Annotated in this window: 102 protein-coding genes, 1 tRNA gene and 2 pseudogenes (2 of these 105 cut by a window edge); 63 read left to right on the top strand and 42 right to left on the bottom strand. The window is 57.9% G+C overall.

Features of this window, described 5'->3' with window-relative positions; all coding sequences use genetic code 11:
- Positions 1-41: the 5' portion of a LacI family DNA-binding transcriptional regulator gene (locus tag AQ981_RS04265; RefSeq protein ID WP_058910523.1), read on the bottom strand. It extends 979 nt beyond the left edge of the window; 41 of the gene's 1,020 nt are visible here — the first part of the coding sequence; it begins with the start codon at positions 39-41; the stop codon falls past the left edge of the window.
- Between the two features lie 250 nt (positions 42-291).
- Here AQ981_RS04265 and AQ981_RS04260 point away from each other — a divergent pair, with 250 nt between their 5' ends.
- The 5 genes from AQ981_RS04260 to AQ981_RS04240 all read left to right on the top strand — a co-directional run bounded on the left by AQ981_RS04260 (position 292) and on the right by AQ981_RS04240 (position 4,476).
- Positions 292-735, top strand: coding sequence for a PTS sugar transporter subunit IIA (locus AQ981_RS04260; protein ID WP_058910522.1), 444 nt, complete (start codon positions 292-294; stop codon positions 733-735).
- Positions 736-814: 79 nt separating this feature from the next.
- Positions 815-1,087 carry a PTS sugar transporter subunit IIB gene (locus tag AQ981_RS04255; protein ID WP_058910521.1) on the top strand — a complete coding sequence of 91 codons (273 nt, stop codon included), beginning with the start codon at positions 815-817 and terminating at the stop codon, positions 1,085-1,087.
- A 224-nt stretch (positions 1,088-1,311) separates the two neighbouring features.
- Positions 1,312-2,703: a PTS ascorbate transporter subunit IIC gene (locus tag AQ981_RS04250; RefSeq protein ID WP_058910520.1), complete on the top strand. Its 1,392-nt coding sequence runs from the start codon at positions 1,312-1,314 to the stop codon at positions 2,701-2,703.
- Positions 2,700-3,530, top strand: a complete 831-nt coding sequence (locus AQ981_RS04245) for a transketolase (protein ID WP_058910519.1) — start codon at positions 2,700-2,702, stop codon at positions 3,528-3,530. Before AQ981_RS04250 ends, AQ981_RS04245 begins: the two co-directional genes overlap by 4 nt.
- The gene (locus AQ981_RS04240) at positions 3,523-4,476 is read left to right on the top strand and encodes a transketolase family protein (protein ID WP_058910518.1); all 954 of its coding nucleotides are present in this window, start codon (positions 3,523-3,525) and stop codon (positions 4,474-4,476) included. The genes AQ981_RS04245 and AQ981_RS04240 overlap by 8 nt, the downstream gene beginning before the upstream one ends.
- A 138-nt stretch (positions 4,477-4,614) precedes the next feature.
- Here the strand turns inward: AQ981_RS04240 and AQ981_RS04235 are convergent, their stop codons facing one another.
- Positions 4,615-5,190: a hypothetical protein gene (locus AQ981_RS04235; protein WP_058910517.1), complete on the bottom strand. Its 576-nt coding sequence runs from the start codon at positions 5,188-5,190 to the stop codon at positions 4,615-4,617.
- 301 nt (positions 5,191-5,491) lie between these two features.
- Positions 5,492-6,073 carry an HD domain-containing protein gene (locus AQ981_RS04230; RefSeq protein WP_058910516.1) on the bottom strand — a complete coding sequence of 194 codons (582 nt, stop codon included), beginning with the start codon at positions 6,071-6,073 and terminating at the stop codon, positions 5,492-5,494.
- Positions 6,074-6,175: 102 nt separating this feature from the next.
- On the opposite strand from AQ981_RS04230, the gene AQ981_RS04225 reads away from it, so the two are divergent.
- The 3 genes from AQ981_RS04225 to AQ981_RS04215 all read left to right on the top strand — a co-directional run bounded on the left by AQ981_RS04225 (position 6,176) and on the right by AQ981_RS04215 (position 8,678).
- Positions 6,176-6,604 (top strand): organic hydroperoxide resistance protein, encoded by a 429-nt coding sequence (locus AQ981_RS04225; protein WP_058910515.1) that lies wholly within the window; start codon positions 6,176-6,178, stop codon positions 6,602-6,604.
- Between the two features lie 221 nt (positions 6,605-6,825).
- Positions 6,826-8,511, top strand: a complete 1,686-nt coding sequence (gene eptB, locus AQ981_RS04220; protein WP_058910514.1) for a kdo(2)-lipid A phosphoethanolamine 7''-transferase — start codon at positions 6,826-6,828, stop codon at positions 8,509-8,511.
- A gap of 90 nt (positions 8,512-8,601) precedes the next feature.
- Positions 8,602-8,678: transfer RNA gene (locus tag AQ981_RS04215), tRNA-Pro, on the top strand.
- A gap of 56 nt (positions 8,679-8,734) precedes the next feature.
- On the opposite strand, the gene AQ981_RS04210 is transcribed toward AQ981_RS04215, so the two are convergent.
- The 7 genes from AQ981_RS04210 to AQ981_RS04180 form a co-directional block, all read right to left on the bottom strand.
- The gene (locus tag AQ981_RS04210; RefSeq protein ID WP_058910513.1) at positions 8,735-10,333 is read right to left on the bottom strand and encodes a hypothetical protein; all 1,599 of its coding nucleotides are present in this window, start codon (positions 10,331-10,333) and stop codon (positions 8,735-8,737) included.
- 18 nt (positions 10,334-10,351) lie between these two features.
- Entirely contained in the window at positions 10,352-10,747 is a 396-nt protein-coding gene (locus tag AQ981_RS04205; RefSeq protein WP_058910512.1) for an allophanate hydrolase-related protein, read from the bottom strand.
- A gap of 35 nt (positions 10,748-10,782) precedes the next feature.
- Positions 10,783-11,736 (bottom strand): carbamate kinase, encoded by a 954-nt coding sequence (locus tag AQ981_RS04200; RefSeq protein WP_058910511.1) that lies wholly within the window; start codon positions 11,734-11,736, stop codon positions 10,783-10,785.
- Positions 11,737-11,738: 2 nt separating this feature from the next.
- Complete coding sequence (locus AQ981_RS04195; protein ID WP_058910510.1) at positions 11,739-13,136, bottom strand: YlbE family protein; 1,398 nt, start codon at positions 13,134-13,136, stop codon at positions 11,739-11,741.
- 3 nt (positions 13,137-13,139) lie between these two features.
- Positions 13,140-14,690 (bottom strand): acyl-CoA synthetase FdrA, encoded by a 1,551-nt coding sequence (gene fdrA, locus AQ981_RS04190; protein WP_058910509.1) that lies wholly within the window; start codon positions 14,688-14,690, stop codon positions 13,140-13,142.
- A gap of 81 nt (positions 14,691-14,771) precedes the next feature.
- Positions 14,772-15,431 carry a cysteine hydrolase family protein gene (locus AQ981_RS04185; RefSeq protein WP_058910508.1) on the bottom strand — a complete coding sequence of 220 codons (660 nt, stop codon included), beginning with the start codon at positions 15,429-15,431 and terminating at the stop codon, positions 14,772-14,774.
- Between the two features lie 435 nt (positions 15,432-15,866).
- Positions 15,867-16,778, bottom strand: coding sequence for a LysR substrate-binding domain-containing protein (locus AQ981_RS04180; RefSeq protein ID WP_058910507.1), 912 nt, complete (start codon positions 16,776-16,778; stop codon positions 15,867-15,869).
- A gap of 546 nt (positions 16,779-17,324) precedes the next feature.
- On the opposite strand from AQ981_RS04180, the gene dppA reads away from it, so the two are divergent.
- The 5 genes from dppA (at position 17,325) to dppF (ending at position 23,164) form a co-directional block, all read left to right on the top strand.
- Positions 17,325-18,935, top strand: a complete 1,611-nt coding sequence (gene dppA, locus AQ981_RS04175; protein WP_058910506.1) for a dipeptide ABC transporter periplasmic-binding protein DppA — start codon at positions 17,325-17,327, stop codon at positions 18,933-18,935.
- 292 nt (positions 18,936-19,227) lie between these two features.
- Positions 19,228-20,247 (top strand): dipeptide ABC transporter permease DppB, encoded by a 1,020-nt coding sequence (gene dppB / locus AQ981_RS04170; RefSeq protein WP_058910505.1) that lies wholly within the window; start codon positions 19,228-19,230, stop codon positions 20,245-20,247.
- A gap of 9 nt (positions 20,248-20,256) precedes the next feature.
- Positions 20,257-21,159 (top strand): dipeptide ABC transporter permease DppC, encoded by a 903-nt coding sequence (gene dppC, locus AQ981_RS04165; protein WP_058910504.1) that lies wholly within the window; start codon positions 20,257-20,259, stop codon positions 21,157-21,159.
- A gap of 11 nt (positions 21,160-21,170) precedes the next feature.
- Complete coding sequence (dppD, locus tag AQ981_RS04160) at positions 21,171-22,154, top strand: dipeptide ABC transporter ATP-binding protein (protein ID WP_058910503.1); 984 nt, start codon at positions 21,171-21,173, stop codon at positions 22,152-22,154.
- Positions 22,151-23,164, top strand: coding sequence for a dipeptide ABC transporter ATP-binding subunit DppF (gene dppF / locus AQ981_RS04155; RefSeq protein ID WP_058910502.1), 1,014 nt, complete (start codon positions 22,151-22,153; stop codon positions 23,162-23,164). Before dppD ends, dppF begins: the two co-directional genes overlap by 4 nt.
- Before the next feature lie 166 nt (positions 23,165-23,330).
- Here dppF and AQ981_RS04150 read toward each other — a convergent pair whose 3' ends face one another.
- Positions 23,331-23,660, bottom strand: coding sequence for a hypothetical protein (locus tag AQ981_RS04150; RefSeq protein ID WP_058910501.1), 330 nt, complete (start codon positions 23,658-23,660; stop codon positions 23,331-23,333).
- A gap of 335 nt (positions 23,661-23,995) precedes the next feature.
- On the opposite strand from AQ981_RS04150, the gene AQ981_RS04145 reads away from it, so the two are divergent.
- The gene (locus tag AQ981_RS04145) at positions 23,996-24,370 is read left to right on the top strand and encodes a putative T6SS immunity periplasmic lipoprotein (RefSeq protein WP_058910500.1); all 375 of its coding nucleotides are present in this window, start codon (positions 23,996-23,998) and stop codon (positions 24,368-24,370) included.
- A gap of 146 nt (positions 24,371-24,516) precedes the next feature.
- Here AQ981_RS04145 and bcsG read toward each other — a convergent pair whose 3' ends face one another.
- Genes bcsG through bcsE form a run of 3 tightly spaced genes read right to left on the bottom strand, consistent with a single transcriptional unit; the run spans position 24,517 to position 27,929 of the window.
- Positions 24,517-26,181 carry a cellulose biosynthesis protein BcsG gene (gene bcsG, locus AQ981_RS04140; RefSeq protein WP_058910499.1) on the bottom strand — a complete coding sequence of 555 codons (1,665 nt, stop codon included), beginning with the start codon at positions 26,179-26,181 and terminating at the stop codon, positions 24,517-24,519.
- Positions 26,174-26,368: a cellulose biosynthesis protein BcsF gene (bcsF, locus tag AQ981_RS04135; RefSeq protein ID WP_058910498.1), complete on the bottom strand. Its 195-nt coding sequence runs from the start codon at positions 26,366-26,368 to the stop codon at positions 26,174-26,176. The genes bcsG and bcsF overlap by 8 nt, the downstream gene beginning before the upstream one ends.
- Positions 26,355-27,929 (bottom strand): cellulose biosynthesis protein BcsE, encoded by a 1,575-nt coding sequence (gene bcsE, locus AQ981_RS04130; RefSeq protein WP_058910497.1) that lies wholly within the window; start codon positions 27,927-27,929, stop codon positions 26,355-26,357. The genes bcsF and bcsE overlap by 14 nt, the downstream gene beginning before the upstream one ends.
- 170 nt (positions 27,930-28,099) lie before the next feature.
- Between bcsE and bcsR the strand changes: the two genes are divergently transcribed.
- From bcsR to AQ981_RS04080, 10 genes are all read left to right on the top strand, one after another.
- Positions 28,100-28,288 (top strand): cellulose biosynthesis protein BcsR, encoded by a 189-nt coding sequence (bcsR, locus tag AQ981_RS04125; protein WP_058910759.1) that lies wholly within the window; start codon positions 28,100-28,102, stop codon positions 28,286-28,288.
- A 17-nt stretch (positions 28,289-28,305) separates the two neighbouring features.
- Entirely contained in the window at positions 28,306-29,040 is a 735-nt protein-coding gene (gene bcsQ / locus AQ981_RS04120; protein WP_058910496.1) for a cellulose biosynthesis protein BcsQ, read from the top strand.
- Positions 29,037-31,652, top strand: coding sequence for a UDP-forming cellulose synthase catalytic subunit (gene bcsA, locus AQ981_RS04115; protein ID WP_058910495.1), 2,616 nt, complete (start codon positions 29,037-29,039; stop codon positions 31,650-31,652). Before bcsQ ends, bcsA begins: the two co-directional genes overlap by 4 nt.
- A gap of 10 nt (positions 31,653-31,662) precedes the next feature.
- Positions 31,663-34,011, top strand: a complete 2,349-nt coding sequence (gene bcsB / locus AQ981_RS04110; protein ID WP_058910494.1) for a cellulose biosynthesis cyclic di-GMP-binding regulatory protein BcsB — start codon at positions 31,663-31,665, stop codon at positions 34,009-34,011.
- Positions 34,011-35,117, top strand: a complete 1,107-nt coding sequence (bcsZ, locus tag AQ981_RS04105; RefSeq protein WP_058910493.1) for a cellulose synthase complex periplasmic endoglucanase BcsZ — start codon at positions 34,011-34,013, stop codon at positions 35,115-35,117. Before bcsB ends, bcsZ begins: the two co-directional genes overlap by 1 nt.
- Positions 35,096-38,569: a cellulose synthase complex outer membrane protein BcsC gene (gene bcsC / locus AQ981_RS04100; protein ID WP_058910492.1), complete on the top strand. Its 3,474-nt coding sequence runs from the start codon at positions 35,096-35,098 to the stop codon at positions 38,567-38,569. The genes bcsZ and bcsC overlap by 22 nt, the downstream gene beginning before the upstream one ends.
- Positions 38,570-38,687: 118 nt before the next feature.
- Positions 38,688-40,709, top strand: a complete 2,022-nt coding sequence (hmsP, locus tag AQ981_RS04095) for a biofilm formation regulator HmsP (protein WP_058910491.1) — start codon at positions 38,688-38,690, stop codon at positions 40,707-40,709.
- A 151-nt stretch (positions 40,710-40,860) separates the two neighbouring features.
- Positions 40,861-42,147: a dicarboxylate/amino acid:cation symporter gene (locus AQ981_RS04090; protein ID WP_058910490.1), complete on the top strand. Its 1,287-nt coding sequence runs from the start codon at positions 40,861-40,863 to the stop codon at positions 42,145-42,147.
- Between the two features lie 247 nt (positions 42,148-42,394).
- Positions 42,395-43,879, top strand: a complete 1,485-nt coding sequence (locus AQ981_RS04085; RefSeq protein WP_058910489.1) for a M16 family metallopeptidase — start codon at positions 42,395-42,397, stop codon at positions 43,877-43,879.
- A gap of 176 nt (positions 43,880-44,055) precedes the next feature.
- Complete coding sequence (locus tag AQ981_RS04080; RefSeq protein WP_058910488.1) at positions 44,056-44,382, top strand: antibiotic biosynthesis monooxygenase family protein; 327 nt, start codon at positions 44,056-44,058, stop codon at positions 44,380-44,382.
- A gap of 77 nt (positions 44,383-44,459) precedes the next feature.
- On the opposite strand, the gene kdgK is transcribed toward AQ981_RS04080, so the two are convergent.
- Positions 44,460-45,392 carry a 2-dehydro-3-deoxygluconokinase gene (gene kdgK, locus AQ981_RS04075; RefSeq protein ID WP_058910487.1) on the bottom strand — a complete coding sequence of 311 codons (933 nt, stop codon included), beginning with the start codon at positions 45,390-45,392 and terminating at the stop codon, positions 44,460-44,462.
- A 263-nt stretch (positions 45,393-45,655) separates the two neighbouring features.
- On the opposite strand from kdgK, the gene AQ981_RS04070 reads away from it, so the two are divergent.
- On the top strand, positions 45,656-47,716 hold the full coding sequence (locus AQ981_RS04070; protein WP_058910486.1) for an AsmA family protein: 2,061 nt from the start codon (positions 45,656-45,658) through the stop codon (positions 47,714-47,716).
- Positions 47,717-47,762: 46 nt separating this feature from the next.
- Here the strand turns inward: AQ981_RS04070 and AQ981_RS04065 are convergent, their stop codons facing one another.
- The 3 genes from AQ981_RS04065 to AQ981_RS04055 all read right to left on the bottom strand — a co-directional run bounded on the left by AQ981_RS04065 (position 47,763) and on the right by AQ981_RS04055 (position 51,380).
- The gene (locus AQ981_RS04065) at positions 47,763-49,088 is read right to left on the bottom strand and encodes an MFS transporter (RefSeq protein WP_058910485.1); all 1,326 of its coding nucleotides are present in this window, start codon (positions 49,086-49,088) and stop codon (positions 47,763-47,765) included.
- A 272-nt stretch (positions 49,089-49,360) separates the two neighbouring features.
- Positions 49,361-50,371 carry an inner membrane protein YhjD gene (yhjD, locus tag AQ981_RS04060; protein WP_058910484.1) on the bottom strand — a complete coding sequence of 337 codons (1,011 nt, stop codon included), beginning with the start codon at positions 50,369-50,371 and terminating at the stop codon, positions 49,361-49,363.
- A gap of 103 nt (positions 50,372-50,474) precedes the next feature.
- A complete protein-coding gene (locus AQ981_RS04055; RefSeq protein ID WP_058910483.1) occupies positions 50,475-51,380 on the bottom strand; it encodes a LysR family transcriptional regulator in 906 nt (301 codons plus the stop codon).
- 118 nt (positions 51,381-51,498) lie between these two features.
- On the opposite strand from AQ981_RS04055, the gene AQ981_RS04050 reads away from it, so the two are divergent.
- Positions 51,499-52,254, top strand: coding sequence for an SDR family NAD(P)-dependent oxidoreductase (locus AQ981_RS04050; RefSeq protein ID WP_058910482.1), 756 nt, complete (start codon positions 51,499-51,501; stop codon positions 52,252-52,254).
- Between the two features lie 102 nt (positions 52,255-52,356).
- Here AQ981_RS04050 and AQ981_RS04045 read toward each other — a convergent pair whose 3' ends face one another.
- Positions 52,357-52,686 carry a DHCW motif cupin fold protein gene (locus AQ981_RS04045; protein ID WP_058910481.1) on the bottom strand — a complete coding sequence of 110 codons (330 nt, stop codon included), beginning with the start codon at positions 52,684-52,686 and terminating at the stop codon, positions 52,357-52,359.
- Positions 52,687-52,739: 53 nt separating this feature from the next.
- Entirely contained in the window at positions 52,740-52,904 is a 165-nt protein-coding gene (locus tag AQ981_RS25690) for a YjiS-like domain-containing protein (RefSeq protein ID WP_071608799.1), read from the bottom strand.
- A 176-nt stretch (positions 52,905-53,080) separates the two neighbouring features.
- On the opposite strand from AQ981_RS25690, the gene AQ981_RS04040 reads away from it, so the two are divergent.
- Together AQ981_RS04040 and AQ981_RS27990 are read left to right on the top strand one after the other, a co-directional pair.
- The gene (locus AQ981_RS04040) at positions 53,081-54,541 is read left to right on the top strand and encodes an aminotransferase-like domain-containing protein (RefSeq protein WP_058910480.1); all 1,461 of its coding nucleotides are present in this window, start codon (positions 53,081-53,083) and stop codon (positions 54,539-54,541) included.
- A 35-nt stretch (positions 54,542-54,576) separates the two neighbouring features.
- Positions 54,577-54,723, top strand: a pseudogene (locus tag AQ981_RS27990) (zinc-binding dehydrogenase); the annotation flags it as partial.
- Between the two features lie 9 nt (positions 54,724-54,732).
- On the opposite strand, the pseudogene AQ981_RS04035 reads toward AQ981_RS27990, so the two are convergent.
- Together AQ981_RS04035 and AQ981_RS04030 are read right to left on the bottom strand one after the other, a co-directional pair.
- Positions 54,733-55,284: pseudogene (locus AQ981_RS04035) on the bottom strand (DUF3156 family protein); the annotation flags it as partial.
- Complete coding sequence (locus AQ981_RS04030) at positions 55,262-56,758, bottom strand: APC family permease (protein ID WP_058910479.1); 1,497 nt, start codon at positions 56,756-56,758, stop codon at positions 55,262-55,264. The pseudogene AQ981_RS04035 and the gene AQ981_RS04030, both read right to left, overlap by 23 nt.
- A gap of 358 nt (positions 56,759-57,116) precedes the next feature.
- On the opposite strand from AQ981_RS04030, the gene AQ981_RS04025 reads away from it, so the two are divergent.
- Positions 57,117-58,052 (top strand): Rpn family recombination-promoting nuclease/putative transposase, encoded by a 936-nt coding sequence (locus AQ981_RS04025; protein WP_058910758.1) that lies wholly within the window; start codon positions 57,117-57,119, stop codon positions 58,050-58,052.
- Between the two features lie 57 nt (positions 58,053-58,109).
- Here AQ981_RS04025 and AQ981_RS04020 read toward each other — a convergent pair whose 3' ends face one another.
- The 4 genes from AQ981_RS04020 to hpaR all read right to left on the bottom strand — a co-directional run bounded on the left by AQ981_RS04020 (position 58,110) and on the right by hpaR (position 61,449).
- Positions 58,110-58,478: a cupin domain-containing protein gene (locus tag AQ981_RS04020; RefSeq protein ID WP_058910478.1), complete on the bottom strand. Its 369-nt coding sequence runs from the start codon at positions 58,476-58,478 to the stop codon at positions 58,110-58,112.
- A 14-nt stretch (positions 58,479-58,492) separates the two neighbouring features.
- Positions 58,493-59,794: an NAD(P)/FAD-dependent oxidoreductase gene (locus tag AQ981_RS04015; protein ID WP_058910477.1), complete on the bottom strand. Its 1,302-nt coding sequence runs from the start codon at positions 59,792-59,794 to the stop codon at positions 58,493-58,495.
- Positions 59,795-59,920: 126 nt separating this feature from the next.
- A complete protein-coding gene (locus AQ981_RS04010) occupies positions 59,921-60,589 on the bottom strand; it encodes a helix-turn-helix transcriptional regulator (RefSeq protein ID WP_058910476.1) in 669 nt (222 codons plus the stop codon).
- 398 nt (positions 60,590-60,987) lie between these two features.
- Positions 60,988-61,449: a homoprotocatechuate degradation operon regulator HpaR gene (hpaR, locus tag AQ981_RS04005; protein WP_058910757.1), complete on the bottom strand. Its 462-nt coding sequence runs from the start codon at positions 61,447-61,449 to the stop codon at positions 60,988-60,990.
- Positions 61,450-61,784: 335 nt separating this feature from the next.
- Between hpaR and AQ981_RS04000 the strand changes: the two genes are divergently transcribed.
- From AQ981_RS04000 to hpaA, 9 genes are all read left to right on the top strand, one after another.
- Positions 61,785-63,068 (top strand): fumarylacetoacetate hydrolase family protein, encoded by a 1,284-nt coding sequence (locus AQ981_RS04000; RefSeq protein WP_058910475.1) that lies wholly within the window; start codon positions 61,785-61,787, stop codon positions 63,066-63,068.
- Complete coding sequence (gene hpaE / locus AQ981_RS03995; protein ID WP_058910474.1) at positions 63,065-64,519, top strand: 5-carboxymethyl-2-hydroxymuconate semialdehyde dehydrogenase; 1,455 nt, start codon at positions 63,065-63,067, stop codon at positions 64,517-64,519. The genes AQ981_RS04000 and hpaE overlap by 4 nt, the downstream gene beginning before the upstream one ends.
- Before the next feature lie 10 nt (positions 64,520-64,529).
- A complete protein-coding gene (hpaD, locus tag AQ981_RS03990; protein ID WP_058910473.1) occupies positions 64,530-65,381 on the top strand; it encodes a 3,4-dihydroxyphenylacetate 2,3-dioxygenase in 852 nt (283 codons plus the stop codon).
- Between the two features lie 122 nt (positions 65,382-65,503).
- Entirely contained in the window at positions 65,504-65,884 is a 381-nt protein-coding gene (locus AQ981_RS03985) for a 5-carboxymethyl-2-hydroxymuconate Delta-isomerase (RefSeq protein WP_058910472.1), read from the top strand.
- A gap of 10 nt (positions 65,885-65,894) precedes the next feature.
- Complete coding sequence (locus AQ981_RS03980) at positions 65,895-67,370, top strand: NAD-dependent succinate-semialdehyde dehydrogenase (protein ID WP_249226261.1); 1,476 nt, start codon at positions 65,895-65,897, stop codon at positions 67,368-67,370.
- Positions 67,364-68,167, top strand: a complete 804-nt coding sequence (gene hpaH / locus AQ981_RS03975; RefSeq protein WP_058910470.1) for a 2-oxo-hept-4-ene-1,7-dioate hydratase — start codon at positions 67,364-67,366, stop codon at positions 68,165-68,167. Before AQ981_RS03980 ends, hpaH begins: the two co-directional genes overlap by 7 nt.
- A gap of 9 nt (positions 68,168-68,176) precedes the next feature.
- Positions 68,177-68,977, top strand: a complete 801-nt coding sequence (gene hpaI, locus AQ981_RS03970) for a 4-hydroxy-2-oxoheptanedioate aldolase (protein WP_058910469.1) — start codon at positions 68,177-68,179, stop codon at positions 68,975-68,977.
- Between the two features lie 22 nt (positions 68,978-68,999).
- Positions 69,000-70,361, top strand: a complete 1,362-nt coding sequence (hpaX, locus tag AQ981_RS03965; RefSeq protein WP_058910468.1) for a 4-hydroxyphenylacetate permease — start codon at positions 69,000-69,002, stop codon at positions 70,359-70,361.
- A gap of 10 nt (positions 70,362-70,371) precedes the next feature.
- Positions 70,372-71,262, top strand: coding sequence for a 4-hydroxyphenylacetate catabolism regulatory protein HpaA (hpaA, locus tag AQ981_RS03960; protein WP_121500610.1), 891 nt, complete (start codon positions 70,372-70,374; stop codon positions 71,260-71,262).
- Positions 71,263-71,295: 33 nt separating this feature from the next.
- Here the strand turns inward: hpaA and rsmJ are convergent, their stop codons facing one another.
- Positions 71,296-72,051, bottom strand: coding sequence for a 16S rRNA (guanine(1516)-N(2))-methyltransferase RsmJ (gene rsmJ, locus AQ981_RS03955; protein ID WP_058910467.1), 756 nt, complete (start codon positions 72,049-72,051; stop codon positions 71,296-71,298).
- A gap of 8 nt (positions 72,052-72,059) precedes the next feature.
- On the bottom strand, positions 72,060-74,102 hold the full coding sequence (gene prlC / locus AQ981_RS03950) for an oligopeptidase A (RefSeq protein WP_058910466.1): 2,043 nt from the start codon (positions 74,100-74,102) through the stop codon (positions 72,060-72,062).
- A 202-nt stretch (positions 74,103-74,304) separates the two neighbouring features.
- Between prlC and AQ981_RS03945 the strand changes: the two genes are divergently transcribed.
- Positions 74,305-75,147 (top strand): 23S rRNA (adenine(2030)-N(6))-methyltransferase RlmJ, encoded by an 843-nt coding sequence (locus tag AQ981_RS03945; protein WP_058910465.1) that lies wholly within the window; start codon positions 74,305-74,307, stop codon positions 75,145-75,147.
- Positions 75,148-75,262: 115 nt separating this feature from the next.
- Positions 75,263-76,615: a glutathione-disulfide reductase gene (gorA, locus tag AQ981_RS03940; RefSeq protein ID WP_058910464.1), complete on the top strand. Its 1,353-nt coding sequence runs from the start codon at positions 75,263-75,265 to the stop codon at positions 76,613-76,615.
- A gap of 137 nt (positions 76,616-76,752) precedes the next feature.
- Here gorA and AQ981_RS03935 read toward each other — a convergent pair whose 3' ends face one another.
- Positions 76,753-77,502 (bottom strand): SDR family oxidoreductase, encoded by a 750-nt coding sequence (locus AQ981_RS03935; RefSeq protein WP_058910463.1) that lies wholly within the window; start codon positions 77,500-77,502, stop codon positions 76,753-76,755.
- 404 nt (positions 77,503-77,906) lie between these two features.
- On the opposite strand from AQ981_RS03935, the gene AQ981_RS03930 reads away from it, so the two are divergent.
- Entirely contained in the window at positions 77,907-79,559 is a 1,653-nt protein-coding gene (locus AQ981_RS03930) for an alpha,alpha-trehalase (protein ID WP_058910462.1), read from the top strand.
- Positions 79,560-79,705: 146 nt separating this feature from the next.
- On the opposite strand, the gene hpaC is transcribed toward AQ981_RS03930, so the two are convergent.
- The 3 genes from hpaC to uspA form a co-directional block, all read right to left on the bottom strand.
- Positions 79,706-80,176, bottom strand: coding sequence for a 4-hydroxyphenylacetate 3-monooxygenase, reductase component (gene hpaC / locus AQ981_RS03925; protein WP_082683146.1), 471 nt, complete (start codon positions 80,174-80,176; stop codon positions 79,706-79,708).
- A 54-nt stretch (positions 80,177-80,230) separates the two neighbouring features.
- Positions 80,231-81,793: a 4-hydroxyphenylacetate 3-monooxygenase, oxygenase component gene (gene hpaB / locus AQ981_RS03920; protein WP_058910460.1), complete on the bottom strand. Its 1,563-nt coding sequence runs from the start codon at positions 81,791-81,793 to the stop codon at positions 80,231-80,233.
- 311 nt (positions 81,794-82,104) lie between these two features.
- On the bottom strand, positions 82,105-82,542 hold the full coding sequence (uspA, locus tag AQ981_RS03915) for a universal stress protein UspA (RefSeq protein ID WP_058910459.1): 438 nt from the start codon (positions 82,540-82,542) through the stop codon (positions 82,105-82,107).
- Positions 82,543-82,936: 394 nt separating this feature from the next.
- Between uspA and uspB the strand changes: the two genes are divergently transcribed.
- Positions 82,937-83,272 (top strand): universal stress protein UspB, encoded by a 336-nt coding sequence (gene uspB, locus AQ981_RS03910; RefSeq protein WP_058910458.1) that lies wholly within the window; start codon positions 82,937-82,939, stop codon positions 83,270-83,272.
- A 61-nt stretch (positions 83,273-83,333) separates the two neighbouring features.
- On the opposite strand, the gene pitA is transcribed toward uspB, so the two are convergent.
- The gene (gene pitA / locus AQ981_RS03905) at positions 83,334-84,830 is read right to left on the bottom strand and encodes an inorganic phosphate transporter PitA (RefSeq protein WP_058910457.1); all 1,497 of its coding nucleotides are present in this window, start codon (positions 84,828-84,830) and stop codon (positions 83,334-83,336) included.
- 228 nt (positions 84,831-85,058) lie between these two features.
- Here pitA and AQ981_RS03900 point away from each other — a divergent pair, with 228 nt between their 5' ends.
- The gene (locus tag AQ981_RS03900; protein WP_058910456.1) at positions 85,059-86,252 is read left to right on the top strand and encodes a BaiN/RdsA family NAD(P)/FAD-dependent oxidoreductase; all 1,194 of its coding nucleotides are present in this window, start codon (positions 85,059-85,061) and stop codon (positions 86,250-86,252) included.
- A 40-nt stretch (positions 86,253-86,292) separates the two neighbouring features.
- On the opposite strand, the gene AQ981_RS03895 is transcribed toward AQ981_RS03900, so the two are convergent.
- Positions 86,293-87,087, bottom strand: coding sequence for an SDR family NAD(P)-dependent oxidoreductase (locus AQ981_RS03895; RefSeq protein ID WP_058910455.1), 795 nt, complete (start codon positions 87,085-87,087; stop codon positions 86,293-86,295).
- A gap of 598 nt (positions 87,088-87,685) precedes the next feature.
- On the opposite strand from AQ981_RS03895, the gene arnB reads away from it, so the two are divergent.
- From arnB to arnF, 7 genes are read left to right on the top strand one after another with little or no spacing between them, the layout of a single operon-like run.
- Positions 87,686-88,825 (top strand): UDP-4-amino-4-deoxy-L-arabinose aminotransferase, encoded by a 1,140-nt coding sequence (arnB, locus tag AQ981_RS03890; protein WP_058910454.1) that lies wholly within the window; start codon positions 87,686-87,688, stop codon positions 88,823-88,825.
- 1 nt (position 88,826) lies between these two features.
- Positions 88,827-89,810: an undecaprenyl-phosphate 4-deoxy-4-formamido-L-arabinose transferase gene (gene arnC, locus AQ981_RS03885; RefSeq protein ID WP_058910453.1), complete on the top strand. Its 984-nt coding sequence runs from the start codon at positions 88,827-88,829 to the stop codon at positions 89,808-89,810.
- Positions 89,807-91,789 carry a bifunctional UDP-4-amino-4-deoxy-L-arabinose formyltransferase/UDP-glucuronic acid oxidase ArnA gene (arnA, locus tag AQ981_RS03880; RefSeq protein WP_058910452.1) on the top strand — a complete coding sequence of 661 codons (1,983 nt, stop codon included), beginning with the start codon at positions 89,807-89,809 and terminating at the stop codon, positions 91,787-91,789. The genes arnC and arnA overlap by 4 nt, the downstream gene beginning before the upstream one ends.
- Positions 91,786-92,700, top strand: coding sequence for a 4-deoxy-4-formamido-L-arabinose-phosphoundecaprenol deformylase (gene arnD, locus AQ981_RS03875; RefSeq protein ID WP_058910451.1), 915 nt, complete (start codon positions 91,786-91,788; stop codon positions 92,698-92,700). The genes arnA and arnD overlap by 4 nt, the downstream gene beginning before the upstream one ends.
- On the top strand, positions 92,687-94,345 hold the full coding sequence (gene arnT, locus AQ981_RS03870; RefSeq protein ID WP_058910450.1) for a lipid IV(A) 4-amino-4-deoxy-L-arabinosyltransferase: 1,659 nt from the start codon (positions 92,687-92,689) through the stop codon (positions 94,343-94,345). The genes arnD and arnT overlap by 14 nt, the downstream gene beginning before the upstream one ends.
- Complete coding sequence (gene arnE / locus AQ981_RS03865) at positions 94,342-94,680, top strand: 4-amino-4-deoxy-L-arabinose-phosphoundecaprenol flippase subunit ArnE (RefSeq protein WP_058910449.1); 339 nt, start codon at positions 94,342-94,344, stop codon at positions 94,678-94,680. Before arnT ends, arnE begins: the two co-directional genes overlap by 4 nt.
- A complete protein-coding gene (gene arnF, locus AQ981_RS03860; protein WP_058910448.1) occupies positions 94,680-95,060 on the top strand; it encodes a 4-amino-4-deoxy-L-arabinose-phosphoundecaprenol flippase subunit ArnF in 381 nt (126 codons plus the stop codon). Before arnE ends, arnF begins: the two co-directional genes overlap by 1 nt.
- On the opposite strand, the gene AQ981_RS03855 is transcribed toward arnF, so the two are convergent.
- Entirely contained in the window at positions 95,040-96,110 is a 1,071-nt protein-coding gene (locus tag AQ981_RS03855; RefSeq protein ID WP_058910447.1) for an AI-2E family transporter, read from the bottom strand. The two genes, arnF and AQ981_RS03855, sit on opposite strands and share 21 nt — an antisense overlap.
- Before the next feature lie 158 nt (positions 96,111-96,268).
- Between AQ981_RS03855 and AQ981_RS03850 the strand changes: the two genes are divergently transcribed.
- A complete protein-coding gene (locus AQ981_RS03850; RefSeq protein ID WP_058910446.1) occupies positions 96,269-97,486 on the top strand; it encodes an MFS transporter in 1,218 nt (405 codons plus the stop codon).
- 1 nt (position 97,487) lies between these two features.
- Here the strand turns inward: AQ981_RS03850 and AQ981_RS03845 are convergent, their stop codons facing one another.
- Both AQ981_RS03845 and AQ981_RS03840 read right to left on the bottom strand, forming a co-directional pair.
- Positions 97,488-98,042, bottom strand: a complete 555-nt coding sequence (locus AQ981_RS03845) for a DcrB family lipoprotein (protein ID WP_058910445.1) — start codon at positions 98,040-98,042, stop codon at positions 97,488-97,490.
- A 68-nt stretch (positions 98,043-98,110) separates the two neighbouring features.
- Positions 98,111-98,776, bottom strand: coding sequence for a 7-cyano-7-deazaguanine/7-aminomethyl-7-deazaguanine transporter (locus tag AQ981_RS03840; RefSeq protein WP_058910755.1), 666 nt, complete (start codon positions 98,774-98,776; stop codon positions 98,111-98,113).
- Between the two features lie 208 nt (positions 98,777-98,984).
- Between AQ981_RS03840 and tusA the strand changes: the two genes are divergently transcribed.
- Positions 98,985-99,230, top strand: a complete 246-nt coding sequence (gene tusA, locus AQ981_RS03835) for a sulfurtransferase TusA (RefSeq protein ID WP_058910754.1) — start codon at positions 98,985-98,987, stop codon at positions 99,228-99,230.
- A 39-nt stretch (positions 99,231-99,269) separates the two neighbouring features.
- On the opposite strand, the gene zntA is transcribed toward tusA, so the two are convergent.
- A complete protein-coding gene (gene zntA / locus AQ981_RS03830) occupies positions 99,270-101,486 on the bottom strand; it encodes a Zn(II)/Cd(II)/Pb(II) translocating P-type ATPase ZntA (RefSeq protein WP_058910444.1) in 2,217 nt (738 codons plus the stop codon).
- Between the two features lie 181 nt (positions 101,487-101,667).
- A complete protein-coding gene (locus AQ981_RS03825; RefSeq protein WP_058910443.1) occupies positions 101,668-102,294 on the bottom strand; it encodes a lysoplasmalogenase in 627 nt (208 codons plus the stop codon).
- A gap of 143 nt (positions 102,295-102,437) precedes the next feature.
- Between AQ981_RS03825 and AQ981_RS03820 the strand changes: the two genes are divergently transcribed.
- Entirely contained in the window at positions 102,438-102,803 is a 366-nt protein-coding gene (locus AQ981_RS03820; RefSeq protein ID WP_058910442.1) for a DUF2500 domain-containing protein, read from the top strand.
- Here AQ981_RS03820 and AQ981_RS03815 read toward each other — a convergent pair.
- Together AQ981_RS03815 and rsmD are read right to left on the bottom strand one after the other, a co-directional pair.
- A complete protein-coding gene (locus tag AQ981_RS03815) occupies positions 102,797-103,060 on the bottom strand; it encodes a DUF1145 family protein (RefSeq protein WP_058910441.1) in 264 nt (87 codons plus the stop codon). The two genes, AQ981_RS03820 and AQ981_RS03815, sit on opposite strands and share 7 nt — an antisense overlap.
- Complete coding sequence (gene rsmD, locus AQ981_RS03810) at positions 103,050-103,646, bottom strand: 16S rRNA (guanine(966)-N(2))-methyltransferase (RefSeq protein ID WP_058910440.1); 597 nt, start codon at positions 103,644-103,646, stop codon at positions 103,050-103,052. The genes AQ981_RS03815 and rsmD overlap by 11 nt, the downstream gene beginning before the upstream one ends.
- 187 nt (positions 103,647-103,833) lie before the next feature.
- Between rsmD and ftsY the strand changes: the two genes are divergently transcribed.
- The 5 genes from ftsY to AQ981_RS03785 all read left to right on the top strand — a co-directional run bounded on the left by ftsY (position 103,834) and on the right by AQ981_RS03785 (position 109,761).
- A complete protein-coding gene (ftsY, locus tag AQ981_RS03805) occupies positions 103,834-105,477 on the top strand; it encodes a signal recognition particle-docking protein FtsY (RefSeq protein WP_058910439.1) in 1,644 nt (547 codons plus the stop codon).
- Positions 105,478-105,479: 2 nt separating this feature from the next.
- Complete coding sequence (gene ftsE, locus AQ981_RS03800; protein WP_058910438.1) at positions 105,480-106,148, top strand: cell division ATP-binding protein FtsE; 669 nt, start codon at positions 105,480-105,482, stop codon at positions 106,146-106,148.
- Positions 106,141-107,196 (top strand): permease-like cell division protein FtsX, encoded by a 1,056-nt coding sequence (gene ftsX, locus AQ981_RS03795; protein WP_058910753.1) that lies wholly within the window; start codon positions 106,141-106,143, stop codon positions 107,194-107,196. Before ftsE ends, ftsX begins: the two co-directional genes overlap by 8 nt.
- 271 nt (positions 107,197-107,467) lie before the next feature.
- On the top strand, positions 107,468-108,325 hold the full coding sequence (rpoH, locus tag AQ981_RS03790; protein WP_058910437.1) for an RNA polymerase sigma factor RpoH: 858 nt from the start codon (positions 107,468-107,470) through the stop codon (positions 108,323-108,325).
- Between the two features lie 326 nt (positions 108,326-108,651).
- Entirely contained in the window at positions 108,652-109,761 is a 1,110-nt protein-coding gene (locus tag AQ981_RS03785; RefSeq protein ID WP_154675898.1) for a branched-chain amino acid ABC transporter substrate-binding protein, read from the top strand.
- 30 nt (positions 109,762-109,791) lie between these two features.
- On the opposite strand, the gene panM is transcribed toward AQ981_RS03785, so the two are convergent.
- Positions 109,792-110,181, bottom strand: a complete 390-nt coding sequence (gene panM / locus AQ981_RS03780; protein WP_058910435.1) for an aspartate 1-decarboxylase autocleavage activator PanM — start codon at positions 110,179-110,181, stop codon at positions 109,792-109,794.
- A 421-nt stretch (positions 110,182-110,602) separates the two neighbouring features.
- On the opposite strand from panM, the gene livK reads away from it, so the two are divergent.
- The 5 genes in view from livK to livF are tightly spaced (at most 58 nt apart) and all read left to right on the top strand, a layout consistent with a single transcriptional unit that may run on beyond the window.
- The gene (gene livK / locus AQ981_RS03775; protein ID WP_058910434.1) at positions 110,603-111,712 is read left to right on the top strand and encodes a high-affinity branched-chain amino acid ABC transporter substrate-binding protein LivK; all 1,110 of its coding nucleotides are present in this window, start codon (positions 110,603-110,605) and stop codon (positions 111,710-111,712) included.
- Between the two features lie 58 nt (positions 111,713-111,770).
- Positions 111,771-112,697, top strand: coding sequence for a high-affinity branched-chain amino acid ABC transporter permease LivH (gene livH, locus AQ981_RS03770; RefSeq protein ID WP_058910433.1), 927 nt, complete (start codon positions 111,771-111,773; stop codon positions 112,695-112,697).
- Positions 112,694-113,968 carry a high-affinity branched-chain amino acid ABC transporter permease LivM gene (locus tag AQ981_RS03765; protein ID WP_058910432.1) on the top strand — a complete coding sequence of 425 codons (1,275 nt, stop codon included), beginning with the start codon at positions 112,694-112,696 and terminating at the stop codon, positions 113,966-113,968. Before livH ends, AQ981_RS03765 begins: the two co-directional genes overlap by 4 nt.
- The gene (gene livG / locus AQ981_RS03760; protein ID WP_058910431.1) at positions 113,965-114,732 is read left to right on the top strand and encodes a high-affinity branched-chain amino acid ABC transporter ATP-binding protein LivG; all 768 of its coding nucleotides are present in this window, start codon (positions 113,965-113,967) and stop codon (positions 114,730-114,732) included. The genes AQ981_RS03765 and livG overlap by 4 nt, the downstream gene beginning before the upstream one ends.
- A 1-nt stretch (position 114,733) precedes the next feature.
- Positions 114,734-115,343 carry the 5' portion of a high-affinity branched-chain amino acid ABC transporter ATP-binding protein LivF gene (livF, locus tag AQ981_RS03755; protein ID WP_058910430.1) on the top strand. Its footprint extends 104 nt past the window's final position, so only the first 610 of its 714 coding nucleotides appear in the window; it begins with the start codon at positions 114,734-114,736; its stop codon lies off the right edge, out of view.

Genomic DNA, 115,343 nt, shown 5'->3' with positions numbered 1-115,343 from the left:
GTGACTTTACCGGTACTACGCCGTTTTCGGGTCAAAGACATACAGATTCCTGCTTGTTTACAACACGTTGGCACACGCTTTGATTATCGTTCTGCACAATTTGTGCAACGCAGTATACGCCTTTACGCTGCTTTTTTGCTGAGTTTTCATGCAATGATTATAATATGATAGCGCTATCACAAATCTGAATGTTATCCGTTGGTAGCGCTATCTTTGTGATGTTTGTCACGGTTAATGGTTGCCCGCTTGAATAAAGTTTGCCCATCTTTAGCTAAATGGCGGAGGCGTAACGTGCTCAACAGATGGATAAACGATGCAACCATTACGCTGCAGCAGCATGCCGAAAGCTGGCAGCAGGCGCTGGAAATCTGCGCCAGGCCGCTGCTGGCAGCCGGGGTTATTACTCCTGAGTACATCACGGCGATTGTCGCGCAGCACCAGAAACTGGGGCCTTACTATGTGCTGGCGCCAGGGCTGGCGATGCCGCATGCCAGACCGGAAGAGGGCGCAAAAGGTTTAGGGCTTTCCCTGCTGAAACTGGAGCATGGCGTGTCGTTTGGCGCCGGGGAGTTCGATCCGGTGGATGTGATTGTGATGCTCGCCGCGCCCGATAACCACAGCCATATTGAAATGATCTCCGCACTGGCGGAATTATTTTCCAGTGATGATGATATGGAAAAATTACATCAGGCGCACACTCTGGAGGAAATTAAAAACATTATCGAACGCTTCTGATTTTATTACCACTCCGCTTTCTGATGACATTACGCTTCAGCGTGATGCAGGGGTACCCTACTCAAAAAAGGTGATAACAATGAAAATCATGGCAATTTGCGGTTCCGGCCTTGGCAGTAGTTTTATGGTCGAAATGAATATTAAAAAAGTGCTTAAAAAACTCGATATTGACGCCGAGGTTGAGCACTCCGATCTCTCTTCCGCCACGCCGGGAGCGGCGGATTTATTCGTCATGGCCAAAGATATTGCCGACAGCGCCAGCGTGCCGGAAGACCAGTTGGTGGTTATCCAGAATATTATTGATATTAATGAACTTGAAACGCAGTTGCGCGCCTGGTTCGCGAAACAATAACCGTTGATATTCCTGCGTTACTTCAGGCTGGCGGCGCGCTACCTGCTCCCTCCCGGGGGCCGTATATGTTTGAGGTTTAAAGGCCGGCGCTAACCTGAGTGAATCAGGGGATATTGAAAACTATTCAGGAAACATCGGGGCGGTGGGCGGTCGTATCCCTGACATTGATCGCTGTCAGGCGGCGACTGATCGCTTATCGCCAGCAAATATAAAGCGAGGCGGATATGTTTATCCTTGAAACGCTGAATTTCGTTGTTGATATTCTCAAGGTACCTTCGGTACTGGTGGGTTTAATTGCCTTAATTGGTCTGGTGGCGCAGAAAAAAGCCTTTTCCGATGTGGTGAAAGGCACTATTAAAACTATTCTGGGTTTTATTGTTCTCGGCGGCGGTGCAACCGTACTGGTCGGGTCGCTAAATCCGCTGGGCGGCATGTTTGAGCATGCATTTAATATTCAGGGGATTATTCCCAACAATGAGGCTATCGTCTCTATTGCCCTGGAGAAATATGGCGCTTCGACGGCGTTAATTATGGCCTTCGGCATGGTGGCCAATATTGTTGTGGCCCGCTTTACGCGCCTGAAATACATCTTTCTTACCGGGCATCACACGTTCTATATGGCCTGTATGATCGGCGTGATCCTGACGGTCGCCGGTTTTGAGGGCGTCGGACTGGTGTTTACCGGTTCGCTGACCCTCGGTCTGGTGATGGCCTTCTTCCCGGCGCTGGCGCAGCGCTATATGAAGCGTATCACCGGCAATGACGATATCGCCTTTGGTCACTTCGGCACGCTGGGATATGTACTCTCCGGCTGGATCGGCAGTAAGTGCGGTAAAGGTTCCCGCTCCACCGAAGAGATGAATCTGCCGAAGAACTTAAGCTTTCTGCGCGACAGTTCGATCTCCATCTCCCTGACTATGATGGTCATCTACCTGATCATGGCGGTCAGCGCGGGCCGTGAATATGTCGAAAGTACGTACAGCGGCGGCCAGAACTACCTGGTGTACGCCATCATCATGGCGATCACCTTCGCCGCAGGGGTGTTCATCATCCTGCAGGGGGTACGCCTGATTCTGGCGGAAATCGTTCCGGCTTTTACCGGCTTCTCAGAAAAACTGGTGCCGAATGCGCGTCCGGCGCTGGACTGCCCGGTAGTGTATCCGTATGCGCCTAACGCGGTATTGATTGGCTTCCTGTTCAGCTTTCTCGGCGGGCTGGTGGGGCTGTTCCTGCTCGGGCAGATGAAGCTGGTGCTGATCCTGCCTGGGGTGGTACCTCACTTCTTCACCGGCGCTACGGCGGGTGTCTTCGGCAACGCCACCGGCGGGCGGCGCGGTGCGATGATCGGCGCTTTCGCCAACGGCCTGTTGATCACTTTCCTGCCCGTGTTGCTGCTGCCGGTGCTGGGGGCGATTGGTTTCGCTAATACCACCTTCTCGGATGCTGATTTCGGCGTGGTAGGGATTGTGCTGGGCAACCTGGCGCGCTACCTGTCGCCGCTGGCAATTACTGGTCTTATGGTGGCGCTGTTCGCGCTGCTGGTGGCCTGGAACGTGTTCGCGAAAAACAAATCTGCGGACAGTCACTCGCAGGAAAACCCTGGAGCCAAATCATGAGTGTGAATGAAGTTACCCAACTGGCGCGCGACATTCGCGTCGCCACCCTGAAGTCGCTGACCGATCTTGGCTTTGGGCACTATGGCGGCAGTATGTCGGTGGTGGAAACGCTGGCGGTTCTGTATGGCGCGGTGATGAACATCGATCCGGCAGACCCGGACTGGACCGGGCGCGACTACTTTGTGCTGTCAAAAGGCCACGCCGGGCCGGCGCTCTACAGTACCCTGGCCATCAAGGGATATTTCCCGATGGAAGAGCTGAACACGCTGAACCAGAACGGCACCCGCCTGCCCAGCCATCCCGACAGGCTTAAAACCCGCGGTGTGGATGCCACTACCGGTTCGCTGGGGCAGGGGATTTCCATTGCCGGGGGCATGGCGCTGGCGCATAAGCTGGCGGGACGGTCGAATCGGGTGTTCTGTATTGTTGGCGATGGCGAGCTTAACGAGGGGCAGTGCTGGGAGGCGTTTCAGTTTATCGCCCATCATCGCCTGAATAACCTGACGGTATTTGTCGACTGGAACAAGCAGCAGCTCGACGGCGAACTGGATGAGATCATCTGCGCTTTCGATCTGGAAGCTAAATTCCGCGCTTTCGGCTTTGATGCGCTGACGGTGAAAGGTGATGACATTGCGGGGTTGCTGGAGGTGGTGCAGCCGGTTCTTCCGGCGGACGCCCGCCCGCAGGTGGTGATCCTCGACAGTATTAAAGGTCAGGGAGTGCCGTACCTGGAGCAGTTAAGCAATTCACATCACCTGCGTCTGACCGATGAGATGAAAACGGCGCTTAATGAAACTATCCGCCAACTGGAGGCCGCACATGATTAAGGTTGCACCCGCAGGACAAAAAGATGCCGTTGAGATGCGCAAGGTGTACGCCGGATTCGTGGCGCAGCAGATTGAGTCGGGAAGCGATATTATCGCGCTGGAAGCGGATTTGATGAGCTCGATGGCGATGGACGGCGTGGCGCGCAACTATCCGCAGCATGTCATCAACTGCGGCATTATGGAGGCCAATGTTATCGGTACGGCGGCAGGGCTGGCGCTGACCGGTCGCAAACCGTTTGTGCATACTTTTACCGCCTTTGCCAGCCGCCGCTGCTTCGATCAGCTGTTTATGTCCCTCGACTATCAGCGCAGCAATGTCAAAGTGATCGCCTCGGATGCCGGCGTCACGGCCTGCCATAACGGCGGCACCCATATGTCGTTTGAAGATATGGGCATTGTGCGCGGGCTGGCGCACTCGGTGGTGCTGGAAGTCACCGACGCGGTCATGTTTGAAGACGTGCTGCGCCAACTTATCTCCCTCGATGGGTTCTACTGGGTACGCACTATCCGTAAGCAGGCGCCGAGCGTTTATGCGCCAGGCTCAAGGTTTACCATCGGCAAAGGCAATGTGCTGCGCGAAGGCGAAGATATCACCCTGATCGCTAACGGCATTATGGTGGCGGAGGCGCTGGAGGCGGCGCGTCAGCTGGAGCAGGAAGGGGTCAGCGCGGCAGTGATTGATATGTTTACCCTGAAACCTATCGATCGCATGCTGGTGAAAAACTATGCCGAAAAAACCGGGCGGATTGTCACCTGCGAAAACCACAGCATTCATAACGGGCTGGGTTCCGCGGTGGCGGAAGTGCTGGTGGAAACCTGCCCGGTGCCGATGCGTCGGGTTGGGGTCAAGGAACGCTACGGCCAGGTAGGGACTCAGGACTTCCTGCAGAAAGAGTACGGTCTGACGGCCCATGATATTGTTTCCGCGGCCCGGGAACTGCTGTAGATAATCGGGCTGAATAGCCCGGTAAAACCAGCCGCAGCGCGTGCCGCTGCGGCTTTTTTTGATCATCGGTTTTGCTCTGCCGCAGGCGGATGGTTAACCTCACACTGGCCAGGCGGCATACCGGGGGCTGTGGACGAATTATGCCTGGCGCGTTACCGGCTCCAGAGACCTGGCGTGGCGTATCTCATCAATGTGGTTATAGAAACGCGCGCGTTTTTCCGGGGAGTCAGAGTAATAAATCTCCCGCCAGGCTTTATCAATGGTCTCCCGGGAACGGCCTGCCAGTTCCGTGAACAACGCGAAGGTGACGGAAATACCGCGTGACAGACCGGCGACCCGGCCTGCGGCAATCTGCCTGGCGCGTAAATGAAGAAAGGGGGTATTGTTTAACACGATCTCGTTGAGATGCTCTTCATGTTCAATATCCAGCAGACGACACTGGCTGCGGTTCCAGCTCGCTATCTGCGCATTGTCATGCCATCCCTCAAGGAGCCCGACCCCGCAGTAGCGGCAGATTTCTTCATCCAGAGCGCTAACCAGGCGGCTGTCGACGCTGTAGTTTCTGATAATGTCGCCAAACGTTTTTTCCAGATACTGGCGTAAAAACAGTTCCTTAGTGATGCCTTTGTGATCGGCAAGCGCGGAAATTGTGCTGTCCAGGTGTTCAGTCACTCCCGCAATAGTCCAGACTACCGGCGTTTCATGTGCTGCCATTATCATTCATTCCCTGTAGATATACCTGACTCAGGCGGTTATTAAACGCCAGATAGCCCGGCCGCGCTTTGAAGCAGGCGGCAGGTTGGTATTTTTCAGGTTTATTTCCCCTGGTCACATGGCGGCGTGGTTAGCGGGGAAATATGTATGTAAGTGTTTACTTACTTGCTTGCGATTCCGCAACGCCTTCACGCCGGGGAGTTGAATCGGCGGTTGAGCCGGATACCGGGTTTTAAGCCGACCTCAGCGGAACAACGCGATACCGGCATTTTGATTGTGAGCGCTTACTTTCATTTTAGCTTTAGCGATAGCGCGCCCGTAACCGGGTAAACCAGGCTTCCGGGACGTTATACGGCGGCTTTTTGAGCTGCTCAATGCCCTGGGCAATAATGCGCCCGGCCTGCTCCCGTAATGCGCTGTCGCCGCGCACCAGCCCCGCCAGTTGCAGTTGTTTTTCCGGCAGATAGACGCGGGCGAATTGGGCATCGAAGCGCAGCAGTTCCCGGGTGTTATCGATAATATCGGCGATCTTAATGGTTTGCGCCGCCGCGCTACCCTGCGCGGTGTACAGGAAATGCTGATATTTGCGCTGCGGCCGGTTAAGTTCCTGCGCCACCGGCGGATTGGTGACCATTGCCACCAGGCTCGCCACCTCTGCGCCGAAGCGTTCGGCGATATCCTCCAGCGTGGTATCAGTATCTTCTACCGTGTCGTGCAGCCAGGCGGCGGCCAGCACCGTCTCCTGTCGGCAGACGCTGCGCACCAGTTCGACCACCGCCTGTGGATGGACGATGTAGGGTTCATCGGTGTATTTGCGCCGTTGCCCACAGGCCGCGTGAGCCCGCGCCGCGAAACGACGGGCGCGATCTTCCAGGGAATACATGGTGATCCTCCGTCCATGCAGGGTGAGAATAGTCTTTGTTGTCCCATAAACCGGGCGCGCGCGTCTATGCTTTGTTGACGATCAATAGAGAAGGAAAATGCCATGTCATTAGAAAAAGTGGTTTACCGGGCGAAGGCAAAAGCGACCGGCGGCCGCGACGGACGCGCGGTCTCTTCCGATGGGGTGCTGGACGTGAAACTGGGAGTGCCAAAGGAGATGGGCGGCCCGGGAGGGGCGGTAACGAACCCGGAACAGCTGTTTGCCGCCGGCTACTCCGCCTGTTTTCTGGGGGCGCTGAAATTTGTCGCCGCGCAGGAAAAACAAAAAGTCCCTCAGGAGGCCTGGATTGACGGACAGGTGGGCATTGGGCCGTTACCCACCGGCTTTGGGATTGAAGCGCAACTGGATATTCATCTGCCGGGAATGGACCAGGCGCTGGCCGAAGCGCTGGTACAGAAAGCCCATGTGGTGTGCCCTTATTCCAACGCCACCCGGGGTAATATCGACGTTACGCTGAATGTTATTACCTGATCGTTATTGCCGGTCTCATTCCGCTGCGGCAATGAGACCGATGCGCTTTTTATGTCTCTTATCACGCCTCTTTTTGTGTTCTACTACGCCACCCACAGACTAACCTATCAAATTTGTTATTTATCGCTGAACCGGGCGAACTCTGTATCGTCTGCGGGGTCTGAACAGTGTTTTTACCGGCCTTTATCTGGACGGTGGTATCGCTTTACTGAGGCGCTTGCATGAAATTTATTAAATCACTGACTCAGCAGAAATTGAGTTTTCTGCTGGCAGTGTATATTGGCCTTTTTCTCAATATATCGGTGTTTTATCGCCGCTTTGACGGCTTCTCCCATCGGGTTAGTTTGCTCAATAGCATGACGATTATCGTTGAACTGATGGCAGCGATTCTGGTGACTTTTTTCCTGCTACGCATTTTGTCCCTGTTTGGCCGGCGGATATGGCAGGTGCTGGCGTCACTGGTGGTGTTGTGCTCGGTAGGCGCCAGCTATTATATGACGTTTATGAATGTCGTTATTGGTTACGGCATTATCGCCTCCGTCATGACCACCGATATCGACCTTTCTAAAGAAGTGGTGGGCTGGCATTTTGTCGCCTGGGTGGTCGCCGTCAGCGCCCTGCCGCTGCTGTTAATCTGGAGCAATACCTGCCGGTTTACTCTGTTGCGCCAGCTTCGTCACCGCGGGCAGCGCCTGAAAAGCGCCGGTCTGGTGATTGCCGTCGGGCTGCTGGTCTGGGCGCCGCTGCGCATGCTCGACCAGGTGCAGAGTCGCGAAGAGCGGGCGTCGCGGGTGGATATGCCAAGTTATGGCGGCGTGGTGGCGAACTCATATCTGCCTTCAAACTGGATATCGTCGCTGGGGTTGTATGCCTGGGCGCAGATTGATGAATCGTCCGATAACCAGTCGCTGCTCAATCCGGCGAAGAAATTCACCTATGTCGCTCCCGACGATCTTGATGATACTTATGTGGTGTTCATCATTGGCGAAACCACGCGCTGGGATCATATGGGGATGCTGGGCTATTCCCGGGATACCACGCCGAAACTGGCGCAGGAGAAGAACCTGGTGGCGTATCGCGGATATTCCTGCGACACCGCCACCAAACTGTCGCTGCGCTGCATGTTTGTGCGCGAAGGGGGCGCGGAGGATAATCCGCAGCGCACCCTGAAAGAGCAGAACGTGTTTGCGGTACTCAAACAGTTGGGATTCAGCTCAGCGCTGTATGCGATGCAAAGCGAGATGTGGTTCTACAGTAATACCATGGCGGACAATATCGCCTATCGCGAACAGATCGGCGCCGAGCCGCGCAATCAGGGCAAACAGGTAGACGACATGCTGCTGGTGGATGAAATGCAGCGCGGCCTGAAAGACGATAAAGCCGGCGGCAAGCACCTGATTATCCTGCATACCAAAGGCTCGCACTTCTCTTATTCGCAGCGTTATCCGCGTAGCTATGCGAAATGGCAGCCGGAATGCGTGGGAGTCGACGATCAGTGCTCAAAAGAGGAGTTGATCAACGCCTATGATAATTCAGTGCTGTATGTCGACAGTTTTATCGATCGGGTTATTGACCAGGTGCGTGATAAAAAGGCGATTGTCTTCTATGCCGCCGACCACGGAGAATCGATCAGCGAGAAGAAACATCTGCACGGTACGCCGCGCAATATGGCGCCGCCGGAGCAGTTCCGGGTGCCGATGCTGGTGTGGATGTCCGACAGTTATCTGGCGAATCCGCAGCATGCCCGGGCCTTTGAGCGCCTGAAACAGCAGGCTGAAGAGAAGACGCCGCGCCGCCACATTGAGCTGTATGACACCCTTCTTGGCTGCCTGGGTTACACCTCGCCGGATGGTGGGATTAACCAGCGTAATAACTGGTGCCATATCCCTGAAACCGCACAGAAATAAGCGGTTGTTGACTTTTCAGGCGATTAAGCGGGTTTTTTTCATGAAAGGATTGACGGGGGTGCCTCACAGCAGTAAGATGCGCCCCGCATTCGGCGAGTAGCGCAGCCTGGTAGCGCAACACGTTCGGGACGTGTGGGTCGGAGGTTCGAATCCTCTCTCGCCGACCAGATTCCTGAAAACCCCATGGTGGAAACACCATGGGGTTTTTGCTTTTGAGCTCAGGTTAATGCATCGGTTCATCGCCATTATCAATCGGCGACCAGTCTGCTTTCCCCTGTTCCCTGATTTGCTGCCACGCCAGGCCAACGAAAATCACCGTTGCCAGACCGTAGCCGAAGGTGACCGCCGGCGCGGCGTTAAACGCCATCTGGTGGCCGTGAATAAAGCCGAAGAACGAGAGGATGGTGGCGGCAGCGGCATAAACAGCCGCCCAGTTAAAACGCCGGTCAATGACAAAGGCGGCGATCGCCCCCAGCATCAGCCCCGCCAGCACCGCGCCGCCGCCGGTAACGGCCATTCCGTTGTACAGCACGCCGTTATTGTTCATGCCTGACAGGACTTCCGCGGGAAGACTGACGGTATTCATCCCCGCTGCGGACAGCGCGCCGTCCACCTGGGTTTTCGCCCATTCGGCGATATTGGGCACCAGCGCCAGAACAATCGCCGGCGCATGGCGTTTAGGGGAAACCTGAAACGCCTGAGCGCCAATCACCAGCCCGATAAACAGCAGGATCGGCACAATGGCGACCAGCGGAATAATCGACAGCAGCAGGGCGGTCAGGCCGAGGAAGCACACCAGCGCCATACAGACTCCGGTGCCCAGCGAATAACCGATACGCCCGCCCATCGCTTTCCAGCCTGGATGGCCGATATAGACTGCCGGCGGGAAGGGAGATCCCAGCAGGGCGCCGACAATGGCGCCGATGCCATCGGCAGCCAGTACCGCGCGCAGGTTGTAGTTGTCGCCCCCGACGGCGGCGGATTCCACGTTATTGAGGATTTCCGTGAAATTAAAAATCCCCAGCGGAATAGCGGTCACCAGTAGCGGCCATACCAGTTCCATCGGCACCGAGAACACATCGGCGGAAAGGGAGGGTAAATGCAGCGCGAAACGGCTGGCGGATTCGCTTACGGCGCCAGGGTTCATATTATCGCTGATGCCCAGCAGCGTAGCGCCCCAGCCCAGCGCGCAGCCCACCAGAACTACCGCCAGACCGCCGGGGATCCCGAAGGGCAGGCGCACGTTGCCGACCCAGTTAAGCAGGATGATGGCAAAACAGACGATACCAATCCATGCGGAATCGAACATCTGATATGCCGGACGCATGGCGATAAAGGCGATGGCGATCCCCGCCAGGGTGCCGAGCATGGCGGCGCGCGGGGTGTATTTGCGAATCGCCGGGCCGACAATCACCCCGGCCAGTACGATCAGGCCGACAATCATGGCCCAGATCAGTCCCAGCTTCCAGGCCAGCATCCAGTCTTTATGAATCAGCAGTGTCGGCAACATAACGACGAACACCACGATAAACATATGCGGTACGCTGGGGCCATAGGGCAGGGCCGTCACATCGTCGCGCCCCTGTTGCTTCGCCAGTCGCCAGGCCATCCAGGCATAAAACAGATTGCCCAGCGGCAGGGCTATACCCAGCGCGGGCAGAATGCGTCCGAAGACGGTTTCCGCCGGCACCTGAGCGACATAGAGCGCCAGACCGGACAGTACCAGCACATTCAACAGGACGTTGGTGAACAGCCCGAAGAAGGCGTTTAGATCGCCAGGGACCCATACTTTGGGTTGAAAAACGGTATTCCGGGAATTCATGGTGATTCTCCCTTTCGGTTATTCCGTGATGTACTGTCCGGTCCAGGCTCGCCAGCCGCCCTGGGCGGTGATTTCGCGCTGTCCTTCCACCAGCCAGGGCTCCGCCAGTACGCCCAGCACTTCCCGGCCATCATTTAACAATACCTTGCCGATACAGAGCCCGGCGGGTTCCTGCAGGAGAATCGCCCCCAGTCCGGCGGGCGGGACCGCCCAGATTTCCAGGGCGATCGATGCGCCTCCCTCCGGGACGCGCAACATGCCCGGATGGCAGTCGTTAATACTCCAGCAGCGGTAACAGGGGGCGGTCGCGGCTTCGCTGTCGAAGGTCGCGCCTGCGGCAACCATGTTGGGGTTAAGCTCCAGGCCACGCATCAGGGTTCCGTTGACGGCGAGCAGGATGGGTTCAGTAGTCATCATCATTTCCTTTTCTGAAGAATAAGCTAACGGATTCAGTGTGTTATCCTGGTGCCTTTATGGCCGTGAATGGCTTCTCCCATGGCTTCCGGGCTGGTAATAATGCCGGTGCCGTGGGGCTGTGTCGCCAGCCATCCGAGTATTGCTTCCACTTTCGGCGCCATGCTGCCGGCGCCAAATTCACCGGCGTCCAGCAGCGCCTGCGCTTCATCGGCGCTGAGCGCGTCCAGCCAGCGCTGCTGTGGCGTGCCGAAGTTCACCGCTACCTGCTCCACCCCGGTGGGGATGATAAACAGATCGGCGTTCAGCTCGCTGGCCAACAGCGCGGAAGCGCGGTCTTTATCTATCACCGCCTGAACCGCCCGCAGCGAACCGTCCGTTTCCCGGCAAACCGGAATACCGCCGCCGCCGCAGGCAATCACCAGAACGTTGCTTTCCAGCAACCGGCGAACTGTCGGGCTTTCAATAATGGCCTGCGGCGTCGGTGACGCAACTACCCGCCGCCAGCCGCGGCCGGCGTCCTCGGCGATTTGCCATCCCTGGCTGGCCGCCAGCCGACGGGCGACCTCTTCGTCCATATGGGCGTCGATGGGTTTATCCGGGTGTTCAAAAGCAGGATCGTCAGCATTAACCACGGTTTGGGTGACCAGCGCGACCACCGGAATATCCGGGCGGCCGCGGCGCTGTAACTCATTGACCAGCGCGTTCTGGAACATGAAACCGATAGCGCCCTGGGTGTCCCCCACCGCGTACTCCAGCGGAACGGTGGGTACGTCTTCTCTGGCGATTTCGCTGCGGCGCAGGATAAACCCAACCTGCGGCCCGTTGCCGTGGGTCAGTACCACTCGCCATCCCGCCAGCGCCAGATTCACGACGTGCCGGGCGCTTTCCTTGACCGCCTGGTATTGCTCATCCAGCGATACCTGATTTCTGCTGCGGATCAGGGCGTTGCCGCCCACGGCCACAACGGCGATTTTTTGCTTATCCATGCTTAGTTCTCCAGCGTGTCTGCCAGCGCGGCCAGTCCGGCGATAAAACAGGCGAGGGGCGCGGTGGTGATGCCGGCGCCGATCTGCCCGACGCCAGCCTGTTTATGGGCGATGCCGGTGTTAATCACCGGGAGAATATGGCGATCCACTACCCGGCGGGCGTCGATGCCGCTGCCGCTGCCGGCGAAGTTCAGCGCCGGCAGAGTAAAGGCCGGGTTTTGCGCCAGGGTGATGGTCTGCATCGCCAGACTGTGGCGTACCGCATCCGCCGGGCTGCCGCCGACGAATTTAACGATAGCCGGCGAGGCGGCCATGGCGAAACCGCCAATCCCCGCCGTTTCGGTAATGGCGGAATCACCAAGGTCGGCGGCGGCGTCTTCCACGCCATAACCGGGGAAGAACAGGCCGTCCACCGGGTTCGCGGGCGCCTGGAACCAGCGGTCGCCGGTGCCGGAAAGCTGAATGCCGAAGTTGACGCCATTGCGCGCCATGACGGTAACCAGCGAGCTACCGGGCACGTTGCGGGCGGCGTCGAGCATGGCTTTACAGGCCGCCATTGAGAGGTTGAGGAAGAAATGGTCGTTGGCGGCGATAAAGGTCAGTACTTCCTGGCCCTGCGCAATGCCCGCCAGCGCGGGCGCCAGACGCTTCAGCAACAGCCCGCTGGCGGCGGCGTTACGGTTATGACACTCATCCCCCATATGCAGCGCCTGAGCGATCAGCGGCTTGAGTTCTATCGCGCCGGTTGCCTGCAGGGCCCGGGACAACGCAGGGGCCAGTACATCGCGCATCCAGCGCAGGCGGGTAAGTACCTCGTCGCCGTTCGCGCCAAAGCGCAGTACTTTGCCAAGTCCTTCATTAAAGTTACAGAACGCCAGGTTGCCGTGGGTGGTGTTTTTAACCACCCAGAGCGGCATGGAGGGGCTGATAGTCCCCGCCATCGGGCCAACGGCCTGGTGATGATGGCAGGGCTCCAGGGCCACGTCGCCGCGTGCCGCCATCTCTGTTGCCTGGCTGACATCCGCCGCCCAGCCTTCAAATACAATCGCGCCGGCGATAGCGCCCTGCATTGGGCCGCACATGTCGCGCCAGGCGATCGGCGGACCGGCGTGCAGAATGCGCCGCTGCCCGTTCAGCGCGCCAATGGCCTGCGAGGCGCTGAGGATGCCGATAAGCTCCGGCTGGGCGTCAAGATACTGTTGCAGCGCCTGCTGGTTAGCGGCCTCGATGCGCGGATCGTTGATTAATTGCGCCAGCTGCCAGTTGGCGGCGGCATCGCCCTGGGCGGGAGGTTGCCAGTTGAGGTGGAGCACGTCTCCTCCGGCGTGGCGCAGGTTATCGGCAAAGCTGCTAAGGCCGAGGCTGATAACCTGTAAAGGTGTATGAAAAAGCGTCGTCATAATTTATATCCGTTGTTGAGCGACAAACACAGCCAGCTGCGCGGCCTGCTGGTTACTTTGGGCAACCAGTACGCCAGCCTGACGTAACGCATCGATCTGCTGCTGACGGGGTTGCGGATCCCGATCGGTGCCGCATACGTGGGCGATCATCAGCAGATGGCGTCCCTGAACGCGGGCCTGGGTACGGGCCTGTTCCAGTAACGGGAGCAGATCCCGGGTAGGATCCTCGCTGGCGCCATAGCCCAGCACGATATCAAACAGCAGTACGGCGGTTGCCGGATCGCTGGCCTCCAGGAGCAGGCGCGCATTGCGCAGCGTGGGGTCAATCATCGGGTGCGGGCGTCCCTGGGTGAAAGTGTCATCTCCCATATCGATAAAACTGTGGCCGTGGGAGCGATGAATGTCCTTCAGCGACTGAGCGCCTTTTACCGGGGCGTTGGATTCGCAGGTGAGCCCGGCGGCCGTCAGCGCCAGTTGCGCTTCATAACAGAAGGTACCGCCAGCGAAGACGCCGCGAATATCCCGCTGTGACGCTGCCATCTGCGCGGCCTGAGCGGCGGCGGCCTGACGCAGTAATGGATCGGGCTCTTCCTCAGCGGGGGAAGGATTGCCGCGCAGCAGCGCTACAGCCACGTCCGCGGTGTGCTGCAGAGAGTGGGCGGGGACTGCGCCATAGCGGGAGATGTCGTCAGCGCTGGCCCCCAGAAAATGCACCACCGCCGGTTTACCACAGTGGCCGACGAAGCTCAGGACCTGTTCCGCCACATCTGCTGAAGGGGGTTTGGAAATCAGGACAATCAGACGGGTGTCCGGGTCCGCCGCCAGCATGCGCAGCCCCTGAAGCATACTTTGCCCGCCGATGGCGCTGTGCAGGTCTCGCCCTCCGGTACCCAGCGCCTGGGAGATCCCTTCCCCCAGATGATGAATGCGGCAGGTGACTTCCTGCAATCCGGTGCCGGAAGCGGCAATAATACCGATAGCGCCCCGGCGCACCACGTTGGCAAAGCCCAGCGGTAGCCCGTTAACAATCGCGGTACCGCAGTCCGGCCCCATCACCAGTAAATTGTGGTCGCTGGCATAGCGCTTAATCGCCGCCTCTTCTGTTTCCGGTACGTTGTCGCTGAACAACATCACGTTTAGCCCCAGATGTAGCGCTTTTAACGCTTCGGCGGCGGCATAGCGGCCTGGTACCGATATCAGCGCCAGACTGGCGTCCGGCATTTCTTCAAGCCCCATGGCGATACTGGCGGGCTGCGGGCGCTCTGCGCCCTGCTGGCTTTGCGGCTGGGCGGCCGGGCTGAGCATTTCGTCCGCCAGCGCCAGCGCCTGTTGCCCCGTTTCGTCATCCGCCAGCAGGGCGATCAGCAGATCGTTAGGTCGGGCGGCGATGTCAACCGCCAGACCGGCATCGTGCATACGTTCAATATTGGCTTCTGTGGCCATCGCCACCGATGCCTGCTGTACCCCGGTAAGCCCGTTGAGTTTCGCGGAAACCTGCATTAAGGAGACCGAGTCCTTATACAGGTTGGGGTAGCTTTTACAGTGCAATTTCATAACGTTTCCTGAGGTAAAGGGCTGCCCTGCGCCACGTAATGTGGCACACAGAGCCTGTCTGGAATCTGGCTGCTAAAAAACTTAACGCAGCGCCTGAATGACCGCGTCCGCGTTGCTCACCCAGCCGACGATAGCCCCCTGGGCTTTGATCATCTCCAGGGCGGCGCGATGAAATTCCGGAAAGTAAGAGGCGCAACAGTCTTCGGGGATCAGCACCTCATAACCGCGATCGTTGGCTTCCCGGGCGGTGGTTTGTACGCAGACTTCGGTGGTGACGCCGCAAATAATCAGGGAGCGAATACCCCTGGCCTGGAGGATCAGGTGCAGGTCGGTGGCGTAGAATGCCCCTTTGCCTGGCTTGTCGATGACCGGTTCCCCGGGCTGCGGGTAGAGTTCCGGAATGATGTCGTGACCGGCTTCGCCCTGAATCAAAATCCGCCCCATGGCGCCCGGCTCGCCGATAAACGTTTTGCCGCCGCGGGTGAGTTTGGCGGGCGGGCAGTTAGAAAGGTCGGCCCGGTGTCCTTCCCGGGTATGGAGAATAAATAGCCCCGCCTCCCGGGCCTGGCGTAATAGCCTGCTGCAGGGCGCAATCGCCTTGCGCACCAGCGAGACATCATTGCCCAGCACAGCGCCAAAGCCGTCAGGCTCGACAAAATCACGCTGCATGTCGATAACTATCAGGGCGGTCGTTTCTGGGTCGAAGGCGTAGTTGAAAGGTTGTGCGTTGACCGTCTTCATACTGGCTCCTTGCTCTCTGGATACATCATCCTTCAGGTTGCCTTCACCGGTTAGCCCGACGGCTGACTTTCGCCTGTGTCCGGGGATTCCGGTACCAGGCCGCTGCGGTACATCCTGAATGACGTTGTGTATAACTCACTGCAAAATGTTTAGCTCACCATCAGTCTATGGGCCACTGCGGGGAAATGCGCAGAAAGGATTTCTGGTTAACCCTCAAAAAATATGAGGGCTCGCCGGCGGCGGGTCGGGCAGAATAGAGGCAGGCCTTGCGGCGTGCAGGCTGGCGTGAGGTGGGGAATTCCGGCGCCAGGAAAGCCGCCAGAAACGGGATTGCAAATTTGTGATCCTGATTCGATCCGCGACAGGGGAAAGCGATGATGAAACCTGATGACCGGCTGTATCGGGTACGCCAGCGCTTGCTGGCGGCGAAGTGATTCATTCCAGAGGCTGAAGAAACTGGCGCTGCACGTCCGGCTGGCGCAGCTGTTCAAGCCACCAGGAAAAACAGGGGCGCACCGGTTCTTCTCGCCACGCCAGGTATAATGAGGTGGGCTGTTTGCTCTCTTCGACATTGCGGGTAACCAGTCGCCCCTGCGCCAGGTAGGGCTGGCAGATATGGCGCGGCAGGAAACCAACGCCCAGCCCATCAAGATGCATGGCGATTTTGCTGTGGTAGTCCGGCGCCACTACGGCTTTCTGGCCACGCAACTGCCAGGCGATTTTCGGCTCCAGGCGGATCGAGGTATCGCGGATACAGATAGCCGGGTAATGGCGTACATCATCGGCCCGTAGCGTACGGTTGATATGGGTTAGCGGGTGGTTCGGGCTAATGGCGAACAGCCATTCGACGGTGGCGAATTTTTCACTACGAATTTCGGTATGCGGCGCTATCTGACTCGGGGCGCCGATGGCGATATCGGCGCGCTTTTCCAGAAGCGCATCCCATACGCCGTCGTGAACATCAATCGCCAGATGAATTTCAGTTTGTGGAAACAGACGCTCGCTTTCGCGCAGCAGCGTGTAGACAGGCCTCAGGCTGACAATATTATTGAGCGACAGTTGCAGTGTGGTCTCCACGCCGGCAGAGATGCGCAGCGCGGAGTGCTGCAGGTCGTCGAGTTCGGCCAGAATGAGCTCGCCTTTTTTAATGAAATAGCGCCCGGCTTCCGTGAGTTCAAGCTGCTTACCGTTGCGGGTAAACAGTTTAAGCCCCAGATCGCTTTCCAGTTTATGAACGGTATAGCTGAGTGCGGTGGGGACTTTGTGCAATTCCTCTGCCGCCGCGGAAAAGCTGCCGCAGCGTGCTGTAGTGATCACCACATTTAATGCCTGAGCGGTAATGACCATGCTTTTTCTCCCCCTGTGAGCCGGTGCGCAGTGCTCACCGGGTTATTCACGATTCGCCATCTGCGCGCTATAGCGGTATAGCAAAACTGTGACCTTAAAGCATTTTGCCATATCCGGCGCCGCGGTGTGGCGTATATGCGCGTTCGCGGTTGTCTGCGCATAACTTCATCAGCCGGCAGGAAATAGCACATTAAATTTTGTAAACGCAAACACTGATAGTTACCGTTGTTAATAGTCTATTTACCTGGGTTTAAGATTTTCTACAAATTCTTATACTGAGAATAGCGCGTGGAAGTTTTTTTAATCTTTGCCTGTCGCCTCTCACCTTGAGCGTAAATCGCCGCCAACTGTATTGACCTTTCACCGATCTGTTGACAGATTGTTATGCGGGTAGGGGGATTTCGCACACTTTGTCCTGTGAACATGTCATAAGACACCCGGAATTCTCCATTCCCGGCGCCCTGCGGGGCAGCGCCGATCGGGTCGGGTAAAAAATAAGAATGACCTGACGGCTAACACAACACATCATCACATTGGAGCACAACAATGAGTATTTCCTTGAAGAAGTCAGGGATGCTGAAACTTGGTCTTAGCCTGGTGGCCATGACCGTTGCAGCAAGCGTGCAGGCAAACACCCTGGTTTACTGTTCAGAAGGGTCGCCGGAAGGCTTTAACCCACAGCTCTTCACCTCTGGTACCACCTATGACGCCAGCTCCGTACCCATTTATAACCGTCTGGTGGAATTCAAGACCGGCACGACCGAAGTTATCCCGGGCCTGGCGGAAAAATGGGATATCAGCCCGGACGGTAAAACCTATACCTTCCACCTGCGCCAGGGCGTGAAGTGGCAGGACAGCAAAATCTTTAAACCCAGCCGTGATTTTAATGCCGATGATGTCGTGTTCTCTTTCGATCGGCAGAAAAACCCCCAGAACCCGTATAACAAAGTATCTGGCGGCAGCTATGAATACTTTGAAGGCATGGGGCTGCCGGAGTTGATCAGCGAAGTGAAAAAAGTCGACGATCACACCGTACAGTTCGTCCTGACCCGCCCGGAAGCGCCGTTCCTGGCTGACCTGGCCATGGACTTCGCATCAATTCTTTCCAAAGAGTATGCCGATAACATGCTGAAAGCCGGCACGCCGGAAAAACTGGACCTTGACCCGGTCGGCACCGGTCCGTTCCAGTTGCTGCAATACCAGAAAGATTCGCGTATCCTCTACAAAGCTTTCCCGGGCTACTGGGGTGAGAAGCCGAAAATCGACCGTCTGGTGTTCTCCATTACACCTGATGCTTCCGTGCGCTATGCCAAACTGCAGAAAAACGAATGCCAGGTGATGCCGTACCCGAATCCGGCGGACATCGCGCGCATGAAAGAAGACAAAAATATCAACGTGATGGAGCAGGCGGGTCTCAACGTCGGCTATCTCTCGTTTAACGTTGAGAAAAAACCGCTGGATAACGTCAAAGTACGCCAGGCGCTGACCTACGCGGTCAATAAAGAGGCCATTATCAAGGCGGTTTACCAGGGCGCTGGCGTGGCGGCGAAAAACCTGATCCCGCCGACTATGTGGGGCTACAACGACGAGGTTAAGGACTATACCTACGATCCGGAAAAAGCGAAGGAACTGCTGAAAGAAGCCGGTATGGAGAAGGGCTTCACCATCGATCTATGGGCGATGCCGGTACAGCGTCCGTATAACCCGAACGCGCGCCGTATGGCGGAGATGATTCAGGCCGACTGGGCGAAGATTGGCGTTCAGGCCAAAATCGTCACCTATGAGTGGGGCGAGTACCTCAAGCGCGCCAAAGATGGCGAGCACCAGACAGTAATGATGGGCTGGACCGGCGATAACGGGGATCCGGATAACTTCTTCGCCACGCTGTTCAGCTGCGATGCGGCAAAACAGGGTTCTAACTATTCAAAATGGTGCTACAAGCCGTTTGAAGATCTGATTCAGCCGGCCCGCGCCACCGATGACCACGACAAGCGCGTTGAACTGTACAAACAGGCTCAGGTAGTGATGCGCGATCAGGCTCCGGCGCTGATCATCGCCCACTCCACGGTGTATGAGCCAGTGCGTAAAGAAGTCAAAGGCTATGTGGTGGATCCGTTGGGTAAACACCACTTCGAAAATGTGTCTGTAGAGAAATAAAAAACCGGGCGGCGCAACAGTCGCCCGTCAGAGAGCAGTTTGATGAGCACCTGGGCAGGTGAGCGCTCGCTGACCTGCCGTTTTACAGGCACTGTCGTTTGCCCGCTCCCGTCAGGGAGTGTGTGCATTCGTGAGCAAGATAATCTCGCCCGCAGTGATTCTGCCCATTTATGTTTCCGACGCCGGAAAGCGTGTCGCGTATTGATCCTGGTTTACCGGGAGCGATGCCTGGCCGCCCTGTCCGGAGAGTTAACATGAGCGGCAAGGCGAGAGATGACAGAGAACCCGGGATATGTTGCAGTTCATCCTCCGACGTCTGGGATTAGTGATCCCCACGTTTATAGGTATTACCCTACTTACTTTCGCGTTTGTTCATATGATCCCCGGCGATCCGGTGATGATCATGGCCGGCGAACGCGGCATTTCTCCTGAACGCCACGCCCAGTTGCTGGCGCAACTCGGTCTTGATAAACCCATGTGGCAGCAGTACCTGAACTACATTCAGGGGGTACTGCATGGCGATCTGGGCCTGTCCCTGAAAAGCCGCATACCGGTGTGGGACGAATTTGTCCCGCGCTTTAAAGCCACCCTGGAACTGGGGGTCTGCGCGATGATTTTCGCGGTGATCGTCGGTATCCCGGTCGGGGTAATGGCGGCGGTCAAACGCGGTTCAGTCTTTGACCATACCGCGGTGGGCCTGGCGCTGACCGGCTACTCCATGCCGATTTTCTGGTGGGGCATGATGCTTATCATGCTGGTGTCGGTACAACTGAACCTGACGCCGGTCTCCGGGCGTATCAGCGATACGGTTTTCCTCGATGATTCGATGCCGCTCACCGGCTTTATGCTGATTGATACCGCCATCTGGGGCGAGCCAGGGGACTTTATTGATGCGCTGCAGCATATGATCCTGCCTGCGATCGTGCTGGGCACCATTCCGCTGGCGGTGATTGTGCGTATGACCCGTTCGGCGATGCTGGAAGTGCTGGGCGAGGATTATATTCGTACCGCCCGCGCCAAGGGGCTGACCCGGATGCGCGTGATTGTGGTGCACGCGCTGCGTAACGCCATGCTGCCGGTGGTGACGGTGATTGGTCTGCAGGTGGGTACGCTGCTGGCGGGGGCGATTCTCACCGAAACCATCTTCTCCTGGCCGGGGCTGGGGCGCTGGCTGATTGATGCCCTGCAGCGTCGCGACTATCCGGTGGTGCAGGGGGGCGTTCTGCTGGTGGCGACGATGATTATCCTCGTCAACCTGCTGGTGGACCTGCTGTACGGCGTGGTTAACCCGCGTATCCGCCACAAAAAGTAAGAGGCCATCATGACGCAACTAACTGAAAATAATGTGCTGGCCGCGCCGGTTCCTATGACGCCGCTGCAGGAGTTCTGGCACTACTTTAAACGCAATAAAGGCGCCGTAGTGGGGCTGGCGTATGTGGTGGTGGTGATTTTCATCGCCGTGTTCGCCAATTTTATCGCGCCTCACAGCCCGGCGGAGCAGTTCCGCGATGCGCTGCTGCATCCACCGGTATGGCAGGAGGGCGGGAGCTGGAGCTATATCCTCGGTACTGACGATGTGGGGCGCGATATCCTGTCGCGCCTGATGTACGGCGCCCGTCTCTCGCTGCTGGTTGGCTGTCTGGTGGTGGCCCTGTCGCTGGTGATGGGGATCATCCTCGGTCTGGTGGCCGGCTACTTCGGCGGCATTGTGGATACCGCTATCATGCGCGTGGTCGATATTATGCTGGCTCTGCCGAGCCTGCTGCTGGCGCTGGTGCTGGTGGCGATATTCGGTCCGTCAATTGTTAACGCCTCGCTGGCGCTGACGTTCGTGGCGCTGCCGCACTATGTGCGACTGACCCGCGCCGCGGTGCTGGTGGAGGTGAGCCGCGATTACGTCACGGCGTCCCGGGTGGCGGGGGCTGGCGCAATGCGCCAGATGTTCATCAATATCTTTCCCAACTGCCTGGCGCCGCTGATCGTTCAGGCGTCGCTCGGTTTCTCTAACGCGATCCTCGATATGGCCGCTCTTGGCTTCCTCGGCATGGGCGCGCAGCCGCCAACACCGGAATGGGGCACCATGCTCTCCGATGTGTTGCAGTTCGCCCAGAGCGCCTGGTGGGTAGTGACCTTCCCCGGTCTGGCTATCCTGCTGACGGTACTGGCATTTAACCTGATGGGGGACGGCCTGCGTGATGCGCTCGACCCCAAACTGAAGCAGTAAAGAGGTTCGGGATGGCGTTATTGAATGTAGAGAAATTATCGGTGCACTTCGGGGATGAAGGGGCGCCGTTTCGCGCGGTAGATCGGGTGAGCTACAGCGTGGAGCAGGGGCAGGTGGTCGGTATTGTCGGTGAATCCGGCTCCGGTAAATCGGTCAGTTCGCTGGCGATTATGGGGCTGATTGACTACCCCGGGCGGGTGATGGCGGATAGCCTGGAATTTAACGGCCAGGATCTAAAGCGTATTTCGGAGCGCGAACGCCGTAATCTGGTGGGCGCCGAAGTGGCGATGATTTTCCAGGACCCGATGACCAGCCTCAATCCCTGTTATACCGTGGGTTACCAGATTATGGAGGCCATTAAGGTACACCAGGGGGGAAATAAAAAGACGCGCCGCCAGCGGGCTATCGATCTGCTGACGCTGGTGGGGATTCCCGATCCGGCGTCGCGCCTTGAGGTTTACCCGCATCAACTGTCCGGCGGGATGAGCCAGCGCGTGATGATCGCTATGGCCATCGCCTGCCGTCCGAAGCTATTGATTGCCGACGAACCTACCACTGCGCTGGATGTGACCATTCAGGCCCAGATTATCGAGCTGCTGCTGGAGCTGCAGCAGAAAGAGAATATGGCGCTGATTCTGATCACCCATGACCTGGCGCTGGTGGCGGAAGCGGCCCACAAAATCATCGTGATGTATGCCGGGCAGGTGGTGGAAACCGGCGATGCGCGGGATATTTTCCGCGCGCCGCGCCATCCGTATACCCAGGCGCTGCTGCGCGCGCTGCCGGAGTTTGCCCAGGATAAAGCGCGTCTGGCGTCGCTGCCAGGGGTGGTGCCGGGGAAATACGACCGCCCGAATGGCTGTCTGTTAAATCCGCGCTGCCCGTACGCCACTGACAAGTGCCGCGTGGAAGAACCAGCGCTGAACGCCGTGGATAACGGACGCCAGTCGAAATGTCACTACCCACTTGATGATGCCGGGAGGCCAGCACTATGAGTACTGATGAGGCTACCCTGCAACAGCCGCTGCTGCGGGCGATCGACCTGAAAAAATATTACCCGGTGAAGAAGGGGCTGTTTGCCCCGGAACGCCTGGTGAAGGCGCTGGATGGGGTGTCGTTCCAGCTGGAGCGCGGTAAAACGCTGGCGGTGGTGGGAGAGTCCGGCTGCGGGAAATCGACCCTTGGCCGCCTGCTGACCATGATTGAGATCCCCACCGGCGGCGAGTTGTATTATCAGGGCCAGGATTTGCTTAAGCACGATCCTCAGGCCCAGAAGTTGCGCCGCCAGAAGATTCAGATCGTGTTTCAGAATCCCTATGGATCGCTGAATCCGCGTAAAAAAGTGGGCCAGATCCTTGAGGAACCGCTGCTGATCAATACTACTCTGAGCAAAGAGGCGCGGCGCGAGAAGGCGCTGGCGATGATGGCGAAAGTCGGCCTGAAGACCGAGCACTACGATCGCTATCCGCATATGTTCTCCGGCGGCCAGCGTCAGCGTATTGCGATTGCCCGCGGTCTGATGCTCGATCCGGATGTGGTGATCGCCGACGAACCGGTCTCGGCGCTGGACGTGTCGGTACGCGCTCAGGTGCTGAATTTGATGATGGATCTGCAGCAAGAGCTGGGGCTGTCGTATGTGTTTATTTCTCACGATTTGTCGGTGGTCGAGCATATCGCTGATGAAGTCATGGTGATGTATCTTGGCCGCTGCGTGGAGAAAGGCACTAAAGAGCAGATTTTCAATAATCCGCGTCATCCGTATACCCAGGCGCTGTTATCGGCAACGCCGCGCCTGAATCCGGACGATCGCCGTGAACGTATTAAACTGACCGGCGAGTTGCCCAGTCCGCTTAACCCGCCGCCAGGCTGTGCGTTCAATGCTCGCTGTCGTCGGCGTTTTGGCCCCTGCGCTCAGTTGCAGCCACAACTCAAGGAGTATGGCGGCCAACGGGTAGCCTGTTTCGCAGTCGACCAGGATGAGAACGGCGAGAAGCCGTTAAGCTGAAGCAGAGTAAAGAATGAAACCGGGGCCATGGCTCCGGTTTTGTTTTTTGTCGTAATAATGTTTCCAGAAGTATTCAGAAATGATTAATGCGAATGAATGTCGTCATCGTAATTTGCAATAAGTTGTTATGAAAACCATAAACTGAGAGAGGAAACTTATTAGCTCACTAAAGATGCTTGCGGGTACCTGATTGTAGCCGGCGGAATTGCCATGATTTAAAACCCAGCCTCACCGGCATCACAATAATAAACAAAACGCTAAGAAATACTGCGGCAACCAGCCATGAAATGATATGGGTTGGTGAACCAACTAACAGGACGATGACCGTAATGACCAGCATAGCCGTGAGGATCCAGATTAATGCCCGAAAATGGCTGGCGAGTTCATTTATAACCTGTTCAAGTGGATCTCCGCTTGCTTCTGTGTGACAGCGAAGTTTCTGAAGATCTTTGGTTGTAAAGCCTGAATTCAGCCGCTTCTGTTCATAAACAGGCATTGATTTGCCTCCTGTTATTCCTTTATCGGTATTGGTATCGGCGCCGGGTCATTTCACTTCCAGAACAAGTTAGCGCAGGGGCCGTCCATGCTATTCAACGGGTCTGCGTTACCATCCGTTGTTGCCGGGTAAGTGTTGTCATTGTATAACGCTTTTTCGTCAGGCTTGTTTACATGCCGGGCCTGTTTCCTGGTGTTGTAGCGGCGATATCACCAGTGTTTGAAGTGCTCCCCGGCGAGAATAATCGTTGATGCCATATTCAGGCAACACTGTCTTGGTTTCTGGTGTTTATCGCTAAATTGTCCTCATCATATCCCACCATGGGTTCCCGACACATGAAAAAATATCTCTTCTTCCTCCCCGCTATTTTTCTCTCGGGATGTCCGATGGGGGACAGGGTTAACCTGTATCCGGCGCAGTCAGGGATCGTTAATGGCAGGATCTGTGTCTTTATTAAGGCTGCCGACATCGTTAAAGATGAAAATATTTTGCGGGTAGCGATATGGAGCTATAGCGAAAGCCGCTATGTCTATGAAAAATCATACGCCATAGCCCCCCAACCGCTGGAGGCCGGGAAGTGTATTCCTGGCGTCGGGGAATTTAAATTTATTCCGGCAGAGGATTATGGCGTGGTTGTCGAAACGCCGTTGCATGCTTATGAGGCACGCTTTAGCGTGTTACAACAGGGCGAGCGTATTGTATTGAAGTAAAGCCAGGCGGTTATTTTTCGCTGACGGGTAACTCAGGCGAATTCCTTACGACCTGCGCTTATCTGGCGAGTCTGAATGCTTTGACGGCGAAGAGGGGGTTGCGCAGCCTCTCCGGCCCCGGATGCCGGGCGGAGAGGCTGGGGCATTTAACGCGGGTAGGCTACCCAGTCGCCGCCGCCCAGTTTCACGTAGGGTTTACCCTGGTACTCAATGACAATGGCGTTGGAGTTCTCTGAGACCGGCGCCGTCTGCGGCAGGTTGCTGGTCAGGGCATTCCAGTCGACCTTATCCGCGACAAAGTTTTTACCGTCGACAGAGCGGGATACCAGTTCAGAAATCGCCAGGAAGCTGCTGGGCTGGCTGATTTCAATCGCGGCGCCTTCATGGGGATCCTTCATGCCGATAAATTTAACGCCGGCCGGTACATGGGTAATTGACGGACTGGGAATATCGCGCAGGCCGGAAACCTGCATTTTATCGCCCTTCAGCGCCGCGCCATGCTCCGGCACCACCACCACCATAATCTTCCGATCTGATTTTTCCAGTTCGGTCAGGAAGGCGTCCAGTTGATCAAACAGCTTCTGGGCGCGCACTTTATAGTCCGCCGTTTTGCTGACGCCCTGGAAGTGGTTGCCATCGTGCAGCGGCAGCAGGTTGAAGAAAGTCGCGCTGCGCGCGCCCTCTTTCGGCACCTCCTGCAGCCAGCGCTGCAGGACCGCGCTATCGTCATAGATCGGCGAATTATCAAAAGACAGCAGATTAATCGGCAGACCGGTCTGGCTCATCAGCGGCGCCTGCATGCCGCCGTTTTGCTGAATTTCTTTCAGGAAATCGCCGAATACCCCGTTGTGATCCATCATCAGGTGCTGGGTAAAGCCAAGCTGCGCCAGATTATCGAACAGGTAGCATTTATTGCCCGCCGCGGAATAGAGCCCCTTATGGGACTCCTGACCGCAACTGGCGCGCAGCAAGCGGATAGCCGCCGGGCCGCTGTAGGCGGTCGCTGAGTTGAAGTCTTTAAACAAAATATCGAAGTGCTTCCACAGCGGATGATCGCTCAGGCCAGCGGCCTCAATATCGGCCCAGGCCAGGGAGCAGATATTAATCACCAGCAGATCGAACGGCTGGGCATCTTCCGGCAATGTATCCGGGAATGTTGTCTGGCGTTTGGCTTCGCTGGCGTAGAAGGTATTAAGCCATGCCGTCAGGTTCGGTGAAGTTGGCGGCGCCGTCTGCGCCGGGATATCGCCGGTCATGGCCACGCCGTCGCTGGCGTCGTTATTGCCTGCCGCTGCCGCAGTGGTATTGGCCGCTGGCGCGGTGGTGGAAGGCAACAGCGCGATCGCCGGACCGCCGATAGTCAAAATATTCAGCCATACCATGATGGCGACCACAAAGACCGTAATACGAATCCACTGGGACAGGAACAGCCAGGCCACCAGCAGCACAAAGGCCGCGCCAACCATCTGCCAGTTAATAAAGCGCGTCACTAAATCGACGATATAGTCCCAGCTAAAACCGGCCAGTTGCGATCCCTGACTCATAATACTGTCGAGCCCCGGCAGCCAGGTATCATGCCAGAACAGCGCAAAACCGATGGGCAAGGCTATCCAGTGGCGCCATTTATGCAGTTTCTGGTTCGGGATCGGAAACAGCAGAAAGGCCATAAACACCAGGTTCGCCATGGCGTGAAAATTCAGATAGCCGGTCCACAGCAGGCCGAATTTCGCCAGAAAATAGTAGTTCCAGCCGGAGAGCCCGCGCCAGTACTGCCATGAAGAGACCGATGCCGGAAGGATACGTTTAGTCATGTTTTTGTTCTGCCCTGGCGGAAGCGGTACGGCGTAATACCCCCGCGGATTTCACGTAACGTGGTTTCATAAAGTGGATGCGGATAAATGCCTTAATGCGTGCAAGCCGGCTGCGGATCCCATAACCCAGCGGGATAAAGATAAGCGCGCACAGGATAACCAACTGGAAAATGTCATTGAGATTCATGGTGCGCCTGCGCTCCTTTCTGGTCAGACAGCAGAGTTACCGGTTCCGGGATCCGTCGCCATTGTTTGCCGTCATAATGCACGTTCATCGCTTCGCTTTTACCGATGGTTTGCGGCAGCGGCTGGGTACGTTGCTCCTCTTTTACGTAACGCATCTGGTTCAGTTCAGCGCTGATCTGGCTGTCTTCGTACCAGACGGTACGGTTAGATACCACGTCGCCGACCGGCAGCGGGAAAATATGCTTCAGGGCGGTATCGAGGTCATTAATGCGACAGAAGGAGAGAAACAGGTACATCTTGTTGTCGCCGATGGTCACAATATCCCCCTGGCGATTGGGGCGGCACAGCGTCAACGCCTGCTCCACCCGTAGCCCGGGCGTAGGGCGCAGCGCCACCAGCACGCCTTTACTGTCGGCAGGGACCAGCGGGTTGTTCATCAAATCAGTCAGCAGGTTACAGAAGGTCTCCCAGGGCTGGTAGCCTTTCAGCACCAGCGGTTTCATGGCGCGCATCAGGATGTCGATATCTTCCGGCACGTGGCGGGAAAACTGTTGGCCCTGTACGCTTTCGATCAGGCTCAGACTACGGGATAGCGGGGTGTTCCAGGGGATCACCATATTGGCGCCGCAACCCAGCAACAGGCGTTCATCGGTGGCGCGCAGGCTGGGGCTGCGTTCGCGGACAATGATTTTCAGCGCGCTGCCGCGCTGGCGTCTCAGGGTATGAATATCCTGCGCCAGCCCTTCAATCTGATTGTTCTGGTTGAGGGAGAAGATAATAGTGGCGGCCTGAGCGCTGCGGGCGGCGTCAAATAACGCTTCGTTACCGTCAAACAGTTGCCAGTATTCTGAGAGCGGCGGCGCGCCTTCCAGCACTGCATGGTGGCTGAGAATCGCTTTTTCATCGTCGCGGGAGCGGGGGGCGACCGCCGTGGTTTCCGCCAGCGTTAAATCGCCGTCGCGACGGGTTAAAGTCAGTTGCTGACGGGCGCTGACGCCGAGCTGATTCGACCACCAGGCGATATCGTAGACATAATCATCGCCCTGGTAGCGTAAACTGGCGAGCCCGGAAAGGTTGCGATATTCGCCAATTAGCAGCCAAGACTGGCGATCGGTATTATGTCCTGTATTCACGATCAAAAAACCGCAATTATAAACCTTAGTCCAGCGGGCGATTTTTTCCAGCCAGTCAGTGAGTTTGTCACCGGCAATATTTTCGTAAGCATTTTCGGCGCCCACAAGAATTATCAGTGTATTTTCGGGGTCAATATTACAAAGAATATCAGTAGCTAACGCCTGGTGTGCCGGCCAGGTGGCGGGCATAGTAAAAGCCTGAATACTCTCCGGACCCTGCTGACTATCCAGATTGATCAATAATTGCGGTTTTTCGCCCATGGTTATTACCGCGACCCGGGCAGTGGATGTTTGAGCGGCAAGAGTACGGTTTACCAGAGAGATTGCGTCCTGGCGACGATCGACGTTAATCCACCAGACCCCGCCAGTCTGCACATGCCGTAATTCATCCCATAAAGAACGAATGCCAATAGAGAATACTGGGCTCATGCTAAGCCTCTCAAATGAAAACCGTATGTATGTCAGTTTACTAGCGAAAGCCTGTAAATAAACCTAACATTGAAAATAAAGCGCATCAGTTTTAGCATTGTAAACAATTTTCCGGTCATCAGCATAATCATCATGTTATCCAGGAAAATTGAGGGGTGCATATATACAATATGAATAAGAATAGTCCTGGTTATGATGTGGATAATACATCTGCCTATGCTGAGCAAAATGACATTCAGTCATTAAGACGGGCTTTTTCATTACCCAAACTTGACTACGCCGATATTTTACAGCGTGAACACCTTGCCGCTGCGATAAAACGCTGGCCGTTACTGGCCGAAATGGCTGACAAGCAATAAAAAAGGGAGCATACCTGATGGCGGTTATCGGGCTACAGGGCATTCGGGGTGGTGTGGGAACGACGTCGATAGCCGCGGCGCTGGGTTGGGCGCTCCAGCAATTAGGTGAATCCGTACTGGTGATTGATGCCTCGCCGGCCAATATGCTGCGCCTGTTTTTCAATATCGAACTGGCGGATTCGCGCGGCTGGGCCCGTTCAATGCTTGACAACCAGCCGTGGGAGCAGGCCGGCTGGCGCTATGTTTCCCATCTCGACATTTTGCCTTTCGGTAACCTGACGGCGGCGGAGCAGCTGGATTTCGGCGCGCTGGCACCCCGGCTGGCCGCCTTTAGCGATAGCCTCGCCAGGCTGAAAGCCAGCGGCCGCTACCAGTGGATACTGCTCGATCTTCCCGCTGAAACCACCCCGTTAACCCGCCAGTTGCTGGATCAGGCCGATCACATCATGACGGTAGTACGTCCGGACGCCAACTGCCATATCCGCCTGCATCAACAGCTGTTGCCTGAAGGCGCTCTGCTGCTGGTGAACTACCTGCTGGTGGGCAGTAAGGTGCAGGATGATATCTATCAATTGTGGATTAGCGCCCAGCCGCGGCTGGTGCCAATCGCCATTCACCGCGATGAAGCGGTGTCGGAGTCGCTGGCCATGAAACAGCCGCCGGGAGAATACCAGATACAGTCGCTGGCGGCGGAAGAGGTGTTGACGCTGGCGAACTGGTGCCTGCTGCGCCTCGCCGGGAGGGCTGAATGAGTCTCCTTATCCGCAGCCTGTTTATTCCCCCGGTCAGCCAGCGTCTGGGAGAGCGCTATATGACCTACCGGCGCAACGGTTCGCCGCCGCTGGCCGCTTTCTGGGGCTGCCTGTTGTATTCGCTGGCGTGGGTGTTTCTGCCGCTGGAAAATAGCCGCTGGCAGGGGCTTATCGCCCGGCACCAGCAACTGTGGCCGCAGATAAACCCGCAGCGCCCCCGGCCGCTGGATGCGCTGCGCTATGCGATTCAGAGCCTGTGGTTGCTGGTGGCGCTGCCGCGCGAGACCTTTGTGCGCCCTAAACACCGGGCGTTTTCGCGGATTCAGAGCTGGCGCGAATCCTACCTTCACTGGATGGAGACGTTGCCGCAGCGCGTGGAGGATCGTACCCGGCACCTGGAAAGCCACAAAGAGCTGGGGCACCTCAGCCAGGGGCTACGGCGGGTGATCCTCGGCACGGTGGTGGTACTGGCTTTTCTGCTGGCGCTGGTGTGCGTGACGCAGCCCTTTAACCCGCTGTCGCAGTTTATCTTTTTGATGCTGCTGTGGGGTATTGCGCTGATTGTCCGGCGGATGCCGGGGCGCTTCCCGGCTCTGATATTGATTGTGCTCTCCCTGACCGTCTCATGCCGCTATATCTGGTGGCGCTATACCTCGACGCTTAACTGGAACGATCCGCTCAGCCTGATTTTCGGGCTGGTGCTGTTGTTCGCCGAAACCTACGCCTGGATAGTGCTGGTGATGGGCTATTTCCAGGTGATATGGCCGCTCAACCGCCATCCGGTGTCGATGCCGAAAGATATGTCGACCTGGCCGGTGGTGGATATTTTTGTGCCAACCTATAACGAAGACCTCAGCGTGGTGAAAGGCACTATTTACGCGTCGCTGGGCATGGACTGGCCGCGCGACAAGCTGAACGTCTGGATCCTTGACGACGGCGGGCGCGAGGAGTTCCGCAAATTCGCCGAGGAGGTCGGGGTACGCTATATCGCCCGTACCACCCACGAGCACGCGAAAGCGGGGAATATCAATAACGCCCTGAAACAGGCCACTGGCGACCTGGTGGCGATTTTTGACTGCGACCACGTGCCGACCCGCTCATTCCTGCAAATGACCGTGGGCTGGTTTTTCAAAGATGAAAAGCTGGCGATGATGCAGACGCCGCACCATTTCTTCTCGCCGGATCCGTTTGAACGCAACCTCGGGCGTTTCCGTAAAACCCCGAACGAGGGCACGCTGTTCTACGGGCTGGTGCAGGACGGCAACGACATGTGGGATGCGACCTTCTTCTGCGGCTCCTGCGCGGTGATCCGCCGCGGGCCGCTGGATGAAGTGGGCGGTATCGCGGTGGAAACGGTCACCGAAGATGCGCACACGTCCCTGCGCCTGCACCGTCGCGGCTACACCTCGGCCTATATCCGCATTCCCCAGGCCGCCGGGCTGGCGACGGAGAGTTTGTCGGCCCATATCGGCCAGCGTATTCGCTGGGCGCGCGGTATGGTCCAGATATTCCGGCTGGATAACCCGCTGATGGGCAAGGGGCTGAAACTGGCCCAGCGCCTGTGCTACGCCAATGCGATGTTGCACTTCCTGTCCGGGGTGCCGCGGTTGATCTTCCTGACGGCGCCGCTGGCGTTCCTGCTGCTGCACGCCTATATCATTTACGCGCCGGCGATCATGATTGCGCTATTTGTCCTGCCGCATATGATTCACGCCAGCCTGACCAACTCGAAGATCCAGGGGAAATATCGTCACTCGTTCTGGAGCGAAATCTATGAAACTGTGCTGGCCTGGTATATCGCCAGGCCGACTCTGGTGGCGCTGATTAATCCCCATAAGGGTAAGTTCAACGTTACCGCGAAAGGCGGCCTGATTGAACACGAGTACATCGACTGGGTAATTACCCGCCCCTATATGGTCCTGGTGCTGTTTAACTTACTGGGGGTGTTGTTCGGCATCTGGCGCTTCTTTGCCGGTCCGGAAAACGAACAACTGACGGTGCTGGTGAGTCTGGCGTGGGTGTTCTATAACCTGTTGATACTGGGCGGCGCGGTGGCGGTTGCTGTGGAAAGTAAGCAGGTGCGCCACGCGCACCGGGTGGAAATCTCTATGCCGGCGGCTATCGCCCGGGATGACGGCCACCTGTTCTCCTGCACCATGCATGACTATTCCGGAACCGGGGTAGGGGTGAAAGTTCACGGCCAGTCCCGGGTGCTGGAAGGCCAGATGGTGCGTTTGTTGCTTAAACGCGGCACGCAGGAATATGCCTTCCCGGTAAAAGTGGTGCGCGTAATGGACGAAGAGATAGGCCTGGAGCTGACGGATCTCACCACCCAGCAACATATTGATTTTATTCAGTGCACCTTCGCCCGGGCGGATACCTGGGCGCTGTGGCAGGACAGTTATCCGGAAGATAAACCGCTGGAAAGCCTGCTCGATATTCTGAAATTAGGGTTCCGGGGCTACCGCCATCTGGCGGAGTTCGCGCCGGCATCCCTGAAAGTGGTATTCCGTTCCTTGACCGCACTGGTTGACTGGATCGTGTCGTTTATTCCCCGCCGACCGGCGCGCGCCGCCGGACCGCATTCGGGGCCGGCAGTGGCTCAACAATGATGAAAACGCGATGAAAAGAAAAATATCCTGGTTATATGCCGCCGCTCTGGGGGTAACAAGTTTTCCATTCATTCAGGCCTGGGCTGCTCCGCAGGCGCAGCCGGACGCCGCCGCGCCAGTGGAGAATCAGGCAGCGCCTGCCGCTACCGAAGGCGAAGTCCCTGTTGGGTCGGTATTGCCCGGGGTGACGGGCGCCGATGCGCCGATCTTCGCTGCCGGTACGCCGTCGCGGGATGTGAAACTGGACTTCGCGCAAATCGCGCCGCCGCCAGGCAGCATGGTGCTGCGCGGCATCAACCCGGATGCCTCTGTGGAATTCGGCATGCGCAGCGATGAAGTGGTGACCAAAGCCCTGCTCAACCTGGTGTACACCCCGTCGCCGGCGTTGATTCCGGTGCAATCGCAACTGAAGGTGTATCTCAATGATGAACTGATGGGCGTGCTGCCGGTCACGAAGGAGCAACTGGGGAATAAAACGGTCGCTCAGTTGCCGATTGATCCGCTGTACATCACCGATTTTAACCGGGTACGGCTGGAGTTCGTCGGCCACTATCGCGATATCTGTGAAAATCCGGCCAACAGCACGCTGTGGCTGGACGTAGGGCGCGGTAGCGCCCTGGATTTAACCTTCCAGACCCTGGATGTGCGTAACGACCTGTCCCATTTCCCGGTGCCTTTCTTTGACGCCAGGGACGATCGAAGCCTGGAGTTACCCATGGTGTTCGCCGGCTCGCCGGATCTGGAGCAGCAGCGCGCCGCGGCGATTATCGCCTCGTGGTTTGGCTCCCGCGCGGTGTGGCGCGGTCAGCACTTCCCGGTGCTGTTCAATCAGTTGCCGGACCGGAATAGTATTGTTTTCGCCACTAACGACCGACGTCCGGACTTCCTGCGCGAGCACCCGCCGGTGCAGGCGCCGACCCTTGAAATGATAAGCCACCCCGACAAACCGTGGGTGAAAATGCTGGTGGTATTCGGCCGTGACGATAATGACCTGGTGCTGGCGGCAAAAGGGATTGCCAAAGGCAATATATTGTTCCGCGGTAGTCAACTGGTGGTCAATGATGTGACGCCGCTGCTGGCGCGTAAACCCTATGATGCGCCGAACTGGGTGCGTACTGACCGGGCAGTTACCTTTGGCGAGCTGAAAACCTATGAAGAGCAGTTGCAGTCTTCCGGCCTGGTGCCGGCTTCGGTCAATGTGACGCTCAACCTGCCGCCGGATCTGTACCTGCTGCGCACCAACGGTATCGATATGGATCTCAAATATCGCTATACCTCGCCGCCGGCGAAGGACAGCTCGCGGATGGACATCAGCCTGAACAACCAGTTCCTGCAGTCGTTCCCGCTGTTGCCAAAGGACCGCGGGAACAAACTGTTCCTGCGTCTGCCGGTGATGCAGGGGCTGCTGGACGGCAATAACGATGTCTCGCTGCCCGCTCTGCGCCTGGGGGCGACCAACCAGTTGCGCTTCGACTTCTTCTACATGAACCCGATCCCCGGGGGATCGATCGAGAACTGTATTACTTATCAGCCGGTACCGAACCGGGTGGTGATTGATGATGCGTCGACGATTGATTTCTCCAGTTATTATCACTTCATCGCCATGCCGGACCTGCGCACCTTCGCCAATGCCGGTTTCCCGTTCAGCAGAATGGCCGATCTGTCGGAAACCCTGGTGGTGGTGGCGAAACAGCCGGCGCCGGCGCAGGTGATGGCGCTGCTTGATGCGCTGGGCACTATCGGCGCCCAGACCGGTCTGGCGGCGTTTAACGTCAACCTGACCGATAACCCGGAGCAGATGAAAGGTAAAGACGCCGATATCATGATCATCGGCAACATCCCGGAACCGTTGAAGGACGACAAAAAAATCAATCTGCTGGTCGACGCCGCGAAGAGCTGGGTGAAAACCCCAGTCCGCCAGACGACCCTGCCGACGATTATGCCGGATGAGAACGATCGCGCCGCGGAAGCCCAGACAACGGTAACCTCCAGCGCGCCGATGGCGGCGGTGGTCGGCTTCCAGTCGCCGTACCACGAGCAGCGTAGCGTTGTCGCTCTGCTGGCGGACAGCCCGCGCGGCTACGAATTACTCAACAATGCGCTTAATGATTCCGGGAAACGCGCCGCTATCTATGGTTCGGTCGCGGTGATTCGCGAATCCGGTGTCGCCGGGCTGCGGGTGGGGGATATTTACTATGTCGGGCACCTGCCGTGGTTTGAACGCCTGTGGTTTGCGCTTTCGAACCATCCGGTGCTGCTGGCGGTGTTTGCCGCAATCAGCGTAGTACTGCTGGCCTGGGTGCTGTGGCGTATTCTGCGCATCCTGAGTCGCCGTCGCCTGCACGCTGAGGATGAGTAATGAACTGGCGCGGCGCTACGGCGGTTCTGGCGATGCTCATAACGGTCGGCGTCCGCGCCGACTGCGGCTGGCCCGCCTGGGAACAGTTCAAAAGCGGGTTTGTCAGCGAAGGGGGAAGGGTTGTCGATCCGAGCGACGATCGCAAAATCACCACTTCCGAGGGGCAAAGTTATGGGCTGTTCTTCGCGCTGGTGGCCAATGATCGGGCGGCCTTCGACCGGATACTGGCCTGGACCCAGAACAATCTGGCGAAGGGCGACTTAAGTAAACAGCTTCCGGCCTGGCTGTGGGGGCGTCGCGAGGATAATCAGTGGACGGTGCTGGACACTAACTCCGCCTCCGATTCCGACCTGTGGATAGCCTGGGCGTTGCTGGAGGCCGGGCGGCTGTGGGAGCAGGACAGCTACAGTACGCTGGGGGAACAACTCCTGGCGCGTATCGCAAAAGAAGAAGTGGCGCAGATCCCCGGTCTGGGGCCAATGCTGCTGCCGGGCAAAGTAGGATTTGCCCAAAAGGATAGCTGGCGGCTAAACCCCAGCTATCTGCCGCTACAGCTTATCGATCGGGCGGCGCGCTACCCGGGGCCGTGGTCAAAAATGCGTGGTCCGACGCTGCGTCTGTTACTGGAAACCTCTCCCAAAGGGTTCTCCCCCGACTGGGTCAACTGGAACAAAGGCAAAGGCTGGCAGATGAAAGCGCAGCCGGCGCTGGTAAGCAGCTACAACGCCATTCGGGTCTATCTGTGGGCCGGTATGATGAGCGATCGCGATCCTGATAAAGCCCGCCTGCTGAACCATTTCCAGCCGATGATTGACGCTACCGTGAAGCGCGGCGCGCCGCCGGAACAGGCGGCGGTGGTGAGCGGCGCGTTAACCAACGATGGGCCAGTGGGTTTTTCCGCCGCCCTGTTGCCCGCTCTGCAGGACAGTCCGGCGCTGTATGTGCAGCGCCAGCGGGTGAAGGATCAGTATCCGCAGCAGGACGCCTATTACAACTTTGTTTTAACTCTGTATGGCCAGGGATGGGATCAGCAGCGTTTTCGCTTTACGTCTCAGGGCGAATTAGTCCCTGACTGGGGCCAGCTATGCGCAACACAATCTCAATAAGTCTACTCAGTCTTTCCCTCAGTATAGCGTGGATGCCATCGGCGTTCGCCGCCGAAGCGTCCGGCCAGCAGCAGCTTCTGCAGCAGGTGCGGCTGGGTGAAGCGACAAATCGTGAAGACCTGGTGCGCCAGTCGCTGTACCGGCTGGAACTGATAGCCCCGGACGATCCGGATGTCATCGCCGCCCGGATGCGCTATCTGTTGCGCCAGGGGGACAGCGATGGCGCCCGTAAGTTGCTGGAGCGGATGGCGAAACTTTCCCCGAACGCCAGCGCCTATCAGGATGCGCGTCTCACGATGATGCTGGCCTCCCCGGAAGGGCGTCAGCAACTGCAGCAGGCGCGCCTGCTGGCCACCACGGGTCATAATGAAGAGGCGATTGTCGCGTATCAGAAACTGTTTAACGGCGAACCGCCCGAGGGAGATATCGGGATCGAATACTGGCTGTTGATGGCCAAAGTGCCGGCCCATCACAGCGAAGCGCTCAGCCAGTTGCAGAAAATGAACGCCCGTACGCCGGGCAATAACGCGTTGCAGGCGGCGCTGGCGCAAATGTTGTTTAACGATGGCCGCGAGCAGGATGGTTTTGCGGTGCTGGAGCAGATGGCGCGCTCCAGCACCGGCCGCGGGCAGGCGTCGGAAATGTGGTATGCCCGAATTCAAAAAATGCCGGTCAGCCAGTCCAGTGTGACGGCGCTGCAGAATTTCCTGCAAACCTTCAGCGAAGGGGAGAGCGTCAATGCGGCGAAAGTTATGCTGGAGCAACAGCAGAAACAACTGGCGGATCCGGCCTTCCGCGCCAGGGCGCAGGGACTGGCGATTGTCGAAGCGGGCGGCGGCGCCCGGGCGATTGGCGACCTGAAGCGGGCGCTGACCAGCGATCAAAAAGACAGCGATCTGGTGGGGGCGCTGGGCCAGGCCTACTCCCGCCAGGGCAACCGGGCGCTGGCGGTGCGGCAGTTTGAAAAGGCGATCGCGATGGACCCGCAGGGCAGCGACCGCGGTAAGTGGGAAAGCCTGCTGCAAACCAACCGTTACTGGCTGTTGATCGACCAGGGCGATGCGGCGCTGAAAGCCAATGATAACGCGCTGGCGCAGCGTAAATTCCAACAGGCCCGGCGCGTCGATCCCAGCGACAGCTATGCAGTTCTGGGGCTGGGGGATGTCGCGGTGGCCAATAAGGACGATGCGGCGGCGGAGCGCTATTACCGCCAGGCGCTGCGTATGGATTCCGGCAACAGTAATGCGGTGCGCGGGCTGGCGAATATCTATCGTCGCCAGTCGCCGGAGCAGGCGCAGGCTTTTCTGGATACGCTCAGCGCCCGTCAGCGTAAAAGTATTGACGATATTGAGCGCAGCCTGACGGATGAGCGCCTGGAAAAACAGGCCGCGGCGCTGGAAAACGAAGGTCGCTGGCATGAGGCCGCGGTTGTGCATCAGCGTCGTTTACAACAGGATCCCGATAGTATCTGGACGACATACCGGCTGGCGAAAGATCTGGCCGCCTCCGGGCAACAGGCCCGGGGCGACAGCGCTTTCAGCGAGCTGGCGCGCCGCCACCCCGGCGATGCGGATCTGGTCTATGCCCGCGCGCTCTACCTGTCCGGTACCGATCGGGATGCCGAATCGCTCTCCTCCCTGAATGCCCTGCCGCGTGGCCAGTGGACCGACAATATCCGCGAACTGGCACAGCGTCTGGAGCTGAATCAGGTGATGGCGCGCGCCAACCAGTTGCGCGACAGTGGTCAGGAGGTCGCGGCGATTGCGCTATTACAGCAGCAGCCGGCGTCGGACCGCATTGATTTAACTCTGGCGGACTGGGCTACTCAGCGCGGGGATTATGACGGCGCGGTGGCAAGCTATCAGAAGGTGCTGTCCCGGGACCCGGAGAATAGCGATGCGCTGCTCGGAATGACCGAAACGCTGATCGCCCGCGGCGACAAAGACGGGGCGCGCCGTCAGTTGGCGCAGTTCAATCAGCAACAGGCGGCGGAGGCGCTGTCGGCGAATACTCTGCGACGGGTGGCTAACGCCAGCGCGGCGCTGGGGGATAATGGCCAGGCGCGGCGTATCTATAGCCAGATTGTGCCGCAGGCGACGTCACAGCCGCCGTCGATGGAAAATGCCCTGGTGCTGCGCGACGCGGCGCGATTTCAGGCTGCGGATGGTCAACCGCAGCAGGCGCTGGGCACCTGGCGGGATGCGATGGTGGCGTCCGACATTACCGATCGGCGTCCACAGAACAATGATGAATTCACCCGTCTGACCCGCAACAATGCGGCTGATGACTGGCTGAAGCGCGGCGTGCGCAGCGACGCAGCCGACCTGTACCGCCAGCAGGATGTCACTGTAACTCTCGATCACGATTACTGGGGTTCCAGCGGCACCCCGGGGTATTCCGATCTCAAAGCGCATACCACGATGCTGCAGGTGGACGCGCCGCTCAGCGACGGCAAAATGTTTTTCCGCACCGATGTGGTGAATATGGATGCCGGCACCTTCAGCAGCGGCGAGTACAGCGAAAAATGGGGCACCTGTTATGAGCACGGCTGTAGCGGCAGCAATAAACAGCGTGCCGCCGGGGCCAGTATCGCAGCGGGCTGGCGTAACGACACCTGGCAAATGGATCTGGGTACTACCCCCATGGGGTTCGATGTGGTGGATGTGGTCGGCGGGCTGAGTTACAGCGACGATCTGGGACCGATAGGCTATACGCTTAACGCCCATCGCAGGCCGATCTCCAGTTCAGTGCTGTCGTTTGGCGGCCAGCGCGATCCGAACACCAATACCGTGTGGGGCGGGGTGCGCGCCACCGGGGCCGGCGTCAGCATGAGCTATGACAAGGGAGGCGCCCACGGGGTCTGGTCGAGCCTGAGCGCCGACACGCTGACCGGCAAAAATGTGGCGGATAACTGGCGGGTGCGCTGGATGACCGGTTACTACTATAAGCTGATTAACGAAGACAACCGCCGCCTGACCGTCGGGTTGAGCAATATGATCTGGCACTACGATAAAGATCTGAGCACCTATACCCTCGGTCAGGGAGGATATTACAGCCCGCAGCAATACCTGTCGTTCGCGGTGCCGGTTATCTGGCGTCAGCGTACCGAAAACTGGTCCTGGGAGTTAGGAGGCTCGGTATCCTGGTCGCACTCGAAGACCAATGACCAGCGGCGTTATCCGATCTCCAGCCTGATTCCCGACGGCCAGGGATATACCGACAAGTACGCGATAGAGACCGGCAGCTCGTCGTCCGGAACCGGTTATACCGCCCGGGCGTTAATTGAACGCCGCCTGACTTCGCACTGGTCGATTGGCGCGGGGATCGATATTCAACAGGCGAAGGATTATGCCCCGAGTCATGCGCTGGTCTTTGTGCGTTATTCGTTAGGGGGATGGCAGGGAGATATGGACATGCCGCCGCAGCCGCTGGTGCCGTATGCAGACTGGTAAATTATCTGTAATCCCGGTGTGAATAAGTCTACAAAGGGTCGCAATACAGTATACTCCTGCCCACGGGGCCGGCGGATCGCCGCGCAGCGGAATGCAGCTATTCTGACGGAGAGTGAATTTGCGAGTCAGTCGTTCGTTAACGATCAAACAGATGGCAGCCGTATTTGCGGTTGTCATGGTGTTTGTTGCGGTTTTTATTGTTGTTTTGCTCTTTCACTTCGTGCAGCAGAGTCGTTATACCACCGCGACGCAAATGGAAAGCATCGCGCATTCCGTGCGCCGCCCCCTGTCGGCGGCCATTCTTAAAGCAGATATCCCCCAGGCCGAAGCGATCCTCAGTCAAATCCAGCCCTCCGGCATTCTCAGCCGGGCTGATGTGGTGTTGCCTAATCAGTTTCAGGCGCTGCGCGTCAGCTTTGTCACCGAGCGATCGGTACCGGTGCTGATGGCGCGGATATTTGAACTGCCGGTGCAGATTTCTCTGCCGCTGTATTCGCTGGAGCGCCCGGCCAATCCACAGCCGCTGGCGTATCTGGTGCTGCAGGCGGACTCCTGGCGCATGTATCGCACGATTCTGAGCACCATTTCCACCCTGGTCACCGCCTGGCTGCTGTTGGTGCTGGTGCTGACGGTGGGCATTACCTGGTGTATTAATCGCCTGATTGTTCATCCGCTGCGCCGCATGGGTCGGGAACTGAACGATATCTCTCCCCAGGATGCGGTGGGGCACCAGCTTAAGATCCCTGCGTTGCACCACGATGATGAAATCGGCCTGCTGGTGCGCAGTTATAACCGCAACCAGCAGGCGGTCAGGCGTCAGCAGGATGAACAGGTCCGTCTGAGCACCCGTTTCCCGGGGTCGGAATTGCCGAACAAAGCCCTGTTGCAGGCGCTGGTGGAACAGGATCTACAGGCCGGTAAGCCGCTGGCGATGATAGTATTGGCCAGCGAAACGCTACAGGAATCGGCCGGGGTACTGAATGAAGAGCAGCGTGAGGCGCTGGTACTGACGCTGGTGTCCCGCCTGCAACAGCACTTGCCGGCCGGCATGGTGCTGGCTCAGGTCAATCTGTACGATTTTGCGGTGCTGGCGCGTGGGATCACCGATCCCTGGCAGGCGATGCAGCTTGCCCGCCAGTTGCTGGCGGCGGTGAATGAAAAATTGCCGCTCAACGCCATTTATCTGCGCCCCAGCGCCAGCGTAGGGATCGCCATGCGCATCGCCGATATCCGCGCAGAGCAATTGCTGCGCCGCGCGGTGTCCGCCGCCTTTGCCGCCCGGCAGATGGGCAAAAACCAGATTCAGTTTTTCGATCCGGAGCAGATGGTGCGGGCGCAACAGCGGCTAACGGAGGAGAACGATATTCTCGGGGCCCTGGAAAATGAGCAGTTTGCACTCTGGCTGCAGCCGCAAATTCGCCTGAGCGATGAGCGGGTCGCCAGCGTTGAGGTACTGCTGCGTCAGCAGCAGCCGGACGGTAGCTGGACGCTGCCTGACGGGTTGATTGATCGTATTGAATCCTGCGGCCTGATGGTCACCGTCGGTAACTGGGTGCTGGAGTCGGCGGTTCGCCTGCTGTCCAGCTGGCAGCGGCGGGGAGTGGAGATTCCGGTCAGTGTGAATATTTCCGCGTTACAACTGGTGCAGCCGGATCTGGTGGAGCGGCTGATGACGTTGTTGCAGCGCTATGCTATCGCGCCCGGCAGCCTGATACTGGAAGTGACGGAAAGCCGGCGTATTGACGATCCGCAGGCGGCGGTTAACATTCTGCGGCCGCTGCGCCACGCCGGGGTGCGTATCGCGCTGGACGATTTTGGCATGGGCTATGCCAGCTTACATCAATTGCACCACATGAAGTCGGTGCCGGTGGACATCCTGAAAATCGACAAGAACTTTGTCAGCGGCCTGCCGGAGGACGGCAGTATCGTGTCGCTGATCCTCACCATGGCGCGTAACCTGAACCTGGAGGCGATCGCCGAAGGGGTGGAAACCGAAGCGCAACTGAACTGGTTGCGCGAGGCCGGGGTGGAAATCGTTCAGGGTTATCTGTTTGCCCGGGCGATGTCACCGGAAGCGTTCACTCAGCGCTATTTGACGCCTGATAGCGATGATGATGTAAAAAACTATGAAAAAAAGTAATGGGCTGGTGCGAGTCAGCTCACTTTTTTAACACATTTGTTTCAAATGTGATGAATATATATTTCCTTAATGTTTTCCTGGTGTAGCTTTAGGCACCGCAGATCTAATAACAATGTTTAGTCTGCGGATTTTGCCGTTTATGGGACACTTTATGAAAACATCACTCTTTAAAAGCCTCTACTTTCAGGTGTTGACCGCCATCGCTATCGGTATTCTGCTCGGCCACTACTGGCCGGATCTGGGTGCTGACATGAAACCGCTGGGCGACGCCTTTGTTAAATTAATCAAAATGGTAATCGCCCCGGTTATTTTCTGTACCGTGGTGACCGGCATCGCCGGGATGGAAAGCATGAAAGCTGTCGGCCGTACTGGTGCGGTGGCTTTGCTGTACTTTGAAATCGTCAGTACCCTGGCGCTAATCATTGGCCTGATTATCGTCAACGTGGTACAGCCCGGCGCGGGAATGAACGTGGATCCGGCAACCCTGGATGCCAAAGCGGTGGCTATCTACGCCGAGCAGGCAAAAGATCAGGGGATCGTCGCTTTCCTGATGGATGTGATCCCATCCAGCGTTATCGGCGCTTTTGCCAGTGGTAATATCCTGCAAGTGTTGCTGTTCGCTGTGATGTTTGGCTTTGCGCTGCATCGTCTTGGCGAAAAAGGCCAGATTATCTTCAGCGTCATTGAAAGCTTCTCGCAGGTCATCTTCGGCATCATCAATATGATCATGCGCCTGGCGCCGATTGGCGCCTTCGGCGCGATGGCGTTCACCATCGGTAAATACGGCGTGGGAACCCTGGTGCAGCTCGGCCAACTGATTATCTGTTTCTACGTGACCTGTATTCTGTTTGTGGTGCTGGTATTGGGCAGCATCGCCCGGGCCACCGGGTTCAGCATCTTCAAATTTATCCGCTATATCAAAGAAGAGCTGCTGATTGTACTGGGTACCTCGTCGTCGGAATCCGCGCTGCCGCGTATGCTGGATAAGATGGAGAAGCTCGGATGCCGCAAATCGGTGGTCGGGCTGGTGATTCCGACCGGCTATTCGTTCAACCTTGACGGCACCTCAATCTATCTGACTATGGCGGCGGTGTTTATTGCCCAGGCGACCAACAGCCATATGGATATCTTCCATCAGATCACGCTGTTGGTGGTGCTGCTACTCTCCTCGAAAGGGGCGGCAGGGGTGACCGGTAGCGGGTTCATTGTGCTGGCAGCGACCATTTCGGCGGTCGGACATCTGCCGGTGGCTGGTCTGGCTCTGATTCTCGGCATCGACCGCTTCATGTCCGAGGCCCGCGCCCTGACTAACCTGGTCGGCAACGGCGTGGCGACAGTGGTGGTGGCGAAGTGGGTAAAACAACTGGATGAAAAGCAGTTGCAGAACACGCTGAATAATAAGCCGTCTGACGCTAAAACCAGCGAAATATCCTCCTGAACTCTCTGATTTCCCGCAGCCACTTGCCCTGGCTGCGGGCTCCTGCGCATAATTAGCCTTAATTTCACCTCAAGGCGTGACTTTTTTCTTTTCGTGCGGTCTAACTGAAAACAGAAAAAAGTTATCTGCGCCGCGCCCTATGCGCGCCGCAGTGTATACCCTGAATAACTTGCGTATTGTAAACGCGCATGCAGTTTGAAGTATCACGGGTATCGTATTTCACCAGGAATGTTGATCAGGGGTTCACATGCAGGGCAAAACAATTCGTCTTTTCGCTGGCGGTTTACTGATGGGTATTGTCGTCAGTAACGTGCAGGCAGAAGCGCTCCAGCCCGATCCGGCCTGGCAACAGGGGACCCTGCCGAATGGTTTTCAGTGGCAGGTTCTGGCAACGCCTCAACGCCCCAGCGATCGTATCGAGATTCGTCTGACAGTGAACAGCGGTTCGCTGACGGAAAGCGCCCAGCAAAGCGGTTACAGCCGCTTTATTCCGCATCTGGCGCTGATGCAAACCAACCTTTCCGCCGCCCAGACCAGCGCCTTCTGGCAGCAGGGCAGCGATCCCCAGCGGGCTTACCCGCCGGCAATAGTTTCCTATGATTTCACGCAGTTCAGCCTCAGCCTGCCCAACAATCGCGCCGATTTGTTGAAAGAGGCCTTTGGCTGGCTGGCGAACAGCGCCGGAAAATTATCCATTACTCAGGAGACGGTGGCCCAGGGGCTGCAGGCGCAAAACGATGTGCCGACCTGGCCGACGGACCCGCGGGATGGCTGGTGGCGCTATCGCCTGAAGGGCTCTACGCTGCTGGGACACGATCCGTTGCTGGCGCTGAAACAGCCGGTGGATGCGCAACAGTTAGCCGCTTTCTACCACAAGTGGTATACCCCGGACGCGATGACGCTGATTGTGGTCGGCAATGTGGACAGCCGCGCCGTATCGGAGCAAATCAATAAAGCGTTTGGCGAACTGAAAGGCAAACGCGAGACGCCGGCGCCGGTGCCGACTATCGCACCGCTGAAGCGTGAAGCGGTCAGTATCATGACCGACAAGGTTCGCCAGGATCGGCTGTTGATTATGTGGGATAACCCCTGGCAGCCGATTCGCGAATCCGCCGCGCTACTGCGCTACTGGCGTGCCGACCTGGCGCGTGAAGCGCTGTTCTGGCGTATTCAGCAAAGCCTGAGTAAAAATAATGCCAAAGACATTGGCCTCGGTTTTGACTGCCGGGTGCTGTTCCTGCGCGCCCAGTGCGGGATCAATCTGGATTCGCCAAATGACAAGCTGGCCGGCAACTACACCATGGTGGCCCGGGAGCTGGCGAATGTCCGCGAGAACGGCCTGAGCGGCGATGAGTTCAACGCGCTGGTGGCGCAGAAGAACCTTGAACTGCAGAAGCTGTTCGCCACCTATGCGCGCAGCGATACCGACATTCTGATCAACCAGCGGCTGCGCTCGCTACAGAATCAGGTAGTGGATATCGCGCCGGAGCGCTATCAGCGTCTGCGTCAGGATTTCCTCTCTGGCCTGACGGTCGAGTCGCTCAACCAGGAACTGCGTCAGCTGTTGTCGCAGGATATGGCGCTGGTGCTGCTGCAGCCGCAAGGCGAGCCGGAATACAGTATCAAAGCGCTGCGTGAGGACTGGGATAAAGTGATGACGCCTGTTGCGGCCCCCGTCGCGGTTGAAGACAGCGTCCGTCAGGATGTGAGCGATATTCCTCCTGCCCGGTAGGCGGCGACTGCGCCACAGCGGGAGTCATCCCGCCGTGGTTTTCTGAATGGGTGATTTTTGCCGCGCCGTTCCCGGGCGTCTGCGGGGAGAGGCGGGGATACTTCGTTACCCGTCAAAGCATTCGTCGTGACCGGGCTTTATGATGTCTGTACAGACCAGACACTCAGGAGCCGTTTATGATCGCCGTTATTTTCGAAGCCCAGCCTTTTCCTGCACAGCAGCCACGCTATCTGGCGCTGGCGGCGGAGCTGAAACCTCTGTTGCAGGAGGTGGACGGCTTTATTTCTATCGAACGTTTTCAGAGCCTGACCCAGCCGGGAAAAATACTTTCCCTCTCCTGGTGGCGGGATGAAGAGGCGGTCCAGGCCTGGCGCAACCAGGTCGATCATCAGGCGGCCCAGCGCGAAGGGCAGGAAGCGATTTTCAGCCATTATCGGCTGCGGGTGGCCGCGGTATTGCGCGACTACAGCCGCACTGCGCAACCGCAGGGCGCGCCATCGTAACGGATAAAGCGGCTACTATTACTGGCGCGCAGTTCCTGGCTGGCAGGGACAGGCGCGTCGGCGCCTGCCCGCTGGTCTTATGCCGGCATCGCGTCGCGGGGGATGATCGCGCCGCGGTACTGGATGACGGTGCTGGCGGTCAGATGACCGCGGCGTGCCGCTGCTCCGGCGTCGCCGCCCAGCAGGCGCACCGCGAGGTAACCGGCGCTGAATGAGTCCCCGGCAGCGGTCGTATCCACCACGCGATCTTTTGCCAGTTTTACCGCTGGTACATCAACCAGCGGCTGCCCCTGGATTGCCACCAGACAACTATCGGCGCCGCGTTTGATCACCACCTCCTGTACGCCGGCGTCATGGGTACGCGCAATCACTTCTTCCAGCGGTTTTTCTCCCCACAGGGCGTCTTCGTCGTCCAGCGTCAGGAAAGCAATGTCGGTACATTCCAGCATTTGCCGGTATACCTGACGGGTTTCTTCCTTACTGCTCCACAGGCGCGGGCGGTAATTGTTGTCAAAAATCACCTTTCCGCCGTTGGCGCGGCACTGGCGTAGCAGGGTGAGTAATTTCTCGCGGCTCTGCGGGCTTAAAATCGCCAGGCTGATACCGCTCAGATACAGAAAGTCGAAGCGGGCCAGTTCAGCGCAAATCTGCGGCGCCCGATCGGTCTCCAGCCAGAAACGGGCGGCGGCTTCGTTGCGCCAGTACCAGAAGGTGCGCTCGCCGCTGTCGTCAGTTTCGATGTAATACAGGCCGGGCAGGCGGTTCGCCAGACGCTGGGTCAGATCGGTATGGACGTTTTCTGTATGCCAGGCGTCAAGCATCTGCTGGCTGAAACTGTCCTCGCCCAGCGCAGTAACATAGTGGACGCTGAGCCGCTCTGCGGGCACCTGACGGGCGATATACACCGAGGTGTTCAGCGTGTCGCCGCCAAAGCCACGGCTCACCGAGGAGCCCTTTTCGGACATTTCGATCATACATTCGCCGATAACGGCAATTTTCTGGATAGACATAGCCGGGAACCTGAGTAGAGAGAAAATTAAACACTAGTTTGCTGGGCTGGCAAAACGGAGTCAAACAATTTAAAACGACGTTTTGATAAACTTTGAGCAAAGTTAAATTCGCGCCATCAACGGTCAATCGCGACAGTGAATAATGCACATTTCACGGCGCTACCGGCGTCTTCCGGCAGCACAAATTCGGCCTTTCCGGGCGCCGACGCTTTTCCCTCGACTATCTTTACCTTAACAGGATCGATCGTAAGGCGAGGTGAGTGATGACGAAAACGGGCAAGGTGCTGAGCTGGACAGGCGGTATCGTGCTGCTGCTGATGGTGGTGCTGGTTGCGATAATTGCCACTTTTGACTGGAACCGCCTGAAGCCGACCATTAACCGCAAGGTCTCGGCGGAACTGAACCGGCCGTTTGCTATTCGCGGCGATCTGGGGGTGGTGTGGGAGCGCAACAAAGACGAGCCTGGCTGGCGCAGTTGGGTGCCGTGGCCCCATGTTCACGCAGAGGATATTTTACTGGGCAACCCGCCGGAGATCCCGGAGGTGACCATGGTCCATCTGCCGCGGGTCGAGGCGACACTGGCGCCGCTGGCGCTGTTGACCCGGACAGTCTGGCTACCGTGGATCAAACTGACTCAGCCCGATGCGCGCCTGATTCGCCTGTCGGAAAAGACTAACAACTGGACCTTTAACCTGGCCGGGGATGACACGCAGCAGGCGGAGGCGGCGCCGTCATCGTGGTCATTCCGGCTGGATAACATTCTTTTTGACCGCGGTAAGGTCGCAGTCAGCGACAAAGTGACCCAGGCGCAAATGACTATCCTGGTCGATCCGCTGGGGAAACCGCTGCCGTTCAGCGAAGTGACCGGCGACAAAAAAGGCGCTAACAGCGCGAATGTCGCGGACTATGTCTTTGGCCTGAAGGTTCAGGGGCAGTATAAGGGCGAGCGGGTTAACGGCAGCGGTAAAATCGGCGGCATGCTGGCGCTGCGCAGCGAAGGGACGCCATTCCCGGTACAGGCCGATATTCGCACCCGCGACGCGCGCGTCGCTTTTACCGGTACTATCAATGACCCCATGAAAATGGGCGGTGTCGACCTGCGCCTGAAATTCGCCGGCAATTCGTTGGGCAATCTGTACGATTTAACCGGCGTGCTGCTGCCGGATACTCCGCCCTATGAGACCGACGGCCACCTGACGGCGAAAATAGACAGCGATAAAGGGTCGGTATTCCGCTATCAGGATTTTAACGGGCGGATCGGCGACAGCGATATTCACGGTTCGTTGACCTTTACCCAGGGCAAACCGCGGGCGAAGCTGGAAGGGGATATGGAGTCACGACAACTGCGGCTGGCGGATCTCGGGCCGCTGATCGGCGTCGACTCCGGTAAGGGGGCGGATGAAAACCGCCGCGAGGAGCAGCGCAAGGGGCAGCGTACGATTCAGCCGGCGGATAAAGTGTTGCCGTACGATACGTTTGATACCGAAAAGTGGTCGGTGATGGATGCTGACGTCCGCTTTAAGGGCCGGCGTATTGAGCACAGTACCCGGCTGCCGCTGCGCGATCTCTCCACCCACGTGATCCTCAGCAACGGCGATTTGCAGCTCCAGCCGCTGCGTTTCGGCATTGCCGGCGGCACCATCGATTCCACCATCCATCTGTCCGGTGACCAGAAGCCCATGCGCGGCACCGCGCAGATCAAAGCCCGCCAGCTACAGCTGAAACAACTGATGCCGAATGTCGAAGCGATGCAGAAAACCCTCGGTCAGCTTAACGGCGATGCGCAACTGCGCGGTACCGGCAATTCGGTGGCGGCGCTGCTCGGCAGCAGTAACGGTAACCTCAAACTCCTGATGAACGATGGACTGATCAGTCGCAACCTGATGGAAATTCTCGGGCTGAACGTCGGGAACTATATCATCGGGCAGATTTTTGGCGATGAAGAGGTACGGATCAACTGTGCGGCGGCGAACCTTGATCTGGTGAACGGGGTAGCGCGTCCGCAGATTTTTGCCTTTGATACCGAAAATGCCCTGATCAACGTCACCGGTACCGCCAGCATGGCTAATGAGCGTCTTGACTTAACCATTGATCCGGAAAGTAAAGGATTCCGGGTGATCACCCTGCGTTCACCGCTGTATGTTCGCGGTACCTTTAAAAATCCGCAGGCCGGGGTTAAGGCCGGACCGCTGATCGCCCGCGGCGCGGTCGCGGCGGCGCTGGCGACGCTGGTCGCGCCGGCCGCCGCCCTGCTGGCGCTGGTCTCCGCGCCGGAAGGTGATGAAAACCAGTGCCGAACGATCCTTTCGCAGATGAAGCGCTAAAGGTAAAACGGGCGCCGTTCTGGCGCCCGTGGAGGGCAAAGAGAACTTACAGCGACTGGTGGCGGGTTTCCCGGGTACAGAATACGGCAATCAGGGTAATTGCCGCCATCGTGGCGAGATAGACGCCGACCCAGAACAGCCCGTAGTTGGCCTGTAACCAGGTAGCGATATACGGCGCCACCGACGCGCCGAGAATCGATGCCACGTTATAAGAGAACGAGGCGCCGGTGTAACGCACTTCCGTCGGGAACAACTCGGGCAGCAGCGCGCCCATAGGGCCGAAGGTCAGCCCCATCAGACTCAGACCAATCAGCAGATAGGCCATCACCAGCCCCTGGTTGCCGGAACCGAGCAGCGGCGGGAAGATAAACAGCGCGAACACCAGGATCAGGCTGGTGATCACCAGCATGCACTTGCGCCGGCCATAGATATCCGCCAGATAGCCGGACACCGGTACCATCACCCCAAAGCCGATCACCGCCATCATCAGCATCCACAGGACGCTATTGCGCGAAAAGCCCAACCCGTGCGGTACGGCGGCGGTACTGAAGGTCATTGAGTAGACCGTCATAATGTAAAACAGCGTGTAGGTGGCCAGCATGATGAATGTGCCGAGCACCGTCGCCCGGAGATGTTTGGTCAGCAGCGTGCCCAGAGGGATTTTTACCTGCTTGCCTGCCTGAGCGATGCGCGCGAAAACCGGCGTTTCGTGCAATGAAACCCGCACGTACAGGCCGATAATCACCAGCGCCGCGGAGAGGATAAACGGCACGCGCCAGCCCCAGGTCATGAATTGCTCTTCGCTGAGCAGCCATGAGAGCAGCAGAAAGGTGCCATTGGCGAAGAAGAAGCCGATGGGGGCGCCCAGTTGCGGGAATGAACCGTACAGCGCGCGCTTATGGGCCGGCGCGTTTTCCGTCGCCAGCAGCGCCGCGCCGCCCCATTCGCCGCCCAGCCCGAGACCCTGGCCAAAACGCGCCAGCGCCAGCAGCAGCGGTGCGAAAATACCGATGGTTTCATAGCCGGGCAGCAGACCGATTAATACCGTTGAGACCCCCATGGTTAACAGCGAAGCCACCAGCGTCACTTTGCGGCCTACCCGGTCCCCGAAATGGCCAAACAGCGCCGAGCCGATAGGACGCGCCACAAAGGCGATAGCAAAGGTCGCCAGCGACTGTAGCGTGGCGGCCGTGGGGTCGCCCTGGGGAAAGAAGATATGCGGGAAGACAATCACCGCGGCAGTGGCATAGATATAAAAATCAAAAAACTCAATGGCGGTGCCAATGAGCGAGGCGATGACCACTTTGCCCCGGGAGTTGACGGGGGGCTGTATGGCGTCGGTATCGAGAGTTGTAGCTACGGATGCTTGCATAGTTTTTTCTTATTGGAATAACGGACCAGCGGCCATATTACGCACAGCAAAAGTGTGATTTCAACGACGTTTATGTGGGTGCGTTGTACAAAAAAACGCCATAAAGGGAATAATTTTCACTCTCAGAAAAAAGCATCTATAAAAAACTTTACATAAATTTATTTATGGAACAAAACACCAGATTTTGGTTAAACAAAAGTTACCAGCTGGATTTATGTGCTGATTCTTCGGTAGCGAACCGGCAAAAACCCTGCCGGCTCGCGTAGTTAGCCTCAGTTGTGGCTTTTCCCCGGCATCTGCGGGTCGTCTTTATAGCGGGCGGTGGCGATCCAGGCGGCGCAGAATAGCGTCAGGCGGGCGAAGAAATAGAAAAAGGCCATCAGCCCGAGCACCGAGCCAAATGCGGCGCCGGACGGCGAGCTGATGAGTTTCGGCAGGGTATAGGTCATGATGATTTTAATTACCTCAAAACCCACCGCCGCCAGCAGCGTGCCGCGAATCAGCGCTTTACGGCGCGGGCGGTGGCGCGGCAGACGCCAGAAGATCCAGAAAAACAGCAGGTAGTTGGCGAAAATCGAGATCGCCAGGCCGATCAGCCGCCACGCTGGTTTCAGCCAGCTAATGGCATCCAGATGCAGCAAATTGATAATGGTCTGCTGGGCGGAGCCCGCCACCGAGGTGATGAACAGGGTGACGATCAGCGCCACCAGCAGACCGACCAGGGAGATCAGATCACGCAGATACTTAACCCAAATCTTTTCTTTATCCTGCGGCGTACGCTCCCAGATATCGCGGGACTGGGCGCGCACCGCTTCGCGCAGGTTGCCCATCCAGTTAATGCCTGAGTAGAGCGCAATCAGCAAACCTACCAGTCCGACAGTGGTGCGCTGCTGTATCGCGGTGCTGATGGTATTCTTCAACGTGGCGGCCAGCGTCGGGTCGCTGACGTTATCGAGAATTTTGTTAAAGATGTCCTGCAGTAGCGTCGGATGGGAGGCGAGAATAAAACCGCCGGCGGCGAAGGCCACCATCAGCATCGGGATCATGGAAAGAAATGAAAAATAGGTGATGGCGGCGCCAAACTGGTTACCCATTCGATCATTAAAGCGCTCAGCGGCGCGCATCAGGTGAGCGATGATTGGGTTGCGCTCAAGGCGGCCAACGGTTTTGTTGACGCTGTCGATGGTGTTATTCACCGTCTCATTATTGGTTTTCAGCTTTACCACCGGCGCCGTCTGGCTTTCGGTGTCTGCGGGGTGGCGGCGGTTATCCGGCGTGGTCATGCAATACAGTTCCTTCCTGGTTGAGCCTGGATGTTAATAAAATTATACACGTTATCTTCCCGGCTGCGGCTTTCCCGGCGGCGAGTGTCGCAACAGGCGTCGATTAACGTTCATCGACATAGCCTTTCATGATGCCGGTCAGCCACTCCATAAATACCCGCACCCGGCGCGACAGGTTACGGCGATGCGGGTACAGCAGCGATACCGGCATCGCCGCCGGGCGATAGCCAGGCAGTATCTCCACCAGGGTTCCCTGACGTAGCGCATCGCGTACCCCGACGCGCGGCACCTGGATAATCCCCAGCCCCGCCAGGCAGGCGGCCTGATAGGTTTCGGTACTGTTCACCGTGAGAATACCGCCGGTTTTGACCCACAGGATTTGGTCGTGCTGCCAGACTTCGAACCCCTGCGGGCGACTGCCGAAGCTGGGGGCGTAGCGCACCACCGCATGCGACGCCAGATCGTCGAGGGTTTGCGGATAACCGAAGCGCGCCAGGTAATCCGGACTGGCGCAGTTGACCATCGTCAGTTCGCCCAGTGGACGCGCCACCAGCCCGGAATCTTTCAGCGCCCCGACCCGTACCACACAGTCGAAGCCCTCCTGAATCACGTCCACCAGTCGGTCGCTGCTGCTCAGTTCCAGCTCAATACCGGGATACTGTTGCAGGAAAGCCGGCAGATGCGGCATGACCAGATTGCGCGCCATTCCCACCGGCATATCCACCCGCAGGCGCCCGCTGATAGAGGCCGGATCGTGCTGGAACAGGTTATCCAGTTCGTCGACATTGGCCAGCACATCGCGGCAGCGTTCGTAATAGACCATACCGTCCTGGGTGAGCCGCACCTGGCGGGTGGTGCGCTGCAATAATCGGGTGCCGAGCGCGCTTTCCAGCGCCTGAATCTGGCGTGATACGCTACCTTTAGGAAGGTTGAGGGTCTCCGCTGCCCGGGTGAAGCTGCCCAGCTCCGCGACCCGGACGAATAGTTGCATTGCGTGAATTTTATCCATCACCGCGCCTTATTGTTGTCATCAATGAAACAGTTATGCGCATTTAGCCTTATTTATTGTTCTTTTATCAGCTAATAGGCTGGTTCTCAATCACCAGCCACCTGAAAAGAGGTCAACCATGAGTCAACGTATCGCATTAATCACCGGAGGAAGCCGTGGTTTGGGGAAAAACGCCGCCCTGAAGCTGGCGGAGAAAGGAATCGATATTATTTTGACATACCATAGCCAGCAGTCGGAGGCGCTGCGGGTGGCCGATGAAATTGAGCAAAAAGGGGCGAAAGCGGCGACAATTCAGCTTAATGTCGCCGATACTGACGCTTTTCCGGCATTTGTCGCTGAGGTTCGCGAACGACTGGGCCTCTGGCAGCAAGAAGGATTCGACTATTTACTGAACAATGCCGGCGTCGGAGATAACACTCCGTATGGCGAATTCAGCGAAGCGCAGTTTGACAGGCTACTCAACATTCATTTCAAAGGACCGTTCTTCCTGACTCAACACTTGCTACCGCTCCTTAATGACGGTGGGCGCATTCTCAATGTCTCTTCCGGATTGACCCGTTTTGCCCAGCCGGGCTATTCCGCTTACGCCGCCATGAAAGGCGCCATGGAAGTGTTGACTCACTATCAGGCAAAGGAGCTGGGCGCGCGTGGCATTGCCGTCAATATCATTGCCCCCGGGGCGATTGAAACTGATTTTGGCGGTGGGGCGGTGCGTGATAATCAGCAACTGAATCAATTGCTGGCTTCACAAACGGCGCTGGGCCGGGTGGGGTTGCCGGATGATATCGGCAATGCTATCGCCGCGTTGTTTAGCGATGAACTGGGATGGATGACGGCCCAGCGGGTGGAAGTTTCCGGCGGGATGTTCCTGTAATCGCGTCGCAATGGAAATGCAGTACGGCGGATCTGTTGGCCACGCGGAGCGGGAATCGATCCGCGTGGCTGGCAGAGCATTGCCTTTCCGCTTGTTATACGGCTAATCGACAATAAACAGCGTTGCGCCCGCGCCGGTGGAGGAACGGTGCGGTTCGGCATCGTCAGCGACCTGGTAGCTCATGCCCGGCGTCAGGATAAAGATGCGCCCGTCCGCCAGTTCCGTGCGCAGCTCACCGGCCAGGCACAGCAGAATATGCCCTTTCCGGCACCAGTGGTCGGCCAGATAACCAGGCGTATATTCCACCATGCGTATCCGGATGTCATTGACATGTTGGGTGCGCCAGTATGCCTTTCCGGTAATGCCCGGATGTTCGGTGGCCGGTAGCTGTGCCCAGTGAGTGGTGGCAAAGGGAATATCATTAAGCGTCATAAGACTGTCCCGCCTGTGGGTATTTAATGAATGTAGGGTGGCTAAGGCCATCGTTAGCCAATGTCTTCGCGGCGTACTCCCAGTTCCCGCAGTTGCGCGTCGTTCATGCGTTGTAACTGATGGCGAGCTTTACGTCGCAGATACCCTTTCTTTAATGCCCGCCAGATCAACACAAAACCGATAAATGGCCGCCGCGGCCGGTTTTCATAAAATTCCATCGCATTGCTCCTTGTCGGAAAAGAGCTCCATGATGGCGTGAAAGGCGCAGGGCAATACAGATTCAGGATTTACTTTTATTTAACATACAGATTCGGTAAAACGTGATCTGAATGGTCATTTCGCTGTTCATCTGTACTGGTTTGCTTGTCTGTATGATCAAAGAAAAGGATACACCATGACGCGTTACCAACATCTGGCGAACATTCTTGCCCAGCGTATCGAACAGGGGCTGTACCGTAGCGGCGAAAAGCTCCCGTCGGTGCGCAATTTGAGCCAGGAGCATGGCGTCAGTATCAGTACCGTGCAGCAGGCTTACCAACAGCTGGAAATGCTGCAGCTTATTGTTCCGCAGCCGCGCTCCGGATATTTTGTCGCGCCGCGTAAGGCGCAGCCGCCGGTGCCGTCGATGTCGCGCCCGGTGCAGCGTCCGGTGGAGGTCACGCAGTGGGATCAGGTGTTGGCGCTGCTCTACGGGCGCGGCGAAAAAGGATTGATTACGCTCGGCAGCGGCTCCCCGGATGTGAGTCAGGCGAGTCTGAAGCCCCTGTGGCGAGAAATGAACCGGGTTATTCAGCATAATGTTATCGACGTGCTGAACTACGATGAGCTGTATGGTCGGCGCGAACTGCGGGAACAGATCTCCCGCCTGATGCTTGATAGCGGCACCCGGGTGGGGCCGGATGATATTGTCATCACCAACGGCTGCCACGGCGCCCTTTCCGCCGCGCTCCTGTCGGTGTGCAAGCCGGGCGATATCGTTGCCGTCGAATCTCCCTCTTTCCACGGCACAATGCAGATGCTGCGCGGTTTTGGCATTAAAGCCATTGAGATCCCCACCGACGCCAGCACCGGCATCAGCGTTGAGGCACTGGAGCTGGCGCTGGAGCAGTGGCCGATTAAAGGCGTTATCCTGGTGCCTGATTGCAATAATCCGCTGGGATTTATCATGCCGGAGGCCCGCAAGAAAGCGCTGCTCAGCCTGGCGCGGCGCCATGACATTGTGATCTTTGAAGATGACATCTACGGCGAACTGGCGACGGATTACCCGCGCCCGCGAACTATTCAATCGTTTGATATCGACGGCCGGGTGCTGTTGTGCAGCTCCTTTACCAAAACGATAGCGCCCGGGCTGCGGGTGGGGTGGATTGTTCCGGGGCGTTATCTGGATCGAGTACTGCATATGAAGTATGTCGTCACTGGCACCACGGTGCCCTCCACTCAGATGGCGGTCGCCGCATTTATTCGCGATGGGCACTACCATCGCCATGTGCGGCGTATGCGCCAGATCTACCGACGTAATATGGAAACCATGACCTGCTGGGTTCGTCAGTATTTCCCGTGCGGCATCTGTGTGACTCGTCCGCAGGGTGGTTTTATGCTCTGGGTGGAGCTACCGGAAAACGTGGACATGATAGCCGCCAGTCAGCAATTGCGGGAAATGAAGATTCAGGTCGCTCCGGGCTCGTTGTTTTCCGCTGCCGGGAAATACCGCAATTGCCTGCGGCTGAATTGCGCGCTGGTACTGGGGGAGCCTGTGCGGGCGGCGGTAAAACAGATTGGCGAAGTGCTGAATGGCATGCTGGATCAGGCGCCGCCGCTTTCTACGGGGAGCGGTGTGGGGGGCGCAGATGAATAAAAATATGCCGCAGTCGATAGCGATTTTTGTCCAGGCGCGCCGTGGCGTTTATTTCGTCAGGGCTGGCGTCTGGTCAACTGAAGCCGGTGATAGATAAAACATTCCTTTTTGAACAGATGGCGCAGGCGCACCGCGATATGGAAACTAACGGCCAGACCGGAAAAATTGTGGTTACGCTGTGACGGCGTCGGGGATACTTCACCCTCAAACCGTATCAGCGCCTCGTTAATCATCTGCATCACGCTCAACAGCAGCATCCGCTGGTGGCGTTCGAGACGCAGATAGCGGCGCAGAGGCGGCAGGCGACAAAATACCTCGCTGGCCGCCCACGGTTCAATGACGCAGCGCCAGCGGCCATTGGCTATCTGAAAAGTGAAACGGCGGTAATCCAGTTCACTAAGTGTCTGGCGCAGCGCCGGAAAGCGGTTGAAGTGTCTGGCCAGTGGGGCTGTATTTCCGCTCCGCGCGGCGGTGAAGATGACCGGCTGGCGCTTCAGCCACCCCGGTTGCCGCGCCGTGAGCTGTCCACGGAATGGCATGGCGAGAGCGCCTTCAATCGCGAATTCACAGCTCTGAATACTGGCCATGAACAGCCGCTTTTGTCGTTCGGTCACCGACACGGTAAGCGCCGGGGAGAGGCGCAGCATGAGGCCTCCTGGTGCCAGAGATTCCAGCGGCCAACCGCGCAGATCGCGCCGGACGGCGGCGAGCAGCGACGAGTTACAGCAGTGTGCGCAGGGCATCCGGGGCCGGCTCCTCTTCTCGCTGCTGGCTGTAGTTATTCATGGCTCGCTCCACCACGGCTTCGACCCGCAGCGGGCGGAACGGGTTCACGCGCTGTATCGCCAGGGTCCAGAACAGGGCATAAGCAGCCGTCAGCCCCAGCATGATACCGAAGGGGATCAGGATGGCGCTTTTCTCCATTCCTGGCGGCGTGATGTTCATAATGGCGACCACGATGCCGACGCTGGAGATAATCTGCGGCAGCGGGAACAGGGGAGAACGATACGGACGCGGCAGGTCCGGCCGGCGCAAGCGCAGCGCTACCACCGAAGCGGTCACCAGCAGATAGGCCACGCCCCAGGCGCACACCGCCGCGAGGATCAGCGGCACAATACGGTCCACGTCGCCCTGCAGTAGCCAGGCGTGCAGGCAGGGAATGGCGACGCCAATGCCAATGGCGACCACCGGAGTTTTAAAGCGCGGATGTAGCCAGGTAAGAAAGCGCGGCAGCGCACCGTCCAGCGCCATGCCGTAAATGATGCGCGGTACGGCGGCCATCAGGGTATTGATGGTGGCACAGCCCGCCAGCAGTAGCCCGAGCCCCAGCCAGTATTTACCGAACTGGCCCATTACCCGATCGGCGAAAGCCGGGATGGCCGCGGGGGTATCCAGCAAATGAATCCCTGTCGCCGCGTCCACGACCACATTGTCTACCTGGCGGTTGATGGCCGCGCCGTAAACAAACATACACGCCGCCACACCGCACAGGCCCAGCGCCATCGCGCGCGGGATCGTACGATGGGCTTTTTTGATTTCCGGCGCCATCGGCGTGACCAGTTCGCAGCCGACAAACATGAACATTGCCATGCCGATATAGCCCACCAGTCCGGAGATATCGCTGAGATTCAATGTACTGCCGAAGAGGCCAGGCAGATGCGTGGCCGGGGCCATCAGAATGCCGCACAGGCCAAAAATCGCCAGCGTGGACCACATCCCGAAGGTTAATACCACTTCCACCTTGCCGAATACCTCAATGCCGATGGCGTTGAGCAGACCAAAGATCACCACCATGGCGACGCCGACCATCCAGGTATTGTGATCCCCGAGATGGGTTGTGACGGACTCGAAGTTAACCAGCGCCATCACGCCGGCAAGGATGGTCTCCGCGGTACCGGCGAACACATGAACAATCAAATAGGCGCACAGGGCGCCGACAATGGCGAAAAAACGCCCCATCCCGCAGGAAATATAGTCGTACACCGAACCGGTCGTCGGAATCATCGTCGCGGCTTCGGCAAAGGTGGTGACCTGGGCCTGCATCATGATAAACGCCAGCAATACCGCCAGGGCGAAAGTATCACCGCCCATGCCAAAACCGCTGGTGACGGTAAGGATGACCGGACTGGCCATGATCAGGCCGACAGAGCTGGCCAGGGTGGTGGGGAAGCCTACGATACCGCGATCCAGGTGCGCGGCGAGCCTGTTTCTGAACATCGTCAACCTTTGTTGGTCCTGGGGGAAGAAATAACGCAACGGTTATTCCGGCGATGAACTATTAAAAACCGTGCCCCGGGCAGCGGATATCGTCCTGATGGATGATAAGTCTTATTCGATAATTAATTTTTATATTGATATCTCAGCAGGTTAACCCTGGCTTTCGGGTGGGCGATTTTTCCACGGAACGTGATCTATCGCCCATTTGTGGCGGTGGATTGCGCCTGTTCGCGTTGCAGTTGCGAGGGATTTTCCACGATTAAGATCGCGTTCCGGCGCGGGGCGCAAAAAGCGCGGCGGCAAACGTTGAGCATGGTAAGTTGGGCGCCGGAAAGGATATTTTTACGGAGCATGGATGATGAAAAAAACGCGTTCTCCGGCGCCCCATGACGGTCTGTTTAAAACGTTTTTAACCCACCCGGCGACTGCCCGGGATTTTCTGGAGATTCACCTGCCCCCGGCGCTACAGAACTATTGCGATCTGGATACGCTACAACTGGAGTCCGGTAGTTTTATTGAGGAGAACCTGCACAATTACTTTGCCGATGTACTCTGGTCTGTGCGTACCTGCGGCGGTGATGGTTATGTGTACTGCCTGATCGAGCATCAAAGCAGCCATGATAAATATATGGCTTTCCGCATGATGCGCTACGCTATTGCCGCGATGCAGCGTCACCTGGAAGCCGGGCACAACGAACTGCCGCTGGTGATCCCACTGCTGTTTTGTCACGGTCGCGCCAGCCCGTGGCCCGCCCCGCTGAGCTGGACGGCGCTGTTTCACGAACCTGATATTGCCCGCCAGCTATATAGTGGCACTTTTCCGATTATTGATGTCGGCACGCTGGAGGACGGCGAGATTATGCGCCACCGCCGTCTGGCGATGCTGGAATTGCTGCTGAAACACGTCTATCAGCGCGATATAGCCGGGCTGACTGAACAACTGGTCACCTTACTGCTCGCCGGATACACTACCAGCGAGCAGTTGACAACGTTGCTTAACTGGATGCTACATACCGGCAATACCGCTGAACCGGGCGTCTTTTTAAACCATCTGGCTCAGCGGATACCGCAACATAAGGAGGTGTTTATGACGATGGCGCAGAAACTGGAACAAAAAGGGTTACAGAGAGGGCTGCAGGAAGGACTGATTCAGGGACGCGAAGAAGGCGAGCATGCCGCGGCCGTGAAAATCGCCGGCAACATGCTCAAATGCGGTATCGACAGCGCCACCGTAATGCAATTGACAGGGCTGTCTGAGGATGAAGTGAAACAGCTTCATCGCTTTCCCTGTTGACCGGGCGCCGGGCATCCGGCCCGTTCCTGTCAGGCTGCTGGCTAACCTGCGCGCGTATTACTTGTGTTCAACGTTAGCCAGATAATGCTTCACAAACCGTTCGCTGACTACTTTCCACTGGACCTCGGTTCCCTGTTCGACAAACCAGCTATCGCCGGGCTGAAAACGCTGAGTTTTACCACTGCCTGCTACGGTTAATTCGACTTCCCCTTCCAGCACTGTGGCATGTTCGGTGAAGGGATAGATCATGGTGAAACCGCCGCGGGTGGCGGAGAACAGCCCGCAGGTAAAGGCGTCCTGCGGGGCGCCGTAAATCATTGCCGCGGCGACCTGCGGGTCGCCATCGGTGGGGGTCGCGCCGAGCAGGCTGACTCTGCCGATAGGCTGTAGTTCAGGGATCGGTTGGTGCAGTTTGAATGCTTTCATTGAAGTCTCCACAATTAACTGCGGCCTTTCCAGTAGCCGCTGGTTTGATGCATCAGTTTCCCGGCGGTAGCCAGCAGCAGGCGCAGGCTATCGCGACTGGGAATGGAAGCATGGGGTATGTTGCTCATTAGCGTATAGCGGTCCGAGCCGCCGTTAATTCCTTCGGCAAGGATTTTGCAGACAATATGCGACGGGGTGACGCCGAAGCCGGAGTAGCCCTGGACATAAAAGACGTTATTGCGATCCCGCAGGGTACCGATCTGTGGGAACAGATTGGCGCTACAGGCCATTGGGCCGCCCCAGGCGAAATCGATCTTCACCTCTTTCAGATACGGGAATACCTCAAGCATCAGCGAGCGGTTCCAGGCGGCGAAATCGCGCGGCGTATATTCCACAAAGCGGGTGGCGCTGCCGAACAGCAGGCGGTTTTCCCGGGTCAGACGGTAGTAGTTAATTACCGGGCGAATATCGCTGAATGCGCCGCGTAGCGGGCTGATGCGTTCCACCAGCGCATCAGACAGCGGTTCGGTGGCGACCTGCCAGGAATAGGTCACCAGGGTTTTGTTGTGGATTTCCGGTTCCATGTTGTCGAGAAAGCTGTCGCAGGCCCACAATAACTTGTCTGCCTTTACGGTGCCCATGGCGGTGCGTACCGCGACGCGTTTGCCGTATTCCACTCCCACCACTGGCGAGTATTCGAAAATCTTTACCCCCAGTGAGGCCGCGGCCTGAGCGGAACCCAACAGCATATTCAGTGAATGGATCTGCCCGCCGCCCATATGTTTCAGGGCCGCGCAGTAAACATCGGAACCGATCACCTGATGTACATCGCTACCGGTATACAGGGCGATGTCCTCTTCCGGCGTCGCCGTACGAAACTCTTGCTGCCACTGGCGCAGGGTTTTCTCCTGGCGCCGGTTATAGGCCAGATAACAGTAGCCGGGAATGAAATCGGCATCGATACGGTACTTTTTAATGCGATCGCGAATGATCCCGGCGCCAAGGTTGGCGATCCGAAACAGCGTATCCATGCCTTCCTTGCCGACATGTTTTTTCACCGCGTTAAGGTCGTGGCCGATACCGGCCATCACCTGGCCGCCGTTACGTCCGGTTCCGCCATAGCCGAGGTGACGGGCCTCCAGCACCACCACATTCGTGATGCCCTGTTCCGCCAGCTCCAGCGCGGTATTAATACCGGAAAAACCGCCGCCGATAATCACCACATCCGCCTCCAGGTCTTCCCTGAGGGACGGATAGTGCAGATGGTATTTTTTTGTCGCGCCGTAGTAATTGAGCGCATCGATTCTGGTATTCATACGCTAACCCTGTCTGTCTGACTGCAGGGTTTTATCTCAGCACGTGCCGGGCGCCGCAGGCTATCGTCCGGAAGAATGACATCCTTTTGGACGATAGCGATGTTTCATAGCCCGTGGCGCTATTGGCTAGCCAGCCTGGCGCTCATACCAGGCGGTACTGACATTGCGCAGCAGTTCGGTGCGGTTGCTGGCGTGGGTTTTACTGAAGATGTTGCGCAGGTGCGTTTTCACCGTCGACAGTGAAATATCCAACTGGCTGGCGATCCGCTTGTTACAGGCCCCCTCGCGGATCATCTCCACAATCTCTTGTTCCTTCGGCGTCAGATGGTGCGGCGTCTCGCAGGGCAACACTTCCCCGGTCGCCACTTCCACCAGTGGCAGCACGGCGCGCAGGCGCATCTTTTCCCGGGCGTTAAACGGTCTGTCGCGCATGAGCGACAGCGCGGCGACAATGCGCTTATGGCGGCGAACGAAAATTTCAATCATGTCCGCCATGTGATTTGGGCGCATGAACTGGCGGTAGTAGGCGGTTTCCTGCACGGCATTATCCAGGCAGGCAAAGGAGGCCAACTGGTGGTTGAAGTGGCGCGGATGCAGCGGATCGAGAGCCAGAAAATGGTGTAAATACAGCTGGTGTGTCATCTTGTCGATACCGGAAAGGATATGCTGGCGTGGGGTTAGCTCATCGTCCACCAGGTACCATGCGCCGATGGCGCCGGGAATCAGACGGGTAATGTTTTCCAGACAGCTAAAGATGAACGCGCCGGGTGGGATGGGCGCTGTACAGGTGTTCATGCAGGATCCTCCTCACCGTGATTTCCGGGGGCGCAGTGGCTGGCGAGGTTATCGTATTTACCATCGCCTGAATTTAACACAATACAAACATTTCAATAACGTGAGCGCGCTTTACCTTTTGCGCCTGACCCTCTGTACGGACCGCCTCATAGAGCAGCGTTTGCGTTATATCACATTTAGCAGCTGGTTTTTTAAAATCAGGTTATAGTTTTAACCAACTGAAAAATATCGTGTTCAATAGGTTTCTGGTACTTTTCATCCACCTTATGGACGATAGTGTACCTCGCCAGCGTGAGTTATATCTGACGTAAAATATTTGTTAATATTTAGTGCGCGGCGGGACAATGGCGGGATGCGGGCGACAGAGGTTTATTTCGGGCATAACCGCACGTGACGCATTAACCCGTCATATCGCGTGGCATGGTTGCCTGCGTGTCGCTGTCTTCCGTGGCGCACTGGCTGTTAAATGTCTCCAGCAGCGCTTTCAGTTGTTTCATGTTCTGTATCCCAAACCGCTGCTCAATTTGCAAATAGCCTTCTTCCACTTCATGACACGCCTGCTGATACAGCTCCACCCCTTTTGGCGTCAGGGAGGCGAACAGTTTGCGCTGATCGTTGAGCGGCTTAAGCCGGAATACCAGCCCATCGCGCTCCAGGCGGGTGAGAATGCCGGTCAGGCTGGGGCGCAGGATACACGCCTCGCGGGCCAGGGCATGAAAGTCCAGCGAGCGGTGTGCCGCCAGGATACGAATAATGCGCCACTGCTGCTCGGTCAAATTGTGGCGGTTCAGTATCGGCCGGAACCAGGCCATCGCCGTTTCACGCGCCTGCAACAGGGCGATAGTCAGGGATTCGTGCATAACGGTTTTACTCACCTCATAACGTTGTCAGCCGGATTCCCTGCAAGTATATCCCAATGCGTGAAGATAAGAATAACAGCGGATTGAATGGTGAATATGTTAATAAGTTAATAAATTGAGCTTAATCACAAAATTAAAAACAAAAATTTAACAATAAATTATCTTTATAGTCTTTAAATCTATGATAATCAGATTGTTGTCACTATTTTTTGTGACGTGAGTCGTAAAACATCTGCATAAAATTAGATTGATATTTGCCCTTTTATCGGGTTATTAATAATTCATTAATATGTTAATGAAATGACGCTGGCATCGGGTCGGCGTAAGGGAGAGCGATGAAAAGGTCCGTATTTGCCGTTGCGTTAAACCATGTATCCCAGATCGCTGTCTGGGATGACGCCTTCCATCAGGCGCCCTATCAAACGCCGCCGAAAACCCCGGTCTGGTTTATCAAACCGCGTAACACTCACCGGGCGCATGGTGATGTCATTGGACTGCCTCAGGGGCTGACGACCTTCAACGGCGCTACGCTGGCCGTCGTGTTGAGCAAAACTGCCCGTAAGGTGATGCCGGAAAACGCCGCGGATTATATTGCCGGCTATGCGCTGGCTAATGAACTGAGTCTGGCGGAAGAGAGCTTTTACCGCCCGGCGATTCAGGCTAAGTGCCGCGATGGTTTTTGCCCGATCGGCGATATTGCCGCGCTGGCGGATGCCGACGCGCTGGAAATCATCACCGAAATTAACGGCGTGGAGCAGCAGCGCTGGTCGACGGCGGATTTACAGCGCAATGCCGCGCAACTGATCGTCGCGCTGAGCGATTTCGCCACCCTGCAGGCCGGTGATGTGATCCTGTTGGGGACGCCGCAGGAGCGTATCGCGGTCAATGTCGGCGATACGGTGACTATCAGGGCCGCGGGTCTGCCCTCTCTGACCAACCGCTTCAGCGGCGATGCGGCTCTGGTGGAGCAGCCGCAGGGCTATCCGACGCTGTTTGCGCTTGGCCTGAACTACGCCGACCATGCCACTGAACTGGATTTTAAAGCCCCGGAACAGCCTCTGGTTTTTATCAAAGCCCCGAATACCCTGACCGGTAATGATGCCGTCACGGTGCGTCCGGACAACATTGAATATATGCACTATGAAGCCGAACTGGTGGTGGTGATCGGCAAAACCGCCCGCGACGTCAGCCGCGAGCAGGCGCTGGATTACGTCGAGGGCTACACGGTGTGCAATGACTATGCGGTGCGTGATTACCTGGAAAACTACTACCGCCCCAATCTGCGGGTGAAAAGCCGCGACACCCTGACCCCGCTGCTGGAAACCATCGTACCGCGCGCCAGGGTACCGGACGTTCAGAATCTGGATCTGAAAACCTTTGTTAATGGCGAATTACGCCAGTCCGGCAACACCCGCGACATGGTGTTTGATGTGGCGTTTCTGGTCTCCTGGCTGAGCCAGTTTATGACGCTGCAACCCGGCGACATGATTGCCACCGGTACGCCAAAGGGGCTGTCCGATGTACAGCCGGGAGACGAAGTGGTAGTGGAGGTAGAAGGCGTTGGCCGCCTGACCAATCGTATTGTCAGCGAACAACAGTTTGAGGAGAGCCTGAAATGAAAAAGATTAACCACTGGATTGACGGCAAAAACGTCGCCAGCAATGACTATTTTACCACCACCAATCCGGCGACCGGCGAAGTGCTGGCGGAAGTGGCCTCCGGCGGCGAAAAAGAGATTAACCTGGCGGTAGAGGCGGCGAAAAACGCCTTCCCGAAATGGGCCAATACGCCAATGAAAGAGCGTGCGCGCCTGATGCGCCGTCTCGGAGAACTGATCGATCAGAATGTGCCGGATATCGCCGAAATGGAGACCGCCGACACCGGACTGCCGATTCATCAGACTAAAAATGTGCTGATTCCCCGCGCCTCCCATAACTTTGAATTCTTTGCCGAAATCTGCCAGCAGATGAATGGTCGCACCTACCCTGTGGACGACAAGATGCTCAACTATACCCTGCTGCAGCCGGTGGGAGTCTGCGCGCTGGTATCGCCGTGGAACGTGCCCTTTATGACTGCGACCTGGAAAACGGCGCCCTGCCTGGCGCTGGGGAATACCGCAGTGCTGAAGATGTCCGAATTGTCGCCCCTGACCGCCGATCGCCTTGGCGAACTGGCGCTGGAGGCCGGGATCCCCGCCGGGGTGCTGAATGTGGTACAGGGCTACGGCGCCAGCGCCGGGGACGCGCTGGTGCGCCATCACGACGTGCGCGCGGTCTCTTTCACCGGCGGTACCGCCACCGGACGCAAAATTGTTCAGAACGCCGGCCTGAAGAAATTCTCCATGGAGCTGGGAGGCAAATCGCCGGTGCTGATTTTTGAAGATGCCGATATTGAGCGGGCGATGGACGCGGCGCTGTTTACGATTTTCTCGCTCAACGGTGAGCGCTGTACCGCCGGATCGCGCATTTTTGTTCAGCAGAGTATCTATCCGCAATTTGTGAAGCGTTTTGCCGAGCGGGCGCAGCGTCTGCGGGTGGGCGATCCCACCGATCCCAATACCCAGGTCGGATCGCTGATAAGCCAGCAGCACTGGGAGAAGGTTTCCGGCTATATCCGCCTCGGTATTGAAGAGGGCGCCACTCTGCTGGCCGGCGGACCGGATAAACCGGAAGGGTTAAGCCACGGTAATTTCCTGCGTCCGACGGTGCTGGCGGATGTCGACAACCGGATGCGCGTGGCGCAGGAAGAGATTTTTGGCCCGGTAGCCTGTCTGCTGCCGTTTAAAGATGAGGAAGAGGGGCTGCGGCTGGCCAACGATGTGGAGTACGGCCTCGCCTCTTATATCTGGACCCAGGATATCAGTAAAGTGATGCGCCTCGCGCGCGGCATCGAGGCCGGGATGGTGTTTGTGAATACCCAGAACGTCCGCGATCTGCGCCAGCCGTTTGGCGGCATCAAAGCATCGGGTACAGGCCGTGAAGGGGGCGAATACAGCTTCGAGGTCTTTGCGGAAGTGAAGAACGTCTGTATCTCGTTTGGCAACCACCCAATCCCTAAGTGGGGAGAATAAGGAGCCTGTTATGGGGAAGTTAGCGTTAGCCGCCAAAATCACCCATGTCCCTTCCATGTACCTGTCGGAGTTACCGGGTAAGCATCACGGCTGCCGTCAGGCGGCCATTGACGGGCATAAAGAAATTAGTCGCCGCTGCCGCGAGCTGGGGGTCGATACCATCGTGGTATTCGATACCCACTGGCTGGTCAACAGCGCCTATCACATTAACTGCAGCAGCCATTTCAAGGGCATCTACACCAGCCACGAACTGCCGCACTTTATCCGCGATATGGAATATGAGTACGACGGCAACCCGGAGCTCGGACGGATGATTGCCGATGAGGCCGCCAGTCATGGCGTACGCGCTAAAGCGCACAACATTGCCAGCCTGAGCCTGGAGTACGGCACTCTGGTGCCGATGCGTTACATGAACAGCGATCGGCGCTTCAAAGTCGTTTCCATCTCGGCGTTCTGCACGGTGCACGATTTTGCCGACAGTCGTCGTATGGGCGAAGCGGTGCGGCGGGCGGTTGAACGCTATGACGGCACCGTGGCGGTACTGGCCAGCGGTTCGCTGTCGCACCGTTTTATCGACGATCAGCGGGCGGAAGAGGGTATGGACGCCTGGACCCGCGAATTCGACGAGCAGATGGATCGCCGGGTGGTGAAGTTGTGGCGCGAGGGGATGTTCAATGAATTCTGCCGCATGCTGCCGGAGTACGCCGACTACTGCTACGGGGAAGGCAATATGCACGACACCGTGATGCTGCTCGGCCTGCTGGGCTGGGACGACTACCGCGGCAATGTGGAGTTTATTACCGATCTGTTCCCCAGTTCCGGCACCGGCCAGGTTAACGCGGTATTCCCGCTGGCCAGTTAAGAATCTGACCCGTCAGAACCCTGATGAGTTGATTCTGTGTCGTCATTAAACCAATAAATGGCGTCCCCAATATCGCAGAAGGCGGGGGTCGCCATGGCTGAACACCCTGGCAGGAGTATGTCATGCCCCATTTTGTCACTGAATGTACCGAAAACATCCGCGAGCAGGCACAACTTCCGGCGCTGTTCGCCCGGGTGAATCAACTGCTGGCGGACAGCGGCCTGTTTCCTCTCGGCGGTATTCGCAGCCGCGCCCACTGGGTGGATACCTGGCAAATGGCGGATGGCAAACATGACTACGCCTTTGTCCATATGACCCTGAAGATCGGCAGCGGGCGTCGTCCCGAAGAGCTTCAGCCGGTGATGGAGCAACTCTTCGCCTGTATTAAGGCGCACTTCGCGGCGCTGATGGCGCAGCGCTATCTGGCCCTGTCGCTGGCGGTGGAGGAGCTGCATCCGGTGCTCAACTTTAAACAGAACAATGTCCACGCCCTGTTTCGCTGAAGGAAGAACGATGAGAAACGAACTGCAGTTGTTGCGCCAGCAGGCGTATATCGGCGGAGAGTGGGTCGATGCCCTGAACGGTAAACAGTTCAATGTCGCCGACCCGGCCAGCGGCGAAGTGATTACCCAGGTCGCCGATGTCGGCGCGGCGGAGACCCGCCAGGCCATTGCCGCGGCGCAACAGGCGCTGGTCGGCTGGCGGCGTATGACGGCCCATGAGCGCGGCGCTGTCCTTAAACGCTGGCATGCGCTGATTATGGTGCACCAGCAGCAACTGGCGGAACTGCTCAGCCTGGAGCAGGGCAAACCCCTGAATGAGGCGCTGGGCGAAATCGCCTACGGCGCCAGTTTTATCGAATGGTTCGCCGAAGAGGGTAAACGTACTTATGGCGAAACCATCCCATCGCCCGGCGCTTCCCGGCGTCTGGTGACCATCAAGCAGCCCATTGGCGTGGTGGCGGCGATTACGCCGTGGAATTTCCCAAACGCCATGATCACCCGTAAGGTCGGCCCGGCGCTGGCGGCGGGGTGTACGGTGGTGCTGAAACCGGCGGCGGAAACTCCGCTTTCCGCGCTGGCGCTGGCGGTGCTGGCGCAGGAGGCGGGTCTGCCGGCCGGCGTGCTGAACATTATCACCGCCTCCGACGCGGTCGCCGTCGGGGCGGAACTGACCGCCAGTCCGGTGGTGCGCAAGCTGTCGTTCACCGGCTCCACGCGCATCGGCAAGCTGCTGATGTCCCAGTGTGCCGCCACGGTGAAAAAATTGTCCCTTGAGCTGGGAGGCAATGCGCCGCTGATCGTTTTTGACGACGCCGACCTCGACAGCGCGGTACAGGGGGCGCTGGCGGCCAAGTTCCGCAACAGCGGCCAGACCTGCGTATGCGCCAACCGTATTCTGGTGCAGGACGGTATCTATGAGGCATTCGCCGAACGTTTCGCGGCGGCGGCGGCGGCGCTGAAAGTCGCCCCGGCCACCGATCGCGATGCTCAGCAGGGACCGCTGATTTCTCCGGCAGCCTGTCGCAAGGTGGAGGAGCATATTGCCGACGCCATGGCGCAGGGAGCGCGTCTGCTGACCGGCGGCGCGGCCCATGCGCTGGGCGGCCAGTTCTGGCAACCCACGGTGCTGGCGGATGTCACCGCGGATATGCGCATCGCCGGGGAAGAGACCTTCGGGCCGGTGGCGCCGCTGTTTCGTTTTCACACCGAGCAAGAAGCCATTGCGCTGGCCAACGCCACTGAATCCGGTCTGGCGGCCTATTTCTGGTCGCAGAACGTACAGCGGGTGTGGCGGGTGGCCGAAGCGCTGGAAAGCGGGATGGTAGGCATTAATGAAGGACTGATATCCAGTGAGGTGGTGCCGTTCGGTGGCATCAAGGAGTCCGGGCTGGGGCGTGAAGGTTCCCGTTACGGTATCGAAGACTATCTGGAAGTGAAGTATCTCTGCTTCGGCGGGATTAATGAGACGGGAGCATCACCATGTTAAGTCGCGAGACGATTGACAGACTGGCGCACGAGCTGCACCAGGCGGAAAAGAACCGCGAGCAGATTCGCCAGTTGTCCCTGCGTCATCCGGAGATGACCATTGAAGACGCCTACGCCATTCAGCGCCAGTGGGTGAAAACCAAAATCGCCGAAGGCCAGGTACTGAAAGGGCACAAGATTGGTCTGACGTCGAAAGCGATGCAGGCCAGCTCGCAGATTAACGAGCCGGACTACGGGGCGCTGCTCGACAGCATGTTTTTTGACGATGGCTGCGATATCCCGACCGACGATTTTATCGTGCCGCGCATCGAGGTGGAGCTGGCCTTCGTACTGGCGAAACCGCTGCGCGGGCCGAACTGTACGCTGTTCGACGTCTATAACGCCACCGACTACGTGATCCCGGCGCTGGAACTGATTGACGCCCGCTGCCACGGCATCGACCCGGAAACCCAGCGCCCGCGCAAAGTGTTCGACACCATTTCCGATAACGCCGCCAATGCCGGGGTGATCCTCGGCGGCCGACCTGTCAAACCGGATGCGCTGGATTTGCGCTGGATCCCGGCGCTGCTGTACCGCAACGGCGTGATTGAAGAAACCGGCGTCGCGGCGGGGGTACTTAACCACCCGGCCAACGGCGTGGCGTGGCTGGCGAATAAACTGGCGCCCCACGATGTGCAACTGGAAGCCGGGCAAATCATCCTTGGCGGATCGTTCACCCGCCCGGTACCGGCCCGCAAAGGGGACACTTTTCAGGTTGATTACGGGGTGATGGGCGCCATCACCTGCCATTTCGTCTGAGGAGGCGACATGTTTACCAACGTATTCAAACAGGCGCTGGCCGCCAGACAGCCGCAGATTGGTCTGTGGCTGGGGCTGGCCAACAGCTACAGCGCGGAACTGCTGGCCGGCGCGGGTTTTAACTGGCTGCTGATCGACGGCGAGCACGCGCCCAACGATGTGCGCTCGGTACTCGGGCAATTACAGGCCATTGCGCCGTACAACAGCCATCCGGTAGTGCGCCCGCCGTGGAACGATCCGGTGATTATCAAACAGCTGCTGGATACCGGCGCTCAGACCCTGCTGGTACCGATGATCCAGAATGCGCAAGATGCGGCGCTGGCGGTGAAGGCCTGCCGCTATCCGCCCCACGGCATACGCGGCGTGGGCAGCGCGCTGGCGCGGGCGTCGCGCTGGAACCGGGTGGCCGACTATCTGCTGCGCGCCGACGAGCAGATATGCGTGCTGGTGCAGATTGAAACCCGCCAGGGCGTGGAAAATCTCGACGCGATTCTGGCGGTGGATGGCGTGGACGGGGTGTTTATCGGCCCGGCGGATCTCAGCGCCGATATGGGCTACACCGGCAACCCGGCGCATCCGGAAGTGCAGGCGGTGATTGAACAATGTATCGCGAAGATTGTCGCCGCCGGCAAAGCGCCGGGCATTCTGATGGCCAACGAGGCGCTGGCGAAGCGTTACCTGGAACTGGGGGCGCTGTTTGTGGCGGTGGGGGTGGATACCACCCTGCTGGCGCGCGGCGCCGAGGCGCTGGCGGCACGCTTTACCTCCCTGCCCACGCCGGCCATTTATAGCGATAAGTCCGTGTACTGACCGCAATACTCTGGAGCGCAACATGACGACGTCTACCCTGCAACATAACCAGAATAACCAGACCGAAATAGAGCATCGCGTCATTAATAAGCTGTTCCGTCGTTTGATTGTTTTTTTATTTATCCTGTTTGTTTTCTCGTTTCTCGATCGTATTAACATCGGCTTTGCCGGGCTGACGATGGGCAAAGACCTCGGTCTGACCTCAACCATGTTCGGCCTGGCGGCGACGCTGTTCTACGTCACGTATGTGCTGTGCGGTATTCCCAGCAATATCATGCTGGCGAAAGTGGGAGCCCGGCGCTGGATCGCTGCCATCATGGTGGTATGGGGTATCGCCTCTACCTGTACCATGTTCGCCACCGACGCCACGACCCTGTACCTGCTGCGTATGCTGGTGGGGATCGCTGAAGCCGGCTTCCTGCCGGGGATTCTGGTCTATCTGACCTGGTGGTTCCCGGCCTATCATCGGGCCAGAGCCAACGCGCTGTTTATGATCGCCATGCCGGTGACCATGATGCTGGGCTCGATCCTCTCCGGTTACATTCTGGAGATGGATGGTCTGTGGAACCTGAAGGGCTGGCAGTGGCTGTTCCTGCTGGAGGGGCTGCCGTCGGTGATCCTCGGGGTCGTCACCTGGTTCTTCCTGAACGATACGCCGGATCAGGCGAACTGGCTGAGCAGCGAAGAGAAGCAGACCCTCAACGAGATGATTGCCCGCGAGCGCACCAGCGCTATCGCGATGGCGCCGACCCGCCGCTCGCTGTGGCGCGAAGTGCTGACGCCAGCCATTTTGCTCTATACCCTGGCGTATTTCTGCCTGACCAACACGCTGAGCGCCATCAATATCTGGACGCCGCAGATCCTGCAAAGCTTTAATACCGGCAGCAGCAACGTGACTATTGGCCTGCTGGCGGCGATTCCCCAGTTCTGCACCATCATTGGCATGGTGTGGTGGAGCCGGCGCTCCGACCGTAAAAAAGAGCGCAAGATGCACACCATTCTGCCGTTCCTGTTTGCCGCCGTCGGCTGGCTACTGGCGTCGGCCACCGACCATAGCGTGATCCAGCTACTGGGGATTATTATGGCGTCAGTCGGCTCTTTCACGGCGATGGCTATCTTCTGGACCACGCCGGACCAGGTGATCAGTATGCAGGCCCGGGCGGTGGCGCTGGCGGTGATTAACGCCATTGGTAATGTCGGGTCGGGGGTCAGCCCACTGTTGATTGGCATTCTGCGCGATACGACCGGCAGCTTTAGTTCCGGGCTGTGGTTCGTGGCCGGCCTGCTGGTGCTCGGCGCGCTGGTACTGCTGCGCATCCCGATGTCGACAAAGGAGGCCTCTGCGCAGGTCGCCGCCGGAATGGCGCCGCAAAATAGTCGGTGAGGAGCGGGCGATGACGATGGAATCCTGGGCGCTGCATACCTTTGAAAACATTGATGTCGGCAAGGAATATGATAAGCGTTACGCCAACGACGATGTCCATTACGAAACCTTCGCCCGGTTGGCGGCCTTTTTTGGGCGCGATATGCGCCCGCACTGGCACGACCGCTATTTTCAGTTGCATTTTCTGGCTACCGGTAAAATCACTCTGCAGCTTGATGAGCACTATTATGCCGTAAAGGCGCCGCTGTTTATTTTGACGCCGCCGTCGGTGCCGCACGCCTTTTTTACCGAACCGGATAGCGACGGTCATGTGCTGACGGTGCGCCAGGAGCTGATCTGGCCGCTGGTGGAAAAGCTGTGGCCGGGGAGCGGGGAGGCGGTGACGCTGCAGGGGATCTGCCTGTCGCTGGAGTCATCGCCGGATACCCTGGCGGCGCTCAACCACTACTGGCCGATGGTGGCTTATGAATTTCGCCACCGCCGGTCCGGGTGGGAAATGCTGCTCAGCGCCATGGCGCAATCGATTTTTACCCTGCTGCTGCGCGAGGCGCCGCCGGATGACCGTTCGGCCTGTAGCGTGCGCGGCGAGATGCGGCAGTTTCAGCGCTTTAATCGCCTGATTGATGAAAACTTTCGCGACCACTTAACGGTGCCGGAGTATGCCGATATGCTGGCGATGAGCGAATCCCGGCTGACCGAACTGTGCCGGCGCTTTGCCAACCAGCCCCCTAAGCGCCTGATTTTTGAGCGCCTCAGCCGAGAGGCGAAGCGCCTGTTGCTCTACAGCTCATGGAGCGTGAATCAGATAGCCTTTGAGCTGGGGTATAAAGACCCGGCCTATTTCGCGCGTTTTTTTCACCGTATGGCCGGCTGCTCGCCAACCCGCTTCCGGGGGCGCTGAGGGAAGGCCATGATGGTCACCGCCACGACTCACTTACGCAGCCGGCGTTCCCGGGTAGATATCAAAGCGGTGGCTTTTGGTGGTCACCGCTGAACGGGTGGTGACGCCAGCCAGCGGCGGGGCGTAATCCGGGCGTTTAACCACTACACGCCGGGTAGCCAGCAACTGCGCCGGAGCCAACAGCCCGTCGGCGTCGGCGTCAGCGCCTACCAGCGCCTGGAATACCCGCATCTCTTTTTTCACCAGCGCGCTTTTCTGGCGGTGCGGATACATCGGATCGAGATAGACCACGTCCGGGCGCGGCGTAATGTCGCTCAGGGCCGTCAGGCTGGAGGCGTGAATCAGTTGCAGGCGTTCACGCAGCCACGGGCCGATCTCCGGATCCTGCCAGCCGCGCTGAAGGCCGTCGTCAAGCAGGGCAGCGACCACCGGGTGGCGTTCCAGCATCCGCACCCGGCAGCCGAGAGCGGCGAGGACGAAAGCATCGCGCCCCAGCCCGGCGGTGGCGTCCACCACGTCCGGCAGATAGCTGCCCTTGATACCGACCGCTTTGGCGACCGCTTCGCCGCGACCGCCGCCGAATTTGCGGCGGTGGGCCATGGCGCCAGAGACGAAGTCGACGAAAATACCGCCGAGCTTCGGTTCGTCGCGCTTGCGCAGTTCCAGATGGTCTGGCGTCAGCGCCAGCGCCAGCGGATGGTCGTCGTCCTGCTCCAGCCCCCAGTGCGCCGCCATAACGGACAGGGCGCCGTTGCCGGCGCCCGATTCATCGATCAAACAGATTTTCACGCCGGGATTCAGCCTTTTATGCCGTAATGGAGCAGCATGGCGTCCAGCTTCGGCTCGCGGCCGCGGAAGCGTTTGAATAGATCCATCGGCTCTTCGGAACCGCCGCGGCTAAGGATATTGTCGAGGAACGACTGGCCGGTCTGGCGATTGAAAATCCCCTCTTCCTCAAAGCGCGAGAAGGCGTCCGCCGCCAGCACATCAGCCCACAGGTAGCTGTAGTAGCCCGCCGCATAGCCGCCGGCGAAAATGTGGCTGAAGGCGTGTGGGAAGCGGCCCCAGGCAGGTCCCGGCACTACCGCGACCTGCTGCTTGATTTCCGCCAGCGTTTCGAGGATTTTCGCGCCCTGCTGCGGATCGTATTCGGCATGGAGACGGAAATCGAACAGGCCGAACTCCAGCTGGCGCAGGATAAACATCGCCGCCTGGTAGTTTTTCGCCGCCAGCATTTTATCCAGCAGCGCCTGAGGCAGCGGCTCACCGGTTTCATAGTGGCCGGAGATAAAGGCCAGCGCATCCGGCTCCCAGCACCAGTTTTCCATAAACTGGCTCGGCAGTTCCACCGCATCCCACGGCACCCCGCTGATTCCGGAGACCCCGGCGGTTTCAATACGGGTCAGCATATGGTGCAAACCGTGGCCGAATTCATGGAACAGAGTGGTCACTTCGTTATGGGTGAATAGCGCCGGTTTGCCGTTGACCGGACGGTTAAAGTTACAGGTCAGATAAGCGACCGGTTTTTGCAGCGTGCCTTCCGCCTTGCGCATCTGGCCGACGCAGTCGTCCATCCACGCGCCGCCGCGTTTGTGCTCGCGGGCGTAGAGATCGAGGTAGAAACTACCGCGCAGCTCGCCGCTTTCGTCATACAGTTCAAAGAAGCGCACTTCCGGATGCCAGACGTCGACATCGTGGCGCTCTTTGGCGGTAATACCATAGATGCGTTGTACGACCTCGAACAGGCCGTTAACCGCTTTATTTTCCGGGAAGTACGGGCGTAGCTGCTCGTCGCTGATGCTGTAGAGGTGCTGTTTCTGTTTTTCGCTGTAGTACGCGATATCCCAGGGTTGCAGCTCGTCCACGCCGCATTCGGCTTTGGCGAATGCCTTCAACTGAGCCAGTTCTTCTTCGCCCTGAGGACGGGCGCGGGTCGCCAGGTCGGTCAGGAAATCCAGCACCTGGCGGGTATTTTGCGCCATTTTGGTGGCCAGGGATTTCTCAGCGTAGCTGCCGAAACCCAGCAACCGGGCCAGTTCGTGGCGCAGGGCGAGGATTTCGCTCATGATCGGGCCGTTATCCCATTTACCGGCATTCGGCCCCTGATCGGAGGCGCGGGTCGTGTAGGCGCGGTACATCTCTTCGCGCAGCGCCTGGTTGTCACAGTAGATCATCACCGGCTGGTAGCTGGGAATATCCAGCGTCAGCAGCCAGCCCTGCTGTCCTTTCGCTTCGGCCTGAGCCCGGGCTGCCGCCAGCGCACTTTCCGGCATTCCCGCCAGCTCGCTCTCGTCGCTGATGAGTTTGTTCCAGCCCATGGTGGCGTCCAGCACGTTGTTGCTGTAAGTGGAACCCAGTTCCGACAGCCGGGCGGCGATTTCGCCGTAGCGTTTCTGTTTTTCCGGCGCCAGGCCGATGCCGGAAAGTTCGAAATCGCGCAGCGCATTATCGACGGCTTTTTTCTGGGCCGTGGTCAGGCTGGCATAGTGGGCGCCGTCCCGCAGGTCGCGCCAGGCTTTGTACAGGCCTTCATGCTGACCAACCCAGGTGCTGTATTCAGAGAGCAGCGGCAACGTCTGTTCGTAGGCTTCGCGCAGTTCCGGGCTATTTTTGACCGAGTTCAGGTGGCTGATGGGCGAGAAGATTCTCCCCAGCCGATCGTCTGCCTCCGCCAGCGGCTGGCAGAGGTTTTCCCAGGTCCGGGGACCCTGCTGCGCCACCACGCTTTCCACCTGCGCCCGGCAGTCGGCGAGAGCCTGGGTCAGCGCCGGTACCACGTGTTCAGGCTTAATGGCGGAAAAGGGCGGTAGTTCAAACGGAGTCAGTAATGGATTTGTCATAAACGCGGTCCTGGTTGATGTTGGTTTGGCGCATTCGGTTCACTGCGGCGCATTTTGCTAGCATGGGGTTTAGTGTAGTGAATTTCAATGGGGGAGGTATGTTGCGCAATGCCATCCCGGAAGCGCTGAGTTTTCGGTATACTAGGAGTTTTATACGACGAGTCTATCCGTCTCCTCAGGCCTTTTTGGATACCCCGCAGCCATGCTCAGTTACCGCCACAGCTTCCATGCCGGCAACCATGCCGATGTTCTGAAACACACCGTTCAGAGTCTGATCATTGAATCCCTGAAAGAGAAAGATAAGCCGTTTCTCTATCTCGATACCCACGCCGGGGCCGGGCGCTATCAGCTGAGCGGCGAGCATGCGGAGCGCACTGGCGAATATCTGGAAGGTATTGGCCGTATCTGGCAGCGGGACGATATCCCGGCAGAACTGGAGCCCTATCTACGTGTGGTCAGGAACCTGAACCGTAGCGGACAATTGCGCTATTACCCCGGTTCGCCGCTCATTGCCCGCGAGTTGTTGCGTCCCCAGGATTCGCTGCAGCTCACGGAACTGCACCCGTCAGATTTCCCGCTGTTACGCGCGGAGTTTCAGAAGGACGCCCGGGCGCGAGTCGAACGCGCCGACGGTTATCGACAACTGAAGGCGAAATTACCGCCGGTTTCGCGTCGCGGGCTGGCGCTGATCGATCCGCCCTATGAAATAAAAACCGATTATCAGGCAGTGGTGGAAGGGATCAGCGAAGGCTATAAACGCTTTGCCACCGGGGTTTACGCCCTGTGGTATCCGGTGGTGCTGCGCCAGCAAATCAAACGTATGATCCACGACCTGGAGGCCACCGGTATCCGCCGTATTTTGCAGATGGAACTGGCTGTGCTGCCGGACAGCGATCGCCGCGGTATGACCGCCTCCGGGATGATAGTGATTAACCCACCGTGGAAACTGGAACAACAGATGGCCGGGGTGCTGCCGTGGTTGCACAGCGCGCTGGTGCCGGCGGGTACCGGGCATACCGCGCTGAACTGGATCGTCCCGGAATAATCGCCGCGTCCGCGCCGATTGCAGCAACAGGCGCTACCTTTATGTGATGCATCTCCCGCGCGCTACAATCGCGCTTAACTTTTTTGTGAATGAATGACTCAAGGTGACAACAGCCATGACCAGACATTATGACTATCTTGCAATCGGCGGCGGCAGCGGCGGTATTGCTTCCATCAATCGGGCGGCGATGTACGGCAAGAAGTGCGCGCTGATTGAGGCGAAAGAGATTGGCGGTACCTGTGTGAATGTGGGCTGTGTACCGAAGAAAGTAATGTGGCACGCGGCGCAGATCGCCGAGGCGATTCACCTTTACGGCCCGGACTACGGTTTTGATGCCACAGTGAATAAGTTTGACTGGCAGAAACTGGTGGCCAGCCGCACGGCGTATATCGACCGGATTCATACTTCTTACGGCAATGTTTTTGCGAAGAACAATGTTGAGGTTATCCACGGCTTTGCGCGCTTTGTCGATGCCCACAGCGTTGAGGTGAATGGTGAAACCATCACCGCCGACCATATTTTGATCGCCACCGGCGGGCGTCCCAGCCACCCGCAGATTCCGGGCGCTGAGTATGGCATTGATTCTGATGGTTTCTTTGCGCTGCCGGAATTGCCGAAGCGGATCGCCGTAGTTGGCGCGGGCTATATTGCGGTAGAGATTGCCGGCGTGGTTAACGGACTTGGCGCAGAGACTCACCTGTTCGTGCGTAAACATGCGCCGCTGCGTAGCTTCGACCCGATGATTGTCGAAACCCTGGTGGAAGTGATGGCAGCGGAAGGCCCGACCCTGCACACCCAGGCGATTCCGCAAGCGGTGGTGAAGAATGGCGACGGTAGCCTGACCCTCGAGCTTGAGGATGGCCGCAGCCAGACCGTGGACTGCCTGATTTGGGCGATTGGCCGCGAGCCGGCGAACGATAATTTCAACCTGCAGGCGACTGGCGTGAAGACCGACGATCGCGGTTATATCGTGGTTGATAAATTCCAGAACACCAGCGTACCGGGAATTTATGCGGTGGGCGATAACACCGGCGCCGTGGAACTGACGCCGGTGGCGGTAGCGGCCGGGCGTCGGTTGTCCGAGCGGCTGTTTAACAATAAGCCGGACGAGCACCTGGATTACAGCAATATCCCCACCGTCGTTTTCAGCCATCCGCCGATCGGCACCGTGGGGCTGACCGAGCCGCAGGCCCGCGAGCAGTACGGCGATGACCAGGTGAAGGTCTACACGTCCTCGTTTACCGCCATGTACAGCGCGGTGACCCGTCATCGTCAGCCGTGCCGAATGAAGCTGGTGTGCGTTGGGGAGGAGGAGAAGATTGTCGGTATCCACGGCATTGGTTTCGGTATGGATGAGATTCTGCAGGGCTTTGCGGTGGCGCTGAAGATGGGCGCCACTAAGCGCGATTTCGACAATACCGTGGCTATTCATCCCACGGCGGCGGAAGAGTTTGTCACGATGCGCTAATGCATATTCTGTAGCGTTTAACCTTTAGAAAACTGGCGTTAAGGCCAGTTTTCTGTTTCTGACTGCGCCCTGCGCTTCACCTGATTATGTAGGCAATCCCCCCTCAACGCCAGTGACCGGCTGGGGCAATGACGGCGCTACTTGCCTCCGGCCAGGTCAATAAAACTCCCCGTCACATATGATGCGGCATCGGATAGCAGCCAGGCGATCGCCTGAGCGACCTCTTCTGGCTGGCCGCCGCGCTTCATCGGTAGCTGTTCTTTGACCCGGTCAACCCGTCCGGCTTCGCCGCCGTCGGCATGCATTTCGGTGTAGATAAAGCCCGGACGCACCGCGTTGACGCGAATACCCTGGGCCGCCACTTCCAGCGATAAGCCGATAGTTAATGTATCGATAGCGCCCTTCGAAGCCGCATAATCCACATACTCATGGGGCGAGCCAAGCCGGGATGCCGCTGAAGAGACGTTGACAATCGCGCCCCCCTGGCCGCCGTGGCGCCACGCCATACGTTTTACCGCCTCGCGCGCGCAAATAAAGCTGCCGCCGACGTTGGTGGCGAACAGCGTTGCCAGCCGTGCGGCGTTAAGCTGTTCAATGGAGGCCTGAGGCATCAGTATACCGGCGTTATTCACCAGTCCGGTGACGGTCCCGAGCTGTGTGTCGATTTGCTTAAACAGTTCAACCACCTGCTCTTCCCGGGAAATATCGGCCTGGACGGCGATAGCTTCACCGCCGCTTTGGCGAATACTGTCGACGACCTCTTGCGCGCATGCAGCGCGCGCGTGGTAGCCGATACAAATCTTATGTCCCTGGCCTGCCAGACATAGCGCGGTCGCGCGTCCGATGCCGCGGTCGCCGCCGGTTATCAGCGTGATTTTATTTTTCATGGGTTATTTTCCATCTGCAGATTTATTGGGGTTTATTGATTAACATTAGCGCGGCGACCGCCAGACAAAATATCGCAATTGATGAGCAAGTTTGCCAGTCCCGGCGGGAAAAGGGTGCGTTTATCGCCCGCTGATTCACAGATCGTTGCAAACTTATCGGTTTTTTTTAATTTACTTTGCAATCGATGAAAATGCGGTCAACGTCAGTAAAATGATGTGATCATGTCGCTATCTTTGCGCATTTCCGGTGACAGAGTATTGCTGCCAGGGCCGGTGTCTTAGCCAGCCCGTAGCGGTGTCTTAGCCAGCCCGTAGCGGGAGTGTCTACCCTTAATAGAGCGAGGGAGAATGACGGGATCGCCCATTCCCACTCTGTATCACCTGAAACCGGAGGGCCGCACGACATGTTCAACCAGAAACCAGGCATCGCCGTATCCGATGAGATGGAGATCGACATCGATGTACGCTATGAGGTCGATCCCTGTGAGCTTAAACTGGATGAGATGACCGGAGCCGAGCCGCTACCGGAGGTTATTGAAGGGCTGCCGGCCTCGGACGCCCTGACCCCGGCCGATCGTTACCTTGAGCTGTTTGAGCAGGTCCAGAACAGCCACCTGTTTGCCGACAGTAAAACCTTTCCGGACTGCGCGCCGAAGATGGAGCCGCTGACCATCTTGCTTAACTATCGGCGCGCGAAACGTCTGCCGGGGTTTGACCTGCGGCAGTTTGTCGAAGCGCACTTCTACTTGCCGCACAGCTATGACAGCGCCTATGTTTCCGATCCTGGCGCTTCGCTGACGGCGCATATTGAGAGTCTCTGGCCGGTTTTGACCCGCGAGCCGCAGGACCATATCGAAAACTCTTCGCTGCTGCCTTTGCCGCAGGCGTATATCGTGCCCGGCGGGCGGTTCAGTGAGACCTATTACTGGGATTCCTATTTCACGATGCTCGGGCTGGCGGAGAGCGGCCGCAACGATCTGCTGCGCAGTATGGCGGATAACTTTGCCTGGCTGATTGAAACCTACGGACACATTCCCAACGGCAACCGTACCTACTATCTCAGCCGCTCCCAGCCGCCGGTATTTGCCCTGATGGTGGAACTGTTTGAAGAGGACGGGGTGCGCGGCGCCCGTCGCTATCTCGATCACTTGCTGCTGGAGTACGCCTTCTGGATGGATGGCGCGGAATCGCTGTCCCTCAATCAGGCCTATCGCCGCGTAGTGAAGATGCCGGACGGCGCGCTGCTTAACCGCTACTGGGACGATCGCGATACCCCGCGCGATGAGTCCTGGCGTGAAGATATTGAGACCGCGAAGCGCTCCGGAAGGCCGGCCAGTGAAGTATACCGGGATTTACGCGCCGGGGCGGAGTCCGGCTGGGACTACTCATCCCGCTGGCTACGGGACGCCGATCGGCTGGCCAGTATTCGCACCACCCAGTTTATCCCGATCGATCTGAACGCCTTCCTCTACAAACTGGAAACCACGATCGCCAATATTTCCGGGCTCAAGCAGAACAAAGAGACTGAGACGCTGTTCCGCCAGAAGGCCAGCGATCGCCGCGACGCCATCAACCGCTATCTGTGGGATGGCGAATACGGGCTGTTCCGCGATTATGACTGGCGACGCCAGCGGCTGGCTGCTTTTTCGGCGGCCTGCGTGGTACCGCTGTATACCTTGATGGCGACCCATGAGCAGGCGCAGCATCTGGCGGAAAATGTGCGTGCCCGGCTGTTGACGCCGGGCGGTATTCTGGCGACTGAAACCGATAGCGGCGAGCAGTGGGATAAACCTAACGGCTGGGCGCCGCTGCAGTGGATGGCGATTCAGGGTTTCAAGAACTACGGCCACGATGCGCTGGCGGACGAGATTGCCCGTAACTGGTTGAATACTGTGTCGCTTTTTTATCAGCGCCACCATAAGCTTATTGAGAAATACCATATCGCCCACTCCGTGCCGAAACCCGGCGGCGGCGGGGAGTACCCATTGCAGGACGGTTTTGGCTGGACCAACGGCGTTACCCGGCGTTTGATTGGCCTGTATGGCGAACCCCGGTGATCTCCCGGCAGTCGCGAGCGGTTAATACATTCCTGCGGGGTTTTGAGAACCACCATTCTCAATGTTCAGGATATGGGCTCTGGCGTCGCTCTGCCGGCAACAGAGGAAAAATCCGGGCGTTACCGCCCGGATATGTGTGCCTGGAGTTACGCTATTAGCTCCTGATGCGGGGTGGCATGGAACTTACGGCGGAAATAGATCAAGCCGTGGCCCTCTTGCGCTATGGTGATGTGCCTGATTTCCAGCAGGTACATCTGGTGGGTGCCAATACTCTGGATTTGTTGAATTTCCCCTTCCAGGCTGGCCAGCGCGTTTTGCAGCACCGGCTGTTTCAGCACGCCGTCGCGCCAGCCGTTGAGCATGAAACGCTGCTCCATCGCCAGATCGGTCATTCCAGCGAAGTGGCGCGCCATCTCTTCCTGTTCATGGCTAAGCACGTTAATGCACATTTTGCCATTCTGCTCGAACACCGGGTTCATGGCGCTCTTGCGGTTGACGCACACCAGCAGGGTCGGGGGCGTGTCGGTCACGGAGCACACCGCCGTGGCGGTAATTCCACAGCGACCCGCTTTACCCTGGGTGGTGACAATGTTGACGGCGGCAGGCAGACTCGCCATCGCGTCGCGGAAAAGCAGACGCTGTTGTTCTTCGCTGGACACAGGAACCTCCGGTTATTTCAGTACGCTATCCAGTTGATCAATATCGTTGTTGTTACGCAGATGCGGCACCGTCCAGCCATGGCGATCGTAATCGGCCAGGCAGCGGTCCACCATCTCCATCATGCCTTTCATATTGCCGGAGCTCTGGGCGTGGCGCAGGCACTGCAGACGGATTTCGTCCTGGCTGCCAGCATAGTTGATTTCGTACAGTTCGTGGCGGCCGCCGAATTCGCTGCCCATGGCGTCCCACATCAGCTTGAGGATCTTGATACGCTGTTCGTGATCCATGCCGTTGGAGCCGCGCACATATTGGGCCAGATAGCGGTCAATCTCCGGGTTGTTGAGATCGCGCACGCTGGACGGCAGATAAATCAGGCCGCTGGTGACGTTGCTCTCGACAATATGTTTGATTTTGCTGTAGGCCATCGGCGCCATGACGCGGTAGGTTTGCATCGCCTGCATATCCGGCAACCAGGCGCCGTTTTTCCAGGCGTGGGCTTCGGCCCACATGGCGTCGCTCAGGGACCAGAACAGGTTGCGCCACGCCACCACTTCCCCTAATGCCGCCTGGACGCCGCGGAACTCCACAACCCCGGTACATTCGAGGCTTTTCTGTAGCAGGGCGGTGATGAAATCGAGTTTGACCGCCAGACGTACACAGGCCTGCATCGGGTAGAGTCGCGCGAAGCCGGCCTCCACGCTCCAGCGGCGGCAGCGGTCGAAGTCGCGGTAAATCAGTACGTTTTCCCACGGGATCAGAACATTATCCATCACCAGAATGGCGTCGTTTTCATCAAAGCGGCTGGAGAGCGGGTAATCAAACGGTGAGCCGGTCATGCCGGCGACCAGCTCATACGAGGCGCGGGAGATCAGTTTGACCCCTTCGGCATCCATCGGCGCCACGAACATCAGCGCGAAGTTCGGATCGTCACCCATGACCTGGGCAGAGCCGAAACCGATGAAGTTATAGTGTGTCAGCGCCGAGTTGGTGGCGACCACTTTGGCGCCACTAACGATAATGCCGGCGTCAGTCTCTTTGACCACCTGAACATAGACATCTTTCACTTCATCGGTCGGTTTATGGCGGTCGATGGGCGGGTTAACGATCGCATGGTTGAAGTACAGACCGGCTTCCTGGATACGCTTGTACCAATTGCGGGCATTATCGGCGAACTCGCCGTAATATTCCGGGTTGGCGCCCAGCGAGCAGCCGAAGGCGGCTTTATAATCCGGAGTGCGCCCCATCCAGCCGTAGCTCAGGCGCGACCAGTCGGCGATGGCGTCGCGCTGCAGGCGGATTTCATCGGCAGAGCGGGCGAAGCGGAAAGTACGGTGGGTATAGCCGCCGTTGCCGGTGTCGGTCTGCCAGCACAGCCTGTCGTGGCTCTCCGGCGCGTGCAGGGCGTCGTACATCCGGGCGACCGATGCCGCAGAATTGCGAAATGCCGGATGGGTGGTGACATCTTTGACCCGCTCGCCATAGATGTAGATTTCACGGTTGTCCTGCAGGCTCTTCAGGTACTCTGCGCCAGTAAAAGGGCGGTTCTCGGCGGCGCGGTGTGCTTCTGGTTTCATGGTTGCCTCACGTAATCCGAATGCTCAGGGAAAACAGTGTTGCCACTGTTAATTTAATGTTTGTTTTGTGTTAATGGATTTAAGCGTTGAAGCACACTTTGCGGAAGAGACTTTTCAGGGGATTGCTGGTACTTTTCGCCAGCGCCGTAGGGGAGGGGGTAAAAATGCGATCCGCGTCAAGTTACGCGCCGCGCCAGCGGCCCTGACGCCACAAAGAGAAGCGCCCGCACAGGCGGGCACCGATCTCTTCACATACACGACCAAAAATGCCTTTCTCTGGTCTTGCCTGCCGATTCCAGGCGAACGGGGAATTAATCCTCGTCGTCGTCGCGCAGCGGCACAATCAGCATGTCGACATGCACGGTATTGATCAACTGGCGCGCGGAGGACATCAGCTTGCTCCAGAAGTCCTGATGGTGACCGCAAACCACCAGATCCATATCGTATTTCTTGATGGCGTCCACCAGGACCTGGCCCAGATCGCCGCTGCCGCTCAGGGTTTCGGTGATGGGATAACCCGCGCCGCTGGACAACTCGGTCAGAGCATGATGGGTTTCTTCAGAAATGCGTTTTTGCATATCCCCCAGATTGACGTCAATCAGGCCGGTATACAGATCGGAATAATTCACATCGACGTGAATCAGGGAAACTTTAGCGTTATACGGACGCGCCATGGATACTGCTTTATCTACCAACACTTTGCTTTCGGGAGAGAGATCTACCGCGATGAGAATATGTTTGTAAGCCATAGTGTTACTCCTTCCATAAGACGTCGATGACCAGATGGACCAGATAGCCGTTGGCTATCCCCTTTCCCCGCTTAATGTGGTGACCGCGGGTGGCAGTTCCAGCGTAAAGACTTCAATTTCAGACACTATTTTTACCTTATATGGCCGGCGACTTAAAGCGTCTCTGCGGCTGTTGCCAATTATTAGAGCGAAAAATAGTTTATTAGGCCTTGATACTGATTAACGATGTGGTAAAAAAATTAACTGATCTCCTACACTATTTAATGAGTCGGCTGGCGAAAGGAATGTGAAGCCTGTCAACTTTTGGTAGCACGCTTTTACTGAACTGTCTGTCAGGTACGGGAGAGCGGTGGTTTCGGGCCGGTTGCCGGAATCAGACGCCGGGGAGGAGGCTATGATCAGTACCGTTGCGCTGTTTTGGGCCTTATGTGTGGTGTGTGTGGTTAACATGGCGCGCTACTTCTCATCGTTGCGCGCGCTATTAGTGGTACTCCGTGGGTGTGATCCCCTGCTTTATCAATATGTCGATGGCGAGGGGTTTTTTACTTCCCACGGCCAACCTGGCAAACAGGTGCGTCTGGTGCGCTATATCTACGCCCAGCGTTACCTGGATCATCACGATGAAGAGTTTATCCGCCGCTGTGAACGGGTGCGGCGCCAGTTTATTCTCACCAGCGCGCTGTGCGGCCTGGTGGTGGTTAGCCTGATTGCGCTGATTATCTGGCACTGAACCTGCGGGCATAAAAAAGCGGGCCAGTAAAACTGACCCGCCTGGTTTGCGTCGTGCCGCGTTAAATCAGTTGCAGCGAAATCCAGTACAGCACCCCGGAAAGCAGAATCGAGGCCGGTAGGGTGAACACCCAGGCCATGGCGATGCTTTTTACCGTTTTGCTCTGCAACCCGCCGCCGTCCACCAGCATTGTGCCCGCCACGGAAGACGAAAGCACGTGGGTGGTGGAGACCGGCATCCCGGTGTAGCTGGCGATACCGATGGATACTGCCGCCGTCATCTGCGCCGACATCCCCTGAGCATAGGTCATGCCTTTCTTACCGATTTTCTCGCCGATCGTGGTGGCGACGCGCCGCCAGCCGATCATTGTCCCGATACCCAGCGCCAGCGCCACGGCCATAATGATCCAGACCGGCGCGTACTCAATGGTGTACAGCAGGTCGGCCTTCAGCTCTTTCAGGTAACGCTTGTCGCCAGAGCTGGTTTCCGGCAGTTTCGCCGCTTTATCGGCGGTATCGGAAACGCACAGTAACAGGCGGCGCAGGTGGCTGCGCTCTTCAACAGAGAGCTTGTCGTAGCTCTCCAGGCCGGTGAGCATCGTTTTCGCCCGGTCCAGCGCCAGCACCGCGCGGGAGGCGTCGCAATGGAACTCTTTGGGGCCGCTGGCGGACTCATCCGGCGACGGGATAGCCGGGGTGATGTCCATAACGTGTTTCAGGGTATCGCCGTGCTGCTGGAAATACTGCTCCACGTGGCCGATAGCGTCCCGGGTACGGGTAATGTCATAGCTGGAGGCATTCATGTTGACCACGAAGCCCGCCGGCGCGACACCTATCAGTACCAGCATAATCAGACCGATGCCCTTCTGGCCATCGTTGGCGCCGTGGGAAAAACTCACGCCAATCGCCGACAGAATCAGCGCGATACGGGTCCAGAACGGCGGCTTTTTCTTGCCGTCTTTCTTCTCGCGCTCCGCGGGAGTCAGGTGGATGCGGGCGCGCTTTTTAGTACCGCTCCAGTAGCGACGCAGCAGATAAATCAGGCCGCCGGCGATAACCAGACCCACGATGGGGGAGAGGATCAGCGAGCCGAAAATACCCGCCACTTTCGGCAGGTTGAGCGCATCAACCACCGAGGTGCCGGTCAGCAGCGCGTTAGTCAGACCGATACCAATAATCGCGCCGATCAACGTGTGGGAACTGGAGGCCGGCAGACCCAGATACCAGGTGCCGAGGTTCCAGATGATGGCGGCCAGCAGCATGGAAAATACCATCGCCAGACCGTGAGTAGACCCGACATTGAGAAGCAGATCGGTGGGCAACATGTGCACGATGGCATATGCCACGCTCAACCCGCCAAGAAGGACCCCGAGGAAGTTAAACAGCGCGGCCATCGCCACCGCCAGTTGCGATCGCATAGCGCGCGTGTAAATCACTGTTGCAACGGCGTTTGCGGTATCGTGAAAGCCATTAATGGCTTCGTAAAACAACACAAATCCCAGAGCAAGCAATAATAAAAGCCCGGTGTGAAAATCCAGGCCAGCAAACAGATGTAGCATAGACGTTACGCCATTTTGAGGACATGAACGCGGCGCATTATCCAGGACAATGGCAGCATGGGCAAAGTGAAATATAGACTTTTTTTGATGTTAGTTATTTTAACGTCAATTAATGCAAAGAATTATCTCTTAATTTTCAGTCTGTTGAATGGGTGATTATTTCTCAGTGATGGTGTGTATACCTAAAAAACTTTACAATCCGCCGCTGAGATTTTGAGAGGACGCAGTGTGGAAAAGTATGATGCCATTGTGGTCGGCGCAGGCGCCGCAGGGTTATTTTGCGCCGCTCAGGCGGGCCAGATGGGGCGCCGAATACTGGTGGTGGATAACGGTAAGAAGCCGGGACGTAAGATCCTGATGTCCGGCGGCGGGCGCTGTAATTTTACCAACCTGTATGTGGAGCCGGCGGCTTACCTCAGCGCGAATCCGCACTTCTGTAAATCCGCGCTGGCGCGTTATACGCAGTGGGACTTTATCGATCTGGTTAACCAGCACGGTATTGCCTGGCATGAGAAGACCCTCGGCCAGCTATTCTGTGACGACTCCGCGCAGCAGATCATTGATATGCTGCTCGACGAGTGCCGCAAGGGACAGGTGGCGCTGCGCCTGCGCAGCGAAATCCTTGAGGTCAGCCGGGATGAAGACGGGTTTACGCTGCAACTGAATGGCGTCACGGTTGGCGCCGAACGACTGGTGATCGCCAGCGGCGGATTGTCGATGCCCGGACTGGGGGCGACGCCGTTTGGCTATAAAGTTGCCGAACAGTTTGGCCTTAATGTCCTGCCGACCCGCGCCGGACTGGTGCCGTTTACCCTGCACAAGCCCCAACTGGAAGCATTGCAAACCCTGTCCGGGGTTTCGGTTCCGGCGCTGATCGCGGCGCAGGATGGCACCACATTTCGGGAAAACCTGCTGTTTACCCACCGTGGGCTGTCTGGTCCGGCAGTGCTGCAGATTTCCAGCTACTGGAAACCCGGCGAATGGGTCACGGTCAATCTGCTGCCGGACAGCGATATCAACACATTTCTTGATGCCCAGCGTGCGCAGCGTCCGGATCAGAGCCTGAAAAACGCACTGGCGACACTATTGCCGAAGCGGCTGGTCGAGGTGCTACAGGCTCTTGAGCAGATCCCGGATCTGACCCTCAAGCAGCTTAATCCTCGCCAGCAGGCGCAACTGGCGGACAGTCTGCAGCGCTGGCAGGTGCAGCCAAACGGTACCGAGGGCTATCGCACCGCGGAGGTGACACTGGGGGGCGTGGATACCCACGGCCTTTCCTCGCGCACCATGGAGGCGCAGGCGGTATCGGGTCTGTACTTTATCGGCGAGGTTGTCGATGTTACCGGCTGGCTGGGAGGGTATAACTTTCAGTGGGCGTGGAGTTCCGCGTGGGCCTGCGCTCAGGCGCTGGCCGCGGAGTAATCTGGCGGCGCCCGGCAGGAGACTGCGCGGGCCGCCATCGTCAGATAATGTCGTCCACCACCCCGCCGTCGACGCGCAGCGCCGCGCCGGAGGTCGCCGAGGCCTGGGTTGAACAGACATACACCACCATATTCGCCACTTCTTCTACCGTGGCAGGGCGTTGAATCACTGAAGAAGGACGGTGGGTCATGACAAAATCCCTGGCCGCCTCTTCCAGTGACTTACCCCTGTGCGCCACTTCTTCTTCCAGCATGGCGGTAAAACCGGCCGACAGGGTCGGACCCGGCAGTACGCTGTTGACGGTCACCCCGGACCCGGCGACAAATTTCGCCAGACCACGCGCCAGCGAGAGCTGAGCGGTCTTGGTGACGCCATAGTGAATCATATCGGCCGGGATATTGCAGGCGGACTCGGAAGAGATAAACACCACTCGCCCCCAGCCGTTCTGAACCATCGTGGGCAGCAGCGCCCGGGACAGACGCACGCCGGACATGACATTGGTTTGCCAGTAATGGTCCCAGGTTGCGTCATCGGTATCATAGAAGCCCCGCGGGCCGTAGATCCCGGCGTTATTGACCAGTATATCCACCTGCGGCGCGCTGTTGAGCAAGGTTTCGACGCCGTCGGGGCTGCTCAGGTCGGCGATGGCGGCGCGTAGCGTAACGCCGGGCAGCGATTGCTGTAGCTGTTGTATGGCGCGGTTTACCGACGCCTGCGAGCGGCCGTTGATGATCACCTCTGCGCCGCATTCCGCCAGCCCGCGGGCGATGGCCAGCCCGATACCCGCGGTGGAGGCGGTTACCAGCGCCGTTTTGGCGCTTAAATCGATCTTCATCCGTTGCTCCTCGTGGTCAGGTGTTATGCCGTTGTATACCGGCAATCCTGAATAACTATAGTCAGGACAATAAAACGCCGCGGTGTTTCGTTCGAAAGAATAACCATCCGGATTCGGGAGAATTTAATAACATATAGCGTATATTAATAAATTGACGATTATTTCTGATTGACGAAATAGTTTTATTGAGGAACGCGCTGAAGCCTGGATTATCCCTTCGGTTTATCATGGCAGGATAATGCAGTGCGCCGTTGAACATGGATTGTTAAACGAAAAATAAACGATCACACATTTATAAATTAATTGCTTGTTGATTATGTTTTGTTACATATCAAACAGTTGTTTTTGAACTCAGAAAGACGCTCGCTATTTTTTCTTAACTGGACTACCGAATCTTAATTTTACACTAAGGTTTGATTGTTACGTTCAACATCACCAGGCGCTTGTCCGGGGAAACATCGATGGCGTTATTGATACATTGTATCTTTATTTAAAAATAGTGGCGCATGCTGTAGCAGTAAACCCGAAGAGCGGATACGTTTTTGGCCTGCGGGCCTTGTTACTCATTAAATGAAATACATCTCTAAGGATAATCAATATGAGTGAATTTCTGCCTTTCTCTCGCCCGGCGCTGGGTGAGGCTGAACGGGTAGCGGTGAGCGATGTGTTACAGTCGGGATGGATAACCACAGGACCAAAAAACCAGGCGCTTGAAGAGGCATTCTGTCAGTTGACCGGTAATCAGCAGGCGATTGCCGTCAGCTCGGCCACCGGAGGGATGCACGTAACCCTGATGGCGCTGGGCATCGGGCCGGGGGATGAGGTAATTACGCCTTCCTTAACCTGGGTCTCCACGCTGAATATGATTGTGTTGCTGGGGGCGGAACCGGTGATGATTGACGTCGACCGCGATACGCTGATGGTTACTCCGCAGGCTATCGAGGCGGCGATTACGCCGCGTACCAGGGCTATCATTCCGGTCCACTACGCCGGGGCGCCCTGCGACATCGACGCGATTCGCGCTATTGGCGAGCGCCACAATATCCCGGTGATTGAAGATGCCGCCCATGCCGCCGGTACGCATTATAACGGTCGGCATGTAGGTCAGCGCGGAACCGCTATTTTTTCATTTCACGCCATTAAAAACATGACCTGCGCCGAAGGCGGTCTGATCGTGACCGATGATGAACAACTGGCGGCGCGGATCCGCAGCCTGAAATTTCACGGTCTGGGGGTCGATGCCTATGACCGGCAGACCCATGGCCGGGCGCCGCAGGCCGAGGTAATTTCGCCGGGGTATAAATACAATCTGGCGGATATTAATGCCGCTATCGCGCTGGTACAACTGGAGAAGCTCAGCCAGCTCAACGCCCGGCGCCATGAAATCGCCCTGCGCTATCTTCATGAACTGGCGGATACGCCGTTTCAGCCGCTGGCGCGACCGGCATGGCCGCACCGCCACGCCTGGCATCTGTTTATTATCCGTGTCGACGAAGCTCGCTGCGGCATCAGCCGGGACGCGCTAATGGAAACCCTGAAAGCGCGCGGTATTGGCACTGGCCTGCATTTCCGCGCTGCCCACACCCAAAAATATTACCGCGAGCGCTGGCCGCAACTCTCCCTGCCGAATACGGAATGGAACAGCGCGCGTATTTGTTCCATCCCGCTATTTCCGGATATGACCCATGACGACACGACCCGCGTCATTACCGCACTGCGTGACATTGCAGGAAAGTGACATGTTCAGTATGCCCCCGATTAAAAAAATCTCCGTTGTTATTCCGGTATTTAATGAGCAGGAGAGCCTGCCGGAACTGGTCCGCCGTACCACGGCGGCTTGTGAATTGTTGAACAGGGATTATGAAATTCTGCTGGTCGACGATGGCAGCAGCGACGACTCTGCGCGCCTGATGAGCGAGGCGGCAATGGCGCCAGGCAGCCATGTGGTGGCAGTGATGCTTAACCGCAACTACGGACAGCATTCGGCGATCATGGCCGGGTTCAGCCATGTCAGCGGCGATTTGATTGTCACCCTGGACGCCGATCTGCAGAATCCGCCGGAAGAGATTCCGCGCCTGGTGGAGAAGGCCGATGAAGGGTATGACGTTGTCGGCACTGTGCGTCAGAACCGTCAGGATAGCGGCTTTCGCAAACTGGCGTCGCGGATGATTAACCGCCTGATCCAGCGCACCACCGGCAAGGAGATGGGCGATTATGGTTGTATGTTGCGCGCTTACCGGCGGCACATTGTCGATGCCATGCTGCACTGCCACGAGCGCAGTACCTTTATTCCTATCCTGGCGAATACCTTTGCCCGCAAAGCCGTCGAGATCCCGGTACATCACGCCGAGCGTGAGTATGGCGATTCGAAGTACAGCTTTATGCGGCTGATTAACCTGATGTATGACCTGGTGACCTGCCTGACCACCACGCCGCTGCGTATGCTCAGCGTGGTGGGTAGCGTGATTGCGCTAATGGGCTTCATGCTCTCTGTAGTGCTGGTCGTCCTGCGCCTGGCCTTCGGTCCTCAGTGGGCGGCGGAAGGGGTATTCATGCTGTTTGCCGTGTTGTTTATGTTCATTGGCGCCCAGTTTGTCGCCATGGGGCTGCTCGGGGAGTATATCGGGCGCATTTATAACGATGTCCGCGCCCGTCCCCGCTATTTCATCCAGCAGATTGTTCGTCAGGAAAACGCGTTATCGCAAGAGGAAACTAAACCATGAAGGCCGTTGTATTCGCTTATCACGATATGGGATGTGTGGGAGTTCGTGCGCTGCTGGATGCAGGCTATGACATTGAGGCTATTTATACCCATCCGCATACGGCCAATGAGAACCATTTTTTCGGCTCCGTCGCGCGTCTGGCCGCAGAGAACGGTATCCCGGTGTATGCCCCGGACGATGTCAATCACCCCCTGTGGGTGGACCGTATTGTGCGCAGCGCGCCGGATGTCATTTTCTCTTTTTACTATCGCAATCTGCTGTGCGAAGCGCTCCTCGACAGTGCCCGAATGGGCGCATTTAATCTGCACGGCTCGCTGCTGCCGGCCTATCGTGGACGGGCGCCGCTGAACTGGGTACTGGTCAATGGCGAGCAGGAAACCGGCGTGACGCTGCATACCATGACGGACAAAGCGGATGCCGGCGACATTGTGGCTCAACACCGGGTGGCTATTGCCGGCGATGACACCGCCCTGACGCTGCATCGCAAGTTGTGTGAGACGGCGGGGCAACTGCTGCATGACATTCTGCCGGTGATTAAAACCGGCCACTATCCGCGCACCGCCCAGGATGATGCTCTGGCCAGCTACTATGGGCGTCGGACCCCGGAGGATGGCTGTCTGGACTGGAGCAAACCTGCCGCCGCGCTGCACAACCTGGTGCGAGCGGTGACTGAACCCTGGCCCGGGGCATTTGGTTATGCCGGCGCGGCGAAGTTCACCGTCTGGAAATCCCGGGTGCGTAATGATTTTCCACCAGCGAAACCGGGGACCATATTGTCGGTTGCGCCGCTGGTGGTGGCCTGCGCTCAGGACGCGCTGGAGATCGTGGCCGGGCAAAGCGACAATAGCGTCTATATGCAAGGGACACAGTTGGCGCAATCTCTCGGCCTGGTGAATGGGGCGATTCTCTGCACCAGGCCCGGCCTTAATCAGCAGCGCCGTACCCGGGTGCTGATCCTTGGCGTGAATGGTTTTATCGGTAACCATCTGACAGAACGCCTGCTGCGTGACGAAAATTTTGAGATCTATGGTCTGGATATCGGGTCCGATGCCATCAGCCGTTTTCTGGACTGCCCGCGTTTCCACTTTGTGGAAGGGGATATCAGCATCCACTCTGAATGGATTGAATATCACATTAAGAAGTGTGATGTGGTGCTGCCGCTGGTGGCGATCGCCACGCCGATTGAATATACCCGTAATCCGCTGCGCGTTTTCGAGCTGGATTTCGAAGAAAACCTGAAAATCATCCGCGACTGCGTGAAGTACAAAAAACGCATTATTTTCCCGTCCACTTCTGAGGTGTATGGGATGTGTACCGACAGTGAGTTCGATGAAGATCGCTCAAACCTGATCGTCGGGCCCATCAACAAGCAGCGCTGGATCTATTCGGTTTCTAAACAACTGCTCGACCGGGTGCTCTGGGCCTACGGCGAAAAGGAGGGGCTGCGCTTTACCCTGTTCCGTCCTTTCAACTGGATGGGGCCGCGTCTCGATAACCTCAACGCCGCGCGTATCGGCAGTTCCCGGGCTATCACCCAACTGATCCTCAACCTGGTGGAAGGTTCGCCGATTAAGCTGATTGACGGCGGCAGCCAGAAGCGTTGCTTTACCGATATCAGCGACGGTATTGAGGCGCTGTTCCGGATTATTGAGAATAAAAACGGCCAGTGCGACGGGCAGATCATTAACATCGGCAACCCGGATAACGAAGCCAGTATTAAAGAACTGGCGCAAATGCTGCTGGACAGCTTCGAAAACCATCCGCTGCGCCATCATTTCCCGCCGTTTGCCGGATTCCGTGAAGTGGAGAGCGGCAGCTATTACGGGAAAGGCTACCAGGATGTGGAGCATCGCAAACCGGCGATTCGCAATGCCCGGCGTCTGCTGGACTGGACGCCAACGGTGGCGATGGCGCAGACCGTTGAAGAGACGCTGGACTTCTTCCTGCGCACCATCGACCTGCCGGAAATGCCAGAATGAAGCGGGTTGGCCTGCGCATCGATGTCGATACCTGGCGCGGGACGCGTCAGGGGGTGCCGCGGCTGCTGGAAATCCTGAGTTTGCACGCTATTCAGGCGAGCTTTTTCTTCAGCGTCGGGCCGGACAATATGGGGCGTCATTTGTGGCGCCTGGTGAAGCCTGCCTTTCTGTGGAAAATGCTGCGTTCGAAGGCGGTTTCTCTGTACGGATGGGATATTCTGTTAGCCGGTACCGCCTGGCCAGGCCGGCTGATTGGCGAAGGTAACGCGGACATTATTCGCGCCGCCGCCGATCATCACGAAGTCGGGCTTCACGCCTGGGATCACTTTGCCTGGCAAACCTGGGCCGGGGTCTGGGATCGCCAGCATTTGACCAATCAGATTGCCCGCGGCAGACAGGCGCTGGAGGCGATTACTGGTGAGCCGGTGACCTGTTCCGCGGTCGCTGGCTGGCGGGCGGATCAGCGGGTCATACAGGCCAAAGAGTCTTTCCATTTTCGCTATAACAGCGATTGCCGGGGTAGCGGCGCGTTTCGGCCACAGCTCGAGGATGGCGCCTTTGGCGCGGTTCAGATTCCGGTCTCGTTGCCGACCTGGGATGAAGTGGTCGGCAGTTCGGTGACCGCGGATACGTTCAATCGTTATTTACTGGATTTAATCCACCAGCAGCGGGGAACGCCGGTATACACCATTCATGCTGAGGTGGAAGGGATCGCCTTCAGCGAGACCTTTGACGGCCTGCTGGCCATGGCTGCCGAAGAGGGGATTCAGTTCTGTCCGCTTGGCGAGTTGCTGCCGGCGGATATCGCGAGCCTCCCTGCCGGAAAAGTGGTACGCGGAGAAGTGGCCGGCCGGGAAGGCTGGCTTGGCTGCCAGAAACTCATTGAGCCTGCAACCTATGAAGTCAGCTAAATATACCCTCGGTCTTTTGCTGTTTTTTACCTTGTTGTATCTGGTTCCCCTGAACTGGCGCGCCCTGTGGCAACCGGATGAAACCCGCTATGCGGAGATTAGCCGCGAGATGCTGGCGTCCGGCGACTGGGTGGTGCCGCACTTCCTCGGGCTGCGCTATTTTGAAAAACCGGTCGCCGGGTACTGGATCAATAATCTCAGCCAGTGGCTGTTCGGCCACAGTAACTTTGCGGTGCGCTTCGGCTCGGTATTCTCGGTTTCCCTGAGCGCATTGCTGGTCGCCTGGCTGGCGTATCAAATATGGCGCGACAAACGCACCGCCGTGATGGCCGCCGTTATTTTTCTGACATCGCTGCTGGTGTACGGCATTGGGACCTACGCTGTACTGGATCCGATGATTACGCTGTGGCTAACGGCGGCGATGTGCTGTTTCTGGATTGCCAGCCAGGCTACCGGGGCGGCCGGCAAAGCGGGGGGATATCTGCTGCTGGGGTTTGCCTGCGGGATGGGGGTCATGACTAAGGGATTTCTGGCGCTGGCGGTGCCGGTGGTGAGCGTGCTGCCATGGGTCATTCAACAGCGGCGCTGGAAAGAGATTTTCCTGTTCGGCCCGCTGGCGATACTGGGGGCGGTGGCGATAACCCTGCCCTGGGCGCTGGCCATCGCCCGCCGGGAGCCGGATTTCTGGAATTACTTTTTCTGGGTGGAGCATATTCAGCGCTTTGCCGAGCAGGACGCCCAGCATAAGGCGCCATTCTGGTTTTACCTGCCCGTGTTGATCGCTGGCGCGCTGCCGTGGCTGGCGCTGCTGCCCGGCGCGCTGTGGCGGGGCTGGCGCGATCGTCAGGTGAATCCCGGGACGTTCTGGCTGCTCGGCTGGGTGGTGATGCCGCTGCTGTTTTTCAGTATCGCGAAGGGGAAACTGCCGACCTATATCCTGCCCTGTTTTGCGCCGCTGGCGATCCTGATGGCGCGCCAGGCCGTAACGCTGGCGAGCGAGTATTCACGCACCCTGCGCCTAAATGGCACCATCAATATGTTGTTCGGCGCGCTGTGCGTGGTCGTGGTGCTGGCGGCGTTATCCCCGTGGGGACTGGCGCGACGTCCTCTGTACGCCACGCATGAACTGTTTAAAGTGTTCTGCGCCGTGCTGGCTTTCCTGGTCTGGGCCGTTGTCGGCGCCATCAGCCGGGTTCGCAGCGAACAGCGCTGGCCGCTGGCGGCGCTGTGTCCGCTGGGCGTCGCGTTGCTGATTGGCGCGGCGATACCGAATAGCGTGGTGACGTCGAAACAGCCGCAGGCATTTATTGAGGATGTTCGCAGTGAGTTGACCGACAGCCGCTATATTTTTTCCAATAATGTGGGCGTAGCATCGGGTATCGCCTGGGCGCTTCAGCGGCCGAATATTAACCTTTATGAGCGCGGCGGCGAGCTGAAATATGGCCTGAACTATCCTGAAGGGAAAGAGCGCATGCTCGACAGTTTAGCTTTTCCGGGCTGGCTTAATACCCATCGCCAGGAGGGCGCGGTGTCGATGATATTACTTTTACCCCGCACTGAAGATCTGGCGCAACAATCCTTGCCGACGCCGGATCGGGTCTATCGTCAGGGGCGGTTTGTGTTTATTCAGTATCTGCCGCAATGATGGCGATAGCGGGGATCATGCTGGCGAGCGTGCTCACTTGCCTGGGGCAACTGTGCCAGAAACAGGCGACCCGGCCGCCGGGGCGACGCAGTCGCCGTCGGCATATCTCCCTGTGGCTGGGTCTGGCGGTACTGTTGATGGTGCTGGCGCTGCTGCTGTGGCTGCTGGTACTACAGTCAGTCCCGATCGGCGTGGCCTACCCGATGCTGAGTCTGAACTTTGTCTGGATTACGCTTGCGGCGCGCTGGATCTGGCATGAGCCGGTGACGCTGCGCCACTGGTGCGGTGTGGCGCTAATTGTGGTCGGGATTGCGCTACTGGGAGGTGCCGCATAATGGGGTATTTCTGGGCTCTGGCGAGTGTGTTGCTGGTCAGCGGCGCACAGCTGGCGATGAAAGCGGCTATGGCGACGCTGCCGGCGGCGGCGGAGTGGCGGGCGCTATTCCACAGTCTGCTGACGTTTGCGCCGGGCACGCTGTTGCTGCTGGCGGGGCTGGCGGGCTATATGCTGTCGATGGGTTGCTGGTTTATGGCGCTGCATCAGATCCGGCTCAGTAAAGTCTATGCGTTACTGAGCCTGAGCTACATTCTGGTCTGGGCGGCGGCGATATGGCTTCCCGGCTGGCATGAACCCTTTTCCTGGCGGTCTCTGGCCGGTATAGCGGCGATTATCGCCGGCGTATTGCTCATTTGGCTACCTTCCCGACGTCGTTGATTTACCGGCTGTTCGGGGGCGCGGGCGCCCCGGACCGAGCAGGATCGCCAGCTTGCTGCCGCCGGGCGTGGTTTCCATCCAGATCTTACACACGCTGGTGAGCGGTACCGAAAGCAGCATCCCTACCGGCCCCAGCAGCCATCCCCAGACCAGTAATGACAGAAAGACCACCAGCGTGGACATACCCAGCCGGCGGCCCATCAGGCGCGGCTCCACCATGTTGCCCAGGATCATATGGATAGTCAGACACAGCCCGACCACCATCAGCGCTTCGTAAGTCCCGTTAAACAGCAGCGCCTGCAGGGCGGGCGGGATAGCGGAAATCACCGAACCGATATTGGGAATATAGTTGAGCAGAAACGCCAGCACGCCCCACATTAGCGCGAACTGGATGCCGATCAGGGCCAGCCCGGCGCCGGTAAATATCCCGGTAAGCAGGCTGATAAAGGTCTTCAGCGCCAGATAATGGCTGACCCCTTTCAGGGCCCGGTGCAGCCCGGCGATATGGATCTGCGGCTGGGCGAGGGCAAAGCGCAACTTGTAGGGCAGGTGTCGCACCTCGAACAGCATAAAAACCACGGTCATGATCAGCAGCACAATGCTGGCCATTGCCCCGGACAACTGGGTCATCAGGGTAGTGGCGAAGGCGACCAGACTGTCGGAATCGATGCGCTGTAACATGCGTTCCGGCGACAGGCGCAGGTGTAGAAACGGCACCATTTTTTCCAGCGCCAGCACTTTCTGCGTCAACATGCGGTTGTAGTCCGGCAGCAGGGCCGAAAATTCGTTCAGCGAGGCGGCCAGCACCCCGAGCAACAGCGTCAGGGCTACCAGCACCGCCACCATGACGATGGAAATCGCCAGCCCGCGCGCCATGCCGCGGCGCATAAACCACGACACCAGCGGATTGAGGACGATGGCGAAGAAAACCGCCAGCAACAGCGGGACCAGAATATCGGCGGCGGCGTGAATGCCGGCCAGAATTATGACCAGCGCCGCCAGTTTCAGCAGCATATGAAGTCCGGGTTTTTCCGGCGCGGATGAGGGCATCAGAGGGTCTCGTTTCAGGACGCAGTGCATCAAGTGTAGTTGCCCGTTTGCCGCTGCGTTGTCTCATGGACTCTGAAAGTGGCGCCGGCGGCGGCTGATTTTGCGGCGGAAAACGGTTTATACTGCCCACTATTGTTGTTTTATCGCTGGTCAACCTGATGTCGAGCCCCACCCCTGAACCCGAGCTAACCGGACTGCGCCTCAATCTGCGCATCGTTTCGGTTGTTGCCTTCAACTTTGCCAGCTATCTGACAATCGGCCTGCCGCTGGCGGTACTGCCGGGGTATGTCCACGATGTGATGGGTTACAGCGCCTTCTGGGCCGGGCTGGTGATTATCCTACAGTATTTCGCCACGTTACTCAGTCGCCCCCATGCCGGGCGCTATGCTGACTTGCTGGGGCCGAAGAAAGTGGTGATCTTTGGGCTGTGCGGCTGTTTCCTCAGCGGCGTGGGCTATCTGCTGGCGGCCCTGAGCAGCCACTGGCCGCTGCTGGCGCTCGGGTTGCTGTGCGTCGGGCGGGTGATTCTGGGGATTGGTCAGAGTTTCGCCGGTACGGGGTCTTCGCTGTGGGGCGTTGGCGTTGTGGGGGCGCACCATATCGGGCGGGTTATCTCGTGGAACGGCATTGTCACCTATGGCGCGATGGCGATTGGCGCGCCGCTGGGTGTGCTGTTTTACCGCGCCGGCGGGCTGCTGCTGCTGTCGGGTATCATTATTGTCGTGGCGCTGGCGGCGATTTTATTTGCCCTGCCGCGCCCGGCGGTGAAAGCCAGCAAAGGCAAACCGCTGCCATTCCGGGCGGTACTGGGGCGGGTCTGGCCGTTTGGTATGGCGCTGGCGCTGGCCACCAGCGGATTTGGCGTCATTGCCACCTTTATCACCTTACTCTATGACAACCGCGGCTGGGACGGCGCGGCCTTCACGCTAACGTTATTCAGCGTCGCCTTTGTCGGGACGCGTCTGCTGTTTCCCAATGGCATTAATCGTCTGGGAGGTCTGAACGTCGCGATGATCTGCTGCACGCTGGAGCTGGCGGGACTGCTGCTGGTGGGCTGCGCCGCGCTGGCCTGGGTCGCGCAACTGGGGACGTTTCTGGCCGGCGCCGGATTTTCGCTGGTATTCCCGGCGCTGGGCGTGGTCGCCGTGAAGGCGGTGCCGGCCCACAATCAGGGCAGCGCGCTGGCCACTTACACGGTGTTTATGGATTTGTCGCTGGGAGTCACCGGGCCTCTGGCGGGGATCTTGATGACCAGGGCCGGAGTATCAATGATTTATCTGGCGGCCGCCGGGCTGGTGGGCGTGGCGCTGGCGCTTTGCTGGCGCCTGAAGAGACGGCCTCCGCCTCAGCAGCCGGAGACCGTTTCGCTACCCTGAGTTACTGGATGACGATGGTGTTGATGATGTTTTGCGCTTCGGTTTGCGCCTGCTGCTGATTGTCGGCCGGCAGGCTGATTTGCAGCGTCGCCTGCTTGTCGCCTATCCTGGTGAACAGGATTGATGACCAGGTTGTTTTGCCGTTTTCGGAAATCACGCTGTCGAACTGGCGCAGGGTGTGGCCTTTTATCTCAATATCTTTGCTGGCGATCACCTGAAGCTGCGGATCGCGGGCGCGCTGTTTCTGTTCAACATCCGCCGCCAGTTTATCCAGCGCCAGGGCGTCATCGTCATTGATAATCACGATCACCGCCTTCTGTTTCACGTTGTCGGCGTAGGCGCGTACATTACTGGACGGGTTGGTAAGTTTATCGCTCATGTCGCTCATACCGGCAGGCAGTGAGAAGCTCAGTTTACCGTCCAGCAGCGAGATGGGCTGGCCGGATGCCGCGCTACTCTGCGCCGCGTCGCCGGCTGCGGTGCTGTCGCTGTTATCGCAAGCGGCCAGGCCGAATACCAGCAGGCCCATACCAACATATTTTACCAGTTTGTACATCACGGTTTCCTCAGATAGTGGCCGTACGGCCCGTGGCGCCATTTTATCACAACCAGCGGCGTTGGCTCTTAACCCGGTTGCGGTACCGCCATTTCAGACTTATCTGCCAGCCGCCGCAGCAGCAGATTCAGCAGTACGCCGTATGCCGGCAGGAAGAAGACAATACTGATCAGTACCTTAAAGCCGTAGTCCACCAGCGCGATTTCCACCCAGTGGGCGGCCATAAACGGATCGCTGCTGCGCCAGAAAGCAATAAAGAAAAACGCCAGCGTATCGCTGATATTGCCGAAGATCGTCGATGCGGTGGGAGCCAGCCACCACAGGCGGTGCTGACGCAGGCGGTTGAACACGTGAACGTCGAGGATCTGCCCGAGCGCATAGGCCATAAAACTGGCGACGGCGATGCGGGCGACAAACAGGTTAAAGCTTGCCAGAGCGGCTGCGCCCTGCCATGCGCCCATGTAGAACAACGACGACACCACGTAGGAGATCAGCAGCGCCGGGACCATGACGGCGAAAATAATCCGCCGCGCCAGCGGCGCGCCGAAAATGCGCACAGTTAAATCGGTCGCCAGAAAGATAAACGGGAAGCTGAAAGCGCCCCAGGTGGTGTGGAAACCGAAAATCGTGATCGGTAGTTGCACCAGATAGTTGCTGGAGGTGATCACCAGCAGATGAAACAGTGATAGCCAGAACAACGCCTTACGGCGCTGACAGGAGGAAAAGGGTGTCATATTGTGACCTTTTTTTCGATGGGGTGAGGGAACCCAGTCAATCCGTCGCCAGCGAATACCCGCCTCGCTGACCTGTTTGGTGAAACCGCCGCATGATACTGCGCCAGCGCGCGGATGCAACGGTTAATTTTAACGCAATCGTTAACGTCCCTTGCGCCGTAAATTACCGGGGGTAAACTATGGCGGTTTCTGAATACCTGAGATGATTATGACCGACCTGTTTACCAATCCCGATCATACGCTGGACGCCCAGGGGCTACGCTGCCCGGAGCCGGTTATGATGGTGCGCAAAACCGTACGCACTATGCCGGTAGGGGAGACATTACTGATCATTGCCGATGATCCGGCCACCACCCGCGATATCCCCGGCTTCTGCCGCTTTATGGAACATGAACTGGTGGCCGCGCAGACCGACTCCCTGCCGTATCACTATCTGGTGCGCAAAAGCCATTGATGTCGTGCAGGCGGGAGCCCTGAACTCCCGCCTGGCTCTTTATTTGCGCCGCAGCAGGCGCAGCGCGTTGGCGGTCACCAGCGCGGTGGCGCCGGAGTCCGCCAGTACCGCCATCCACAGCCCGGTCATCCCCAGCAATGTGGTCACCAGGAATATCCCTTTCAGCCCCAGCGCCACGGCAATATTCTGACGAATATTGCTATGGGTGGCGCGCGCCAGCAGGATAATCTCCGCCAGCCCGGTGAGCCGGTTATGGGTGAGGGCGGCGTCGGCGGTCTCCAGCGCCACATCGGTGCCGCTGCCCATGGCGATACCGATGGTGGCCGCTTTCATTGCCGGCGCATCGTTAATACCGTCTCCGACCATTGCCAGCGGCGCCCGGGCGTTGAGGGTATCCACTTCGCGTACTTTATCCGCCGGCAGCAGAGAGGCGCGATAGTCCATGCCGAGCTCGCTGGCGATTGCCGCTGCGGCGCGCGGGTTATCGCCGGTCAGAATAACGCTCCGGACGCCAGCCTGATGCAGCGCTTGTACGGCTTGCCGGGCATCGGGGCGCAGGGTATCGCGCAGAGCGATGGCGCCCAGCAGCGCGGCGTTACGCAGCACCAGGATTACGGTCTGTCCGCGGCTTTCCAGTTGCTCAATTTGCGCCTGCCAGCGCTGATCGACAACCCCCTGCGGCGCCCGGGCGGGGGCGCAGATCAGGATGGTCGCCCCGTCTATCGTCGCCTCAATACCGGTACCGACAAGGGTGCGCTGATCGTAAGTTTGCGGCGGTGTAATGCCTCTTTGCTGCGCTTCGCGGATAATCGCCTCGGCCAGCGGATGGGTGGAACCCTGTTCCACTCCCGCCGCCAGCGTCAGTAACGCCTGAGCGTTGATGCTGCCATCGCTGACAATATCGGTGACCTGCGGCTGGCCCAGGGTCAGGGTACCGGTTTTATCAAACGCCACCTGGCGAACCTGCCCCAGTCGTTCGAGGGCGATACCGCCCTTAATCAGCGCTCCGCGACGTGAGGCGGCCGCCAGACCGGAAGTAATCGCCGCCGGGGTGGAGATCACCAGCGCGCAGGGGCAGCCGATCAGCAGCAGCGTCAGTCCCTTATAAACCCACGGCTCCCAGGGCTGGGCGAACAGCAGCGGCGGAATAATGGCGATAAGCAGGGCGATAACCATGATCACCGGCGTGTAGATTCGGCTGAAGCGATCGATAAAGCGTTCAATCGGCGCCCGGCGTTCGTCCGCCTCTTCAATCAGGCGCAGAATACGGTCGATGGCGCTGTCGCCTGGTTCGGATATCACGGCCAGGGTGACCAGACGATCGACGCTGGTGGCGCCGGCCGGCACTTTGTCGCCCTGGCGGCGCTCTACCGGCAGGGATTCGCCGGTCAGGGCGCTTTCATCAAAGCTGGCTTGTTCGCTGAGCAGAGTGCCATCCGCCGGCAGGCGACCGCCGGCCGCTACCTCTATCGTGTCTCCCGGGCGCAGTTCGGCAAGGGCGACGCTTTCCCGCTGCCCGTCGCGAATGCGCATCGCCACTTCTGGTTTCAGGGCCATCAGCGCGCTAACGCCGCGCCGCGCCCGGTTAGCCGCCCAGGCCTCAAGGCGTTCGCCGATCAGAAACAGCAACAGCACCATTGCCGCTTCCGCCGTGGCGCCGATAAACAGCGCGCCGACAGCCGCTACGCTCATCAGGGTTTCAATCGCAAACCAGTTACCGCTGCGTATCAGCCGCAGCGCCTGGCGGGCAATCGGCCACAGGCCGACCAGCGTCGTGGCGATGAAAGCCAGATTACCGGCCGGATTGTTGAACTGATCCAGCCCCCAGCTAATGGCCATCAGAACGATTAGCGCGATTAACGGCAGATTCTCTTTCCAGGCCGGGGTGTCGTCCGGGATACGGGGCGCATCGGTCGTGCGTAGCCGGTAACCGATGGCGCTGACGGCGCTTTCCACCTCCTGACGGATATCCCGGGACGCGTCCACCAGCAGTTTTTCTGTGGCGAACAGCACCTGTACCCGGTTGACGCCGGAAAGCTGGTTCACGGCGTTTTCCACTTTACGGGCGCAGGCGGCGCAGTCCATACCGGCGACCTGCCAGCTATACCGTTCCCCCAGCGGCGGCTGCGGCGCGCTGTCCTGTGGTGTCTGGCAATCACCGGGGCAGCCGCATTCCCCGTCTGGCGCGGATATCGGTTTTAATCTGGCCGCCGCAAACTGCGGTACTTTTTTATCTGAAGAGAGTGGAGCCGCCATCGTGCCCTCCGGTAATGATAATTTTCTCATTACCGATGTTACACTCTGGAGTCGACTCCAGAGTCAAGGACTAAATTGTTGCGGGTATACGTTGTAATGCGATGGAACAAGAGACAGGTCGCAAGGCAGCTATTTCAGAGACCAAAACCCCGACCTGACGGGGTTTTGGTATTGTCGGTATTTACAGATAAAGCGCTCGCACAATCAGAAAATGGCCGGCGAAGTAGCAGGCGGCAACAATCGCGTTATCGCTGGAAAAGCGGCGCCGGTAGTGACTCACCAGCCAGACAATATAGCTGAGCAGCAGCAGCGAAGCGCCCATAAAGCCGGACAGCGCGGTATCTGTCGGGCGGAAGAACCATTGTTCCCCGGCCATCCACACCATCACCAGCGTCATGCCGATAAACGTACATATCGGCCAGCGTAACTCTTCGAGGCGGCTCCAGATGACGGCGACCAGCAGTGCTCCGATGATCAACAGCACCAGCGGCAGCGGCCAGAAAAACGAGAACGTCATCTGGCTGGCGAACCAGATGGTATACAGCAGGTGCGAGAGGAAAAAAGCGCCAATGGCATACATGGTCCGCTGACCGGGCAGCAGCGTCAGGGCATCTCCCGCCAGAGAGGCGCACAGCCCGGCAATCACCAGGTAGCTGAGGATCGTGAAGGTCGGCGCCTGCAGGGCCAGCATCAGCAGCAGGATCAGGGTGATCGGTTTGAACACCCAGCGCTGCCAGGCAGGGCCGCGATAGGAGGCGTCAACGTACAGCCAGCCGGAAAAAAAGACAGCAATAAACGACCAAAGCATAATAAATCCCTGAATTCGTTATCGTATCGTACGCGCGGTTGCGTACGGACCTGCCCCTCAGTCTAGTGGGCAATAGTGCAGGATGACAACGCTTAGCGGCTACGGATATGCTTAACCGCACGTTTTATCCTGGAGCACAGAGGATGAGTAAGCCACCTCTTATTTTTGTGATTGTCGTGGCGGTGATCGTGGTCGCCGCCTCATTTCGTTTTGTGCAGCAGCGCCGCCAGAACGCGGAAAATGACGCCGCGCCGCTGGTACACAAGCGGGTTGTGGTTGCCGGAAAACGTGAGAGGCCGGCAGTGGATCGCCGCTCGCGCCAGCGCGAGGTCACGTCGCCGGAAGATGCGATGCGCTACGAGGTTAGTTTTCATCCGCAAAGCGGCGGGCTGGACAGCACCTTTCGGGTTACCGCCAGCCAGTATCATCAGATTACCGTGGGCGAACAGGGCATCCTGAGCAGCAAAGGGACGCGCTTTGTCAGCTTTGCCGCGGATGCGCCTCAGTGACGCTGTTTTTTCTGCCAGGCCAAAAGTTCAAAGACGCCAAACAGGAATATACGCGCCTGCTGGCCTTTGCTGAGGGGGGCGCCGTCTTTCGGCATTGAGGCCTTCAGCATCGCCAACTGTAGACCGTGCATGATTGCCATAAAAATCATCGCTACGTTGATGAAGATATTCAGCGGTTTGGGGAATGGCTGCAGCACATTCAGTACGAAAAAGGCCCATACCAGCAGCATCAGCAGGCGCCCGAGATTAATCCACATGATTTGCTCCTTGCGCATCGCGAAGGTAGAGACGGTAAGCGACCTGGCCGGCGACTTTTTCGCGGTGCAGCGACCAACTGGCGGGGACGTCGGGCAGGCCGTTTTCCACTTCGCTTTCAATATAGACCAGCGCGTTTTCAGCCAGCCAACCGCGGGTTTCCAGCAGGTTTATCGTCTCTTCGAGCATCCCTTTACGAAACGGCGGATCGAGGAATACCACATCGTAGCCCTCTCCCGGCTGGGCGAGAAACGCCAGCGTATTGGTATTCACCACTTTCCCCTGTGAGCTTTTCAGCGTCTCAAGATTATTTTGCAACTGGCGTGCCACGTCGCGATCCATCTCCAGCAGCAGGACGCTGGCGGCGTAGCGGGAGAGGGATTCCAGGCCGAGGGCGCCGCTGCCGGCGAAACAATCCAGGCAGCGTGCTTGCGCAATGTGCGGCGCCAGCCAGTTGAACAGAGTTTCCCGTACCCGATCGGTGGTGGGGCGCAGTCCCGGTTTGTCCGGCACCGGGAGTTTTCGGCCGCGCCACTGGCCGCCGATAATACGAATCTGGCCTGCGCCAGCGCTGTGGGGTTTTTTCATGAGACTCACTGCGATGCGATGGATGACCTGCTATTCTAGCCGCCAGAAATCGCAGGGGGAACCTTATTCCGTCGGCGTGATGCCGCGGCGGGAAAGTGTTAAACTCACGTAATTGCAATTTTTTCAGCCCGGAACGATAAACATTCGGGACTGTGCCGAGAATTAACAGCGGGGAGCGCATTCGCCAATGGCAAAAGAGAAGAAAAAGGGCTTTTTTTCCTGGCTGGGATTTGGCCAGAAAGAGCAGACGCCGGAAGCCGAAAAAGAGCAGCCAATAGCGGAACAACAACCGGCCGTCGACGCGCCCGAACAGGGACACTCCGCCGGGCAGGCGCCTGCTGAGCCCGTTGAAACCCATAGCGGCGCTGAAGCTGAAGTCTTCGCCCGGGAAGTGGTGCAGGTTAACGAACAACTGGCGGAAAGCGGGAAGCCTGTGGTTGAGCCGGCGCGCGCCGCCGAATCTGATGAACGACCCGATGTCACCGTTCCATCGCCGCAGGGCGAACCCGCAGCGGTGGCGCAACCTGAAATAGCGCATGTCTCCGAATCTGAATTGGCCACTCACGCTGACGTTGAACCCGCCACGCCAACGCTTCCGGACGCTGAAGTTCAGCCCGCCTTTCAGGGGGTGAACCGCGCTGACGCGCCGGTAGTCGACGATTCGCCTCATCAGCCGGTGACGGCTGATACGCCGGAACGGCCCGCCGCGCAGCCTGAGCCGTCGCTGGCCGGAGCAGAACCGGTCGAGCCGCCGCGCGACGAGTGGCAGGAGCAGCAGGATCTGATTGTTGAGGAAGAGGTCGCCATCGCCGAGGCCGAACTGGCCAGCGAAGCCGCGCTGGGCGAGCCTGAAGCGGAACACGAAGCGCAGCCTGAAACCCTTGAGCCGCAGGAGCAGGAGAAGCCAACCAAAGAAGGCTTCTTCACGCGTCTGAAGCGCAGCCTGGTGAAAACCCGCCAGAACCTCGGTTCCGGATTTATCAGTCTGTTCCGTGGTAAGAAAATCGACGACGATCTGTTTGACGAGCTGGAAGAGCAACTGTTGATTGCTGATGTCGGGGTGGAAACCACCCGGAAAATCATCAACAACCTGACAGAAGGCGCCAGCCGTAAACAACTGCGCGACGCCGAGGCGCTGTATACGCTGCTTAAAGAAGAGATGAGCGGCATTCTGGCGAAAGTGGACGAACCGTTGAACGTCGAAGGCAAAATGCCGTTCGTGATCCTGATGGTCGGGGTCAACGGGGTCGGGAAAACCACCACCATCGGCAAGATGGCGCGCCAGTTCCAGCAGCAGGGGAAATCGGTGATGCTGGCGGCGGGCGATACTTTCCGCGCCGCGGCGGTGGAACAGCTACAGGTGTGGGGCCAGCGCAACAATATTCCGGTGGTGGCCCAGCATACCGGCGCGGACTCTGCGTCAGTCATCTTTGACGCTATTCAGGCGGCCAAAGCGCGCCATGTGGATGTGTTGATCGCCGACACCGCCGGGCGCCTGCAGAATAAAGCCCATCTGATGGAAGAGCTGAAGAAAATTGTCCGGGTGATGAAAAAGCTTGATGAACAGGCGCCCCATGAAGTGATGCTAACGCTCGACGCCAGCACCGGGCAAAATGCCGTCAGCCAGGCGAAACTGTTCCATGAAGCGGTTGGCCTGACCGGCATTACGCTGACTAAACTGGACGGTACGGCGAAAGGAGGGGTTATCTTCTCGATTGCCGATCAGTTTGCGATTCCGATTCGCTATATTGGCGTCGGCGAACGTATTGAAGACTTGCGTCCGTTTAATGCGGGCGATTTTATTGAGGCACTTTTTGCCCGAGAGGATTAACAATGATTCGCTTTGAACACGTCAGCAAAGCCTATCTCGGTGGGAGACAAGCGCTGCAGGGGGTGTCTTTTCACCTGCGGCCGGGCGAGATGGCCTTTCTGACCGGTCATTCCGGTGCGGGTAAAAGTACCCTGCTCAAGCTCATTTGCGGTATTGAACGCCCGAGCGCGGGGAAAATCTGGTTCAGCGGTCATGAAATCAGCCGTCTGAAAAACCGTGAAATTCCGTTTCTGCGCCGCCAGATTGGGATGATCTTTCAGGATCACCATTTGCTGATGGATCGCACCGTCTATGACAATGTGGCGATTCCGCTGATTATCGCCGGGGCCAGCGGTGAAGATATCCGACGTCGCGTTTCGGCGGCGCTGGATAAAGTAGGCCTGCTTGATAAAGCGAAAAGCCTTCCCATTCAGCTTTCCGGCGGTGAGCAGCAGCGGGTCGGTATTGCCCGGGCGGTGGTGAATAAACCCGCGGTACTGTTAGCGGATGAACCGACGGGTAACCTTGATGATGCGTTGTCCGAAGGGATCCTGCGGCTGTTTGAAGAGTTTAACCGCGTAGGCGTCACCGTTCTGATGGCGACTCACGACACTGGCCTGATTTCCAGTCGACCATATCCGGTACTGACCCTCAGCGAAGGGCATTTGCATGGAGGCCGGACCGTTGAATAAACAAACAGCTCTGAATCATATCCGCCGCTTCAGCAACAGACTGAACCGGCTCGGCAAACCGGGGAGAGGCGGGGACGGTGGTTCATCGGCGCCGCGCCGCGGTAAAACCCCGCAGTCGAAGAGTAAAGCCCTGAAAGGCGGGATGAATGAACAACTGCGCTATGCCTGGCAGGGCGCGGTCCAGGATCTGCGCAGCAAACCGTTCGCCACCTTTTTGACGGTGATGGTGATAGCCATCTCGCTGACGCTGCCCAGCGTTTGCTACATGGTTTACAAGAACGTCAGTGAAGCGTCATCCCGCTATTATCCGTCGCCGCAAATTACGGTCTATTTTGACAAGGCGCTGGACGACAGCGCGGCGCAACAGGTGGTCGGCCAGCTACAGTCCGAACAGGGCGTGGATAAGGTGAACTACCTGTCCCGGGACGATGCGCTGGGCGAATTCCGCAACTGGTCCGGCTTTGGCGGAGCGCTGGATATGCTGGAAGAAAATCCGCTGCCGGCCGTGGCCGTGGTGGTGCCAAAAATTGATTTCCAGAGCCCGGAGTCGCTGCGCACGCTGCGCGATCGTATCGCCCAGGTGCGCGGCATCGATGAAGTGCGTATGGATGACAGCTGGTTCGCCCGGCTGTCGGCGCTGACCGGGCTGGTCGGGCGGGTGTCCGCGATGATTGGCGTACTGATGGTGGCGGCGGTGTTTCTGGTGATCGGCAACAGTGTGCGTCTGAGTATTTTCGCGCGCCGCGACACGATTAACGTGCAGAAGCTGATCGGCGCCACCGACGGGTTCATTCTGCGGCCATTCCTGTACGGCGGCGCGCTGTTAGGGTTCAGCGGGGCATTTTTGTCACTGATTCTTTCCGAAATCCTGGTGCTGCGGCTCTCTTCCGCAGTTAAGGATGTGGCGCAGGTATTCGGGACGACCTTTGATATCAGCGGGTTATCTTTCGATGAGTGTCTGTTGTTACTGCTGGTGTGCACCATGATTGGCTGGGTGGCAGCCTGGCTTGCCACTGTGCAACATTTACGTCACTTTACCCCTGACTAAAATTTTTTTGATATAATTATCCCTTGCTCACGAGGACCTCGTCAGCAGGGGATAATGTCCCGCTTTCTGTCACGGTAGCTTCTCCCCTGATTCATCCTGATGTCACAAATTGTGTGTAATTTATTCACAGATAAACATTGAACTTGTGGATAACATCACTGTCTGAGATAGGGGTGAATGATAGTCTCGTCGCTCAGAAAATCTGGCGCGGTTGTTGCTTATCCGTTATAACAGGAAGCGGCGCCGGAAAGTCATCTTAGAGAGGGTTTGAATGACCAAAGAAATGCAAAATTTAGCTTTAGCCCCGGTGGGTAACCTGGAATCCTATGTCCGGGCCGCCAATGCCTGGCCGATGCTGTCGGCTGAGGAAGAGAGGGCGCTGGCTGAAAGGCTGCATTACCAGGGCGATCTGGAAGCAGCTAAACAGCTGATCCTGTCCCACCTGCGCTTTGTTGTTCATATTGCCCGTAACTATTCGGGCTATGGCCTGCCGCAGGCTGATCTGATTCAGGAAGGCAACATTGGCCTGATGAAAGCGGTGCGCCGTTTCAACCCGGAAGTCGGCGTGCGTCTGGTATCGTTCGCCGTGCACTGGATTAAAGCGGAAATTCACGAATACGTACTGCGTAACTGGCGTATTGTGAAAGTGGCGACCACCAAAGCGCAGCGCAAGCTGTTCTTTAACCTGCGCAAAACCAAACAGCGTCTGGGCTGGTTCAACCAGGACGAAGTGGAAATGGTTGCCCGCGAGCTGGGCGTGTCCAGTAAAGACGTGCGTGAAATGGAGTCGCGTATGGCGGCCCAGGACATGACGTTTGATATGTCGAATGACGACGACGCCAGCGACAGTCAGCCGATGGCGCCGGTGCTCTATCTGCAGGATAAATCGTCCAACTTTGCCGATGGCATTGAAGACGACAACTGGGAAGAACACGCGGCGGATAAGCTGTCTGACGCAATGCAGGGGCTGGACGAACGTAGTCAGCAGATCATCCGCGCCCGCTGGCTGGATGAAGACAACAAGAGTACTCTGCAGGAACTGGCCGATCGCTATGGCGTCTCCGCCGAACGTGTGCGCCAGCTTGAAAAGAACGCCATGAAGAAACTTCGGGCGGCAATCGAAGCCTGATAGCCCTGGCGTAACCAGATAAAAAACCACCTGCGGGTGGTTTTTTTGTGTCTGTCGATTGGGATATTTGTCGCTGTCCTGCGAGGTGACATCGCAGGACAGCGCCGCGGCGCCATCTTTTGGCGCGCAAACGCGGTAATGTGATCAAAATGTTATTCCATATTCCTGAAAATAAGGTATGTTTTTAGCAGAGTGTGCTACCAGGATAGCGGTTGTACCCTCCTTTACTATAACCAAATGCTATGTCCTTTGCGGCTGGCAGAATAAAGTGTCAAAAACAAACCACACAACCACTGCAAATCACAACAAAAATGGGGAAACTCAGGATGAAAATGAAGGGCAAAGCGTTACTGGCAGGATGCATCGCATTAGCCATGAGCCACGCGGCTGTTGCAAAAGACATCAAAGTTGCCGTTGTCGGCGCGATGTCCGGGCCGGTGGCGCAGTATGGCGATCAGGAATTTACTGGCGCAAAGCAGGCTATCGCGGATATTAACGCCAAAGGCGGTATTAACGGCGACAAGCTGGTTGCTGTTGAATATGACGACGCCTGCGATCCGAAACAGGCCGTCGCGGTAGCCAACAAAGTGGTCAACGATGGCATCAAGTATGTGATTGGTCATCTGTGCTCCTCCTCCACCCAGCCGGCGTCCGATATCTATGAGGACGAAGGTATTCTGATGATTACGCCGGCGGCGACGGCGCCGGAACTGACCCAGCGCGGTTACGATCTGGTTCTGCGCACCACCGGTCTGGACTCAGACCAGGGGCCGACGGCGGTTAAATACATTCTCGATCACGTAAAGCCGCAGCGCGTGGCGGTGATTCATGATAAGCAGCAGTACGGCGAAGGGCTGGCCCGCTCGGTTCAGGATGGTCTGAAGAAGGGCGGCGCCAATGTCGTGTTTTTTGATGGCGTAACCGCTGGCGAAAAAGACTTCTCTACCCTGGTGGCGCGTCTGAAGAAAGAGAATATCGATTTTGTCTACTTTGGCGGTTATCACCCGGAGATGGGACAGATTCTGCGCCAGGCGCGCGCTGCCGGCCTGAAAACCCAGTTTATGGGTCCGGAAGGGGTGGCGAATGTGTCGCTGTCCAATATCGCCGGCGCGGCGGCTGAAGGCATGTTAGTCACCAAGCCGAAGAACTACGACCAGGTGCCGGCGAACAAACCGATCGTTGATGCTATCAAGGCGAAGAAACAGGATCCGAGCGGCGCGTTTGTCTGGACAACCTATGCGGCGCTGCAATCCCTGACGGCGGCGCTGGAGAAATCCGGCAGTGACGATCCGGCGGAACTGGCGAAGTACCTGAAAGCCAATACCGTGGAAACTGTGATGGGGCCGCTCTCCTGGGATGAGAAAGGCGATCTTAAAGGTTTTGAATTCGGTGTGTTTACCTGGCACGCCGACGGCACATCTTCTGACGCCAAATAATCCATAGCGGGGGCTTTGGCCCCCCAATAACTACGGCGCGGTTTTTTCCCAGCCGCCAGTCTGCGCTCTGAACCCCAGCGCCTGCATAAAGGCGCTCATTATCGCCCGGTCTTCCACATGGCTATCCGCCATCCACCACTGGCTGACATGCGGATTCATGCGCAGTATCTCTTCCACCAGATATTGCCCTACGCCACGGCGGCGCGTGATTTCGCGCACCCGCAGTGAATCAAGCGTGCCCTGTACCCCTTCCACCGTGACGCGTACCGCGCCCAGCAGTCGATCGTTGAACCGGGCGGCATAAAGCTGATGGGTTTCATCGGGGGTAAGGATTTCCGGGCGATATTCCGGCCATATTTTCGCCAGATCGAGCCTGTCCTGCGCGCTCAGCGCCGTCAGGCGAAGAATTGTCAGTTTCATAATTGCGATTAACCAAAAGCAGCAAGAGCACAGAGTGTACCTGATTGCAGGGCGCCAGCGTCGCTCTTTTGCCAGACATTCACCAGCGGATTCGTTTTTATTGTAACGATATCCTGGTCTGAAACCTGGTGGCATGAAAAATAGTCAGAATAATATTCTAATAACCAGCGTTTTGTTCCGCGTAATGTCTCGACATTTTATGCTGGCAATAGCGCTTTTTTTTGTTTATCTCTGGCCAAAGTAAGAATAATATCTCAGGTTAATAGCCTGAAAAATAGAGGTTTTACGCTACGGAATAGTGAATTTCACGCGTAACTCCTTCCTGGCAATGAAAAAAAACGCTGTCGGTTAAAAAAGAAACAGCAGGTTTCTGACCATAATAAAGCCACAGCAATCACATCACGAATGAGGAAGTATCAGGATGAAAGTAACTAAACGGACGCTGATCGCCGGTGCGGTGGCGCTGGTTATGTCGCAGGCCGCCAGCGCCGCGGATATTAAAATTGCCGTGGTCGGCGCGATGTCCGGGCCGGTAGCCCAGTGGGGCGACATGGAGTTCAATGGCGCGCGCCAGGCGATTAAAGACATCAATGCCAAAGGGGGCATTAAGGGCGACAAACTGGTTGCCGTTGAATATGACGACGCCTGCGATCCGAAACAGGCCGTCGCGGTAGCTAACAAAGTGGTTAACGATGGCATCAGGTATGTGATAGGCCATCTGTGCTCTTCCTCCACCCAGCCGGCGTCCGATATTTATGAAGAAGAAGGCATTCTGATGATCAGCCCCGGGGCGACGAACCCGGAGCTGACTCAGCGCGGCTATCAGTACATCATGCGCACCGCCGGTCTGGATTCGGCGCAGGGGCCGACGGCGGCAAAATATATCCTCGAGCACGTCAAACCGCAGCGTATCGCCATCATTCACGATAAACAGCAGTACGGCGAAGGACTGGCCCGCTCGGTGCGGGATGGGCTGAAACAGGCGGGAGCCAATATCGTCTTCTTTGACGGCATTACCGCCGGCGACAAAGACTTCTCCACTCTGGTGGCGCGTCTGCAGAAAGAGAACATCGATTTCGTCTATTACGGCGGTTACTACCCGGAAATGGGCCAGATCCTGCGCCAGGCGCGGTCAATGGGGCTGAAAACCCGCTTTATGGGGCCGGAAGGGGTCGGTAACGCTTCGCTGTCGAATATCGCCGGCGCGGCGGCGGAAGGTATGCTGGTGACCATGCCGAAACGCTATGACCAGGAAGCGGTCAACCAGCCGATTGTCGATGCCCTGAAAGCAGAGAAAAAAGATCCCAGCGGTCCGTATGTCTGGATTACCTATGCGGCGGTACAGTCTCTGGCGACCGCGCTGGAGCGCAGCGGCAGCGATGATCCGCTGGAACTGGCGAAGGATCTGAAAGCCCATGGCGCTGATACGGTTATCGGTCCGCTGAGCTGGGATGAAAAAGGTGATTTAAAGGGATTTGAATTCGGTGTTTTCCAGTGGCATGCCGACGGCTCTTCCACCGCCGCGCAGTAACTGACGCTGTTATCCCTCCCGCCGGGCGTGCTCCGGCGGGTCTGAAAAAGGTTATGTTATGTCCGAGCAGTTTCTCTATTTCCTGCAGCAGATGTTTAACGGCGTCACGCTGGGCAGTACTTATGCGCTGATCGCCATTGGCTACACCATGGTTTACGGCATTATCGGCATGATTAACTTCGCCCACGGCGAGGTGTACATGATCGGTAGCTATGTTTCCTTCATGATCATCGCCGCGCTGTTGATGATGGGGATCGACGCTGGCTGGCTGCTAATCAGCGCAGCCTTTATCGGCGCGGTGATCATCGCCAGCGCCTACGGCTGGAGTATTGAACGGGTGGCTTACCGGCCGGTGCGTAACTCTAAGCGTCTGATCGCCCTGATTTCTGCCATCGGGATGTCGATTTTCCTGCAAAACTACGTCAGTCTGACGGAGGGGTCCCGGGATATCGCACTGCCCAGCCTGTTCAACGGCCAGTGGGTAGTCGGGCACAGTGAAAACTTTTCCGCCACCCTGACCACCATGCAACTGGTTATCTGGGTGGTGACGGTGCTCGCCATGCTGGCACTGACCATGTTTATCCGTTACTCGCGGATGGGCCGGGCCTGTCGGGCCTGCGCCGAAGACCTGAAAATGGCCAGCCTGTTGGGGATTAATACCGATCGCGTCATTGCCCTGACCTTTGTTATCGGCGCCGCTATGGCGGCGGTAGCCGGGGTATTGCTCGGCCAGTTCTACGGCGTAATTAACCCCTATATCGGCTTTATGGCCGGGATGAAAGCCTTTACCGCCGCGGTACTGGGCGGGATTGGCAGTATCCCCGGCGCGATGCTGGGCGGCCTGATTTTAGGGGTTGCCGAAGCCCTGACCTCCGCCTATATCGGCACTGAATATAAAGATGTGGTCTCTTTCGCGCTGCTGATTGTTGTTCTGCTGGTGATGCCTACCGGTATTCTTGGCCGTCCGGAGGTAGAAAAAGTATGAAACCGATGCAGATTATGTTTGCCCTGTTCTCCGCGGCGATGTTCTTTGTGCTGGCGTCGGTTTTCATGGGCGTACAACTGAGTCTTGAAGGTACCCGACTGGTGGTGGGCGGCGCGGCGGATATCCGCTGGCAGTGGATTATTATCGGCACTGCGGTGGTGTTCCTGTTCCAGGTGTTGCGCCCGCTGTTCCAGCAGGGGATGAAGAAGGTCGCGACGCCGAAACTGGTGATGCCGGCTATCGATGGCTCGACAGTGAAGCAAAAGCTGTTCCTCGTGGCGCTGCTGCTGGTCGCGGTGGCCTGGCCGTTTATGGTGTCGCGCGGCACGGTGGATATCGCCACCCTGACGATGATTTATATCATTCTCGGTCTCGGGCTGAATGTGGTGGTAGGGCTGTCAGGGCTGCTGGTGCTGGGCTACGGCGGCTTTTATGCGATCGGCGCTTATACCTTTGCGCTGCTGAACCATTATTACGGTCTGGGTTTCTGGACCTGTCTGCCGCTGGCGGGGATCACCGCGGCGGCGGCAGGCTTCCTGCTGGGCTTCCCGGTACTGCGCCTGCGCGGTGACTATCTGGCGATTGTTACCCTCGGTTTCGGCGAAATTGTGCGTATTTTGCTGCTCAATAATACCGAAGTGACCGGCGGGCCGAACGGCATCAGCCAGATTCCCAAGCCGACCCTGTTCGGCCTGGAGTTCAGCCGCTCGCCGCGCGAGGGAGGCTGGGATACCTTCAGCAACTTCTTCAATCTGAAATACGATCCCAGCGACCGGGTGATTTTCCTCTACCTGGTGGCGCTGTTGCTGGTAGTCCTGACTCTGTTTGTGATCAACCGCCTGCTACGTATGCCGCTGGGCCGGGCGTGGGAAGCGCTGCGTGAAGATGAAATCGCCTGCCGTTCACTGGGCTTAAGCCCGACACGCATCAAGCTGACGGCGTTTACCATCAGCGCGGCGTTTGCCGGTTTCGCCGGTACCCTGTTCGCCGCTCGCCAGGGGTTTGTCAGCCCGGAATCCTTTACCTTCGCCGAGTCAGCTTTTGTGCTGGCGATTGTGGTGCTGGGAGGGATGGGCTCACAGTTTGCGGTTATTCTCGCCGCCATTCTGCTGGTGGTTTCCCGCGAGTTGATGCGCGACCTCAACGAATACAGCATGCTGCTGCTCGGCGGCCTGATGGTGCTGATGATGATCTGGCGTCCGCAAGGGCTACTGCCGATGACCCGCGTGAAACTGAAACTGAAAAACGGCAGTGAAGGAGAGCAGGCATGAGTCAGCCATTATTATCCGTCAGCGGTCTGATGATGCGCTTTGGCGGCCTGCTGGCGGTAAACAATGTGTCGCTGGAGCTGCATCCGCGGGAAATCGTCTCGCTGATCGGCCCCAATGGCGCTGGAAAAACCACGGTATTTAACTGCCTGACCGGTTTTTATAAGCCAACCGGCGGCACGATTTTGTTGCGCGACCGGCACCTCGAAGGGATGCCGGGCCAGGAAATCGCCCGTATGGGCGTGGTGCGGACCTTTCAGCATGTGCGGCTGTTCCGGGAGATGACGGTGGTGGAAAACCTGCTGGTGGCGCAACACCAGCACATGAAAACCGGCGTTTTTTCCGGGCTGCTGAAGACCCCGGCGTTCCGCAAGGCGCAGGATGAGGCGCTGGATCGGGCGGCGGAGTGGCTGGACAGGATCGGTTTGTTAGCGCTGGCTAACCGCCAGGCCGGGAACCTGGCCTATGGCGACCAGCGGCGGCTGGAAATCGCCCGCTGTATGGTTACCCAGCCGGAAATTCTGATGCTGGATGAACCGGCCGCGGGGCTGAACCCGAAAGAGACCAGGGAGCTTGACGAGCTGATCGTCGAACTGCGCAATGAGCACAACACCACTATCCTGCTGATTGAACACGATATGAAACTGGTGATGGGCATTTCCGACCGGATTTATGTGGTGAACCAGGGGACGCCGCTGGCTAACGGCACCCCGGAGCAGATCCGCAATAATCCGGACGTGATTCGGGCATACCTGGGCGAGGCATAAGATGGAAAATGTAATGTTGTCTTTTGACCGGGTGAGCGCCCACTACGGTAAGATTCAGGCGCTGCACGAAGTGAGTTTGCATATTCGCCAGGGGGAAATCGTCACCCTGATCGGCGCCAACGGCGCCGGGAAAACCACCCTGTTGGGCACCCTGTGCGGCGATCCACGCGCCACTCAGGGGCGCATCGTGTTTGACGGTAAAGATATTACCGACTGGCAAACCGCGCGCATCATGCGTGAGGCGGTGGCGATTGTACCGGAAGGGCGGCGGGTCTTTTCACGTATGACCGTGGAAGAGAATCTGGCGATGGGCGGTTTCTTTGCCGACAGTCAGCAGTTTCAGCAGCGTATTGAGCGGGTTTACGATCTGTTTCCGCGCCTCCTTGAGCGCCGGGTTCAGCGGGCCGGCACTATGTCTGGCGGCGAACAGCAGATGCTGGCTATTGGCCGGGCGCTGATGAGCCAGCCGCGCCTGTTGTTGCTTGATGAGCCTTCCCTCGGGCTGGCGCCGATTATCATTCAGCAGATTTTCGACACCATCGAGCAACTGCGCGGCGAGGGAATGACAATTTTCCTCGTTGAGCAGAATGCCAATCAGGCCCTGAAGCTGG

It is taken from the genome of Entomohabitans teleogrylli, assembly GCF_001484765.1.
Taxonomy (GTDB): domain Bacteria; phylum Pseudomonadota; class Gammaproteobacteria; order Enterobacterales; family Enterobacteriaceae; genus Entomohabitans; species Entomohabitans teleogrylli.
The sequence above is the reverse complement of the archived record's forward strand: the minus strand, read 5'-3'. Positions and strand labels throughout refer to the sequence as shown.

Coding starts and splice junctions, on each gene's coding strand:
- AQ981_RS04255 (WP_058910521.1), top strand. CDS start 815: ATGAAAATCATGGCAATTTGCGGTTCCGGCCTTGGCAGTAGTTTTATG.
- AQ981_RS04250 (WP_058910520.1), top strand. CDS start 1,312: ATGTTTATCCTTGAAACGCTGAATTTCGTTGTTGATATTCTCAAGGTA.
- AQ981_RS04245 (WP_058910519.1), top strand. CDS start 2,700: ATGAGTGTGAATGAAGTTACCCAACTGGCGCGCGACATTCGCGTCGCC.
- AQ981_RS04240 (WP_058910518.1), top strand. CDS start 3,523: ATGATTAAGGTTGCACCCGCAGGACAAAAAGATGCCGTTGAGATGCGC.
- AQ981_RS04235 (WP_058910517.1), bottom strand. CDS start 5,190: ATGGCAGCACATGAAACGCCGGTAGTCTGGACTATTGCGGGAGTGACT.
- AQ981_RS04230 (WP_058910516.1), bottom strand. CDS start 6,073: ATGTATTCCCTGGAAGATCGCGCCCGTCGTTTCGCGGCGCGGGCTCAC.
- AQ981_RS04225 (WP_058910515.1), top strand. CDS start 6,176: ATGTCATTAGAAAAAGTGGTTTACCGGGCGAAGGCAAAAGCGACCGGC.
- eptB (WP_058910514.1), top strand. CDS start 6,826: ATGAAATTTATTAAATCACTGACTCAGCAGAAATTGAGTTTTCTGCTG.
- AQ981_RS04210 (WP_058910513.1), bottom strand. CDS start 10,333: ATGAATTCCCGGAATACCGTTTTTCAACCCAAAGTATGGGTCCCTGGC.
- AQ981_RS04205 (WP_058910512.1), bottom strand. CDS start 10,747: ATGACTACTGAACCCATCCTGCTCGCCGTCAACGGAACCCTGATGCGT.
- AQ981_RS04200 (WP_058910511.1), bottom strand. CDS start 11,736: ATGGATAAGCAAAAAATCGCCGTTGTGGCCGTGGGCGGCAACGCCCTG.
- AQ981_RS04195 (WP_058910510.1), bottom strand. CDS start 13,136: ATGACGACGCTTTTTCATACACCTTTACAGGTTATCAGCCTCGGCCTT.
- fdrA (WP_058910509.1), bottom strand. CDS start 14,690: ATGAAATTGCACTGTAAAAGCTACCCCAACCTGTATAAGGACTCGGTC.
- AQ981_RS04185 (WP_058910508.1), bottom strand. CDS start 15,431: ATGAAGACGGTCAACGCACAACCTTTCAACTACGCCTTCGACCCAGAA.
- AQ981_RS04180 (WP_058910507.1), bottom strand. CDS start 16,778: ATGGTCATTACCGCTCAGGCATTAAATGTGGTGATCACTACAGCACGC.
- dppA (WP_058910506.1), top strand. CDS start 17,325: ATGAGTATTTCCTTGAAGAAGTCAGGGATGCTGAAACTTGGTCTTAGC.
- dppB (WP_058910505.1), top strand. CDS start 19,228: ATGTTGCAGTTCATCCTCCGACGTCTGGGATTAGTGATCCCCACGTTT.
- dppC (WP_058910504.1), top strand. CDS start 20,257: ATGACGCAACTAACTGAAAATAATGTGCTGGCCGCGCCGGTTCCTATG.
- dppD (WP_058910503.1), top strand. CDS start 21,171: ATGGCGTTATTGAATGTAGAGAAATTATCGGTGCACTTCGGGGATGAA.
- dppF (WP_058910502.1), top strand. CDS start 22,151: ATGAGTACTGATGAGGCTACCCTGCAACAGCCGCTGCTGCGGGCGATC.
- AQ981_RS04150 (WP_058910501.1), bottom strand. CDS start 23,660: ATGCCTGTTTATGAACAGAAGCGGCTGAATTCAGGCTTTACAACCAAA.
- AQ981_RS04145 (WP_058910500.1), top strand. CDS start 23,996: ATGAAAAAATATCTCTTCTTCCTCCCCGCTATTTTTCTCTCGGGATGT.
- bcsG (WP_058910499.1), bottom strand. CDS start 26,181: ATGACTAAACGTATCCTTCCGGCATCGGTCTCTTCATGGCAGTACTGG.
- bcsF (WP_058910498.1), bottom strand. CDS start 26,368: ATGAATCTCAATGACATTTTCCAGTTGGTTATCCTGTGCGCGCTTATC.
- bcsE (WP_058910497.1), bottom strand. CDS start 27,929: ATGAGCCCAGTATTCTCTATTGGCATTCGTTCTTTATGGGATGAATTA.
- bcsR (WP_058910759.1), top strand. CDS start 28,100: ATGAATAAGAATAGTCCTGGTTATGATGTGGATAATACATCTGCCTAT.
- bcsQ (WP_058910496.1), top strand. CDS start 28,306: ATGGCGGTTATCGGGCTACAGGGCATTCGGGGTGGTGTGGGAACGACG.
- bcsA (WP_058910495.1), top strand. CDS start 29,037: ATGAGTCTCCTTATCCGCAGCCTGTTTATTCCCCCGGTCAGCCAGCGT.
- bcsB (WP_058910494.1), top strand. CDS start 31,663: ATGAAAAGAAAAATATCCTGGTTATATGCCGCCGCTCTGGGGGTAACA.
- bcsZ (WP_058910493.1), top strand. CDS start 34,011: ATGAACTGGCGCGGCGCTACGGCGGTTCTGGCGATGCTCATAACGGTC.
- bcsC (WP_058910492.1), top strand. CDS start 35,096: ATGCGCAACACAATCTCAATAAGTCTACTCAGTCTTTCCCTCAGTATA.
- AQ981_RS04090 (WP_058910490.1), top strand. CDS start 40,861: ATGAAAACATCACTCTTTAAAAGCCTCTACTTTCAGGTGTTGACCGCC.
- AQ981_RS04085 (WP_058910489.1), top strand. CDS start 42,395: ATGCAGGGCAAAACAATTCGTCTTTTCGCTGGCGGTTTACTGATGGGT.
- AQ981_RS04080 (WP_058910488.1), top strand. CDS start 44,056: ATGATCGCCGTTATTTTCGAAGCCCAGCCTTTTCCTGCACAGCAGCCA.
- kdgK (WP_058910487.1), bottom strand. CDS start 45,392: ATGTCTATCCAGAAAATTGCCGTTATCGGCGAATGTATGATCGAAATG.
- AQ981_RS04070 (WP_058910486.1), top strand. CDS start 45,656: ATGACGAAAACGGGCAAGGTGCTGAGCTGGACAGGCGGTATCGTGCTG.
- AQ981_RS04065 (WP_058910485.1), bottom strand. CDS start 49,088: ATGCAAGCATCCGTAGCTACAACTCTCGATACCGACGCCATACAGCCC.
- yhjD (WP_058910484.1), bottom strand. CDS start 50,371: ATGACCACGCCGGATAACCGCCGCCACCCCGCAGACACCGAAAGCCAG.
- AQ981_RS04055 (WP_058910483.1), bottom strand. CDS start 51,380: ATGGATAAAATTCACGCAATGCAACTATTCGTCCGGGTCGCGGAGCTG.
- AQ981_RS04050 (WP_058910482.1), top strand. CDS start 51,499: ATGAGTCAACGTATCGCATTAATCACCGGAGGAAGCCGTGGTTTGGGG.
- AQ981_RS04045 (WP_058910481.1), bottom strand. CDS start 52,686: ATGACGCTTAATGATATTCCCTTTGCCACCACTCACTGGGCACAGCTA.
- AQ981_RS25690 (WP_071608799.1), bottom strand. CDS start 52,904: ATGGAATTTTATGAAAACCGGCCGCGGCGGCCATTTATCGGTTTTGTG.
- AQ981_RS04040 (WP_058910480.1), top strand. CDS start 53,081: ATGACGCGTTACCAACATCTGGCGAACATTCTTGCCCAGCGTATCGAA.
- AQ981_RS04030 (WP_058910479.1), bottom strand. CDS start 56,758: ATGTTCAGAAACAGGCTCGCCGCGCACCTGGATCGCGGTATCGTAGGC.
- AQ981_RS04025 (WP_058910758.1), top strand. CDS start 57,117: ATGAAAAAAACGCGTTCTCCGGCGCCCCATGACGGTCTGTTTAAAACG.
- AQ981_RS04020 (WP_058910478.1), bottom strand. CDS start 58,478: ATGAAAGCATTCAAACTGCACCAACCGATCCCTGAACTACAGCCTATC.
- AQ981_RS04015 (WP_058910477.1), bottom strand. CDS start 59,794: ATGAATACCAGAATCGATGCGCTCAATTACTACGGCGCGACAAAAAAA.
- AQ981_RS04010 (WP_058910476.1), bottom strand. CDS start 60,589: ATGAACACCTGTACAGCGCCCATCCCACCCGGCGCGTTCATCTTTAGC.
- hpaR (WP_058910757.1), bottom strand. CDS start 61,449: ATGCACGAATCCCTGACTATCGCCCTGTTGCAGGCGCGTGAAACGGCG.
- AQ981_RS04000 (WP_058910475.1), top strand. CDS start 61,785: ATGAAAAGGTCCGTATTTGCCGTTGCGTTAAACCATGTATCCCAGATC.
- hpaE (WP_058910474.1), top strand. CDS start 63,065: ATGAAAAAGATTAACCACTGGATTGACGGCAAAAACGTCGCCAGCAAT.
- hpaD (WP_058910473.1), top strand. CDS start 64,530: ATGGGGAAGTTAGCGTTAGCCGCCAAAATCACCCATGTCCCTTCCATG.
- AQ981_RS03985 (WP_058910472.1), top strand. CDS start 65,504: ATGCCCCATTTTGTCACTGAATGTACCGAAAACATCCGCGAGCAGGCA.
- AQ981_RS03980 (WP_249226261.1), top strand. CDS start 65,895: ATGAGAAACGAACTGCAGTTGTTGCGCCAGCAGGCGTATATCGGCGGA.
- hpaH (WP_058910470.1), top strand. CDS start 67,364: ATGTTAAGTCGCGAGACGATTGACAGACTGGCGCACGAGCTGCACCAG.
- hpaI (WP_058910469.1), top strand. CDS start 68,177: ATGTTTACCAACGTATTCAAACAGGCGCTGGCCGCCAGACAGCCGCAG.
- hpaX (WP_058910468.1), top strand. CDS start 69,000: ATGACGACGTCTACCCTGCAACATAACCAGAATAACCAGACCGAAATA.
- hpaA (WP_121500610.1), top strand. CDS start 70,372: ATGACGATGGAATCCTGGGCGCTGCATACCTTTGAAAACATTGATGTC.
- prlC (WP_058910466.1), bottom strand. CDS start 74,102: ATGACAAATCCATTACTGACTCCGTTTGAACTACCGCCCTTTTCCGCC.
- AQ981_RS03945 (WP_058910465.1), top strand. CDS start 74,305: ATGCTCAGTTACCGCCACAGCTTCCATGCCGGCAACCATGCCGATGTT.
- gorA (WP_058910464.1), top strand. CDS start 75,263: ATGACCAGACATTATGACTATCTTGCAATCGGCGGCGGCAGCGGCGGT.
- AQ981_RS03935 (WP_058910463.1), bottom strand. CDS start 77,502: ATGAAAAATAAAATCACGCTGATAACCGGCGGCGACCGCGGCATCGGA.
- AQ981_RS03930 (WP_058910462.1), top strand. CDS start 77,907: ATGTTCAACCAGAAACCAGGCATCGCCGTATCCGATGAGATGGAGATC.
- hpaC (WP_082683146.1), bottom strand. CDS start 80,176: ATGGCGAGTCTGCCTGCCGCCGTCAACATTGTCACCACCCAGGGTAAA.
- hpaB (WP_058910460.1), bottom strand. CDS start 81,793: ATGAAACCAGAAGCACACCGCGCCGCCGAGAACCGCCCTTTTACTGGC.
- uspA (WP_058910459.1), bottom strand. CDS start 82,542: ATGGCTTACAAACATATTCTCATCGCGGTAGATCTCTCTCCCGAAAGC.
- uspB (WP_058910458.1), top strand. CDS start 82,937: ATGATCAGTACCGTTGCGCTGTTTTGGGCCTTATGTGTGGTGTGTGTG.
- pitA (WP_058910457.1), bottom strand. CDS start 84,830: ATGCTACATCTGTTTGCTGGCCTGGATTTTCACACCGGGCTTTTATTA.
- AQ981_RS03895 (WP_058910455.1), bottom strand. CDS start 87,087: ATGAAGATCGATTTAAGCGCCAAAACGGCGCTGGTAACCGCCTCCACC.
- arnB (WP_058910454.1), top strand. CDS start 87,686: ATGAGTGAATTTCTGCCTTTCTCTCGCCCGGCGCTGGGTGAGGCTGAA.
- arnC (WP_058910453.1), top strand. CDS start 88,827: ATGTTCAGTATGCCCCCGATTAAAAAAATCTCCGTTGTTATTCCGGTA.
- arnA (WP_058910452.1), top strand. CDS start 89,807: ATGAAGGCCGTTGTATTCGCTTATCACGATATGGGATGTGTGGGAGTT.
- arnD (WP_058910451.1), top strand. CDS start 91,786: ATGAAGCGGGTTGGCCTGCGCATCGATGTCGATACCTGGCGCGGGACG.
- arnT (WP_058910450.1), top strand. CDS start 92,687: ATGAAGTCAGCTAAATATACCCTCGGTCTTTTGCTGTTTTTTACCTTG.
- arnE (WP_058910449.1), top strand. CDS start 94,342: ATGATGGCGATAGCGGGGATCATGCTGGCGAGCGTGCTCACTTGCCTG.
- arnF (WP_058910448.1), top strand. CDS start 94,680: ATGGGGTATTTCTGGGCTCTGGCGAGTGTGTTGCTGGTCAGCGGCGCA.
- AQ981_RS03855 (WP_058910447.1), bottom strand. CDS start 96,110: ATGCCCTCATCCGCGCCGGAAAAACCCGGACTTCATATGCTGCTGAAA.
- AQ981_RS03850 (WP_058910446.1), top strand. CDS start 96,269: ATGTCGAGCCCCACCCCTGAACCCGAGCTAACCGGACTGCGCCTCAAT.
- AQ981_RS03845 (WP_058910445.1), bottom strand. CDS start 98,042: ATGTACAAACTGGTAAAATATGTTGGTATGGGCCTGCTGGTATTCGGC.
- AQ981_RS03840 (WP_058910755.1), bottom strand. CDS start 98,776: ATGACACCCTTTTCCTCCTGTCAGCGCCGTAAGGCGTTGTTCTGGCTA.
- tusA (WP_058910754.1), top strand. CDS start 98,985: ATGACCGACCTGTTTACCAATCCCGATCATACGCTGGACGCCCAGGGG.
- zntA (WP_058910444.1), bottom strand. CDS start 101,486: ATGGCGGCTCCACTCTCTTCAGATAAAAAAGTACCGCAGTTTGCGGCG.
- AQ981_RS03825 (WP_058910443.1), bottom strand. CDS start 102,294: ATGCTTTGGTCGTTTATTGCTGTCTTTTTTTCCGGCTGGCTGTACGTT.
- AQ981_RS03820 (WP_058910442.1), top strand. CDS start 102,438: ATGAGTAAGCCACCTCTTATTTTTGTGATTGTCGTGGCGGTGATCGTG.
- AQ981_RS03815 (WP_058910441.1), bottom strand. CDS start 103,060: ATGTGGATTAATCTCGGGCGCCTGCTGATGCTGCTGGTATGGGCCTTT.
- rsmD (WP_058910440.1), bottom strand. CDS start 103,646: ATGAAAAAACCCCACAGCGCTGGCGCAGGCCAGATTCGTATTATCGGC.
- ftsY (WP_058910439.1), top strand. CDS start 103,834: ATGGCAAAAGAGAAGAAAAAGGGCTTTTTTTCCTGGCTGGGATTTGGC.
- ftsE (WP_058910438.1), top strand. CDS start 105,480: ATGATTCGCTTTGAACACGTCAGCAAAGCCTATCTCGGTGGGAGACAA.
- rpoH (WP_058910437.1), top strand. CDS start 107,468: ATGACCAAAGAAATGCAAAATTTAGCTTTAGCCCCGGTGGGTAACCTG.
- AQ981_RS03785 (WP_154675898.1), top strand. CDS start 108,652: ATGAAAATGAAGGGCAAAGCGTTACTGGCAGGATGCATCGCATTAGCC.
- panM (WP_058910435.1), bottom strand. CDS start 110,181: ATGAAACTGACAATTCTTCGCCTGACGGCGCTGAGCGCGCAGGACAGG.
- livK (WP_058910434.1), top strand. CDS start 110,603: ATGAAAGTAACTAAACGGACGCTGATCGCCGGTGCGGTGGCGCTGGTT.
- livH (WP_058910433.1), top strand. CDS start 111,771: ATGTCCGAGCAGTTTCTCTATTTCCTGCAGCAGATGTTTAACGGCGTC.
- AQ981_RS03765 (WP_058910432.1), top strand. CDS start 112,694: ATGAAACCGATGCAGATTATGTTTGCCCTGTTCTCCGCGGCGATGTTC.
- livG (WP_058910431.1), top strand. CDS start 113,965: ATGAGTCAGCCATTATTATCCGTCAGCGGTCTGATGATGCGCTTTGGC.